This window comes from Streptomyces sp. NBC_01013 (assembly GCF_045162765.1).
GTDB lineage: Bacteria > Actinomycetota > Actinomycetes > Streptomycetales > Streptomycetaceae > Streptomyces.
Map to the genome: position 1 here is coordinate 3,730,860 of NZ_CP108687.1, position 109,953 is coordinate 3,840,812.

A 109,953-nucleotide genomic window follows, 5' to 3' on the forward strand; every position below is an offset into this window, starting at 1 on the left:
GGCCCGGACATGACACCCATGTTCCCCGCCCCACGCATGGTTCGTCACCTCCTTTTGGCGCACGCCTTCCTCCGTCTGCCCGCACCCCGTCATCAGTTCGGTAAAGAAAGTAAAGGCGGAAGGAACCTCACGGTCCCCTGCCTGCGTTATGAACTGTGACGGTAGCTTCGTGATGGCACGAAGCCCGCACATGACAGATGAAAGGGACTTCCCATGGCAGTAAGCCTGTCCAAGGGCGGCAACGTCTCCCTCACCAAGGAGGCCCCCGGCCTCACCGCCGTCACGGTCGGCCTCGGCTGGGACGTCCGTACCACCACCGGCACCGACTTCGACCTCGACGCTTCGGCGATCGCGGTCAACGCCGCGGGGAAGGTCTTCTCCGACGGGCACTTCGTCTTCTTCAACAACAAGGCGACGCCGGACCAGACCATCGTGCACACCGGTGACAACGTCACGGGTGAGGGCGAGGGCGACGACGAGCAGATCAACGTCAACCTGGCGGGCCTGCCGGCCGACATCGACAAGATCGTCTTCCCGGTGTCGATCTACGACGCCGAGACCCGCAGCCAGAACTTCGGCCAGGTGCGCAACGCCTACATCCGCATCCTGAACCAGGCCGGCGGCGCCGAGATCGCGCGCTACGACCTGAGCGAGGACGCCGCCACCGAGACCGCCATGGTCTTCGGCGAGCTGTACCGCAACGGCGCCGAGTGGAAGTTCCGCGCCGTGGGCCAGGGCTACGCCTCGGGCCTGCGCGGCATCGCGCAGGACTTCGGCGTCAACCTCTGACGCTCCGTACGTCCGCTTCACGGGAGCCCCCGGCCGAACGTCCTGCGGCCGGGGGCTCCCGCGCGTCCGCTTACCACTGAACGCGCCCAACGGGGCGCACGACACGCGATGTTGCCCCATCGATGGAAGTCCGCCGGATAGCGGACACAGACCTTTCCCAGTCGGACAAGAAACGGTCAAAGAATTGTGAGGTAATTGTTGGTACACGGTCAGAAGTGGTCATTCGGTGGCACGCTCTCCGCTCGTAACCCCCCACGGAACGAGCAACGGAGAACGCATGACCCCCCACATGAACACCCGTCGCGCCGCAGCCCTGGCCGCCGTGGCCGCGATGGTCGTCGTCGGAGTGCAGACCGGTGCGGCGAACGCCGACCCGAACACTCCCGGTGACGGTCCCTCCGCTTCTCCCCGCACCACCTCGCCCGCCTTCAGCAGCGCCTCGGCACGCACGAGCGCCATCAAGTCGGCCCAGGCCGACTCGTCTTCGACCGCCGGCTCACTGGGACTCGGTGCCCAGGAGAAGCTGATCGCCCGTGACGTGATCAAGGACGCCAAGGGCACCGTCCACACCCGCTACGAGCGCACCTACGCCGGGCTGCCCGTCCTCGGCGGCGACCTCGTCACCCACACCGCGAGCAACGGCAAGCTCAAGAGCGTCACCAAGGCGACCAACGCCCGGATAGCCGTGCCGTCCACGACGGCGAAGATCAAGACTGCGGCGAGCGCCCGCAAGGTGATCTGGGCGCGCGGCTCCAAGCCCGTCCTGGCCTTCGAGACCGTGAAGACCGGCGTGCAGAAGGACGGCACCCCCAGCCGGCTCCACATCATCACGGACGCCGTCACCGGCAAGAAGCTGCACAGCTACGAGGCGATCGAGACGGCCGGCGTCGGCAACAGCCAGTACAGCGGCAAGGTCGACCTCTCCACCACCGCCTCCGGTTCGGGATTCGAGCTGACCGACGGCGACCGCGGCGGTCACAAGACGTACGACCTCAACCAGGGCGAGAGCGGCACCGGCGACCTCGTCACCGACGACGACGACACCTGGGGCGACGGCACCGGCAACGACCGCCAGACCGCCGCGGTCGACGCCCACTACGGCGCCGCGATGACGTGGGACTTCTACAAGTCGGCCCTCGGCCGCGACGGCATCGCCGGCGACGGCAAGGCCGCCTACTCCCGAGTCCACTACGGCGACGCGTACGTCAACGCCTTCTGGGACGACAGCTGCTTCTGCATGACCTACGGCGACGGTGCCGACAACAAGAGTGCCCTCACCGGCCTCGACGTCGCCGGTCACGAGATGAGCCACGGCCTGACCGCCGCCACCGCCAACCTCGACTACGCCGGAGAGTCCGGCGGCCTCAACGAGGCGACCAGCGACATCTTCGGCACCTCCGTGGAGTTCTTCGCCGACAACGCCACCGACGTCGGGGACTACCTCATCGGCGAGAAGATCGACATCAACGGCGACGGCACCCCGCTGCGTTACATGGACAAGCCCAGCAAGGACGGCGGCTCGGCCGACTACTGGTCCAGCGGCGTCGGCGACCAGGACGTGCACTACTCCTCCGGTGTCGCCAACCACTTCTTCTACCTGCTGGCCGAGGGCAGCGGCGCGAAGACCATCAACGGTGTCGACTACGACTCCCCGACCTCCGACGGCTCCACCGTCACCGGCATCGGCCGGGACAAGGCCGTCCAGATCTGGTACAAGGCCCTCTCCGAGTACATGACCTCGACCACCGACTACGCGGCCGCCCGCGTCGCGACCGAGAAGGCGGCGACCGACCTGTACGGCGCGGACAGCGCCGAACTCAAGGCGGTCGACGCCGCCTGGACCGGCGTCAACGTGAAGTAACGCCTTCCGCGTCGTTCCCGGGAGCCGGTCAGCCGTCCGCGGCGGGCCGGCTCCTGCCGTACAGCCAGTCCTTCCACAGCTCCGTCAGATCCTGCCCGGTCGCCTTCTCCACATAGGCGGTGAAGTCCTTCGTCGAGGCGTTGCCGTGCCGATGCGCCTTCGTCCAGCCGGCCAGCAGCGCGAAGAACTCCTCGTCGTCGTCGACCACCTCGCGGATCTTGTGGATCACCATGGCCCCGCGCCCGTACACCGGCTGCTCCGAGATGTCCGCGGCGCCCGGCGGATCGGCGGGCGGGAAAGCCCAGTTGTCCTCGTCCTCGTACGCCTCGTCGAAGGACTCCTGGGCGGGGGTGTCCTCCTTCTCCTCCTCCCACAGCCACTCCGCGTACGTCGCCAGGCCCTCGTTGAGCCACATGTCGCGCCAGGTCTCGGGCGTGACCGAGTCGCCGAACCACTGGTGCGCCATCTCGTGGACGAGCAGGCCGATGCTCGGCGGGCCGGGGAAGAACGGCCGGTTCTGCGTCTCCAGCGCATAGCCCGAGTCCCCCTTGCGGTCCACGATCGCGCCCGTCGCGGAGAACGGGTACGGGCCGAAGTGCTCGGCCTCCCACGCCACCACCTCGGGGAGCCGGGCCAGCGTGCGCGCGCTCGCCTTCGCCGACTCCGGGTCCACGGCGGTGAACACCGTGATGCCGCCCGCAGTCGTCGACGTCCTGGTCGTGAACCGGCCGATGGCCAGGGTCGCGAGGTAACTCGCCATCGGTTCGGCGGTGTGCCAGCGGTAGGTGGTGCGGCCCCCGGCTGTCGTCGGCGGCCCCGCCTGCACCCCGTTGGAGACCGCCGTCAGCCCCTTCGGAACGGTGACCGCCAGATCGTACGAAGCCTTGTCGCTCGGATGGTGACTGCCCGGGAACCACGCCATCGAGCCCGTCGGCTCACCGAGGGCGACGGCGCCGTCGTCGGTCGGCAGCCAGCCCTCCTCGGAGTCGTCCGCGTCGGTGATCGTGCGCGGGGAGCCGGAGTAGTGGACGACGGTACGGAACGTCTCGCCCCGGTGGAGCCGGTCCTCGACCTTCACGTCCGTACGCAGCGTCAGCTCGTTGCCCGCCCGGTTGACGGCTGCCGGACGCCCCTCCACGGTCGCCGAGTCGACCGTCAGACCGGCCAGGTCGAGATTGAACGAGCTCAGGTCCTGGGTGGCCCGCGCGGTGATCTCGGCGGTCCCGCGCAGCGTCTGCTCGTCCGGGTCGACGTCGAGCGTGAGGTCGTAGTGCGTGACGTCGTAGCCGCCGTTGCCGAGCTTCGGGAAGTACGGGTCGCGCAGACCGGAGGCGCCGGGCCTGCCCTCCACCCCACCGGCTCCGGCGGTGCAGGCGGGGGCGAGGACGGCGAGAGCGAGCAGCAGGGAGGCGGCCCCGGCTGTCCTGCGGGCGCCGCGGGCCGGCCCGGGCCCCGTACCGCGGGCCGGACTGAACGCAGTGGCGCGCGACGGGGCGCTTACCGGGGGTCGGTGATCCACACCGGTGATCCTATGTGCGGAATGTCGGAGTCCGGCGGTACCGGCGGGGCGGGGCCGTCCGGCCGTCGGAGCACCACGATGCCCAGCGGCCGCTCACCCGCTGCCAGCCGGACCGGGGGCGTGGCCCCGGCAAGGTCCACGACCGTGATCCCGTTCCAGTAGCCGTCCCGGGTGAAGCCCCCGGTGACGTACGCCGTGCGACCGTCCTGGGACACCGTCACGTCCTCGTGCGGACCGTCCAGTTCCACCACCCGCTCGGTGCCGCCGGGCTTGCGGACGGTCAGCGACGCGTCCTCGTCGTCCGACGCGATCGGACCGGTGCCGACGACGAGCAGCGTGCCGTCGGGGGCCATCGTCGCGCCGTGCTGGTGGGTGTTCGCCGTCATCCGCTCGACCGCCACCTCGCCGGTCCGTGGGTCGAGCACCGCCAGCCGCTCACCCTCGAACGGCAGCAGCAGTTTCCCGTCCCCGGGGCGGACGACCGCGTAATGCGGCTTCAGCCAGGAGCCGAGACCGCCCGCGGTGCCGTACGGAGCGACCTCCATGCGCCGGGTGCGCAGCGTGTCCGTACGGACGGACGTCACGTCGAACGAGTCGTGACCGGTGGCGTACACCTCCGCCCCGTCGGGCGAGACATCCACGTCGAAGGGGCGGCGGCCGACCCGTGCGGCACCCGTGACCTCACGGGTCTCGGTGTCGATCACCTCCAGCACCCCCGACGCGTCCGGCACGTTGACGCCCACGTAGACGCGCCGGCCGTCGGGGGCCAGGGCGATGCCCATACCGCCGCCGCGGTACTCGCCCGTGGTGACGGGCCCGGTCTCCGTCCCGTACGGGATGCGGGCCTGCCGGGTGCGGGTCCTCGTGTCGACGACGGCGACGCCCTCGGCGGTGGCCACCCAGGCCCGGCAGTCGGCCCCGACCACCAGACCGTAGGGGGCGGTGCCGACCTCGACCCGGTCGAACGCGCCGCGCTCCGGGTCCACGAACGTCACCGTGTCCCCGCCGAAGTCGGCGACGAGGAGCGTGCCGTCAGGGGTGATCCCGCTCGTGGCGCGTACGGACGGCGTGCCCTTCGCGGCTGCGGCGCCCGGCGTGCCCGTGGGGCCCGTGGCACAGCCCGCGAGCACCACCGCGGCGGCGAGTCCCGCGAGCACCGGCGCCGCGCGGCGGACGGTCACGGGGCTTCCCGCAGCAGCGCCGCGATCTCCGCGAAGCCACGGCGTTCCGCGTGCGCGAGGGCCGTGACGCCCTCGCCGTCCGGCAGCCCGGGCGTCGCCCCTGCGGCCAGCAGCAGCTCGACGATCTCCTGGTGCGCCCGGCCGCCGTCGCCGAGGATCACCGCCTCCAGCAGGGCCGTCCAGCCCAGCCGGTTGACGTGGTCGACGTCGATGTCGGTGACCTTGAGCAACTCCCGTACATAGCCGACGTGGCCCCGCTCGCTCGCCGGGATCAGCGCGATTCCGCCGAACCGGTTGCGGAGCTTCAGGTCCGGTCCGGCCGGCAGCAGGACGTGGAGCATGGCGACGCTGCCGGTGACGCCCGTGGCCAGCCAGGGGCTCTCCTGGCGGCTGTCCTGCGCGTCGGGGTCCGCGCCCGCGTCGACGAGCAGCCGGGCAGCGTCCACATGCCCGCCGTGGACGGCCAGGAGCAGCGGGGTACGCAGCTCCTCGTCGCGGACGTCCACCCGGGCGCCGCCCTCGACCGCGGCCCGCACGGAAGCGGTGTCACCGGTGCGTGCGGCGTCGAGCAGCTGCTGATCGAGGGCGTTCATGTGCGTCTCCCGTGGTTGGTGGCGACTACTTGGCGAGGGCGGCGACGCCGGCCCGGGCGAACTTCTCGTCGAGGTCGCCGCTGGGCGCGCCGGCCACGCCGATGCCCGCCACCGGAGCGCCCTTGACCTGCACCGGGGCGCCGCCCGCGAGGAACAGGGTGCCAGGGATGTCCTTCAGGTTCGGGGCCTGGGCGAGCCGCCCGGCCAGCTCGGAGGTCGGGGCGTTCCAGGACACGGCGGTGTACGCCTTCTTCTCGGCCGACTCGTAGGCCTGCGGGCCGGATCCGTCGCCACGCAGCGTCAGGATGGTGTTGCCGTTGCGGTCGACGACGGAGACGGCGACGCGCTGGTTCTCCTTCTCGGCGGCGTCGAGCGCGGCCTGCGCGGCCTTCGTCGCGGCGTCCACGGTCAGGTGGGTGGACTGCTGCAGGTTGCGGTTCGCGGTGTCCGCCCTGACGGTGGTGGCGGGCGCTGCGGCCGGGGCGGCGGCGTTCGCCGACATGGCGCCGAAGGTGCCGGCCCCGAGGGCGGCGGCGGCGACGGCACCGGTGAGGACTCGGGCGCGCAGCGACATCTTCTTCATGGTGGGCTCCTCGATGTGAGTGTCGGTGTGGTGGGGGGCCGGGTGGTGCGGTTCCGGCGTTCTGTGTTCCATCCTTGGGCCGGATCCGGGGCCGCACGGTCGTCGTACCGGCTCGACGCCGCGCGCGGGACGGCTGACGGCCCCATCGGCCGATCGGTTGATGCGGGGGCGCCCGTTCGGGGCGACGATGAGATGTCCGTGCAGGTCAGGAGCAGGAGTACGAGGTGGATCAGGGGTACGAGCCGGTGCGGCGAAGCCCGTCGCCACGCGGCGCCGGGCAGGCCGTCGATCCCGGCACCCGCGGTCTGGCCCTGCTGATGCACGCCGCGTTCTTCCTGCTGCTGGGCGCTTCCCTGACCCGGTTCCTGCTGCGGCACCCCGGTGAGACGCGCACTCCGTGGATCATCGGCCTGTCCGTGGCCCTCGCCGTCCTCTACGTACTCGGCCCGGTCCTCGGCTCCCGTCCGACGCCACGCAGCCTGCTCTGGCTCGGGGTGCTGGTCGCGGTGTGGATGGTGCTGGTCGTCCTCGCGCCGAGCTTCGCCTGGTGTGCGGTCCCGCTCTTCTACACAGGGCTGCGCATCCTGCCGCCGCGTGCCGCGCTCGCCCTGGTCGCGCTGCTGACGCTGTTCGTCGTCGCCGCGCAGCTGCGGCTGGCAGACGGCTTCGACCCGAACCTGGTCCTCGCCCCGCCCGCCGTCGCCGCGGTCGCCTCCGCCGTGTTCGTCCATATGCAGCGCCAGGCCGTCACCCAGGGCGAGCTCATCGACGACCTGCTCCGCACCCGCCGCGAACTGGCCGCCACCGAACGGCGCGAAGGCACCCTCGCCGAACGCCAGCGGCTCTCGATGGAGATCCACGACACCCTGGCCCAGGGCCTGTCCAGCCAGCAGATGCTGCTCCAGGCCGCCGACCGCACCTGGAACGCCGACCCGGCGACGGCCCGCCGCCACGTCCGTACCGCCACCGGCATCGCGGAACGCAACCTCGCCGAGGCCCGCCGCTTCGTCCACGACCTGGCCCCCGCCGACCTCGCCGAGGGCGGCGGCCTGGATGCGGCCCTGCACGCCCTCGCCGTCCGCGAGACCGCGCAGGCGCAGGGCCGGCTCACCGTCCGCTGCCATGTCGAGGGCACACCGCACTCCGCCCTGCCCGACCGCGTGCAGTCCGCGCTGCTGCGGATCGCCCAGGGCGCCCTGGCCAACGTCACCGAGCACGCGGGCGCCACGGAGGCGGCCCTGACCCTCACCCACCTCGACGACCGGACCGTCCTGGACATCGCCGACAACGGCCGCGGCTTCACCCGCGCACCCGGCACCGGGCCGACGGGCGGGGTGCGCGGGCACGGGCTGCCTGCGATGCGGGCCCGGCTCCAGCAGCTCGGCGGCACCCTCACCATCGAGTCCACCCCCGGCGAGGGCACCGTGGTGACCGCGGCCGTCCCCCTCACCGACCCGTCCGCCGACCCCCTCACCCCCCGGGACCCCGCATGAGCGCCACAGACCCGCCCGTACGCATCCTGCTCTGCGACGACCACGCCGTCGTACGCGCCGGGCTCCTCGCCCTCCTCGGCAGCGAGCCCGACATCGAGGTCGTCGGCGAGGCCGGCAGCGGTGAGGAGGCCGTCGCCCTCGCCGCCAAGCTCAACCCCGCCGTCGTCCTGATGGACCTCCAGCTGGGCGAGGGCATCGACGGTGTCGAGGCGACCCGTCGCATCGTGGCCGACACCGACGGCTCCCATGTCCTCGTCCTGACCACGTACGACACCGACGCCGACATCACCCGCGCCATCGAGGCGGGCGCCACCGGCTATCTGCTGAAGGCCGAGCGCCCGGAGGAACTCTTCGCCGCCATCCGCTCCGCCGCCCAGGGCCGCACCACCCTGTCCCCACCCGTCGCCAGCCGCGTCATGGCCCGCATGCGGGCGCCGCTGCCCACGCTCACCGACCGCGAACGCGACATCCTGGGCCAGCTCTCCCAGGGCCTGGGCAACCGCGACATCGCCCGCGCCCTGTTCATCAGCGAGGCCACCGTCAAGACGCACCTGGGCCGCATCTACGACAAGCTCGGCGTCGACACCCGCGCCGGCGCGGTCGCCGTCGCCAAGGAACAGCGGCTGCTGCCCTGAGGAATCCCGCGTGCCCCGAGGATCCCGCGCACGCCGCCCCTCCTGCGCATACTGCCTCTCGTGCGCTGGTGCGGGACCGGCACGCCGGGCATGACACCATCGAACCGTGCTCGACATCGGCTACTCCCTCTCCCGACGCTTCCCCGATCCCCCGCAGACCGACTACCGCCGAGCGGACGTCCACGCCCTGCGCCACGATCTGTTCTCCGGGGACGTCTACCTCGCGGACACCAAGGAGGACCGCGAAGTATCCACAGCCTGGGGATGGGTGCCGGTGCTCGACTTCGCCTGGGCGCTGTGCGACATCGTCGAGCAGATCGACCAGGACCCCCGCGGCAACCGCTCGCACCGCCGCCAGTTCGCCGAGCTCGACTTCACCGAGTCCTCCGACCGCATGCTCTTCGAGCGCCGCTTCGGCTGGGTCGACGTCGAGGCCGACTGGATGCCCGCCGAAGAAGCACCGCTCACCTTCAGCCACTCCCTGCTGCGCCGCGAGGCCCGGGACTTCCTGCACGACCTGATCGCCGACCTCGCCGACATGCACGAGGGCCTCGCCGACAACCCCACCGTCTGGGACCTCCAGGCCCGCTTCCCCCGCCTCTGACGGGCCTCGTCCCCCACCTCCGGCGGCCCGGCGCGCCCCCTCACGCCTCCACCCGCACCCCGATCTGCGCCGCGAACGCCGGAGCCAGCTCCATCAGCTGCGCCGGGCTGATCACCGCACCCGCGAGCCGCTCCACGCCCCGCGCGATGTCCAGCTCCGCGACCGTCCGCAGATCCACCGACTCCATCCGCACCGCGCTGAAGTCGGCCCGCTTCAGCACACAGTCCCGGAACTCGACCCGGGTCAGCTGCGCCTCCCCGAAATCCGGCTCCGACAGCACACAGCCCTCGAACACCACGTCCTTCAGCCGGGCCTTGCGCAGATTCAGGTAGTCGATCTTCCCGCCCCTGACCAGGACCCGCTCCAGCACCGCTCCGTGCATCTGCACCCCGCCCAGACGCGCGTCCACGATCTCCACATCCCGCAGCGACACCCCCGCGAGATCGGTGCCCACCCCGCGCACCCCCGTCAGCACCGAGTCGATGAACCGGGCCCTGACCAGCTCCGTACGGTCCAGGGCGCAGCCGTCCAGCGCACAGTCCATGAAACGGGCGCCCGGACCGGACTCGTCCGCCAGATCCACGGCGTCGAACCGCACCCCGTCGTAGTCCCCGTCCGGCTCCAGTCCACCGCCCTCGTACGCCACCAGCGGCGGCAGCCGCACCTCCGGGCGCCGCGCCTCGGCGATCCCGCCCCTGGCCCCCTTGGCCCTGCCCGTACCGCCACCACTACCGCTGCTGCGCACCATGCCCCCATCGTGACGCACACCACTGACATTGATGCGCCGCCGATGTCACATCCCCGCCCCGCCGCACGTCCCGTAAGCAGACACACCTCCAGCGAAGGAGACCGGGACCATGCAGCGCATCCACGTCGTCGGCGGCGGCCTCGCCGGATTCACCGCAGCCATCACCGCAGCCGAATCCGGCGCCCCGGTCACCCTCCACGAGGCCCACCACACCCTCGGCGGCAGGGCCAGGACCGCCGAAGGCCCCTACCGCACCAACGACGGCCCCCACGCCCTCTACCGCCGCGGCCCCCACTGGACCTGGCTCCACAAGCGCAACCTCCTCGGCCCCACCGTCACCGTGCCGGTCCTCGAAACCACCCGGCTCCGTTTCCGCCACCGCGGCACCCTGCGCCGCACCCCGCCGCCGGCCGTCCTGCGCCTCAGCCGCCGCGACGCCGCCCACGCACCGGTGGACGCCGACTTCCGCACCTGGGCCACCGCACAGGTCGGCGAGGAGGGCGCCCGCGCGGCCGCGCACTACGCCGCCGTCGCGCTCTACCACCACGACCCCGGCAGCCTCTCCGCCGCCTTCGTCCAGGAAAGGCTCCGCCGCGCAGGCGCCCTGCCGCCGGAGGCCCGCTACCCCGTCGGCGGCTGGGACCGCATCGTCGACCGGATGGCGTCCCGCGCCTGGAACCTCAGCGTCCGCATCGAGACCACGTCCCGCATCGACGCAGCCGCCCTCGGCACCCTCGCCCGCACCGGCCCCGTCGTCGTCGCCACTTCCCTCGACGCCGCCCGCACCCTCCTCGGCGACCCCGCGCTCACCTGGCCCTCCGGCCGCACCGCCCTCGTCGACCTCGCCCTGCGAACCCGCCGCGGCGACGCGTTCGCCGTCTCCGACCTCGACGCCCCGGGCTGGATCGAACGCTTCACCGCCCAGGACCGCACCCTCGCCCCCGCCGGCGAACAACTCGTCCAAGGCCAGTTCCCCGTCGCCCCCGACGAGGGCCGCGCCACCGGCACCACCCGCGCCGAGGACCTCCTCGACCTGGGCTTCCCCGGCTGGCGCGAACGCACCCAATGGCGCCGCGACGCGCTCGCCTCCGGCCGCACCGGCGCCGTCGACCACCCGGGCACCACCTGGCGTGACCGCCCCGCCATCGACCGCGGCAACGGCATCTACCTCGCCGGCGACCAGGTCGCGGCCCCCGGCCTCCTCAGCGAGGTGTCCTTCACCAGCGGCATCGAGGCGGCCCTCCTCGCCCTCGGCGCCACCGGGCACACCGCCGCACCCGGCACACCGCTTGACCTCAAGCGCACATGAGGTCGGAGGGTGGGCCCACCGAGACCCACACCTCCGGGAGCCCGCCATGCACGCCGTCCGCCTCCACGCCTTCGGCCCCGCCGAGAACCTCGTCCACGAACACACCGACGACCCCGTCCCCGGCGCCGGCCAGGTCCGCATCGCCGTCCGCGCCGCCGGCGTACACCTCCTCGACACCGCCCTGCGCCAAGGCCTGACCGGGCCCTTCCCCACCCGCGCCGAACTGCCCACCGTCCCGGGCCGCGAAGTCGCCGGGACGGTCGAGTCACTCGGCGAGGGCACGGACCCGGGCTGGCTCGGCCGCCGCGTCGTCGCGCACCTCGGCGCCGCCCCGGGCGGTTACGCCGAGCTCGCCGTCACCGACGCGGACAGGCTCCACAGCATCCCCGCCGGGCTCGGCGACGCCGAAGCCGTCGCCATGATCGGCACCGGCCGCACCACGCTCGGCATCCTCGGATTCACCCCGCTCGGCCCGGACTCCGTCGCCCTCGTCACCGCGGCCGCCGGCGGCATCGGCACCCTGCTCGTGCAGTACGCCAAGAACGCCGGAGCCCACGTCGTCGGCCTCGCCGGCGGCCCCGCCAAAGTCGCCCTGGCCCACGCCAACGGAGCCGACCTCGCCGTCGACTACACCCTCCCCGACTGGCCACGCCACGTGCGCACCCACCTCGACGCCCTCGGCCGGCGCGCCACCGTCGTGTACGACTCCGTCGGCTCCACCACCGCCCGCGCCGCCGTCGGCCTCCTCGGCAGGGGCGGACAGCACGTCGTCTACGGCTGGTCCGGCAGCGGCCTCCACGACGGCCGCCCGCTCACCTTCCCCGCGGACGAACTCGCCGCACGCGGCATCACCTCCGAGACCGTCCTCGGCCCCGCCATGCTCCGGCGCGGCGGCGGCCTGCGCGCCCTCGAAACCCGCGCCCTCGCCGAAGCCGCAGCCGGCCGGCTGCGACCCGCGATCCAGCGGTACCCGCTCGCCGAAGCGGCCGCCGCCCACCGGGACCTGGAGACCCGAGGAACGACCGGCAAGGTCGTCCTCACCCCCTGAACCGGGCGGGCGTCAGCCCCCGAGCTCCGCCAACGCCCCGTCCGTCAGCCGGTACACCGTCCACTCGTCCTGCGGCCGCGCACCCAGCGACTCGTAGAAGGCGATGGACGGAGCGTTCCAGTTCAGCACCGACCACTCCAGCCGCTCGTAACCACGCTCCACACAGATCCGCGCCAACTCCGTCAGCAGCGCCTTCCCGTGCCCGCCACCGCGCCGCTCGGGGCGCACGTACAGGTCCTCCAGGTAGATGCCGTGCACGCCGCGCCAGGTCGAGAAGTTCAGGAACCACAGGGCGAAGCCCACGATTTCGCCGTCCTCGTCCGACTCGGCGATGTGCGCGTACGCGGCAGGACGCTCCCCGAACAGCGCCTCGCGCAGCTGCTCCTCCGTGGCGTTGGCCTCATGCAGCGCCTTCTCGTAATCGGCGAGTTCACGGACCATCGCGTGAATCGCGGGAACATCAGCGGCGGTAGCGGTACGAATCATGAGGGCAGCGTAGACAGCTCCCGCCCGGCCCCTACCCCCGCCCCAGCAGGCGCCGCGCAAGCTCCGCCTGCCGCGCCACCAACCGCCGCCCGCCCACCTCCGTGTCCCAGCAGGCGTTCTGCAACACCCGCCCCAGCGTCCACGCCCGCGCCCGCGCCCGGTCCAGCGACAGCACCTCCGTGAGCAGATCGAACCGCCACGCCACATCACCCGCGTCGAACCGGTCCGCCAACGCCGGAAACAGCTCGAACCCCGCGTCCCCCACCAACGGCTTCGGATCAATGGCCACCCACTGCCCACCCCGCCCGGCCAGCACATTGCCGAAGTGCAGATCCCAGTGCAGCAACCGGTCTCCCGGCTCCCCCGCGACCTCCCGCACCGCCGCCGCGCAGTCCGCCACCAGCCGCCGCTCCCCCGCATCCGCCAGGCGCCCCGCCACCCCCGGCGCCGCCTCCAGCATCCGCGCCGCCGCCCCTCCCAGCCCCCGCAGCCCGGCCCCCTCCGGAACGCGCACCGACGTCAGCCCCGCCAGCAACCCCGCCACGACCCGCACCGCCTCCCGCGCGTCCGCCACCCCCGACAGCGCGCGCTCCCCGTCCAGCCGCTCCAGCAGCATCGCGCCGGTCTGCGGGTCGTGCTCCAGCAGCTCCACCGCGCCCGCCGCCGCCCTGCCCCACAGCCGCAGCGCGACCGGCTCCCCCGCCGTCTCCTCATCCACCGGCTGCAGCTTCAACGCCGCCCGGCGCCCGTCCGCCACCCGCACCACCGGAAGGACCAGCGCGCACACCCCGTACATGGCCCCACCGTCCGGCCGCAGGCCCCACCGCTCCATGAGCTTCTCGGCCATCCCCGGCAACGCGGCGATGAACGCCCGCCCCGCCTCACCGTTGTACGTGGACTGTGTGGCGATCAGCGCATCCGGAATGTCAATCACGCCGCCGATCCTAGGAGCGTGCGTCAATCGGCTATGACCCCGAGCCACCCCGCCCCGCCCACACGGCCCCGCCCCGCGCCCGCCGCGTGGATCCGCAGCGCCGGCTCATGGATCCGCAGCGCACCCGGCACCTACGTCTGGCTGGCCGTCCTCTTCGTCACCACCGTCATCGTCCACCAGATGTCACCCGACTTCGAGGAGGACTTCCTCCGCCAGCGCTCCACCAACATCCACGAACTCTCCCAGAACCCGGTCCGCGTCCTCATCAGCAGCGCATTCTGGATCGACAGCGGCACCTGGATCCCGTACGCCATCCTCTACACCGTCTTCCACGCCCCCGCCGAACGCCGCCTCGGCACCCTGCGCTGGCTCACCGTCGCCGCCACCGCCCACGTCCTGGCCACCCTCGTCAGCGAAGGCGTCCTCGCCTGGGCCATCCAGCACGGCCACGCCCCCGAGACGGCCGTCAACACCCTGGACGTCGGCGTCAGTTACGCACTGGCCGGGGTCGTCGCCGTCCTCACCTACTACGTCGCACGCCCGTGGCGCTACGTCTACCTCTTCGCCGTCCTCGTCATCTACGCCGTCCCCCTCGTCACCGGAGCCACCTTCACCGACGTCGGCCACTTCACCGCCGCCCTCATCGGCCTCGCCTGCTACCCCCTGACCCGCACCCGCCCCGAGACGAAACCCACCCCCGCCCAGTAACGTCCCGCCCCAGAGCACACAGGCACCCGGCCACACGGACAAGCAGGGGCAACATGAGCACCGTCAACGGCGGCATATCCTTCTGGTACGCGGACCGGGGCACCCCGATCCCCCGCGAACCCCTGCCCGGCGACGGCACCGCCGACGTCTGCATCGTCGGCGGCGGGTTCACCGGACTCTGGACGGCGTACTACCTCAAGAAGGCCGTCCCCTTCCTCAACATCACCGTCCTGGAAGCCAAGTTCTGCGGATACGGCGCCTCCGGACGCAACGGCGGATGGCTCTACAACGGCATCGCCGGCCGCGACCGCTACGCGAAACTCCACGGCCACGACGCCGCCGTCCGTCTCCAACAGGCCATGAACGACACCGTCGAAGAAGTCATCCGTGTCGCCGCCGAGGAGAAGATCGACGCCGACATCCACCGGGGCGGCGTCCTCGAAGTCGCCTACACCCCGGCCCAACTCGCCCGTCTCAAGGACTTCCACAGCGTCGAGATCGCCTTCGGCGAGAGGGACCGCACCCTGCACGGCGCCCGCGAGACCGCCGAACGCATCCGCGTCAACGGCGCCGTCGGCTCCACCTGGACCCCCCACGGCGCCCGCCTCCACCCCGCCAAACTCGTCACCGGCCTCGCCGACGCCGTCGAGGCACTCGGCGTCACGATCCACGAATCGACCCCCGTCACCGAGATCAGACCCAAGCACGCGGTCACCCCCTACGGCACCGTCCGCGCCCCGTACATCCTGCGCTGCACCGAAGGCTTCACCGCCGGTCTCAAGGGTCAGAAGCGCACGTGGCTGCCGATGAACTCCTCCATGATCGTCACCGAGCCCCTGGCGGCCTCCACCTGGGACACCATCGGCTGGGACGGCCGCGAAACCCTCGGCGACATGGCCCACGCCTACATGTACGCCCAGCGCACGGCCGACGACCGCATCGCGCTGGGCGGCCGGGGCATCCCGTACCGCTACGGCTCGGCCACCGACAACGACGGGCGTACCCAGCCCGCCACCATCGAGGCCCTTCGCGAACTCCTGATCCGCCTCTTCCCCACCACCGCCGGCACCCCGATCGCCCACGCCTGGTCCGGCGTCCTCGGCGTCCCCCGCGACTGGTGCGCCACCGTCACCCTGGACCGCTCCACCGGCCTCGGCTGGGCCGGGGGCTACGTCGGCTCCGGTGTCGCCACCACCAACCTCGCCGCCCGCACCCTGCGCGACCTCATCCAGCAGGACTCCGGGCAGTCCGGCCCCACCGAACTCACCGCGCTCCCCTGGGTCAACCACCGCGTCCGCCGCTGGGAACCCGAACCGCTGCGCTGGCTCGGCGTCCACGGCATGTACGCCGCCTACCGGGCGGCCGACCGCAGGGAGCTCACCTCCCCGCGCCCCGGCACGGACCCGATCGCGAAGTTCGCGGACCGGCTGGCGGGGCGGCACTGAGCATCCGCGGACAGGGGGCGGGCGGAGGGCCCGGGCGTTGTTCACAGCGGCCCCTTCGGGTCGTTGTCGAACTGCGCCGTCACCCGGAGGCATCCGGGAGCGGTGAGCCCGAGGCACCGGGCGAGCGCCGGCCGTCCGTGGGGGCCCATCCCGCTGTCGAGAAGGAGTCCGCGACTCCGAGCGACACTCGAATTCGCAGCCGCAACAGAGACCGCCCTGCATGGCGCATAGCTTCGCACCACCTCGGGCAACAAGAAACCCCAGGTCACATGCCGTGCACCTGGGGTTTGAGCCCCCTATCGGATTCGAACCGATGACCTACGCATTACAAGTGCGTTGCTCTGGCCAACTGAGCTAAGGAGGCAGCGCACACGCTGGAAGCACGCGCGCGACCCTCACTCTACACAGCGCTCGACTCACCCATCCACGAACTTTTCGCCCTGCCGCGACCCCCCTGCGCCGACGGTCACCCGTCCCGCCCCGCCAGGAGATATTCCTCCCCGAAGAACTACTGACAGATCCTAAATCGCCAGGTAGCGTCGCTGAAGGTTCACCCAGATGGACCAGACCACTCCCTTTACAACGGATCGTCCGGCACGTTCCTGCCGGTTGAGGAGAAGATTCAGCATGGCCAGTGTCACGTTCGACAAGGCGTCCCGCGTCTACCCCGGCTCCACGAAGCCGGCCGTCGACCAGCTCGAGATCGACATCGCGGACGGCGAGTTCCTCGTCCTCGTCGGTCCCTCCGGTTGTGGCAAGTCGACCTCCCTGCGCATGCTCGCGGGTCTCGAGGACGTCAACGGCGGCGCCATCCGCATCGGTGACCGCGACGTCACGCACCTGCCGCCGAAGGACCGGGACATCGCCATGGTGTTCCAGAACTACGCGCTCTACCCGCACATGTCCGTCGCGGACAACATGGGCTTCGCACTGAAGATCGCCGGCATCAACAAGTCCGAGATCCGCGCGAAGGTCGAAGAGGCCGCCAAGATGCTGGACCTCACCGACTACCTGGACCGCAAGCCCAAGGCGCTCTCCGGTGGTCAGCGTCAGCGTGTCGCGATGGGCCGCGCCATCGTGCGTGAGCCCCAGGTCTTCCTCATGGACGAGCCGCTGTCGAACCTCGACGCCAAGCTCCGTGTCTCCACCCGTACGCAGATCGCCTCGCTCCAGCGCCGCCTGGGCATCACGACCGTGTACGTCACGCACGACCAGGTCGAGGCCCTGACCATGGGTGACCGCGTGGCGGTCCTCAAGGACGGTCTCCTCCAGCAGGTCGACTCACCGCGCAACATGTACGACCGCCCGGCGAACCTCTTCGTGGCCGGCTTCATCGGCTCCCCGGCCATGAACCTGGTCGAGGTCCCGATCACCGACGGTGGCGTGAAGTTCGGCAACAGCGTCGTCCCGGTCTCGCGTGAGGCGCTCACCGCCGCCGCGAACCGTGGTGACCGCACCGTCACGGTCGGCATCCGTCCCGAGCACTTCGACATCGTCGAGCACGGCGGCGCCGCCGCGAAGACCCTCACCAAGGACTCCGCCGACGCCCCGGCCGGCCTGGCCGTCTCGGTCAACGTCGTCGAGGAGCTCGGCGCCGACGGCTTCGTCTACGGCGCGGCCGAGGTCGGCGGCGAGCACAAGGACCTGGTCGTCCGTGTCGGCGGCCGTGCCGTCCCGGAGAAGGGCACCAAGCTCCACGTCGTGCCGCGCCCGGACGAGCTGCACGTCTTCGCGACGTCGACGGGTGAGCGTCTCACCGACTGATCCCGCACGCCTCGTACGACGGCCCCGCACGTTCTCCGTGCGGGGCCGTCGCGTTTCGTGGAGGCCGCCCGACGTTTGGACGGCCGGTGGCAAATTCCCCGGCACAACGGTCATTTCGCTCCGGGTCGTCAACACGGGATTCGAAAAGCACACTCGAACCATCCCTCGCGAGGGTGACGAAATGTCGCCAAATCATCACCGACCGCTACGCTCGCTGCGTGACCCACACCGCGCGCCGTATCGGCCGAACTCTCGCATTCGTACTGCCTGTCGTCATGGTCCTGTCCGGGACCCTCGCGGTCACCGCCGTGCCGTGGGCAGCTCACAACTCCGATTCGACGATGCTCACCGCGTCGGCCCAATCCGTCTCCAAGCGCGCCAAGGCGCGTACCCCGCAGGACATCCTGCGCGACAAGCTTCTCCTGGAGCTCCAGGAGAAGGACCCCGGTGCCGCTTTGACGGATCTGCAGCGTGCCGTGGAGGGGCGTCCGTCGCTCGCGCGCCACTGCATGTCGATCGCGAAGGCGCTGGGCAAGGCGGCCGTCGAGCAGTACGGTCCGACGCGCGCGCACCGCTTCTCGCGTCCCGTCTGTGACACGTCGTTCGCCTCGGGTGTTGCGCAGTTCAGCTGACCGTTCCCGGCCGGGCACGGCATATCGTGCCTGGCATGCATACGTTTCCGACGCAGGCCGTGATCCTGGCGGGTGGCCAGGGGTCGCGGCTGCGCCCGTATACCGATGACCGCCCCAAGCCGATGGTCGAGATCCCGGGTACCGGGACGCCGATCATCGGCCATCAGCTTGCCTGGCTGGCAGCCGAGGGCGTGACCGACGCCGTGGTGTCGTGCGGGCATCTCGCCGAGGTGCTGCAGGAATGGCTGGACGCGGCGGTGTTGCCCCTGCGGGTGACGACGGTGGTGGAGTCCGAACCGTTGGGCCGTGGTGGCGGGCTGAAGTACGCGGCGGCCCGGCTGCCCGATCCCGAGCAGCCCTGGTACGCGACCAACGGTGACATCTGGTCCCGCTTCTCGTTGCGTGAGATGGCCGCGTTCCATGCCGAGCGTGATGCCACCGCGACGCTGGCACTGGCCCGTCCGCGCATTCCGTGGGGTGCGGTGGAGACGGATGCGTTCGGGCACATCACGGACTTCATCGAGTCTCCCCCGTCGCCGTATCTGATCAACGCCGGGGTGTACGTGTTCTCTCCGGCGTTCACGGGGATGCTGCCGGACCGGGGTGATCATGAGCGGACGACCTTCCCGAGGCTCGCGCGCGAGCGAAGGCTGGCCGGGTATCCGTTGCCGCACGGGGCGTACTGGCGGGCCATCGACACGGCGAAGGACCTGACGGAGGCGGCGAAGGAGCTGGACGGGCGGTAGGTCCTCTCCACTCCCCCGTGGCGCGGAATCCTCTCCGCTCCCGTGTCACACGGAAGGGGCGGGCACCGGAATCTCTTCCGGTGCCCGCCCCTTCCGCGTGGCGTGGTGGGGTCAGCCGAGGAGGCCGCCGATGGGGTTGCGACCGCCGCCGCCACCGCTGCTCGTGGAGCCGCCCGTGGAGTCGGTGCTGGGATCCGTGCCGCCGGTGGTGGCGCCGCCGCCGGCGGGACCGGAGGAGCTGGGGCCGGAGGTGCTGGAGGGCGGCTGTTGCGGGGTGGTCTGCTGCGGAGTGCTCTGCCCGGTGCCCTGGGTCTGACTGGGCTGGCCGGCGCCTGCCGCCTGCCCGGATTCACGGACGCTGTCCGTGGCGGGGGTGGATGCCTGCGCGGACGGGGTGCGGGGTGCGGTGCTGTGGGAGGGGGTCGGGCTCTGTCCTGCGGGGGTGTGGGAGGCCTTGCCCCCGCGGGACTTGTCGGGGAGTGGGGAGCCGGGGAGTTGGTTGGTCGGAACCCCGTTCGGTCCGGGGACGGTGACGACTTCGGTGGAGCGGACGGCGCCGCCGAGCACGGAGCCGATGAGGAGGGTGAGGCCGACGACGACGGTGGCGACGGCGGCGCCGCGGCGCAGGACGCGACGGCGAAGGTCCCAGATCTCGGAGCGGGGGCCGAGCTTGCGCCAGGCTTCTCCGGCGAGGCGCCCGTCGACGGAGTAGACGGGGGCGCCCGCGATGACCAGGGGGCTCCAGGCGGCGAGGTAGATGATGTCGGGTGCGTCGTAGGCGGCGACGGTGCGCCAGCTGACGGTGACCAGGAGGGCGGCGGACAGGAGGGCGCCGATGGAGGCGGCGACACGCTGCCAGAGGCCGAGGACGGTGAGGACGCCGACCACGACCTGGAGGAAGGCGATGGTGAGCCCCGCACCGACGGGGTGGGAGAGCGCGAAGTCGCGGAGGGGTTCCGCGAGGCCCCAGGGGTGGAGCGAGGTCAGCCACTTGACCATGGAGCCGCGGTCGCCGCCGTCGAAGTAGACGGGGTCGCAGAGTTTGCCCATGCCGGCGTAGATGGAGATGAAGCCGAGGAAGACGCGCATGGGCAGCAGTACGACGCCGAGGTTCATGCGGCGGCCGGGGTAGTACGCGTGCCGGACGTTGTCGGTGCCCTGGCGGCGGTCCCTGGCGCCGGTGACGTCGGTGAAGTCGTCGTACCCGTCGCGGTCGTGCACGTCCCGGTCGTCTCCGCCCGTGCCGTACGGGCCGGACTCGACGGGATCGTAGGCGCCGACGGCCTGACGCATGGGGGGCAGCAGCGGGCCGCCGGGGCGGCGGGGCCGGAGCGGTGCGGGGATGACGGGGTTGGGCTGGGTCTCGTCGAGGTGCGGGACGAGCTGGGTGCCCGCGCCACCGTGCCCGCCGTCGAACTCGTAGGAGGCGTACGGCTCGTAGGGGTCGTAGGCGGTGTCGGGGCGGCCTGCGGTGGAGTTCCGTACGGCCTGGAGGAGTCCGCCGGCGCCTGGGTCGCCGGGTGCGGACTTGCCGCTCCACACGACGGGGGCGCGACGGCCGCGTCCGGCTCCGGTGCCGCTCATGGCGGGGATCCTGGGCGCTCCGGCGGGGGCCACGCCGCGGAGACGTGTGCGCTGACCGGGGGCGAGCTGCACCCGGAAGCTGGCGTGGTTGACGATGACCTGCGCAGGGTCGCAGTCCACCTTGGTCATGCTCAGGGCGGGTTGTTCGTCGAACCGAGGCGTTCTGGTGTCCACACTCATCTAACCGAGTGATGTGTGTTTAGGACACTGCCTTGACGGTGTCGAAGTGTCCGAGGCCCGTCAACAGGTGGTGGCGGGGTGCGCCGGGGCGTGCGCGGGACCGGATGCGCCCCGGGCGGGGCCGTCCGGGAGCGGCGGCCGACGAAGGTGTCCTCCGTCGGCCGCCGCCCGTGCGGGTGGTCCTGCGGGCCGGGGTGCGCGGTCGGCGACCCGGTGCGGATCAGGCGCGGCGGCGTGCGACCTCGTACATCACGATGCCGGCGGCGACACCGGCGTTGAGCGATTCGGCGCCGCCCGGCATGGAGATGCGGACGCGGTAGTCGCAGGTCTCGCCGACGAGCCGGCCCAGGCCCTTGCCCTCGCTGCCGATGACGATGACGACGGGGCCGCCGAGGGCTTCGAGGTCCTCGACGGTGTGCTCGCCGTCGGCGGCGAGGCCGACGATCGCGATGCCTTCCTTCTTGTACGCCTCCAGCGCGCGGGTCAGGTTGGTGACCCGGGAGACGGGCGTACGGGCGGCGGTGCCCGCGGAGGACTTCCAGGCTCCGGCGGTCATGCCGGCGGCGCGGCGTTCGGGTACGACGACGCCGTGGCCGCCGAAGGCGGAGACGGAGCGGACGATGGCGCCGAGGTTGCGGGGGTCCGTGACGCCGTCGAGGGCCACGATGAGGGGGTCCTCGCCGTTGTCGTAGGCGGCGGCGGTGAGGTCCTGCGGGTCCGCGTACTCGTAGGGCGGGACCTGGAGGACGAGGCCCTGGTGGTTGAGGCCGTTCGTCATGCGGTCGAGCTCGGGGCGCGGGGCTTCCATCAGGTTGATGTTGCCGCGTTCACCGGCGAGCTGGAGGGCCTCGCGGACGCGCTCGTCGTTGTCGATGTACTGCTGCACGTAGAGCGTGGTGGCGGGCACGCCGTCGCGCAGGGCCTCGAAGACCGGGTTGCGGCCGACGACCATCTCGGAGGTGCCCTTGACGCCGCCGCGCCGGGGGGCGGGGCGGCGGTTGGCGGCCTGCTTGGCCTTGGCGGTCGCGATGCGGTTCTTCTTGTGCTTCTTGCGCGCCTCGGCGGGCGGCGTCGGTCCCTTGCCTTCGAGAGCACGGCGTCGGTTACCGCCGCTGCCGACCTGCATGCCCTTCTTGTTGGACGTGCGGCGGTTCCTGCGCTGGCTGTTCCCGGCCATGACCTACCTGTTTCGTTGCTTCAGACGTGCGTGCGTATAAGTGAAAGTGTGCCGCCCGGCGGGCCGGGCGGCACTTGGGAGGACTACTGGCGCGGGCCGAGTGTCCACCGTGGTCCGGTGGGGCTGTCCTCGATGACGAGCCCGGACTGGTTGAGCTGGTCGCGGATGGCGTCGGCGGAGGCCCAGTCCTTGCGCTCGCGTGCGGACTGGCGCTGGTCGAGGACGAGGCGTACGAGGGTGTCGACGACACCGTGGAGGTCGTCGCCGCGGTCGCTCTCGCCGGCCCAGTGTTCGTCGAGCGGGTCGAGGCCGAGGACGCCGAGCATGGCACGGACCTCGGCGAGGCGTGCGACGGCGGCTTCCTTGTCGTCGGCGGCGAGGGCGGAGTTTCCTTGGCGGACGGTGGTGTGGACGATCGCGAGGGCTTGCGGCACGCCCAGGTCGTCGTCCATCGCCTCGGCGAAGGCGGGCGGCACCTCGGCGGCCGGCTCGACGGTCTCGCCGGCCTTCTCGGTGACCCTCTGGACGAAGCCCTCGATGCGCGCGAACGCGGATTCGGCCTCGCGCAGGGCGTCCTCGCTGTACTCGATCATGGACCGGTAGTGCGGGGTGCCGAGGTAGTAGCGCAGCACGATGGGACGCCAGGTCTTGGTCATCTCGCTGACCAGGACGGAGTTGCCGAGCGACTTCGACATCTTCTCGCCGGACATGGTGACCCAGCCGTTGTGCACCCAGTACTTCGCGAACTCGTCGCCGTAGGCCTTGGCCTGGGCGATCTCGTTCTCGTGGTGCGGGAAGATCAGGTCGATGCCGCCGCCGTGGATGTCGAAGGCTGTACCGAGGTACTTGTGCGCCATGGCGGAGCATTCGAGGTGCCAGCCGGGGCGGCCGCGTCCCCAGGGGGTCTCCCAGCTGGGCTCACCGGGCTTGGACGCCTTCCACATGGCGAAGTCGCGCTTGTCGCGCTTGCCGGTCTCGTTGTCGCCGGAGGGCTGGCGCAGGTCGTCGAGGTCCTGGTTGGAGAGTTCCAGGTAGCCGGGGAACGAGCGGACGTCGAAGTAGACGTTGCCGTCCGCCGCGTAGGCGTGCCCGCGCTCGATGAGGCCGCGCATCATCTCGATCATCTCGGGGACGTGGCCGGTGGCGCGGGGCTCGTAGGTGGGCGGCAGGCAGCCGAGCGCTGCGTAGCCGTCGTTGAACGCGCGCTCGTTCTCGTAGCCGATGGCCCACCAGGAGCGGCCCTGTTCGGCCGACTTCTTGATGATCTTGTCGTCGATGTCGGTGACGTTCCGGACGAACGTCACGTCGTAGCCGCGGTAGGCGAACCAGCGGCGCATGATGTCGAAGTTCAGCCCGGACCTGATGTGCCCGATGTGCGGGGCGGCCTGGACAGTCGCGCCACAGAGGTAGATCGAGACACAGTCCGCTGTGAGCGGGACGAAGTCACGGATCTGCCGGGCGCTGGTGTCGTACAGGCGAATAGTCACGCCTCAAGGGTAGTGGGCGCGCACCAGTGCCCCGCGACCCCTTGGGGGATTGCGTGGACAGTTGTTACGGCTCCGGCCGGGCCGGAGCCGTGAGGGGTGATCGTCCGGTGCTGCTCAGATGCGTCCGACGACCTTGCGCGGGGTGATCCGGACGACGACGCGGGCGTCGTCGTCGCCGGAGGCGGGGTTGAAGTCGGCGTACTTCTTGCCGGTGTACTTCTGGGACAGCTCGTCGATGAGTTCCTGCCCGCCCTCGGTGGTGAGGGTGGCGGTGCCGCGGATCTCCGCGTAGGTGTACGGGGCGTCGAAGGGCTGGACGACGACGGAGACCCGCGGGTCGCGGGCGAGGTTCTGTTCCTTGCGGCGGCCGGTGGTGGTGGAGATGAGGACGTCGTCGCCGTCCCGTTTCACCCAGACCGGGGACACCTGGGGGCTGCCGTCGGGCTGGATCGTGGCGACGGTGACGAAGACCGGAGTGTCGAGCAGCGCCTTGAGTTCTGCGGAGAGTGCGGCGGTCATGGCGTACGTCCTCCTGAGCGGGTCGGTGATGCTCCTACGTCTACCCCACCTCCGCCGCCTCGTCCCCCTTTCCTCACCGCGGCCTTCGGAAGGGCCAGTGCCAGGGCGGCGCAGGCCAGGGGCACGGCGGCGAATCCGGTGGCGACGGCGGCGAGTCCGGCGACGAGGGCGGTGCGCGGGGCGGGCCGGCCGGCGGACCGGCGTGTCAGGGGCAGCTGGGTGCCGGCGACGAGAGAGCTGCCGCGGGCGAGGCAGCGCAGCAGGAACGGGCGACGGGTGAGGATCTGCCGTACGGCGGCTGCGGTGCGTACGGCCGTCCGGGTGACAGGGGCGCGGGGCGGCATCAGCCGGGCGTGTCCGACGAGTACGGCCACGAAGACGAGGACGCCGTCGAGGCACGCCGCCCGGAAGCCGCCGTCCAGGAGGAGGAGCAGATGCGCAGGCCGAGGACGAGGCCGACGAGCCGGCCCGTCATGCCGAGGCCGGTGCCGAGGTGGGTGGCGAGATGGGGCAGGACGGCGTGGAAGCCGGTGTTGAAGGCGAACTGGGTGTGGTGAGGAGGCGGAGGTGGTGTCGGCTGTCGCGGCTGTCATGAGGTGCTTTTACGGGGGCGCCGGCCCCGTACCGCCGCCGTGCCGAGGGCGGTGAGGGCGCCGAGGACGGCGAGCGCGGCTGCGGGGGCGAGGACCGACCAGGGGGCGCGCTCGGCGTAGGGGAGGTTCTCGGAGAGCATGCGCCCCCATTCAGGAGAGGGGGGTGCGGTGCCGAGACCGAGGAAGCCGAGCGAGGCGAGGGCCAGGGCGACGGCGGGGATGCGCAGGGCTGCATGGCGGGCGACGGGGGGCAGGACCCCGGGCAGGACGTGGCGGCGCAGCAGGTGCAGTCGTCCGGCGCCGAGCGCGCGGGCGGCGGCGAGGTGCGGTGCGGCGCGTTCCTGGGCGTGCAGGGCGGCGGTGTGGGCGCCGAGGGGTGCCCAGGCGACGGCGGTGATGGCGGCCGCGGCGCTCCAGGGGCCGGGGCCCGCGAGGCCGGCGACGACGAGGCCGGTGAGGATCGCGGGCAGGGCGTTGGCGGTCTCGGTGAGCGCTCCGGCGCGTACGGCTCCGAGGACGAGTCCGAGAAGCAGGGTGGCGGCGGACACGGCGAGGGCGGTGAGGACGGTGCGGGCGGCTCCGTGTCCGAGGCGGGCGAGGATGTCGCGGCCGAGGGAGTCGGTGCCGAGGGGGTGCGCGGTGGAGGGCCCGGCCAGGCGGGCGGCGGCGTCGATGTGAAGCGGGTCGCGCAGGAGCCCGGCGAGGGTCATCGCGGCGAAGAGGGCGGCCAGGAGGAATGCGCCGGTGATGAGGGAGCGGTGTGCGCGGGCGGCCGGCGGGACGAGGGCGGGCAGCGCGTCGTCGTCGAGGGCGGGGCCGAGCAGGGTGCGGGCGGCGAGGCGGGCGGCGAGTCCGGCGGCGGCCCCGAGGAGCAGCAGGATCAGCACGCAGGCCTGGAGAACGGGGAGGTCCTGGGCGAGGGCTGCGGCCAGGGCGGTGCCACCGAGGCCGGGGATGGCGTAGAGGGTCTCGACGGCGACCGCTCCGCCGGTGAGCCCGACGACGATCAGGCCGAGCTGGGGCAGCAGGCCGGGCAGGGTGCGGCGCAGAGCGTGGCGGGCGGTGCGGTGTCCCGGCAGGCCGGCCGCGGTCGCGGCGCGGGCCCAGGGCTCGGCAAAGGCGGCGGGCAGGGCGTCGTCGAGGAGCCGGCCGAGGAGGGCGCCGGCGGGGATGCCCATGGCGAGGGCGGGCAGCACCGTCTGCTGGGGGGTCCCCCAGCCGAGTGCGGGGAGCCAGTCCAGCCTGACGGCGACCACCGCGGCGAGGACGGCGGCGATGAGGAACTCGGGGAGGGCGGCGAGGACGGCGGCGCCGGTGCCGGCCCCGACGGTGATGTTCCGGTGCCGCGCCCCGCGGCGCAGGGTGCGGGCGGCGAGGGCCGCGGCGACCAGAAGAGCGACGGCGAGGGAGGCGCCCATGAGGGTCAGGGACACCCCGAGGGCGGATATCGCGTCGGGGGCGACGGGCTGCCCGGAGACCCAGGAGGTGCCGAGGTCGGCGCGCAGGAGTCCGCCGAACCAGCTGCCGAGGACGTGCAGGGGCCCGCCGTCGAGACCGGGGGGGACATCGCCTGGGCGGGAGGGAAGGCCATGACGACCCGGAGGCGTGGTCCGCCGTCCGCCGTGCCCTTGGCGTCGGAGTCCCCGCCCGAGCAGGCGGTGGCGAGCGGGACGAGGAGGGCGGTCGCGGACAAGGTCAGCGGCAGCACGGAGCGACGGCGTCGGGGCGTGGGCATGGCAACGACCTTATATGAAAACGATTGTCATTTAGAAGAGGGGGTGGCGATTCCGCGCGCTGCGGACCCCGTCCCCGACAGCGGCAGTTCGAAGTGGACGACGCTCTGACCGCCGCCCGGCAGCACGCGCTCGTCGCACACCTCATGCGCCAGCGACCGCCAGAACGGTTCGGCGCCGGGCACCGCGGGATCGGTGTGCAGATAGACCGCCTCGTAGCCGCCGGCCCGCGCGACGAAGTCGCGGAGTTCGCGCACCATCCGGCGCGCGAGCCCGTGCCTGCGATGCTCCGGGGCGACGTAGATCCGGCAGAGCTGGGCGGTCGTACCCGACGGAAAGCGGTCCGCGACCCACTGCGGATTGGGTGGCGCCTGCGGCCCCCGGTCCCGCACGGCGCCCGTCGCGACGATCTCCCCGTCCCGCTCGGCCACCAGCAGCGTGCAGCGCGCGCGGCGCAGATAGGCGGCCTCGGGATCGATGATGTCGGCGTGCCAGCGCGGTACATAGCCCGAGCGCAGGTCACGGTAGACGGTGTCGAGCATGACGGCTCGCGCCCCGCCGATGTCCGCCGGCCCGGCGGTGCGCACGACGTACCCGTCGGCTTCGGCCCACACCGGAGCGATCGTCGCCGTGCCCATCCGGAGCTTCACCGTCCCTTGCCGCACCACGTCTTTGCCGGATCAGCGTACGTGCAACTGATGTGCAACAAGGTCGCGGGGCCCCGGGCCTCGGGCGGACCCATGGGGTGCCCGGGCTCCGGGCCTCGGGGACGGACCCACCGCCGCCGGGGCTCCGGGCCTCGGGACGGGACCCACGGGAGCCGGGCCCCGGACCTCAGGACGGGCCCATGGGCCCCGGACGGCTCAGCCGGTGCGGTAGACCAGAGCGGTCGCGATGCCGGCGATACCCTCGCCCCGCCCGGTGAACCCGAGGCCGTCGGAGGTGGCCGCGGAGAGCGAGACCGGTGCGCCCACGGCGGCGGAGAGGACCTTCTGCGCCTCGTCGCGCCGCTTGCCGATCTTCGGCCGTACGCCGACGACCTGGACCGCGACATTGCCGATCTCGAACCCCTCGGACCGGACGATCCTGGCCGCCTCGGTCAGCAGCGTGACGCCCGCGGCGCCGGACCACTCGGGGCGTCCGGTGCCGAAGTGCTGCCCGAGGTCGCCGAGACCCGCAGCCGAGAAGAGCGCGTTGCACGCGGCGTGCGCGACGACGTCGGCGTCGGAGTGGCCGGCGAGCCCGGGGCCCTCGCCCTCCCACAGCAGGCCCGCGCACCAGAGCTCGCGGCCCTCCTCGAAGGCGTGGATGTCGGTGCCGATCCCGACGAGCGGGATGACGGGCGCGCCGCGCCCGCCGGAAGCCGCGGAAGCCTCAGAACCCATCGTTCGCCCTCCTGCGTGCGAGAACCGCCTCGGCCAGGACCAGGTCCAGCGGCCGGGTCACCTTGAACGCCTCCTCGTGCCCGGGAACGACCACGACGGGCGCCCCGAGCCGCTCGACCATGCCCGCGTCGTCGGTCGCGCCCTCACCGCTGAGAGCGACCTCCTCATGGGCGCGCACCAGGGTGGCGCGGTCGAAGCCCTGCGGGGTCTGCACCGCGCGCAGCCGGGCCCGTACCGGAGTGGAGAGCACCGGTTCGGGCTCCCCCGGCGCGCCGGGCTCGACCTCCTTGACGGTGTCGGCGAGCGGCAGCGCGGGAACGACGGCGGGTGCCCCGTCCCGTACGGCCTCGATCACCGCGTCCACCGTGTCGACGGGTACGAGCGGGCGGGCCGCGTCATGGACGAGGACGGCGCAGACGTCGGCGGGCAGCGCGTCGAGGCCGAGCTTCACCGACTCCTGCCGGGTGTCGCCGCCCGGCACGACGAGGAACTCCGTGCGCTCGGGCAGGGCGTGCTCGTCGAGCAGGTTCCTCACTCCGGGTGCGCCGTCCGGCGGTGCGACGACCACGACGAGGGACACGTGGCGGGACGCCGCCATGGCCCGTACGGCGTGGATGAGCATGGGCGTCCCGCCCAGCGCGCGGAGCGCCTTGGGGGCCCCCGGGCCGAGCCGTACGCCGCGGCCTGCCGCGGGGATCACGGCGGCGGTGCGGTAAGGACGCGATTGATCAGACATCGGTTGCACTCCGAAGCATCGGCATGTTTGTCTCCACGGCCGACGTGGGTATGGCCACAAGCGAGCCGGGCGCTACGCCATGACTCGACCGGGACCCTTTCCGTGACCCCGGGCGAGGCGGGTAACGCCCCGGCCGCTCGGGATCGGCCTCACACGTCGACTTCACAAGATCGCGAGCAAAGTACCGGGGGATCGTCGATGAGGCCAACGCATCGACGCATCAGGGAGAACATCCGGGTTTGCCGGGCCGCGCCGTCCGCAGGCGTCCGTCCACGGGCCGGAGCCGGATCGGAACCCTTGCCAGGTATCTTCCGGTATCTCCCGCCGGGCGTCCGCGCCGTGGCTGGACATGCCGCAGCGCCCGACGACACACCGTGTATACGGCTGGTCAGCGGGCACCGCGGCACATTATTTACGACCGGTGCGATCCGGTTCAGGACGCGAGAACCTCGTCGAGAAGAGCCTCGGCCTTGTCCTCGTTCGTGTTCTCCGCGAGAGCGAGCTCACTCACCAGGATCTGGCGAGCCTTGGCGAGCATGCGCTTCTCACCTGCGGAGAGTCCACGCTCGCGCTCACGGCGCCACAGGTCACGAACTACTTCCGCGACCTTGATGACATCGCCGGATGCGAGCTTCTCGAGATTTGCCTTGTAGCGTCGGGACCAGTTCGTCGGCTCCTCGGCATACGGTGCGCGCAGCACCTCGAAGACCCGGTCCAGCCCTTCCTGCCCGACCACGTCACGCACACCTACGAACTCCGCATTGTCCGCCGGTACACGCACCGTCAAGTCGCCCTGGGCGACCTTGAGCACCAAGTAGGTCTTGTCCACGCCTTTGATCTGGCGAGTTTCGATAGCCTCGATCAGCGCGGCCCCGTGATGGGGATAGACCACGGTGTCGCCAACCTTGAACGTCATGTGACAGGTACCCCTTCCGTGGCTATCAAGAGTAACACGAGAACAGCTTCTCCTGAATGGCGTTTTCGCAGGTCAGGGCATATCTCGGGGCTTGACAACTGCAACAGGGACGTGCTGCGGAAGGCTCCTGGGGGACGGTATTCGCAGGTCGGAGCGGCTGCGCAGCCGAGGAGAAACACGGACGTCACATCGACCGGAACCCGCTTGGAAGTGACTGAACGTCCCGTTTTGCCGGGTTCTGGATGCGGAACATTCCGTACTCCGTTCGGGGATCGATCACCCGTCCGGCGGTAAGTGTCGATGCCCAATGAAATTGATCAACACCGGGCGCCGCGAGGATTATGCGCAATGAATGCGCCGCAGCCGCTTGAACAGGGTCGCGAAGCGCGGGTGAACACACGGGGCGGACCCGGGGCGGAATTGATCAAGCGCGATATGCGCACGGCGCGCGAATGATCTCGCGCACGACGGCCCCGGATCCCCGGGGCCATAAGGGGCGGGTCGGGTGCGGGCCGGGGACGGCGGCTCGGTAACCTGGCCGCCGACACACCCTTGGGGCGGCTTCACACCGCGTCGCCCGACCCCGTCCGTACGTCCGCTCGTTCAAGGAGTTGCCACCGCCGTGAGCCGCAGCCTTCGACACGGCGCCCTCGCCGCCACTGCCCTCGTGTTCTCGATCGCCGCGCTCTCCGCGTGCGGAGCCGGCAAGGACGCGCAGACGCTCGGAGTCAGGCCCGACAACGCCGCCACCTCGTCCGGCGACATCCAGATCCAGAACGCGAACGTCGTCACCCAGCCGGAGCGCGACGCCGAGGGCCCTGCCGTGGTCACCGCCACGCTGTTCAACAACGGCCCCACGGCGGAGACCCTCGACGCCATCACGCTGCAGGGCAGCAGCGGCTCCGTGAAGCTGCACGCCGCCAAGGGCTCGGGACCGGTCGTCGTACCGGCCGGCGGCCAGGTGATCCTCGGCGGCGCGGGCAATGCCGCCGCCGTGATCGACAACGGCCACGAGGCCACGCAGGTCGGCAACGTGCAGCCGCTGGTCTTCAAGCTCAGCCGGACCGGCGCCATCTCGATCGGTGCGTCCGTCGTGCCCGCCAACAGCTTCTTCAAGGGCTTCGGCCCCAGCTCGCTGCCCCAGGTCCCGAAGAAGCCCGGTCAGTCGCCCGAGGCGTCGCCGTCCGGTTCCGCTTCACGGACGCCGGGCGCTTCGTCCGGCAGCCCGTCCGCCCCGGCCCCGGAAGGCGACACCGTCACGCCGAGCGACGCGGCCTCCGACTCGCAGCAGCCGGGCTGACCGCACCCCGCACGCATGCAGGTGTGGCTGAGGCGCCTCCCGGTCCGGGAGGCGCCTCAGCCACACCTGCATGCGTATCCGGGCCGGTTTACGGCTCGAACTTGTACCCCAGGCCCCGCACCGTCACGAGGAACCGCGGAGCGCCCGGGTCCGGCTCGATCTTGGCGCGCAGACGCTTCACGTGGACGTCGAGCGTCTTGGTGTCGCCCACGTAGTCCGCGCCCCAGACCCGGTCGATGAGCTGCATCCGGGTCAGCACCCGGCCGGCGTTGCGCAGCAGCATCTCCAGCAGGTCGAACTCCTTCAGCGGCAGGTCGACCTTGCCGCCGGAGACCGTGACGACGTGACGGTCCACGTCCATCCGGACCGGGCCGGCCTCCAGGGCGGCCGGAGTGACCTCCTCCGGCTCCCCGCGGCGGCGCAGCACCGCGCGGATGCGGGCGACGAGTTCGCGCGAGGAGAAGGGCTTGGTCACATAGTCGTCGGCCCCTATTTCCAGGCCGACGACCTTGTCGATCTCGCTGTCCTTGGCGGTGACCATGATCACGGGAACGTTGGACCTGCTGCGCAGCTGCCGGCAGACCTCCGTGCCGGGCAGGCCGGGCAGCATCAGGTCGAGGAGCACGAGGTCGGCGCCGTTGCGCTCGAACTCGTCCAGGCCGTCGGGGCCGGTGGCCGCGACGGCGACCTCGAAACCTTCCTTGCGGAGCATGTAGGACAGGACGTCGCTGAAGGATTCCTCATCCTCGACGACAAGCACTCGGGTCACGGAAGAGCCTCCGGGGCAGGGAACGAATCAAAAGAGTCGGGTGCGGCGTCCGGGAAGGACGCCTCGTCGCCGTTGACGATGAGGGAGCCGCCGGATGCGCGGTCCCGGTCCCGTACGGAGCCCGCTTCGGGCAGCCGCAGGGTGAAGGTGGAGCCCTGTCCCTCCGAGCTCCAGACGGTGACCTCCCCGCCGTGCGAGGCGGCCACGTGCTTGACGATGGCGAGGCCGAGGCCGGTACCACCGGTGGCGCGCGAGCGGGCCGGGTCGACGCGGTAGAAGCGTTCGAAGACCCGCTCCCGGTCCGTCTCCGAGATGCCGATGCCCTGGTCGGTGACGGCGATCTCGATCTCGTCCCCTCCGGGCACGACCACCCGGCGGGCCGCGATGCCCACACGGGTGCGGGCGGGGCTGTAGTTGACGGCGTTCTCGACGAGGTTGCCGAGGGCGGCGGCCAGCTGACCGCGGTTGCCCCATATGCGGAGCTCGGCGGTGCCCCCCGCGGCCATGGTGATCTGCTTGGAGCCGGCCTGCTGCCGGCAGCGGTCGATGGCCTCGGCGACCAGTTCGTCGACCCGGACCGGCTCGGCGTCCTCCAGCGGGTCGTCGTTCTGTACCCGGGAGAGGTCGATGAGCTCCTGCACGAGGTTGGTGAGCCGGGTCGCCTCGATCTGCATCCGGCCGGCGAACCGCTCCACCGCCTCCGGATCGTCGGAGGCGTCCATGACGGCCTCCGAGAGCAGGGACAGCGCACCGGTCGGGGTCTTGAGCTCATGGCTGACGTTGGCGACGAAGTCGCGCCGGACCGCTTCGATGCGGCGCGCCTCGGTGAGGTCCTCGACCAGCAGCAGCACCAGCCGGGAGCCCAGCGGGGCGACCCGGGCGGAGACCGCGAGGGCCTCTCCCCGGCCCGTGCCACGCCGGGGCAGGTCCAGTTCGACCTGTCGTATCTCCCCGTCGCGGCGGGTGTCCCTGGCCATGTTCAGCATCGGCTCGACGGCGAGCCGTCCCCCCCTGACCAGTCCCAGCGCGTAAGCGGCGGAGCTGGCCTTGACGACGCTGTCGCTCTCGTCGAGCACGACCGCGGAGGAGCTGAGCACGGACAGGACCGTGTCGACCCCGGGGGGCAGAGGGGCTCCGCTGTCGGGCCGCAGGGACGTACGCGTGGGTTTCTTCTGGTCGCGCTCGCTCCAGCGGAACGCCAGCATGGCGATCACACCGGTACACACCCCGGCGATCGCTGCAGCTGCGGCGACCGCCGCGTTCACGTCCATGGCTCCAGGTTATGCGGCCCGGCGGACACTCTCCCAGCCGTCCGAGTGCCTGTCCGAACACTCGTCGCCCAGAGTTCACCGAGGAGCAAGCACCGGTTCACTTGGTCGGTCGGAACCCGACGCGTACGCCCATCACGGTGGCAATGTGGGGTTCAGAGCGGCCCCGGACTCGGTTCAGGACTGGAGAGGGACTTCCCATGCGTGACGCGTACCACGAGGAACTCGACTCGATCGGCGAGGGGCTGGTCGAGATGGCCCGGCTCGTCGGATCGGCGATCGGCCGGGCGACGACGTCCATGCTCGACGCCGATCTCAAGCTCGCGGAGTCCGTGATCGCCGCGGACCAGAAGGTCGACGACCTCCAGCACGACCTGGAGGCCAGGGCCATCGCGCTGCTGGCCCGCCAGCAGCCGGTGGCGACCGATCTGCGGATCGTGGTCACCTCGCTGCGGATGAGCGCGGACCTGGAGCGCTCGGGCGACCTCGCCCAGCACGTGGCCAAGCTGACCCGGCTGCGCTTCCCGCAGTCGGCGGTCCCGCACGACCTGCACGCCACCATCCTGGAGATGGGCCAGCTCGCGCAGCGTCTGATGGCCAAGGCCGCCGAGGTGATCATCACCAAGGACGTCGATCTGGCGCTCCAGTTGGAGCAGGACGACGACGAGATGGACCTGCTGCACCGCACGCTGTTCCAGCACCTGATGGACGACCGCTGGAAGCACGGCATCGAGACGGCCGTCGACGTGACGCTGCTCGGCCGCTACTACGAGCGGTTCGCGGACCACGCCGTCTCGGTGGCCAAGCGCGTCGTCTACCTCGTGACGGGCGAGCACGCGGACGAGCTCCAGCAGCCGACGCCGGTCGAGGGCGCGTAACGGCCCACGGATCCGCACACGCGTTCCTGCGCGTGTGCGCCGTTGATGCGCCCGCCCGGGTGGGCATGCAATGGGGTGGGGCGCCACGACTTGTCCGTACGCCCCGGCCGTGGGCCCCGTGCGGGTGTGCGGCCCGTCGTACACCTTGAGGAGGAACCATGGCCGATTCCCCCACGACCGAACCCCAGCAGGAGACACCCGCCGACGCGGCGCACCGGGGCGCCCTCGGCGCCTGCGGCTGCGGCTCGGGCTGCGGGTGCGGCTGCCAGTCCGGCGCGCCGTGCCAGTGCGGCGGCTGCTCCGGCTGACGGGGCACGCGCAGCGACGGAGGGCGCCCCGCGCGGACGGTTCCGCGCGGGGCACCCCCCGCCCCGGCCGTCGGTCAGGCCGTCCGCTCCACGGCGGGCGCGGGCCCGGCGCCCCCGTCGGCTCCGGCCGGGTGGTTCGCCGGGACCGCGGGGGTCGATGTCGCGCCGTCCTGCGGCACGCTCCGCATCAGCAGCCAGTACCCGAAGGCCGCCGCGGTGCCCAGAACCGCGCACGTCCCCCACAGCCACCCGGCCCCGAAGTGGTCGATCACCACACCGGACATCAGCGGGGCGACGAGTGCCGCCGCGGACCACGACAGGGTGTACATGCCCTGGTAGCGGCCCCGCCCGTGGGCCGGTGAGAGCTGGACGACCAGCCCGTTCTGCACGGGCGCGTTGACGATCTCGGCGACGGTCCAGACGCAGATGGTCAACGCGTAGACCGCGACCGAGCCGGCGAAGGCCGTCAGCCCGAATCCGTACCCGGCGAGCAGCGACGACACGATGAGCAGCCTGCGCGGGTCGCGGCTCTGGATGAACCGGGTGACCGGGATCTGCAGCACCACGATGAGGACGCCGTTGACGGCGACCGCCGTACCGAAGTCGGAGCTGCTGAACCCATCGGCCCCCATGGCCACCGGCAGCCCCACGTACCCCTGCTGGAAGATCAGGGCGATCACGAAGGACAGTCCGACGACGCCCATGAAGCGGCCGTCGCGCAACACCGTGCCGAGCCGTACGTCGTCGGCCGCGGCGGCATTCGGCACCGTGGACGTGGACATGGCCTTCTGCGGCCGGGACTCCGGCACCTTCATGAAGACGACGACGGCGCAGAACAGGGTCATCACCGCCTCGCCGACGAAGCCCGCGAGATAGCTGTACTCGGCGACGAACCCGGCCCCTGCGGACGAGACCGCGAACCCGAGGTTGATCGCCCAGTAGTTGAGCGAGAAGGCCCGCACCCGGTCCTTCGCCGGGACGATGTCGGCGATCATCGCCTGGACGGCGGGCCGGGAGGCGTTGCTGGCCATACCGACGACGAAGGCGACCGAGGCGATCGCCACCGGATGAACCATGAAACCGAGCACCGCCACCGAGACCGCGGTCGAGAGCTGCGCGACGAGCATCGTGGGGCGCCGGCCGAAACGGTCCGTCATCACCCCCGCCCCGAGCGAGGAGACGACCCCGCCGAGACCGTGCAGGGTCGCGACCAGACCGGCGTACGAGGCGGAGTAGCCCCGGTCCAGCGTCAGGTACAGAGCCATGAAGGTGGCGACGAACGCCCCGAGGCGGTTGACCAGGGTGCTGGTCCACAGCCACCAGAACTCCCTGGGGAGGCCGGCGACCGTTTCACGGGTGGCCCGTCTGAGACCGGCGACAGACATGCGGGTTCCCCCCGGGGCGTACGGAATCGGATGCGGCGGTAAGCGGTCCGCCACCGGTCCGAACATTACAAATCCTGGATTCGGGCTTGCCACTCAATTGACGCCACCCGTCAATCGGAGCCGCCCCGCCCCCGCCCTGTCCGCCCTGTGGCCGGGCGCGCGCGGCCCTTACGGGTTCGATTACGCTCGGACCCATGGCCGACGCACCGTACAAGCTGATCCTCCTCCGCCACGGCGAGAGCGAATGGAACGCGAAGAACCTGTTCACCGGATGGGTGGACGTCAACCTCACCGAGAAGGGCGAGAAGGAGGCGGTCCGCGGCGGTGAGCTGCTCAAGGACGCCGGCCTGCTCCCCGATGTACTGCACACCTCGCTCCAGAAGCGCGCCATCCGCACCGCCCAGCTCTCGCTGGAGGCCGCGGACCGCCACTGGATCCCCGTCCACCGCTCGTGGCGCCTGAACGAGCGCCACTACGGTGCCCTGCAGGGCAAGGACAAGGCGCAGACGCTCGCCGAGTTCGGCGAGGAGCAGTTCATGCTCTGGCGCCGCTCGTACGACACCCCGCCGCCCGCCCTCGAGGACGGCACCGAGTTCTCGCAGAGCGACGACGCGCGCTACGCGACGATCCCGCCGGAGCTGCGCCCGCGCACGGAGTGCCTGAAGGACGTCGTCGTCCGCATGCTGCCGTACTGGTACGACGGCATCGTCCCGGACCTGCTGGCCGGCCGCACGGTCCTGGTCGCCGCGCACGGCAACAGCCTCCGGGCCCTGGTCAAGCACCTCGACGGCGTCTCGGACGCCGACATCGCGGGCCTGAACATCCCGACGGGCATCCCGCTCGCGTACGAACTGGACGCCGACTTCCGGCCGTTGAAGCCGGGCGGTACCTACCTGGACCCGGATGCGGCGAAGGCCGCCATCGAGGCCGTGAAGAACCAGGGCAAGAAGAAGTAGAAGAATCGATCATGCCCCCGGTCCGCGAACACTGCGCGGGCCGGGGGCATTGTCACGTGACACGTCATTCGCTGTGACGTCGCGGCTGAACAGGCACGAGAAGGCGAAGTCGGAAGCGAGGCAACACGTGGTCACCGCGCACCGGATCGATCCGACACGTGTGGAGGAGACCGGGCCGGAGCGCGTCTGGTACACCTCCTACGGCTCGAACATGCACCTGGACCGGCTCGCCTGCTACATCCAGGGCGGTCGGCCGCCGGGGGCCGCCACGGTGCATCCGGGGTGTAGAGACCGTCGCCTGCCCAGCCGATCCGTTCCTGTGGAACTCGAGGGCGCCCTGTACTTCGCCACGGAGTCGCCGGTCTGGCGGGGCGGCCGGGCCTTCTACGATCCGCACGGTGAAGGGCGACTGTATGCGCGTGCGCACCTCGTCTCGGCATCACAGTTCGCGGACATCGCTGCCCAGGAGATGTACAGGGTCCCAGGTGCGGACCTGGATCTGAGTGAGGTCCTTGCGGAGGGTGTGGATCGCCTCGGGACCGGTCGTTACGAGACGTTGGGGCTTGCCGGGAATCAACACGTCGGTTTGATCTTGTTTTTGTCGAGGTCGAGGAATCTCGCGATGTCAGTCGGCGTGCGGAAGCGGGCGGTCGAGGCAGGGATGTGAACTCCGTGGGCTTCCAGGAGCGGGCGGACTTCTTTCGCCGCGCGGCTGATGGTCATGGCGGTGGTGTTGAAGAGCTGGCCCAGGAGGTCCATGGTCGCGAGTTTTCGCAGGTGGAGCACGGTGGCCAGGACTCGGTCGGCTGGGGTGAGCTTGGGTTTGGCTCCTGTGCCAGGGGCCACCAGGCGTTGGTGGCCTCTGCGGGTGCGGAGCACTTGCTCGCGTTGAATCTCCATCGCTGGAGTCAGCACGTCGATGAGTTCGTTGAGCTGCCGGCGGGTCATCCCGGTCAGTTCCGGGTCCTGTAGCGAACGCTGCGTGAGGCGGGCCGGTCCGTCCGCCAGGGCCTCGTCCTGTGTGCTGGTGGTGGTCGCCGTGTCCGTCGGGCGCTGGGGGTGGAGGGTGTAGTTCCAGTCGCCGTGGAAGCGGTGGCGGGTGATGGGCAGGGCGGCGATCTCGTCGTCGCTGACGCGGATGCCGGTGGGGTACTCACCGCTGTCGAGTTCGGCCTGGACGGTGAGGCCGGTGCGGCTGGTGGTCGCGGCGATGGTCTGGAGCATGACTTCGTGGCTGGTCAGGGGCCTGCCTCGCCAGTTCATGGTGATGTGGGAGAACAGCCGGTGCTCGATCTTGTTCCACTTCGAGGTGCCGGGCGGCAGGTGGCACACCGTGATCTCAAGGCCGGTCTCGGCGGCGAGATCGGCGAGCTGGGTCTTCCAGCCCCGGGTGCGGTAGCCGTTGGAGCCGCCACCGTCTGCGGTGATCAGCAGTCGGCGGGCGCCGGGGTAGTCGTGCCGGCCGACCGCCTGCCACCAGCGGCGGATCGAGGCGACGGCGAATGCCGCAGTGTCGTGATCGGTGCCGATGCTGACCCAGCCGGTGTTCGCCGTCATGTCGTAGATTCCGTATGGAATTGCCTTCTCGGCCTGGCCGGGGAAGTCGTGCGTCTTGACCCTCACGGGCTGTCCTGCGGGCTGCCATTCGTGCCCGGCGTTCTTGTAGTCGCCGATCAGCTCCTTCTTCTTGCTGTCCACGCTGATCACCGGGTCACCGGCGTCCCTGTGATCTCGTGCCTGCTCGTTGAGGTAGCGGAACTGGGCATCTCTGTCGGGGTGCTGGGCACCTTCAATGGTCTTGGCGTTGGCCTGCAGGCTGAAGCCTTCCTCCCGCAGCAGGCCGGCGACGGTGTCGGCGGAGACCCGGTGCCCCTGGCGGGTGAGCTCTGCCGCCAGTTTCCGGGTCGACTTCGTCGTCCAACGCAGCGGCGACATCGGGTCGCCCCGCTCGTCGGGCTCGACCAGCGCCAGCAGTGCCGGCCGCAGCCCAGAGTCCAGCTCGGCCGCCTTCTTCCGCCCTCCGCCGGGATGGCGCACCCGCCCCAACGGGGCCTGCCCGGAGTCCAGTTCAGCCGCCCCACGCGAGACCGTGGCCTCCCGGACCCCGGCTGCAGCGGCGACGATCCTGATGCCGCCATGCCCCAGCGACAGTGCTTCCGCCCCTATGGCCAGCCGACGCTGACGCTCGTCCAGATGCGGCAACAACACCTGGAACTTCGCCGCCAGAACGGCCTCGATCCCCTCCGGTCTCCCCATACCAGACCAACGAGCCCCACAGCTGGAAGCCACGACTTGTTTCCCGGCAAGCCCTTGGTGTGCGCGGGGCAGATGGACGGACTGCCCGTCCTCACCTTCACCGCCCCTTGGAGCGCGAGCGAAGTGGCCCCCGTCGCCCCCTCCCGGGACTATGTGCGCCTTCTCGCGACCGGGTTGCTGGAAGCAGGCGCTTGGGACGCGGGCGCCGTCGCTGCTTACGTTGCCTCGGCACGTGGAGCAGGCGACCGGTGGTCGGAGCGCGCGGTCCGCGACCTGTTGGAGAGTGGCCGAGGCGGCTTGGAGAGTCGCTGAGGCGGCTCGGCGGACTCGCGCTCCCGTCGGGGCCTTCCGGTGACCGGGCCGTCGCGCCTGCCCACATTGCTCCGGGACGAAGAAATCGGTCCCCGGCCCGGTGCGAAACCGGGCCGTCGCGCCTGCCCACATTGCTCCGGGACGAAGAAATCGGTCCCCGGCCCGGTGCGAAACCGGGCCGCCCGCCACGCACCGCACGACGGCCGCAACCGCTAACGTGACCGGAGAGCAAGGAGAGCGGGGAGAGCAACAATGAGTGAGCCCCTGAAGACCTTTGTCGGCGGCGCCGAGGTCGAGGTGCCCAACAGCATCCCGGCCATCCGCGACGCCCTGCCCGACACGAGACGCGAGGAGTTCGACCGCGCCATCAACGACGCCGGGGTGCACGAGATCCAGTCCGTGATGCGGCACTGGATGCTCGAAGCCGTACCCGATCCGGAGGCCGAACGGATCCTGGACCGGCTGGCGCGGGACGAGGCCGAGAGGCGGAGCGTCGCTTGAGCTTCCGGATCTCCTACGCGCCGCCCGCGGACGACACCCTGGCCAAGATGCGGGAAGGCGACACCTTCCGGGCCGAGATGGCGCGCTCGCTGGGGCGCGACCCGTACGGGTACGGCTCGTCCGCCGTCAAGAGTGAGCACGATCGCCGGGAGGCGACGGTCGCCGGGGCGATCGTGCTCTATTACGTCTCCGGGTCGGTCCTGACCGTCACCGTGGTGCGGCTCGTCCCGCTCCCCTGACCCGCACTCAGGCCAGCTTGGCAGCCTGGGCGTCGATGACCGAGGTCGGCAGGTCGAAGTCACCGCCCGCGCCGGACGCACCCAGGTTGAGCGAGGTCAGCGAGGCGAGCGTGGTGCCCTGGCGGATCTGAATGAGCTTCATCGCGCTCTTCTCGCCGTCCGCCTCGACCGTCACGGTCCACGCGACGGCTTCCTCGCCACCCTTGACCGGTACTTCGGCGATCTTGGCGATCTTCTGCTTCGAGCCGGCCGCGGTGAGGGAGAAGCCGGACGCACACTCGGTCGCAGCGGTCCGCAGACCGGCCAGCGTCTCCTGCGCACCCCTGCCGTCGTAGGAGGCGAGCGTGGTGAGCGTGGTCGTGATGTCGAACGCGGCCTTGAACGCCTCAGCAGGGTCGTCGCTCTCCTTGTCGCCGCCCTTCTTGGGCTCGCTGACGACCTTGCGCTGCGTGGACGCCGCGGGCTTGCCGGCCTTGGCACCCATCAGGACGTCGGCGAAGACGTCACAGGCGGCCTTGTCGGCGGTGACGTCCTCGGCCGCGATGGCGTCGGCCGGACCGGCCTTGGCTATCTTGTGACCCTTGACGTCGCCCTGGGCCAGCGAGACCTTCTCCAGCTCGGCCGCGCCGAGCGCCTTGGCGGAGGCGTCCGCCCCCTTGTCCGCCGGCTTGGCGGAAGCGGAGTCGCCCGCCTTGCCGTTGTCCTTGACCGCCGCGTCGGAACCGCAGGCCGCGGTGAGCAGGGCCAGGGACATCACGGTGGCGGCAACAGCGGTACGGCGTATGGCAATGGGTCGCATGGCCCGTCTTTCTGTCTCAAGGTGATTCGCCCGCACGAAAGCGGCCGACGCCGGGTTCGGCGCGGCTGTCAGGATTGTGGGGGTGCGTCAACTCTATGAGCTTGCTGTGGTTTGGCAATCCGTCAAAGCGGGCATCGCCCGTGATCGTGACGACGTCGTGATCACCGCGTGAAAGCCCTGAGCTGGGCATGTGCCACGGATGGCAGCATCACGTCACGGGGTGACCGCTCGAAGGGGGCTCTTTGATGCCGATCGATTCCGCCCTGTCCGCTCTGCTCGGTTCCGTGGGCGTGCCGCCGGAGCTGATCGCCTCGTGCGACCCGCTCACCGGAGGCACGTACAACGCCGTGACCCGCGTCCGCCTCACCGACGGCCGCCACTGGGTGGTGAAAACTCCTCCCCCGGGCGGGAGTTGTCTCCGCTACGAGCGCGATCTGCTGGTCAACGAGGTCACGTTCTACACCGCGGCGGCCGGACTCGCCACGCAGACCGCCGTCCCGGGCCTCGTGCACAGCGGCCTCGACCCGGCCGCCCCCGGGGGCGCGTACGTGATCATGACGGAGCGCCCCGGGCAGCCCTGGCACGAGATCGCCCACGCCCTGGCCGACGACGAGGTGCGGCGGCTGCGTGCGGAGCTCGGGCGGACAGTCGGCCGGCTGCACACCGTCACCGGGCCGGGGGGTTTCGGCTACCCGTCCGCGGCGCTCGGGCCGCCGGCGCCCACGTGGCGCGGCGCGTTCACGGCGATGACCGACGCGGTGCTGGAGGATGCGCAGACGTACGGGGCGCGGCTGCCGCGTACGGCCGGGGACATCCGTCGTCGGCTCGACGCGGCTTCGTACGTACTGGATGACGTGACACGGCCGGCTCTGGTCCACTTCGACCTCTGGCAGGGAAACATCCTGGTCGCCGGGGCTTCGGGGGCGCGGCGGATCGGCGGGGTCATCGACGGGGAGCGGATGTTCTGGGGCGACCCGGTCGCCGACTTCGTGTCGCTCGCCCTGTTCGGGGACATGGAACAGGACGTGGACTTCCTCGCCGGGTACGGAGAGTCGGCGCCGGGCGGACCGGTCGAGTTCGACGGCTCGCTGCGGTTGCGGCTCGCGCTGTACCGCGCGTATCTCTACCTGATCATGCTGGTGGAGACCGTGCCCCGTAAGGCGTCGGGGGAGCAGCTGGAGTGGACGTGGACCGAGGTGGCGCCGCGTCTCGAAGCGGCACTCGACGCCATGGAGCCGGCACTGCGGGCCCGGCGGTGACCGCAGCGCCGCCCCCTCTAGAGCCGTTCCGTCAGGGCCCGTTGGGCGTCGTGGAGGTTGCGCGGGCGGACGGACTCCGGTGATCCGTACGCCTCCAGGCGGGTGTGCAGGTCGCCGATGAAGTCGGGGACGTCGATCTGGTCGAACTCCGTCACCTCACTCACCCCCACGGTCGCGCTGTACGGGGCGAGGCCGTCGATCCGCATCAGGCCGGCCCTGCCGTTGGTGACGCGGATGTTCCAGTGCGTGAAGCGGGCACCGAACAGCGGCCCCGCGCTCGCGTCGCCGCCATGGCGCCCGTTGTTGTTCACGGTGATGTCGGTGCGGACGTTGGCGAACGGCATCCCGCGGTGCGAGTCGAACGTGCCCATCTCCATCACGCCGCGCGACCAGACGTTGTGACTGGAAAGGCCCTCGACGTTGATGCCGTGCAACTGGGTTCCGGAAGGCGCCGGCACGGTGCGCTGCTCGATGGTGAAGTCCTCGATCAGGTTGTCGTGGCTGCCCTCACGGCAGTAGTAGGGGTGGTGCGAGCCGCGCCCCGCGACCCTCGTGCGACGCAGGGTGCAGGCGGACGCGCCGACGAGGCCGAAGCCGTTGTCGACGTGGCGGACGGTGATGTCGTCGGCCCAGCAGTCGTACGCGCACTGGAACGCGACGCCGTTGTAGCCCTTGTCGAGCAGGTGCGGCGACTGCGGGGTCTCGATGGCTTCGAGGGTCAGCCCCTCGACGCCCGATCCGGTGAGCGGGGTGGCGAGGGTGGTGAGGCGCGGGTCCCACTCGGGGCGGACGTCGAGCGGGAGGGGCCGCTCCAGGGTGACCCTGCGGCCGTGCACGGCGGTGATGCGGACCGGCCACTCGTAGGGGACGTACGAGGTCAGCTTGGTCTTGTCGTCCCAGTAGTACGCCTCCGGGCCGGCGCCGCCACCCGCCATGTGCTCCAGGAGGGTGTGCGCGGAGTCGTCGGCGAGGCGGAGCAGGACGAGGGTGCCGCGCTTCAGCCTCCGGGCGTCGTCGACGGTGATCGTACGGTCACCGAGACGGGCGGGGGCGACCGTGGTCAGGGTCTGCCACTCGTCCCGCCTGTTGCCGGTCCAGCCCTCGAAGGGCCAGGCCTTCGCCTTGACGGCGTCGGTGAGTGACGCCCAACGGGCCTTGGGGCAGAGCCAGATGAGGCCGCCCGCCCAGGACCAGCTGGACTTGTCGCCGCCGTAGCGGCTGCCGTACGCGCCGATGATCTCGGTGAGGTTCTTCGTCGCGTACAGGGTGGTGCGGCCGCTGCCCGCGCCTCGCACCACGACGTTGCTGTGGCCGATGCGGATGATGTCGTCGATGCGGTACGTGCCTTCGGGGATGAGTACCGTGCCACCGCCACGCTCTCCGGCAGCGGCGATGGCACGGTTGATCGCGGGGGCGGCGTCGGCGGAGTTGTCCGGCGCGGCGCCGTAGTGCAGGACGTTGGCGGTGAAGCCGTGGCGGGGGCGGGGGAGGTCGGAGCCGCCTCGGTAGCCGGCCCGGCCGATGAACGGGATCTGCGGGTGCGCGAAGGGCTGTGCCGCGAACTCCCGCCAGAGCGGGGTGGGCTGCGGCCCGGTGCTGGACGCGGAGGCGGTCGCGGCCAGGGCCGTTCCGTCGCCGAGCGCTCCGGTGACCGCGGCTGCGGCGACGGCCACCGCGCTGCCCAGCAGTCCACGCCTGCTGACGCCCCCGTGGGCCGCCCGCATCGGCCGGGTCGGTTGCGTCACTTGCGCCGCCTGAGTCGCCTTGGTCGCCATGAGCTCGATCCGCCTTCCATGATTTTCACGGATGTGAACGATGTTCATATCTGCGTCGGCGGTGAGCATGCCACGAGCCCCGTGCCCGGCGAAAGAGCCGTGCACGGGGAAATAGCCGACAGGAACGGGCGGGGAACCCTCAGGCGGCGCCTGTCAGTTGGCGGGACGCTGGGTCAGGTGCATGAACGCTTCGAGGTTGCGCGTGGACTCACCGCGCGCCACCCGCCACGCGTACTCCTTGCGGATCGCGCTCGCGAAACCGAGTTCGAGCAGGGGATTGAAGGCGCCGTCGGCAGCCTCCAGAACCACACCGAGCAGCCGGTCCAGCTCCTCCGGCGTCACCACCGAGAGCGGCAGCCTGCCGACGAGGTAGATGTCCCCGAGCGAGTCGATGGCGTAACTCACCCCGAAGAGACGCAGGTTGTGCTCCAGCAGCCAGCGGTGCACCGCTGCGTCGTTCTCGTCGGGGTGGCGGATGACGAAGGCGTTGAGGGACAGCGAGTGCGCGCCGACGATGAGCGAGCAGGTGGTGGCGAGCTTGCGGGTCCCGGGCAGCTGGACGACGTAACTGCCCGGCGCTGGACTCTCCCAGTCGAGCCCGGCATCCTTCAGCGTCGCCTCGATGACCTGTGCGACCTGTGTGACCTGCGGCGTCGCCGCTACCTCGGGTACGTCAGCCATGCAGCGAGCGTACGCCCGTCCGGCAGCGGAGTGCGTACGGCAGCCCCACCCGCGAAGCGTGCGCAAGCTCTCACCCGCGACACGGGCCCACCCGGCGCTCCCGCCCGCGGACACATTCGGTGCTCCCACCCGCGACACCGGCACACCCGGCGCCCTCCCCCGCGGGCGCACCCGGGTGTTCTCACCCGTGGTGCGTGCGCACCCGGCGCCGGTGATCCTGCATCGCCCCGGTGTACACGTCGGCGGTCGCCGCCGCCGCGGTGTCCCAGCCGAAGCGCTGCGCGTGCGCGGCGGCCTCGCCGCCCATCCGGTCGACCAGCTCCGGCGCCCTCGCGAAGCGCTGGAGCGCGTGGGCGTACGCCTCCGGGTCGTGCCCGGGGATCAGGAAGCCGCTGACCTCGTCCCGTACCGCCACCGGCAGACCGCCCACGGCCGCCGCGACGACCGGGGTGCCTGCCGCCTGCGCCTCTATGGCGACCAGGCCGAACGACTCGCTGTACGAGGGCATGACCAGCACGGACGCGGCCCGGAACCAGTCGGCGAGCTGGTCCTGACCGACCGGAGGGTGGAAGCGCACGACGTCCGCGATGCCCAGGCGGGCCGCCAGCTTCTGCAGCCCCTCGGGCTTGGCCAGCCCGCTGCCGCTGGGTCCGCCGACGACCGGCACGACGATCCGGGACCGCAGCGAGGGGTCCCGGTCCAGCAGCACGGCGACCGCGCGCAGCAGCACGTCCGGGGCCTTCAGCGGCTGGATGCGGCCCGCGAAGAGAGGGATCAGCGCGTCCTGCGGCAGTCCGAGGCGCGCGCGGGCCGCGGCGCGGCCGTCGGCCGGGCGGAAGCGGTCCAGGTTGACGCCGGGATGGACGACCGCGACGGCGCCCGGCTCCGCCTCGTAGTAGCGGACGAGCTCGGCCGCTTCCTCGGCCGTGTTCGCGATCAGCCGGTCGGCGGCGCTGACGATCTGGGTCTCACCGATGACGCGGGCGGCGGGTTCGGGGGTGTCGCCCTCGGCGAGTGCCGCGTTCTTGACCTTGGCCATGGTGTGCATGGCATGGACGAGCGGGACGCCCCAGCGCTGAGCCGCGAGCCAGCCGACGTGGCCGGAGAGCCAGTAGTGGGAGTGGACCAGGTCGTAGTAGCCGGGTCGCTGGCCGGCCCACGCCTGCATCACGCCGTGCGTGAAGGCGCAGAGCTGGGCGGGCAGCTCCTCCTTGGCCAGGCCCTCGTACGGCCCCGCGTCGACGTGCCGGACCAGGACGCCGGGCGACAGTTCGACGGCCGGCGGCAGTGCGCCGGTGGTGGAGCGGGTGAAGATCTCGACCTCGATGTTGATCGCGGCCAGGCGCTTGGCGAGCTCCACGATGTAGACGTTCATGCCGCCCGCGTCGCCCGTTCCCGGCTGGTGCAGCGGGGAGGTGTGCACGGAGAGCATCGCGATCCGGCGCGGCCTGCGGTGGCCGCCGGGGAAGGAGCCGGTGAAGCCTGCGGGGAACCTGAGACGCGGTGCGACCCGGCTGCTGCCGAGCCGGGAGACGTACTGGCTCACGTCGTCCGGTCCTCCTCGCTCAGGGCACTGGTACCGACTTCGTTCACGGCATGGCACCGAAGGGGCGCGCGGTCCCTTCGAAGGGCTGGAACAGCGGAACTCGCCCTTTCATTTCCGTTTTGCCAAATCATTACGGGGCGGATCCTGCGCGTCGGCGAGACGGCCGCCGGGTCCGCGCCCCCGCCCAGGTCGTTACGCTCTGTGTCATGCGCCCGATCGGAACCGCGACCCGCGGGACCACCAACCCGAACCGGCTGCGCCGTATGGACCGCTGGATCGCCGCCACGCACGGCCCCGTCCTGCGCCGCGCCGACGCCCCCGTGGCGGTCGACCTCGGATACGGTGCCGCCCCCTGGACCGCCGTGGAGCTGCTGGAGCGCCTGCGCACGGTCGAACCGCGCACCTGCGTGGTCGGCGTCGAGATCTCCCCGGAGCGCGTCGAGGCGGCGCGGCCGTACGAGCGTGAGGGCCTCACCTTCCGGCACGGCGGCTTCGAGATCCCGCTGGCCGGGCGGCCCTCCCTGATCAGGGCGGCGAACGTGCTGCGCCAGTACGACGAGGGCGAGGTCACCGCCGTCTGGCAGCGGCTGTGCGACCGGCTCGCGCCGGGCGGGCTGCTGGTGGAGGGCACCTGTGACGAGATCGGGCGGCGCCACGTGTGGGTGGCGCTGGGCCCCGAGGGGCCACGCACGGTGACCTTCGCGACCCGGCTCGGTTCGCTCGGCCGGCCGTCCGACCTCGCGGAGCGGCTGCCCAAGGCGCTCATCCACCGCAACGTTCCGGGCGAGCCCGTCCACGCGTTCCTGCGCGACTTCGACCGGGCCTGGGCGGCAGCCGCGCCGTACGCCTCTCTGGGTGCCCGGCAGCGCTGGATCACGGCCGTGCGGGCGCTGTCGGGCGAGTGGCCGCTGACGGACGGCGCGCGACGGTGGCGTCAGGGCGAAGTGACGGTGAAGTGGTCGGCGCTGCGGCCCGAGCAGTAGTCCCGGACGCGGGAAACAAGGTGAACTCCACCGGCGCCGGGAACGACGGCACGGCATCGTTCGTCCCAGAACAAGGGGGCCGGAGGGGGAACACCGGTCCGGGAGGGGCGGGGGTCCCACCGCCTGCGGGGATGTGTCTGCCTCTGTTGCTTTTCGGTAGGGCATGGCACGATCTCGTCGGCACGGTAAGTTACTGACGGTAAATCAGATCCGTGGGATCCGCTCGGAGGGGGAGCTTCGTGTACCGACGCCACTGCGCCACTGCCGCGATCACTCTGGTCTGCGCGATGGCCGTACTGGCCACGCCGGTCCAGGCGTTCGCGACACCCGCACCCCCCACACCCACCCCTGCCCCGTCGGAGGGGACGGGGCAGACGGGGAAGAAGAGCCTCGAAGAGGTCCGCCAGGAGATCGAGGGTCTCTACCGGGCCGCCGGTTCGGCCACGGACGCGTACAACCTCGCCGAGGAGAAGGCCAAGAAGCAGTCGGGTGAGATCGTCAAACTGGCTCAGGCCATAGTCGAGGGCCAGGCGAAGATCGCCGAGCTGAAGGACCGGGCGGGAGCCCAGGCCCGCGACGAGTACCGCAACGCCGGACTGCCGCCGGGCGCCCGGCTCATGCTCAGCGGTGACCCGCAGCTCTTCCTGGACGGGGTCAGCCGGGCCCGCCAGGGCCAGAAGGCCGCCAAGGGGCTGCTGGGGGAGCTGAACAGGACCCAGGAGGACTTGGAGACGTACACGCAGGACGCGAGCACCAACTGGACGAAGCTCGAAGCCAATCGCGTCAAGCAGGCCAAGGCGAAGAAGAAGATCAACGCGCAGATCGCGGCGGCGAAGGAGCTGGAGTCCCAGCTGGAGGAGGAGGAGCGCGCCCGCCTCCTCCAGCTGGAGCAGGAGGCGGAGTACAAGTCGCAGACCGCCTGGCTGAGCTCCGGCGCACTGAAGGAGATCAACCGCGAGGCGAGCGCGACCGGCAAGAAGGCGGTGGCCTTCGCGACCGCCCAGATAGGGCTGCCGTACGTGTGGGGGGCCGTGGGCCCCAAGTCGTACGACTGCTCCGGGCTGACCTCCCGCGCCTGGGCCTCGGCCGGACGGCCGATCCCGCGCACCTCGCAGGAGCAGTGGAGGCAGCTGCCGCACATCGCGATCAAGGACATGCGCCCCGGCGACCTGATCATCTACCACGGCGACGCCAGCCACGTCGGGATGTACATCGGCGACGGCGCGATCGTGCACGCTCCGCGCCCCGGCCGCAACGTCACGCTCGCCGGGGCGGGATCCATGCAGATCCTCGGAGTGGTCCGCCCGGACCACTGACACCCGTGCCACATCACCGGCGTGAGCGGGGCCACTTCGCCCGGGGCGCCCGGCGTGACCTTTGTCATGCCGCCCCGGGCGCCCCGGGGCGGCCCATGGCGCCTGATCCGTGACCTGACGCGGCTTATGGCGGTGCATATGCCGGAGGCCGTGTGCGGTGCGCCATTCCGTTCCCGTATCCCGTACCGCTATCGTCCCCGTCTGGCGGGTCGTCGATCGTCGTTCCGCCGCGCCCTCGGGGGGAGGGAAGGAAACCCGAACCGATGCCCGTACCCGTACCGCAGCAGCGTGCCGTTCCCGCTGCGGAGGCCAGCAATGGCACCGACCTCACCCTCCTGGTGATCGAGGACGACCCGGCGGGCACCTTCAGCGTCCCGGAGCTCTCCGCGGCGGCCGGTGCCCGGGTCCGCGTCCGCGCCGCCCGCAACCTGACCGAGGCGGGCCGGCTCCTCACCGACGACGTGGACTGCATCCTGCTCGACCTCGCACTGCTGTCCGGCGCCGAGACGCGCGGCGGACCGGACGCGGAGGCCGACGGGCTCGCCACGCTCAAACACGTGCTGCGCATCGCGCCCCGGCACGCCGTGCTCGCGCTCACCGCGGAGGACGACGCCGAGCTGGCCGCCGAGGCCGTACGGGTGGGGGCGCAGGACTACCTCTTCCGCGGCGAGCTCGACGGCAGGCTGCTCAGCCGCGCCATTCGCTACGCCGTCGAACGCAAACGCGCCGACGTCGCCCAGCACCAGCTCACCGAATCCCGGCTGCGCGCCCAGGAGAACGCCCGCCTGGAGCGTGGCCTGCTCCCCACCCCCCTGCTCGACGGCTCCGATCTGCACTTCGCGGCCCGCTACCGCCCCGGCCGCAGCCGCGCGCTGCTCGGCGGTGACTTCTACGACACGGTCCGCACCCCGGACGGCACGGTGCACGCGATGATCGGCGACGTCTGCGGCCACGGCCCGGACGAGGCGGCGCTCGGCGTCGAACTTCGCATCGCCTGGCGGGCGTTGACACTGGCAGGGCTCTGCGGCGACGAGCTGCTCTCCACGCTCCAGCAGGTCCTGGAGCACGAACGGGAGAGCGAGGAGATCTTCGCGACGCTCTGCACCGTCGACATCGCCCCCGACGGCCGCCGCGCGGGCCTGTGCCTGGCGGGCCACCCCGCACCGCTGATCGCACGCCAGGGACGGGCCGCGCACCTGCTTCCGTACGAGGACGGCGGCCCGGCACTCGGCCTGCTGCCACGCGCCCGCTGGCCCCGCCGGCAGGTGGAACTGGGCGGCTCGTGGAGCCTGATGATGTACACGGACGGGCTCATCGAGGGACGCGTCGGCGACGGCACGCAGCGTCTCGGCCAGGACGGCATGGTTGCCATGATCAACCGTCAGCTGGCCGAAGGCCTGACCGGCGAGGACCTCCTGGAGGCGGCGGTCACGCACGTCCGCGAGCTGAACGGCGGCGAACTCACGGACGACGTCGCGGTCCTGCTGCTCGACCGCGACCAGGAAACCGCCCGCGACACCACCCGTCGCCGGGCGCGGAACGGCGACCGGGGCCGGAGCATCCCGCGCCCCCGCCCCGGACAGGTGTCACCCGCGGGTGCTCAGCGCCCGCCGTTGTAGGGCCCGTACGGCCCGTCGCTGCTGGAGCCACCACTCCGGCGACTGCCGCCTGTGACGGCCTTGAGTGCGGGCCGTACGTCCACGAAGAACACGATGGACGCGATCAGCCCGGCGAGCTGCACGAAGAGCATGGGCACCCAGAGGTTCACCACCACCGCGATGCCGAGAATGATCAGCCAGAAGGACTTCTTCTGCTTGTCCGCCGCGCGGTAGGCATCCTCGCGGGCGATCGCGGCCATGATGAAGGCCACCACGGCGAGGACGAGCATGGCCGTGAAGATCAGCCCGAGGAATGAGTTGAAGCCTTCGAGCAACATGTGGTGCACCGCCTAGTGAGTGGATGAGCGCTCGCGGCCAAGGTACCGGGACAACGACCGGGGCACCCGGAAGGTGCCCGTCCGCCGCCCCGGCACACCTGCCGGGCATGCGACGCTACTTACCGGTGGGCGGCGTGGTCTTCCTGGCGGCGGGCTTGCGCACCGGAGCCTTCTTGGCGGCCGCAGGGGACGGCTTGGTCTCCGCCTTGACGGTCTTGGGCGCGGGCGCGGGCTTGGCGGCCACCGGCTTGGCGGCGGGCTTCGGCTCGGCCTTCGCCGTCTGCGGCTTCGACTCCTTGCGCGGCTCGACGACGACCGCGATCTCGACGATCTCCTCCGCGGTCTCACCACGCCACGTCCGCACGGTCTGCTCGCCACGCTCGGCGACCTTCTCGTACGTCTCCCGGGCCCTGACCGCGTACTCCGCGGCCACGCCGACACTGCGCAGCGCCAGGTCCTGGGCGCTCTCGCCCAGCTTCTTCAGGTCGGTGTCGAACGCCCCGATCACCTCGGTGACCTTCGCCTGAAGGGTGGCCTGCGCCTCCTTGGCCTGGCCGGCCACCTTCTCCTGCACGGCCTTGGGGTCGGTGTTGCGCACCGCCTCGATGCGCTCCGGCGCCTCGGCGCGCAGCTGCTCGATCAGGGCCGGAACCTTCCGGGCCTGCTGCACGGCGAGGTCGGCCGTGCCGGCGGCGAAGTAGAGGGGGGTCGGGTCGGTGAGGGTCTTGCGCAGGTCATCGGTGATGGCCATGACTGTGGTCCTCCCGGATCATCAGACTCAGTGTGAGGGTTTTGAAGGCTTTGAACCTGTATCGGCAGCACTGCCGTCGGTACTGAAGGGCGCATCCGCACCGGATGCGCGCCCCTCCTCGGCCTCGGGGTCGACGGGCTCGTCCTCGTACCCGTTCTCCTTGCGGAAGGAGGCGTAGATCTGCAGCAGCACGCTCTTCTGCCGCTCGTTGATCGACGGATCGGCCAGAATCACCGCCCGCGTCTCCAGCTCCTCCCGCTCCCGCTCGTCCAGAATCCCGGCCCGCACGTACAGGGTCTCGGCGGAGATCCGCAGCGCCTTGGCAACCTGCTGGAGGACCTCGGCGCTCGGCTTGCGCAGCCCGCGCTCGATCTGGCTGAGATAGGGATTGGACACCCCGGCGGCATCGGCGAGCTGCCGCAGCGACAGCTGCGCGGTACGGCGCTGCTCGCGCAGGTACTCGCCGAGATTGCCGACGTTGAGTGAGGCCATACCTCGATACTGGACCCGCACTGCTAACTTTTGCAAGCAGGTGCTTGCAAAAGTGTTCCGTGCCACTCGGACGGGTCATGGTGACCGGGCACGGCAGGTGTCGTACGTGCAGGACGTCTGCCGTCTACCCAGAGGCCCTAGCAGAGACGTGTCGCGGTCCGGATGAGGTCGGCGACGGCTCTGGACCGGCTGTGCGGTGGCCAGGCGATCACGGTGGTGACGGTCGGCGCGTCCAGCACGGGCACGGCGGCGAGGTCACCGGGCAGTTGGGCTCGGCACGACTCCGGTGAGACCGCGCAGGCGCGGCCGAGAGCGACGAGCTGCAACAGCTGCGCGTGGTCGCGGACCTGCGGGCCGGGGCCGGGCGGGTAGGTTCCGTCGGGGTTGGGCCAGCGTGGCAGGGGCAGGCCCGGCAGTCCGGCGATGTCGGCCATGTGTACGTGGGCCCGGGCGGCGAGCGGATGTCCGGACGGCAGGATCACCACCTGGCCCTCCGCGCCGAGCTCTTCCGCGTCGAAGCCGGCAGTCGAGTCGAACGGCCGGTGCAGCAGCGCCACGTCGGCCCGGCCCTCGCGCAGGAATCGTTCCTGCTCCGCCGGACCGCACAGGATGACCTCGACGGGGACCGCCCCGGGTTCGGCGGCGTACGCGTCGAGCAGTTTCGCCAGCAGTTCTCTGGACGCGCTGGCCTTCGTGACCAGGACCAGGCCGGGGCGGCCGGTCGCAGAAACGGCGGCGCGGCGGGTCCGGCGCTCGGCGGCGTCGACCGCGTCGAGGGCCGCCCGTCCCTCGACCAAGAGCACCCCGCCGGCCTCGGTGAGCGTCACGGTGCGGCTGGTCCGGTCCAGCAGCGCCGCCCCGAGCCTGCGTTCGAGCTGCTGGATCGCCCGCGACAGAGGCGGCTGCGCGATCCCGAGCCGCTGCGCGGCACGCCCGAAGTGCAGTTCTTCAGCGACAGCGACGAAGTAGCGCAGTTCGCGGGTCTCCATATCGCCACGGTACCCGGACCAATACCCTGACGGTATCGTTGCCCACCCTTTCGGTCTTGGACCCCCACCGGGCGCCGAGGGCAGCATGGTCCCCATGAGCGAACGAACGATTGCGCTGGTCACCGGCGCGAACAAGGGAATCGGCTACGAGATCGCCACGGGCCTGGGCGCCCTCGGCTGGACCGTCGGCGTCGGCGCCCGCGACGATGAGCGTCGTAGGGCCGCGGTGGAGAAGCTGCGCGCGGCCGGCGTCGACGCGTTCGGCGTACCACTGGACGTGACCGACGACGCGAGCGCGACCGCCGCCGCACGGCTGATCGAGGCACAGGCAGGGCGCCTCGACGTGCTCGTCAACAACGCCGCCATCACCGGCGGCATGCCGCAGGAGCCCACCCAGGTCGATCCCGCCACCATCCGAACCGTCGTGGAGACCAACGTGATCGGCGTCATCCGGGTCACCAACGCGATGATGCCGCTGCTGCGCCGCTCCGCCTCACCACGGATCGTGAACATGTCCAGCAGTGTCGGCTCCCTCACCCGGCAGTCGGGACCCGCCGCCGAGCAGACGGCGGGTCCGGTGGCCGTGGCGTACGCGCCGTCGAAAACGTTCCTGAACGCTGTCACCCTCCAGTACGCCCGGGAGCTGACCGGTACGAACATCCTGATCAACGCCGGCTGCCCCGGCTACGTCGCGACCGACCTCAACGGCTTCCGCGGCGTACGCACCCCCGAGCAGGGCGCGGCGATCGCCATCAGACTCGCGACCCTGCCCGACGACGGCCCGACCGGCCAGTTCTTCGACGACGCCGGCGTAGTGCCCTGGTGAGGCCCACGGCTGCCCACGGCAGTCATCACCCGCCTTCCGCGGGTGAGGCGGCTTCCCGGCGCCCGGCGGGCCCGCTGCGGAAAAGCGTTGGCGGACCACGTCGAGCCGCTGTTAACCTCCGCGAGGCCGTGCGACAGAACGAGGAGGTGGTACCCGTGAACGCAGTATCGACGTGGGTGCTCCCCTCCGGGGTCACGGTCGGGCGATAGGTCGTCCGGGAGCGCCGCCTCTGTGCACTCCCGAAAGGCACGACCATGCAGTTCACTTCCGACCAGCGCCTTGACGACGGCGTCCGCGAACGCGCATTCATCCTCGGCGAGATCCCCGGCATCCTGTGGACGCCCGAATCCGCACCGGCACCGGCACCGGCACCACTGATCCTGCTGGGCCACCCGCCGCTCGGGCTGCGCAAGATGTACCCCCGGCTGGTGGGACGGGCCCGGGACGCCGCGGCGGAGGGTTTCGCCACGGCCACCATCGAACTCCCCGGAAGCGGTGACCGGCCCCGTTGGCCCGCCACCGAGCAGGCCCGCGCCGATCTGCGCCGGGTGATGGAGGCGGGCGAGCCGGTCACCGACGAGATCGTCGACGCCCTCGTCCTCCCGCTTGTCGACAAGGCCGTCCCGGAATGGCAGGCCGCCCTGGACGCCCTCCTTTCACTGCCGGAGATCGGCGGCCCGGTCGGGTACTCGGGCGGCGTGATCTCCATCGGCGTCAGGCTGGCGTCGGTCGAGCCGCGTGTCTCGGCCGCCGTCCTGTTCGCCGGGAGTCTCGTGCCTCGCGCCGTGGTCGAGGAGGCCCGTCGGCTCACGCTTCCGCTGCATGTCCTGCTGCAGTGGGACGACGAGGGGAACGACCGGCAGGCGGCCCTGGACCTGTTCGACGCCTTCGGCTCCAAGGAGAAGACCCTGCACGCCAACATGGGCGGGCACGCCGGCGTCCCGCAGTTCGCGGGGGACGCCGCGAACCAGTTCTTCGCCCGGCACCTGAAGTGAGGGCCGGCCCTCGGACCGGCCGTACGCGGTAACCGGTCGCGGCCGGCATGCCGCTCGTCCAGGACGGGCCCCGGCCTCCTCGATGAGCGGCATGCCGCCGGAGCCCGGGCCGGGCGCCGGTTCGGCCCGTACGGCCTGTCGCGGTCCCCCGAAGGGGGCGGGGCCGCCGAAGGCGCGCGCCGTTCGGCCCCGCGTGTGACGCTGGAGAGGCCGTTGCCGTGAGGCATCCGCCGCCGGGAGGGCCGGATCATGCGAAACGTCGTTCCCACCTCGGCCCTGGTCGCGGCCCTCGTCCTGGGAGGCGTCGCCTGCGGCGCAGGCGGGGAGCAGCACAAGCCGCAGCGCTCACCCAGCGCCACCTCCGCTTCGGTCCCGCCGAAGCCGGAACCGTCCGCTTCCGAGACCACGCCCTCCATCGCCGCGAAGACGCCGACCCAGGCCACGCAGACGGCCACGCAGCCGTCGACATCGGCCAGGACGGCCGCGCCGAAGCCGACCGGTGCGCCGGCTTCGGCCACCCCCCGTTGGACGCCGTCCGCCCCGCCACCGTCTCCGACGGCCCGCGAGGGAACCGGATCGTTCACGCCCGGCAGTGAACAGTCGACCCTGGACGACTGGCGGCGCGGTCAGTGCGAAGACGCGGGTTACACCGACTGCGAGTGAGCACCACGCCTGGAGATCCGTACGGAGATGACAGCTTGGGCCGTGACCGCAGCCGGGACCGGTCAGGCGGGCCGCGCGCTGCGGAAGGCGCGTCGGTAGCTGTCGGGCGGGACCCCGACGATCTTCTTGAACTGGCGCCGCAACGTCGTGGCCGTCCCCATGCCGGTGGCTACGGCGACCGCCTCGATGCTCTCGTCGGTGGCCTCCAGCAACTCCTGGGCGCGGCGGACGCGTTGGATCAGGAGCCACTGGATGGGCGTCTGCCCGATCACCGCCCGGAACTGCCGCCCCAGGTGGCGCGGGCTGGTGTTCGCCTTCCTCGCCATGTCGGTCACCGAAAGCGGCTGGTCCAGCCGCTGCTGGACCCAGGCGAGCAGCTGGGCGAGTGCGTGGTCGCCCGAAGCCTGGACCGGAGTGGATGCGAACTGCGCCTGGCCGCCCGGCCGGTGCGGCTGCATGACGAGGCGTCGGGCCACCGAGTTGGCGACGGCCGCGCCGTGGTCGAGGTGGATGAGGTGCAGGCAGAGGTCCACGGCCGCGGCCTTGCCCGCAGAGGTGAGCACGTTGCCGTTGTCCGTGTACAGGACGTCCGGGTCGACCTCGGCCAGCGGATGGCGCGTGCTCAGCTCGGCGGCATGTGCCCAGTGGGTGGTGGCGCGCCGGCCGTCCAGCAGGCCCGCGGCACCGAGCACGAACGCGCCGGTGCACAGCGAGGCGACCCGCGCACCCGCCTCGTGCGCCGCCCGCACCGCCTCGATCAGCTCTGCCGGCGGCGGTACGTCGATGTCGACGCACGCCGGCACGATCACGGTGTCGGCGGCCGCCACCCGGTCCAGCCCGTGCTCGGGCTCGACCCTGAACGGGCCGACCTGCACCGGTCCGGGGCCGCAGAGCACGACGTCGTACCAGCCGTCCGTCGCCTCGCGCGGGGGGTTGCCGAAGATCTCGTACGCCACCGCCAGTTCGAAGTGCAGCAGGTCACCGGCGGCCAGCAGCGCGACAGTTGGCATGTCCGAAAGTGTACGCATGCTGTCGGTCCGGACCATCACGGTCGGGCGCCGCCCCCGCCCAGACTGGAGCTCTCACCACATCGGGCCACCGGGTCGAGTGGCCACATCGAGAGCGGGGAACCATGAGTACAGCGGCTGCGGTAGTGGTCTACGGGGCCACCGGGCACACCGGTCGGTTCATCGTCGCCGAGCTGCGGCGGCGCGGGCTCACCCCGATCGCCTCCGGCCGGAACGCCGCCCGCCTGGAGGCGCTGGCGGCCGAGTGGGGCGGCGTGGAGGTGCGGCCGGCCGGTGCGGACGACCCGGCCGCACTGGACCGCGCCCTCGCCGGCGCCGCAGCGGTCATCAACTGCGCCGGGCCCTTCGCGGTGACCGGCGGCCCGGTCGTCGAGGCGGCCCTGCGAGCGGGGATCCCGTACGTCGACGTCGCGGCGGAGATCGAGGCGAACGTCGCGATGTTCGCCGACCACACGGAGGCGGCCCGGCGATCGGGCACCCCCGTGGTGCCGGCCATGGCGTTCTACGGCGGACTGGGCGACCTGCTCGTCACCGCGGCAATGGGCGAAGCGACGGCCGCGGACTCGGTGGATGTCGCGTACGGGCTGAGCAGCTGGCGGCCGACGGCGGGCACCCGGGAGGCGGGCCAGGTGTCCCACGACCGCCGAGGGGGCCGTCGGGTGCGGTTCGCGGACGGTGCGCTGCGGTACCACGAGGACGAGGTGGCACAGGGCGAGTGGCTGTTCCCCGGACCGCTGGGCCGGCGCGCGGTGATCACGGAGTTCACGATGGCCGATGTCGTGACCGTGCCCAGCCACGTGAAGGTACCGGCCGTCCGCACCCACATGTCCGTCGAGGCGGCGGGCGACCTGGCCGGCCCGGACACCCCGGCACCGGAGGCGGTCGACCCGCTGGGCCGCTCCGACCAGACCTTCGTCGTCGACGTCGTGGTCCGGGCGGGGGGCACCGAGCGCCGCGCCACGGCCCGCGGCCAGGACATCTACGCGGTCACCGCGCCCCTGGCGGTGGAGGCCGTCGAGCGCATCCTGAGCGGCCGCACCCGGACCACGGGCGTGGCCTCGGCCGGGGCGATGTTCGACGCGGCGGACTTCCTCCGCGCGCTGGCCCCGTACGTGACGGTCGAGCTTCCGGCCTGACCGCACCCCGCGCAGACCGGCCCGCCCGGCCGCGGTCCCGGCCATCCCTGGCGGCCCGCCTGACAGGATCACCTCCCATGACTGCGGCTTCCTGGAGCACCCACGCCCTCGACGTCGGGCCCGACACGGTGACCAAGAGGTTCCGGTCAGGCTCCCGTGAGCAGAGCGAGCGCGAGTGGCGGGCGCTCACTCTCCTCGACCTGTACGCGCCCGGGCTCGCCCCCGCGCCCCGGCACGCGGATCTCGCGCCCGACGAACCGGTCGTGGTGATGTCCCGGCTCCCGGGCGGGCCGCTCCGGGGGCAGCGCATCGGCGACCGGCAGCTCGACGCGCTGGCATCGGCGGTGAGCAAGGTGTACGAAGCGGTGCCCGCGCACGCTCTCGGCGAGGTGCCGGTGCGACCGGGGCACCGCCAGTACCTGGCCGCCCGGATCGGGGACTGGGCGCCGCGGGCCCGCCCCCGGGTGGGACCCGAGGTGGGCCGGGCCATGGACTGCGGGCTGGAATGGCTCGCGGGCGCGGGGATCGCGGATGCCGGACCGCCGGACGTCCGCCCGGTGTTCGGGCCGGGCGACGGCAACCTCGCCAACTACCTGTGGGACGGTAACCGCGTACGGATCGTCGACTTCGAGGAGTCCGGCCGCAGCGACCGGCCCCTCGAACTGGCGGAGATCACTGAGCACGTGGCGGCCTGGGTCGATGAACCCCTGGACGCGGAGGCCTTCCTGGGCCGGTTCGACCTGGACGCCTCCGAGCGGCCCCTGCTGCTGGAAACGCGGCGGCTGCTGGCGCTCGTGTGGCTGTTCCTGCTCTCCTTCGACCATCCCGACCACCCGCGCAACCCTCCGGGGACGGTGGAACGGCAGGCCGCGCGGCTGTCCCGGCTGCTGGCCTGATGTGCACCGCTCGGCCGCGAAGGTCCGGCTCCGTGCTCACCCCAGGAACGCCGACACGGCGGCCGTGAACCGATCGGCGTCGTCGGCCCACGGATAGTGCCCCGCCCCGCCCTGCACGACGAGGGTCGCGTCGGGGAACAGACCGGCGAAGGCGGCCACCGAGCGGGGCGTGCTGTTCAGGTCGAACTCCCCGGCCAGCAGCAGGACGGGTGCGCCGAGGACGGCCAGCGCCGCGCGGGTGGCCGCCGGGTCGAAGGCGCCCTCGGCCCCGAAATGGGCGACGGCGTCCGGGTTGTCCGGCCGGCTCGCCACCTGGTGGTCCCGTGCCGCCTGGTCCCACCGGCCGTGGAAGAACGGGTCCACGGCCGCCCAGTCGGTGCCCGTCCCCAGGGTGATCGCCTCCAGCGCCGCGAACGCCGCCGGGAACCACGGCTCGCCGCTCCGCAGCCGGGCGAGCTCACGGCGCTCCTCACCGGTGATGTCGATGCCGACGGCCCGGGCGCCGGGGGTGATCAGGGCGAGCCGGCCGACGCGCGACGGGTGACGGGCCGCGTACTGCACCGCGATGTTCGCGCCGGCGGAGTGGCCCAGCAGGTCCGTACGGGAGAGACCGAGGTGGCGTCGTAGCGCCTCGATGTCGTCGACCAGGCGGTCGCAACGGTAGGTGGCGGGGTCCTCGGGAACAGCCGACTCACCGGTGCCGCGGAGGTCCGGAACGACCAGGAGGCGATGGGCGGACAGGCCGCCGAGATCGCCCAGGTAGCGGGAGTCGGCGGGGCCACCGGGGATGCAGACGACCGGGTCACCCTCTCCGTACGTGCGGTAGGAGAGCCGGGTTCCGTCGGGTGCGCTGAAGGTGGGCATGCGCCGCATACTGTCAGTCATAACCAGGTTGTACAACCTGGTTATGGCGCTCTGGCGGCCCGGTATATAACTGTGGTGTGGCAGCCGGAGAGAACACCCGACAGAGCGCGACGCTGACCGAGGAGCAGGCCGAGCGGCTGCTCGCCGGGATGAACGAGGTCATCCGGGCCGGCGAGGAGATGCGCAAGCTCCGCACCGAGATGATCAAGGTGTTCGTCGGCTTCGGCTGGACCCAGGAACGCATCGCCCGGCTCACCGACATGAGCCAGCCCGCCGTGTCCAAGCAGGTCACGAAGTACCGCGACGCCGATTCCACTCCTCCGATGGACGTCTCCCTCGACCAGCACGACGCACCGTGGCTCGAAGGCCGCCTGTGGGGACTCGCCGAGGACCTCTCGGAGACGTACGCCGAGACCGCCCGCTGCACCCGGTCCGTCGGCGCGCTCGCGCGGGGGAAGAAGCGCTTCACCCCCGAGAACGTCGACGAGTTGCGCCGCCTCGTCGAGGAGGACCTGCGGCTGCACGCCGCGACACTGCCCGCCGCCCACCGGAGCGCGTACGACGAGATCAGCCGCGGTCTCGACGTGCCGTCCCGCCGGGATGCCGCGCCGACCGGGACGGCGTCCGTGCGGCGCGCCCTGGCCCACCGGATCCAGCGCGATCGCCTGCGGGCTGGGGCCGCCTGAGGCGCAGGCGCCGGATTTCGCGTCACCCCGGCCCTGCCCGCCGTACGCTCGGCCCCATGGACGAGCTGGTGCCGTTCCTGGTCTTCGCCGGCGCCCTCGCGGCGGTCATCGGCTGCTTCGGCCTGCTGGCCGCGCGGGTCCGCAAGCGCGGTCTCGCCGGTTCGGCGATGCGTGCGGCGATGGCCTCGTACGACGAGGCGTTCCGGGTGACGGCCCATGACTCGTACTACGAGATCCAGGCGCAGCTGGAGCGGCAGGCACCGATGGCGTCGCCCGACGATCCGTGGCGGCCGCTGCGCGATCGGGCGGCCGGCGGACCAGCGGCGGGGAGCGCGCGTTCGCGGACGCGTGGGGCCCGGCGCCCGCCGCCCGGTCTTCGCCGGTGGTGGGCGCGCGGGCGCTGACACGCGAGCTGCGGCGCTTCCCCGGGGTGAACGACGCGGGCGGCGAGACAAGTCCGTTGCGGACGATCCACCACAGATCGAATTGTTACGCTGGCAGACATGACGGCCATGGCACCCACGCGCACCGCACCCGACCTCTCCTACCTCCTGGACCACACCAGTCATGTCCTGCGGACCCAGATGTCGGCAGCCCTCGCCGAGATCGGGCTCACCGCACGCATGCACTGCGTCCTGGTTCACGCCCTGGAGGAGGAGCGCACCCAGATCCAGCTCGCCGAGATCGGCGACATGGACAAGACCACGATGGTGGTGACGGTGGATGCCCTGGAGAGCGCGGGTCTCGCCGAACGCCGCCCTTCGAGCCGGGACCGGCGGGCGCGGATCATCGCCGTCACCGAGCAGGGCGCGGCACTCGCCGCACAGAGCCAGGAGATCGTCGACCGGGTGCACGAGGAAGCGCTGAGCAGCCTGCCACGGACCGACCGGGAGACCCTCCTGCGCGCCCTGAACCAGCTGGTCGGCGAGCACCTGGCCACCCCGGTCGAGAATCCGCGGGCGGTCCGCCGGGCACGCCAGAGCCAGAGGTAGCCGCCGTGGATTCCGCCTGCCGGGCGCGGGTCCGCGAGTAGCCGGGCGCGGGTCCGCGAGTAGCCAGGCGCGGGTCCGCGAGCAGCCAGGCGCGGGACCCACGAGTGGCCGACCGCGGGACCCCCGAGCGCCCGGCCACGGAATCCCCGAGTGTCCGGCCGCGGGATCCACGAAAAATAGAACCGAAAGAAATAGTCCGCAACAAAACCATCTGCTACCTTCTCTCTTGTCGAACCCACCGACAGGAGAGCCCGATGTCTGCCACCGCATCCGCCGCACCCGCTCCCGCACCACCGGCCACACGCTCGCGCCACCTCGCACTCGGCGTGATCGCCACCGGTCTGCTGATGACCGTGCTCGATGGCTCGATCGTGACGGTGGCGATGCCCACCATCCAGAACGACCTCGGGTTCACACCCGCCGCCCTCAGCTGGGTCGTCAACGCCTACCTGATCGCCTTCGGCGGTCTGCTGCTGCTCTGCGGCCGGCTCGGCGATCTCCTGGGACGCCGGAGGATGTTCCTGGCCGGCACCGCGGTCTTCACAGCCGCCTCCGTACTGGCCGGGGCGGCCGGCTCCCCCGCCCTGCTCATCACCGCACGCTTCCTCCAGGGCGCCGGCAGCGCCATGGCCTCCGCGGTCGGTCTGGGCATCCTCGTCACCCTCTTCACCGAAAGCCGCGAACGGGCCCGGGCCATCGCCGTGTTCAGCTTCACCGGGGCGGCCGGGGCCTCCATCGGCCAGGTGCTCGGCGGGGTGCTCACCGACGCCCTCGGCTGGCACTGGATCTTCTTCATCAACGTGCCGATCGGTCTCGCGGTGCTCCTCGTCGCAGTGCGCGTGCTGCCCGCCGAGCGCGGGCCGGGTCTCGCAGCCGGGGCCGACACCGTCGGCGCGCTCCTCGTCACCGCAGGGGTGATGCTGGGCATCTACTCCGTCGTCGAGGTGGAGTCGTACGGATGGCTGTCGGCGCACACGATCGGCCTGGGCGCGCTCGCGCTGGTCCTCCTCGCCGCGTTCGTCATCCGGCAGGCCACGGCCGCCACCCCGCTCCTGCCCCTGCGGATCCTCCGCTCGCGCAGTGTCGCGGGAGCCAACCTGATCCAAGTCCTCATGGTGGCCGCCCTGTTCTCGTTCCAGATCCTGGTGGCGCTCTACCTGCAGCGGGTCCTCGGCTACGGGGCCACCGCCACCGGGCTCGCCATGCTGCCGGCGGCCGCGGTGATCGGCGCGGTGTCGCTCGGGGTCTCGGCCCGGCTGAGCGCACGATTCGGCGACCGCAACGTCCTGCTCGTGGGGCTGGCACTGCTGATCGGGGTAATCGGGCTCCTCACCCGGCTCCCCGTCCACGCGCACTACGCCACCGATCTGCTCCCGGTGATGTTCCTGGCCGCCGGATTCGGCCTCGCCCTCCCGACCCTGACCACGCTCGGCATGTCGGGGGCGAGCGAGAAGGACGCAGGGCTCGCCTCCGGGTTGTTCAACACCACCCAGCAGATCGGCATGGCCATGGGCGTCGCCGTCCTGTCCACGCTGGCCGCCGCCCGCACGGACACGCTGCTCGCCTCGGGCAGCAGCCGGCCCGAGGCGCTGACCGGCGGCTACCACCTGGCGTTCGCCGTCGGGACCGGACTGCTCGCCACCGCCTTCCTCGTCGCAGTCGCGGTGCTCAGGCGGCCGGCCCGGGCAACCGCCACCGACCCGGCAACCGCCTGACCACATCGCGCCCCGCCTCACCTCACCCCGCCACACCACCGAAGGACGGACCATGACCACGCACCCCTCCGCCCCCGCCGAGAACAACCCTCCGTCCGACACGGCCACCGACGCCGGCCCCGGCGCCGAGTCCGGCCCGGACACCGACTCCGGCCCCGGCGCCGGTCCCGCCCCGCGCGTGCTCACCGAAGCCGAACTGTCCCTGATCCTCGCGGAACAGCAGTTCGGAGTACTCGCGAGCGTGCGGCGCACCGGGCATCCCCACCTGACGACGGTGCTGTACTCCTGGGACGCCGAAGCACGCGTGGTACGCGTCTCCAGCACCGCCGACCGCCTCAAGCCCCGCCAGCTGCGCACCGATCCGCACGCTGCGCTGCATGTCCGCGGCCCGGACGAGTTTTCGTTCGCGGTGGCGGAGGGCGTGGCCGAGGTGTCCGCTCCGGCGGCCGCGCCGGGTGACCCGGTCAGCCGCGAACTCCTGTCCCTGACACCGGGTTTCGAGGACCCGGCCGAGGAGGCCGCCTTCCTGGCCCAACTGGTCGCGGACCGGCGCGTGGTGATCCGGATCCGGGTCTCCCGGCTGTACGGAACGGCTCTGGACATCCCCGCCGCGGACTGAGCGCAGGCGGCGGGGCCCCACCGGGGCCATGTGCGCGACAAGCGGAGGCTCTAGGATCCCGCCCATGGCTACCGACCCCGGCTACACCTGCTCCCGCTGCGGCGAACACCACACGGAACTCCCGATGGGGTACTCCACCATGGCGCCCGACGTCTGGGACGCGAGCCTGGAGAGCGACCCCGACAGCATGCTCTCGACGGACCAGTGCATCGTCAGACACGAGCACTACTTCATCAAGGGCCTGATCGAGATACCCGTGATCGGCAGCGTGGAGCCGTTCTCCTGGGGCGTCTGGGTGTCCTTGAGCCGGGAGAACTTCGGCCGCGCGCTCGATGTGTGGGAGACCCCGGGCCGGGAGTCCGAGAAGCCGTACTTCGGCTGGCTCACCACCGAGTTGGGCCTCTACTCCCCCCGGACGACCAACCTCAAGACCAATGCGCACACCCGCCCGATCGGCAGGCGCCCGCTCATCGAGCTGGAGCCCACCGATCACCCGCTGGCCGTGGAGCAGCGCACCGGCATCACGCTCGACCGGGTCCGCGAGATCGCCGAGGCGGTGCAGCACGCCGACGAGGGCCACTAGGTGTATTGATCACGTTCGTTCGGATCATGCCGGGCTCGCGGGGTCCGGCACCCTGATCCGGCCCGATCGAAAGGATGGACCCGGGACAGCCCTCAGCGGCCGGTGGTCCGGTGCGGTGCCTACCGCCCGTCCCCCAGCCCCGACCGCAGTTGCGCGAAACCCCGCTCCGCCGCCGCGACGGCGTCGCCGTACACCTGGTCCGCGCTCCGGCCTTCGCTGATCCGCTGCCAGTTCTCCAGTGACAGGATCCGCAGGACCGCGATGATCTGGCCCGCGGCCAGCCGGTCCGTCACCCCGCCGCCCAGCGCGCGGGCGAGCGCGGCCTCGGAGCGGCCCTGGTAGGCGTAGAGCCGGGCCACCAGGGACGGCGTCCCGTACAACAGCCGGTGGAACGCCAGCACCTGCGGCACGTCGCAGAGGCCCGTGACGGGGTCGCGCCGCTCCAGCCCGTCCAGGTAGTGGCGCCGCAGCGCGTCCAGCGGGGACTCGTCGTCCGCACGGCCGGCGACCACTCGCGCGGACTCGTCCACGTGATCGGCGAACCGGTGGAGAACCAGGTCCTCCTTGGCGGGGAAGTAGCGGAACAGCGTCGGCTTGGAGATGTCCGCAGCGGCCGCGATCTCCGCCACCGAGACCTTGTCGAAGCCGCGCTCAAGGAACAACGAGATCGCGGCGTCGGAGACCGCCTGATACGTCAGCTGCTTCTTCCGCTCCCGCAGACTCATCGGCGCACGGGGAGCGGCCGGTGCGGCAGCGTCCCCACCCGCCGGCCCATCCGCGTCGCCCACCGCGTCGCCTGCCGTCCGGGGGCCGGGCTTCTCTCCGCTCATGACCATGAAGCGTACGCCCCCGACCTCGCGCGAACATGGCATCCGACGCCGCACGGACCCCTACCGCAATGCCCTGCTCCGCACCCTACGCGCGGGACCGGATCAGCACGTCGACCCCGTCCAGCACCCGGTCGAGACCGAACGTGAACTCGTGGTCGGGCGCGCCCGGCGCCCACATCCCCTCGATCCCCGTCAACCGGGAGAGGGCGGGATGACGCACGGGGTCGACCAGCCGGTTCAATGTCCGCGCGTAGCCCTCCATGACCTCCTGCGCCGACACGCCGCGGGACGCGACGGCGGCATCGAGATCACCCGTCAACAGCGCCTCGTTCCGCACGAAACCGGAGACCAGAAGGATGACGGAGATCTCCTCGCCCGCGTCCAGACCCGTGCCGGCGAGAGCCTGGAGGCCCTGCTCCCACCAGGCGACCGAGTTCGGGCTCGCGGGCGGTCCCGCGAGGGGGATGCGGAGCATCCACAGATTGGCGTGGAAGACCCGGCGCTGCGCGTGGGCCCACTGCGCGAGCGCCTCCCGCCAGCCGGCCTTCCGCTCCAGGGCGGGCAGCGGGGGCGGCGGGCCCATGGCCGCCTCCTGCATGAGGACGTGGAGCTCGTCCTTGGCGGCCACGTACCGGTAGAGCGACATCGTGGAGACCCCGAGGTCCTTGGCGACCCGCCCCATGGACACCCCGGCAAGGCCGTCGGACGCCGCCACCGCCACCGCGGCATCGACGATGCGCTCCAGGGTCAGTCCGGGGCGAGGCCCCTTGACCGGCCGTGCCCGCAGTCCCCAGGCCGCCTCGATGCTGGCCGGCAGGCCCGTACCGCCCGGTGAACCGTTGCCTTGCGCCACCTGAACCCCCACCTTCCCGTGAGGGCCATCCTAGTTATGCGTACCCCTTACACAACAACGCGTACGACACACACCGAAGAGGAAGACCATCACCGTCCGCATCCTGGCCACGCTCACCACCGCCGACAGCGGCACGGCCCGCGTCGCGGGGTACGTCGTCGTCGCCGACCGGAGCCGGGTGCGCCGTGCGATCAGCCTCACCGGGCAGTACGCCGCCCCGGACGGGGCGCAGACCGGGCTCGACCCACGCAGCCGCCAGGAGTTCTGGCAGGTCGTCCGCGGCCTCGCCCCCGACGGCGCCGCTGTCCTGCTCACCACCCGCCGGGCCGAGGTGTGGATGATCGACGACGCCATCCCGGCGCCCGGCGACCCGGCATGGGGCTTCGAGGAGTGGGTTCAGCGCCGGCACACCGGCAACGACCGGTGGGACTGGACGCTCCATACCGACCGGTCGCAGGTCACATCCCGCCTGCCCCGCGACGCCTGGCACGCCCTAGAACACATCCGGGCACCAAGCCCGCCGCCCCGCCCGCAGCACCCCGTCCGCCCGGGCCGCCGCGCCCGGGGTCAGTTCCTCGATGCGGCTCAGGGCCGCCAGGCGCGACGGTGACTCGTCGCCGAGATACAGCGTCCCCAACTCCCGTACGTCCATGGCCAGATCGGCCGACCGTGTGGTCGGGGCGCAGGTGGCACCGTCCGGCGAGGCATCCAAGTGGAAGCGGCCGGCGGTGAGGCCCGTCGTGTCGTGGATGTCCAGGACCAGTGAGCCGGGGACCGCGTAGGTGCGGGCCTCCAGTGCGCGGACGATGTCCAGGACGCGCACCCACATGAAGTCCGCGTGCGTCACCACTCGGGCCGCGCGTGGGTCCGGGAGGAGGAGGGGGAGCAGGTCGTCGGGGGCGCGGTGGCCGGTACGGATCGTGGAGATCCAGTCGACCGAGCAGAGGAAGTGCCACAACGCCCGCTCCGCCGCCGGGGTCACCGCGATCATGCTGCGCACCGTCGCCCGGTTCAGCGGCTGCTTGGCGTCGCCCCAGTGGTCGTCGGCCCGGTAGACCAGCAGCCCGTCGACGCTGCCGTCCGCGCCGCGGTAGACGGCGTAGAACGGCTCGGTCCAGGAGTCGTTGGGGAAGAGCACCTCACCGGTGGTGAGGTCCCACCAGCGTTCGCCGCGGCTCACCACCCCGTGCTGGGTACGCCGGAGCCGGCCGTGCAGGGCCTGGCCCAGTTTGCGCACCTCCGCGCCGTCCACCAGGTCGATCCGGCCGCCGTCCCCGGCCGACGGGACCCTGCCGTGCGGGTCGAGGCCCGTCCGGGGGACGTCGACCTCCCACTCCGTGGTCCAGGTCGCGGGCCCGAATCCGTACCGGCCGTAGATCGGGTACTCCGCGGCGATCAGCGTGGCGGCCACATCGCCGCGTTCCTTCGCCGCCGCCAGGTCCGTGGCCATCATCCGCGAGAGCAGCCCGCGACGCCGGTGGGTGGGCGACACCGTGACGTTGGTGACCGCGTCCGTCGGCACGGTGGCGCCACCGACGACCGTCAGCTCCTGCGCGAAGGAACGGAACGTCGCCACGCACCGCCCCGCGTCGAAGACCCCCTGCGTCCGTGCCAGGTCCAGGTACGGCAACCGCCCCGCCACCTCCTCGTCCGACGGTGTCGGCGCGCGCAGAAAACCGGTGTTCAGGGCGCGCAGCCAGTCATGGAGTTCGGGTTCGGTGAGGGGGCGGGCGTCGAGAGTGGTCATTCGCCCCACGCTAGACAGAGGTGCCGGAGGTGTCTCCCCCTTTTCGGGCGTCGGCCCGGCAGGGCCTCCACCCGGCCGTCAGAACGTCGCCCGGATCTCCCCGACCTCCGCACTGCCGCCCATCAGCGGCGCCCGGCCGATCCGCGACACCACCGGTGCGTCGACGCCGAGCAGCCCCAGGCCACGGGCCAGCACCGGGCCGAGCGCCCGGGTCGAACCGTCGTCGATCTTGAAGGCCAGCGCCCGGCCGTCCGCGAGCGCCACCGCCTGGACCGCCTCCGCGCCCATCTTGGACAGCGTGCCCGGCACCTCCCGCATCAGCCAGGTGTCGGGCCGCCGGGTGCCGGCCACGTACTCGGGATGGGCGCGCATCGCGTCCGCCACCCGCCGCTCGGCCGTGCCGTGCTCCGCCGTGACGAACGTACGGAACGCGCGCGCCAGACCCACCAGGGACAGCGCCATCAGCGGTGCCCCGCAGCCGTCCGTACCGACCGCGGCGACCGGCTCGCCCGCCGCATCCTCGACGACACGGTGGACCAGCTGCTGGAGGGGGTGCGCCGGGTCGAGGTAGGTGGCCGGGTCCCAGCCGTTGTGCAGGCACACCGCGAGCATCGCCGCGTGCTTGCCCGAGCAGTTCATCGTGATCCGCTCCCGGACGTGGCCCGCCGCGAGATACGTCTCCGCCTCCACCGGGTCCAGCGGAAGATCGGGCGGCGTCTGCAGATCATCGGGCGACAACCCGTGCTCGGTGAGCATCTTGCGTACGAGATCGAGATGGAAGCCCTCGCCCGAATGGCTTGCGGCGGCAAGCGCCAGCCTCTCCCCGGACAGGTCGAGACCGGCCCGCAGCACCGCCGCGGCCTGCATGGGCTTGTTGGAGGAGCGCGGGAAGACCGGGGCCGTCGGATCCCCCAGGGACAGCTCCACGCCGCCGTCCGCGGCCAGGACGACCAGGGAGCCCCGGTGGTGCCCCTCGACGAAACCGGACCGGACGACCTCCGCCAGCACGGGAAGGCCGGGAACCGGGTCGGATATGACGGACGGTGCTGCGCTGGAGGTCATGGTGGCCTTCCGGGGACGGGCGGGGCCCGCCCCCCGAAGGATCGCTTCAGGCGAGCAGGTCGTCTACTTGTGCTTCCCCGTCACGGTACCTGCGGGCGATCTCCGCGCTGCAATCGTCCGCGGTGCGCTGGAGCCGGTAGCGACGCCGGGAGACCTGCTGTTCATAGCGGACCAGGCGTCCCATGGCGGTGTGCAGCTCTTCGTCCGTCCGGGCGTCGAGGTCGGAGAGTTCGACCTCGGCGAGCGTCTCGGCCGCCAGCTGCCGGTACTCGTCGCTGCGCGGCGTGCTCAGCGTGACGTGCCGCGCGGAGGAGCGGTGCAACGACGGGCTGTCCGCGAGGATCTCCGAGAGCCTGTCCACCACCGGGGACTCGGGGTCCCGCCGTCGCGCGAGCTCGGCCCGCAGGATGTCGATACGCCCCTGGACGAGCCGTCGCACATAGCTGAGATCGGCCTCGTCACGCTGCGAGTCGCGCCGCAGTCCGCGCAGCTCCGGCAGCCGCAGAGCACGCAGATCGGGCGGGGGCGACGCCGCGGATCCGTCCTCGGAGCCGTGTCCGGTCCGCTGCACGGGTGGGCGCACGGTGCTCGTACCCGTACTGGCCTTGTTGTTGGCGCCGGGGTGCGCGACCGGCACCGCACCCGGGGACTGCCCGGTTCCATGCATGCTCATGCTTGTGTCCATCCCCTCGACCGGTGCGTCGGCACACCGCCTCTGTGCATGGTGCCACTCCGAGGGGGCCTGTGGAGTTGCTCTGTACCCGTTCAGCCCAAGATAGGTTGGTCTGTATGCGTGCAGTGGTACAGAGGGTGGATGGTGCGAGCGTCACGGTGGCCGATGCCGGGGGCGAGGGCGGCGGTTCGGCGGTCGTCGGCGAAATCGTCGGCGAGGGCCTGTGTGTGCTGGTGGGAGTCACCCACGGCGACACCGTCGAGAAGGCGGCCCAGCTCGCCCGCAAGTTGTGGTCGGTTCGCATCCTGGAGGGCGAGAAGTCCTGCTCCGATGTGAATGCACCACTTCTGGTGATTTCACAGTTCACTCTCTACGGGGACGCCCGGAAGGGCCGCCGGCCCACATGGAACGCCGCGGCACCCGGCGAGATCGCCGAGCCGCTGGTCGACGAGGTCGTGGCGCAGCTGCGGGCCCTGGGGGCGCAGGTGGAGACGGGCCGGTTCGGGGCGGACATGCGGGTCTCGCTCACGAACCACGGCCCGTTCACCGTCATCGTCGAGGTCTGAACCGGCGGGTACGGGGAGCCCTACGGCTCGACGACCGTCTCCTGCGCAGCCGCCGTGTCCCCCGCCAGCAGCTCCGCGTCCACCGCAACGTTCCGCTTCACCAGGGCCAGGGCGATCGGCCCCAGCTCGTGGTGGCGGGCCGAACTGGTGATGAAACCGAGCTGCCGGCCCTCCGCCCCGTCCGAGGCGAGCCGCACCGGCGTACCGTGTCCGGGCAGCAGCACTTCGCTGCCGTCCAGGTGCAGGAAGACCAGCCGCCGCGGCGGCTTGCCGAGATTCTGCACCCGGGCCACGGTTTCCTGACCCCGGTAGCAGCCCTTCTGGAGGTGGACGGCGCCAGGGATCCAGCCCAGCTCGTGCGGGATGGTGCGGTGGTCGGTCTCGAACCCGAGCCGCGGCCGGTGTCCCTCGACGCGCAGGGCCTCGTAGGCCAGCACGCCGGCCGCCGGGCCGTTCGCCTCCGCGTACGCCTCCAGGCCTTCGCGCGGCAGGAAGAGGTCCCGGCCGTACGGCGTCTCCCGTACGGCGGCACCCTCCGGGACATCGGCGATGGAACCGGCCGGCAGGTACACGACCGCGTAGTCCTCGGTGCGGTCGGCGACCTCGACCCGGTAGAAGAACTTCATCGACTCCAGGTACGCGACCAACTCGCCCTGTGTGCCCGGCTCGACGTGGATCCACACCGTCTCGCCGTCGTCGACGAGATACAGGGCGTGCTCGATGTGCCCGTTCGCCGTGAGGACCAGGGCCTCGGTGGCCTGGCCCGGGGCGAGGTCGCTGACGTGCTGGGTGAGCAGGAGGTGCAGCCAGGCCAGCCGGTCGCTGCCGGTGACGGTCACCACCCCGCGGTGCGAGAGGTCGACGAGACCGGAGCCGGCGGCGAGGGCGCGCTGCTCGCGGAACAGGTCGCCGTAGTGCGCGGCGACGCCTTCGTCGCGGCCCTCGGCGGGGACGGCACCGGGCAAGGACAGCAGGGGGCTCTTCATGCGACCAGCGTACGACCCGGCCCGACGCTACGGACCGGGCGCCGGCTGCTGGGCCGGATCGGCCGACCCGGCCGCCTTCGCCGTGCAGTCGGCGCAGCGGCCGAAGATCGCGAAGTGCTTCATGTCCGTCTCGAAGCCGAAGGTGGCGCGCAGCTTCTCCGTGAAGTCGGCGACCACGTCGACATCGGCCTCGATGACGTTGGTGCAGTCCCGGCAGACCAGGTGGATGTGGTGGTGGCGGTCCGCCAGGTGGTACGTCGGGGCGCCGTGGCCCAGATGCGCATGGCTGACCAGATCCAGCTCCTCCAGGAGCTCCAGGGTCCGGTACACAGTCGAGATGTTCACGCCGGACGCCGTCCGGCGCACCTCGGACAGGATGTCGTCGGGCGTCGCGTGTTCCAGCGTGTCGACGGCTTCCAGGACAAGCTGGCGCTGCGGCGTCAGCCGGTAGCCACGCTGCCGAAGATCGGTCTTCCAGTCGGTGCTCACCACAGGCTCCAGTGTAGGTCCGGGCGAGCCCGCGGCCCCGGGTGTTCGGGGAACGGACCGCGTGGACTACTTGAAGAAGGCGATTCCGTCGTCCGGGAGGTCACCGAGGCTCTTCGCCATCGCCGCGACGTCCTCCGGGGTGACGACCTTCTTCAGGTGCGCCGACATGTACGGCCGCAGCTCGACCTCCGGCGTGGACTTCTCGCCCACCCACATGAGGTCGCTCTTCACATAGCCGTAGAGCCGCTTGCCACCGTTGTACGGGCCGGAGGCCGCGGTCCGGGCCACCGCGTCGGTGACCAGGTCGATCTGCGGCTTCTGGTGGCCCAGCTCGCCGTACCAGATCTCGATGACGCCCTGGTCGCGGACCATGACGACCTCGACCTTGCGGTCCTTGTCGATCCGCCAGTAGCCCGACTCGGACTCCAGCGGGCGGACCTTGTTCCCCTCGGCGTCGAGCACCCAGGAGTGCGAGACGTACTCCAGGAAGTCCCGGCCGTCGTGGCTGAAGGAGACCTCCTGGCCGAAGTTGCACTTCTCGGCACCGGGGAAGTCGGACACGCCCGCGCCCGCCCAGTTGCCCAGGAGGAAGGCCAGCGGGACGAGGTCCGGGTGGAGGTCGGACGGGATCTCGATCATGAGCGGCTCAGACGATCTGTGAGGCGGGAGGCGGGGACGCCAGGAACGGAAGAGGTTAGCGCTGACCCTGGTACAGCTTCTTCACGGTCACGCCGGCGAAGGCGAGAACGCCGACGCAGACCAGGACCAGCAGGGCGGAGAAGAATGCCTCAAGCACGGGAGCTCCTTGAACGAGCGGTATGGCGGCAGTACGGGGCCGGGCCCCAGCCTAATGGGTGGGGTCCCGGCCCGCCGGTTCGGGGCTTGCCGCGGAGCGGCTCAGCCCAGCAGCTGGTTCTGCAGGATCAGGGTCTGGTCGAAGGGGATGCGTGGCGTCCCGCCACCGCCCTTGCGGGACTGGACGACCAGGGCGACGGTGTCGCCCGCGACCAGATAGCCCTGCCGGGCCTGGGCTGCGCCGTACGGCTTCGGCTCGCCGAACACGTACGACGCGGTGTCCTCCACCCGCCCGCCGCCCGACCACGACTCGTCGAGCTCCATCGTGGCCGCGCCGACCAGCGGATCGCCGGCCGTCGCTCCGATGTAGCGGGCGTCGCGGTACGCGTCGGCGTAGGCCGTCGAGTTGAACTGGAGCAGATAGATCCGGGTCGACGTGCCGTCCGGCATGGTCCAGCCACGCGCCGCGATGTGGCGCAGTGCCCCGTCACGCAGTGTGCCGGTGATACCGGCGCGGGAGGCCTGCGCGTACTCGGAGACGAACTGCCGTGTGCTCACCCAGCCACCCGTCAGCTTCTTGTCCGCCGTGGCTCCCGCCGGCGCCGGAAGCAGCAGCTTGCGCAGGTCGGCGTGGTGGATCTCGGCCGTGTTCCCCTCGTTGAACGGGCGGGGCACGCCCGCCGGCAGCGCGGGCAGGCTCAGCCGGGGGTACTCCCAGCGGCCGTCGCTCTCGGTGGCCAGCCCCGGCACCTTAGTGCGCTCCATCGAAGTGATCTTGTACGCCGTACCGGCACCGACCCCGCCGAGCACCAGCACGGCGACGGTCCACCGGGCCACGGCCCGCAGCACCCGGCGCGGCGGCCGGGGTGCGGCGGGCGGCGGGGGCAGGGGCGGCAGCAGCGGCATGGGCGGGGGCGCGGCAGCCGCCGGTGCCGGCTCGGCAACCGGTACGGACCGGCCCGGCGGTGCGGGTTCGGCGGCCGGCGCGGCCGTCTGCTCGGTCATACGTACTCCCCCGGGGATGTGAGGTGGTTGAGCTGGTCCTTCACCAGTTCGACCACGGCCGACGTGTCGAGGGGCTTGGTCCCGGACGCCGCGAAGGTGAACATCGCCTCGCCCTCGTACGCCATGCAGAACATGCCGTCGATCTTCTGCTTGCTGTCCTTCGGGTCCAGGAAGCAGGTGGCGTTCTTCTTGTGGCCGCTGACCGTCGGCCCGTCCCGGAAGATGCCGACGCTGTCGAAGAGGCCCGTCCGGAACCTGTAGGAGTCCCGGACGGCCTTCTTGTCCTTCATCCGCACCAACTGGGTCTCGACGACCAGGTCGTTGTCGTTCGAGGCGTACGTCCGGATGCCGACCCCCTGCACGTGCAGCTTGTCGACGCCCTTCTCGAACTCCCGGCGCTGCTTGCCCGACAGACCGCGGCCGGAGTCCTTCATCTCGGCCGTGGCCGAGCGTCCGCTGAGCTCGGTGTCGTTGCCGTACGCCCCGGAGTCCGGGCCGAGCCGGAATCCGGCGGGAACGGGCAGCAGCAGCTTGCTCGTCCCGGTGGAGACCCGTCCCCGGCCGATGTCGCCGGCCGGGTCCTTGCCCGGACCGTGCGCGGGCTTCTGCCAGAGAGTCGTCTCGACCGTACGGTCCGCGCCGTCGACGGCCGCCTTCGTGTACGCGCCCGCCCCGGCAACGGCAGCGAGCACCAGGACGACAGGAGTCGCCACGAAGATCACCCGCCGGGCCGTCCCCCGGCGGGCCGGTACGGGCTCGGGGGCGGGGACGGGTGCGGGGACGGCCGGGTCGGCCGTCCCCGGCGCGGCCTCGGGCACGGGCGTGGTCAGGTCGTCGTTCACAGGCGCTCCAGCTGTCGCTCGGCCAGCGTCCGGATGTCCTTCTTGCTGATCGGTGAGATGTCGTAGATGTGGATGTCGACCATGACGTCACCGCGGTGGAAGATCGCCCTGGCTTGGTAGAGCGGCAGGTAGCCGGCCTTCCGATCGGCAGGAAAGACGTAGTAGCGGCCCTCGCCGCTGCCCTTGAGCGCATCGCCCTCGTTGCCCGCACCGTGGTCGGATCCGGGCATGTACGCGCGCTGGTCCTCGGCGTGATCGGCTGCCCCGGTCCGCTCGCCCGAGCGGAACTGCACGAGGCGGATGTCGGCAGTGCGCCCGCCCTTCTTCCAGTCCGCGGCCGCGACGCGGCGGATGCCGGCGTCCAGGAGACTGCCGAACATGTAGTCCTCGCTCTCGAAGTTGAGCGCGTAGTCCTCCACCCCCGTCCATCCGTCCCGGGCGAACGTCGCGTCCTTGTTCTCGCTCCAGCCGGCAGGCCTGGGGACGAGCAGCTTGCGCAGATCGCCGTCCGTGCGGACCTGGCGGTCCTGCGACACCGGCAGCGGGTCCGGCGCCTGACCGGCGGGCAGCGCCTTCGCCGGGTACGCGAGATCCGGCTGCGAAAGCGCGGTCAGCGGGGTCGGGGCGCGCCCGGCCTGTACGCCGTAGCCGACAGCGGTGCCCCCGGCGATTCCGAGCAGCGCGGCGGCGGCGATGATCAGCGTCGTACGGCCGCGCGGCCGCCGCCTCACCGGGACGGCCTGCGGACCGGGCGGCTCCTCGGCAGAGCCCTCCGGGAGCGGCGCCAAGGGTGCGGGCGCCGCCGGGAGCGGCGTCACGGCGGGCACTTCCGGGGCCAGCGCCTCCGGAACTGTCCGATCCGCCTGATCCGCCACTTCAACCTGCTCGGGCGGCTCGGCCGGCCCGTCAGGAACAGTGTCTTTCGGGTTCAAAATGGGTCCCCCCACGAGACCTGAGGCGCAGATTCCGATACCTGCACACACCACTGACCCGTCGGCCCCCAACGAGGTTGTGCGGCAGAGGATTACAGTTCGGCATATGCCGAAGAAGCTCGTGATCAAGGTGACCGCAGGTGCCGACTCCGCCGAGCGCTGTTCGCAGGCGTTCACCGTGGCGGCGGTCGCCGTCGCCAGTGGCGTGGAAGTCTCGCTCTGGCTGACCGGGGAGTCCGCGTGGTTCGCGCTGCCGGGGCGTGCCGCCGAGTTCGAACTCCCGCATGCGGCGCCGCTGCCGGATCTGATCGAGTCGATTCAGGCGGGCGGACAGATCACTCTCTGCACCCAGTGCGCGGCCCGCCGCGACATCACCGAGCAGGACGTCCTGGAGGGCGTACGGATCGCCGGCGCGCAGGTCTTCGTCAGCGAGATCATGGTGGACGGCGTCCAGGCGCTCGTCTACTGACCGGCCACGAGCAGCATCCGGTCCGGCGGCTCCGTCACTGACGGCGCTTCTTCCTGCCGTCGAGTTCGTCCCACCACGCGTCGGACTCCGGATCGCCCGTGGGGCCGGTAGGGCCGGTGGGTCCCACGGGGCCTGCGGGGCCGCCCTTGCCGGAGCGGGGCGGGGTCCGGGACCCCGGGGCCGGGTCGTCCCACCAGCGGTCCTCCGGACCTTTCCGGTTGGCGACCATCGCCGCTACGGGCGGGATCACCATCGCGACCACGCACATCGCGATGGCGGCGGGCATCGACCAGAGCCTCACGAAGGCCCAGGCGGAGACGAAGAGGACGAGGCAAGCCCCCATCATCACGAAGTAAGCGCGCCGGCGTCGGCGGTACATGCATCCAGCGTAGGCCCGATCGGCCCACCCGGCCGGTCCTGGACCGCACCGGGCTCCGCCCGGACGGCACGAAGGGCCGCACCCCGCTCAGGAAGGCGTCCAACCCCCTGGGGTACGGCCCTTCGGCCGGTCAACGGCAGAGCCGTGACATCTCTGCCAGGGCCTGTTTCGAAAGTAGCGCCGGCCGCCCGGAGGGCGGGCAGGCAGGACTTTCGAAGCACGCCCTAGACGGCGATGGCCACCTCGGAGAGGCCACCCGTCTGGGCCACGACCGTGCGGTCGGCGCTGCCGCCGGGGACGAGGGCGCGCAGCGTCCAGGTGCCCTCGGCCGCGTAGAAGCGGAACTGTCCGGTCGCCGAGGTCGGGACCTCGGCGGTGAACTCGCCGGTCGAGTCCAGCAGGCGGACGTAGCCGGTGACGGGCTCGCCGTCGCGGGTCACGCTGCCCTGGATGGTGGTCTCACCGGGCTTGATCGTCGAAGCGTCGGGGCCGCCGGCCTTTGCTCCACACATGGTGTTCTGTCCTTCTGGTCGGGGGTCGTGCCGGTCCGGGTCGTGCGGGGTTACTTGTTGGCGCCGAGCTCGATCGGCACGCCCACGAGGGAGCCGTACTCGGTCCACGAGCCGTCGTAGTTCTTGACGTTCTCCTGGCCGAGCAGCTGGTGCAGCACGAACCAGGTGAGCGCCGAGCGCTCACCGATGCGGCAGTACGCGATGGTGTCCTTCGACAGGTCGACCTGCTCGGCCTCGTAGAGGGCCTTGAGCTCGTCGTCCGACTTGAAGGTGCCGTCGTCGTTGGCGTTCTTCGACCACGGGATGTTGCGGGCGCTCGGCACGTGGCCGGGGCGCTGCGACTGCTCCTGCGGGAGGTGGGCCGGGGCGAGCAGCTTGCCGCTGAACTCGTCGGGCGACCGCACGTCGACCAGGTTCTGGTTGCCGATGGCCTTCACGACGTCGTCGCGGTAGGCGCGGATCGACTCGTCCTGCGGCTGGGCCTTGTACTGCGCGGCCGGGCGGGACGGGATCTGGTCGCCGTCGACCAGGTCGCGGGAGTCGAGCTCCCACTTCTTGCGGCCGCCGTCGAGCAGGCGGACGTCCTGGTGGCCGTAGAGCTTGAAGTACCAGAACGCGTAGGACGCGAACCAGTTGTTGTTGCCGCCGTAGAGGACGACGGTGGTGTCGTTGCCGATGCCCTTCGTCGACAGCAGCTCCTCGAAGCCGGCCTGGTCGATGAAGTCACGGCGGACCGGGTCCTGGAGGTCCTTGGTCCAGTCGATCCGGATCGCGTTCTTGATGTGGTTCTTCTCGTACGCGGAGGTGTCCTCGTCGACCTCGACGATGGCGACCTTCGGGTCGTCGATGTGGGCCTCGACCCAGTCGGCGTCTACCAGGACGTCACTGCGGCTCATTCTGTTCTCCTCCGGGGCAGTCTGCGGCGAGATGATGCGAGTGGTGCGCGATGGTGCGGGGTGATCCGGATGTGCGCGGCGCGGATTCGGCGCGTGCACGGATGCCACGCGGGATGGCCCCGACGAGCGGTCGAAGGGCCGGGAATGCGGGAAATCGACGGATCCCGCTCAGACAGTGCAACAGAGCATGGCGGCGACGCGGCACAGGTCCACTGCCCGCCGCTTCGTGAGATCCGCCTGTCCCCGCTGTCGGAGACCGCCAATAGAGCACTGCATGGGACCGATCGTAGGGACGTACGGGCGGCCATGTCACCGCCGTGTCGCATATTGAGACACGATCGTCCGGAGTGTGAGACCCAGAAAGGAATGCGGGCGCCGCGCGACCCCCGTCCGGCCCACGGGACCCGCAGGGCATCTACGGAACGGACGTCACCGTCTCAGCATGTGGCGCGATGTGACGTGCAGGGGCATGACGCCGCTCCGGGGCCCGCTCCCCGGCTGCGACGGCAGTGCGACCGGTCGGCCCTATCCGGCGAGGCGAACGTCGGTCCCCGTCACGGAGATCTCCAGCCCGGCGGCGGTCGGCTGGATCTTCTGCAGCTTCAGGCCGTTCGGCAGTGTGCCGACCTCGCGCTCGAAGTCGGTCTTCTCGCGTACGAGCTCCTCGAGGCCGGGAAGTCCCTCGCCCGGCACCTTGTCGGCGTGCACCCGCACGGTGTGGCCGTCGACCAGGGTGACGGTGGACAGGACGCTGCGCGAGATCGTCCGCCCGAGGATGTTGACCGCTCCGGTCACCTTCACCTTGCCGTGGCCGCCGTACTCGACCGCGACGCCGTCGGCGGCGGCCTCGGTCAGGTCCGCGTACGAGATGACGGCCTTCCCCGTGGCCCGGGAGGCCGTGGCGCCGGAGAAGCCGTCGGTCAGCCGCACCTGGTGCAGTTCCGCTTCCATCCTGCTGATCCGGAGCGTGCGGCCGGCGGCGGTCGCCTCGATTCCGGTGATCTTCACGTCGACCTCGTCGAGTTCCGATCCGGCGACCTGGGTCAGGAAGGGGAAGCCCTTGATGGAGACGTCCGTGGACCCGGTCCGCGCCCCGGAGACCACCACCCGGTCCGCAGCCTCCGATTCGGCGAAATACACCGCCGCCCGGTCCACGGCGATGAACACCCCCGCCAGAACCACCACGGCGATCAGCAGTATTCGCAATGCCCGCATGTCTGTCCTCCCCCGCGCCACATCCGTCCGGCCCTGGCGTCCGCGAGCCTACTGCGGCCCCACGTCACGCCCTCGGTGATCGACGAGCCGAGGCCCCCCATCGGTTCCCGGTGGGGGGCCTCGGCATGCGGGATGACGCGGTCGGTCCTACGTGAGCGCGCGCCCGATCAGATAGACGGCCGGGGCGGCAGCGGTGAGCGGCAGGGCCACTCCCGCCGTCATGTGCACGAAGCGTGACGGGTAGTCATAGCTCGCCACCCGCAGCCCGATCAGCGCACAACCACCGGCCGCGAGGCCGAGCAGCGCGCCCTTGGCCCCCAGGTCGGTGGCGGCGCCCGCCACCGCACCCGCGCCGGCGGCGACGACGAGCGCCGCCACGACCGAGGCGGCTCCGGGCAGCGGCAGCGCCCGGACGAGCACCGCGGCGGCGACGGCCACGCCGCCGACCGTCACGGCGTCCGGCACGGCCGCGAGGTGCCCGGCGGCCAGGATCGTGAGCGCGGCCGAGGCGACCGTGGCCATCAGCCCCTGCATCCGCTCGTCGGCGCCGGCCCGGCTGCGCAGCTGGAGCACGACGGTGAGCAGCACCCAGACACCGAGGGTGCCCAGGATCGCGGCCGGCCCGTTCTCCCGGCCGGCCGCGAGCAGCGCCACATCGGCGACGAGGCCGCCGGCGAAGGCGAGCGCGATGCCCTGCCGGGCCGGCCACATGCCGTTGAGCCGGAACCATCCCGCAGCGGTCACCGCCTGGAGGAGCACCAGCGGGACGACCAGGGCGTACTGGCCGACGGCAGCGCCGAGCGCCAGCAGCAGCCCCAGTCCCGCGGTGATCGCGGCCGGCTGCATACCGGGCGCGATGATCGGCGAACGGCCCTCGGCGCGGGCACGCTGGGCGTCGGTGATGCGGCTGTTGCCCAGGGTGGTCGGCGCGCTGTAGCCGTCCTCGCCCTGGGCGGCGGCCACGGGGGCGGCAGGGACGGGGCCGGGCGCGGCCTGGGCCTCGGGGGGCAGCGGGTACGAGCCGGACGCCCCCAGCGGCGGCAGATACGCGGTGTCCTCGGCGGCCTGCCCGTGGGGCGCGGGCTGGACCGGCTGCCCGGCCTGACCGTGAGGCGCCGGCTGGACCGGCTGCCCATGAGGCGCGGGCTGGATCGTCGGCTGGTACTGGGTGTCCCAGGTCTGGCCCTCCCAGGTCTGGGCGACCCCCTGGTCACCGGCCGGCCAGCCGGTCCCGGGCTGCGGCTGAGGGACCTGCGGGGCGGGCGAGCCCTGCTGGGGGTACGGGGCGGCCTGCTGGGGTGCGTGCGGGTCGTACCCGCTCCGCTGCGTCCCGTAGGGTGCCGCATCGCCCCCATGGGGTGCCTGCTGCCCGTACGCGGGGTCCGCGTATCCCTGGTCCGCGTATCCCTGGCCGGGGTACGCGGTGCCGTCGTACGACGGCTCTCCGTACGGCTGCTGCTCTCCGTACGGCTGCTGCGGCTCCTGGCCGTACGGATAGTGCGGTTGCTGCTGCGGGTACGGCTGCTGCTGATCGCTGCTGCTCATGTCTGCGGTTCACCCTCCTGCGAACGGCGGGAGCACCTCGACCGTGCCGCCCTCGGCAAGGCGTACGGTCTCATGGCTCCGGGTCCCGACGGGGTCACCGTCGATGAGGAACGAACACCTCAGCAGGACGCGGCTCAGCTCCCCGGGGTGCCGTTCACGCACCGCGTCGAGCGCCTCTTCGAGCGTCGCAGCGGTGTACGGCTCTTCCGCGGTTCCGGCCGCGGCCTTGGCGGCTGCCCAGTAGCGGATCGTTCCCGCAGGCATGGCGGCGCTCCTCTCGTCTCGCGTCAGCTGTCCATCATGGTTCACCGTGTCATCGCCCAGTCGGCGATGCGGGTGAGCAAGGTCTCGTCCGCGGCGTTCTCCGCGTGGCCCATCCCGGGCTCCAGCCACAGGTCGGCGGCCCCGCCCGCCGCGTCGGCGAGCATCCGCGGGTGGTCGAGGGGGAAGTACGGGTCCTGGTCGCCGTGCACGATCAGCAGGGGGGCCGGGGCGATCCGGCCGGCAGCCTCGACCGGGGAGAGCGGGACCGGCTCCCAGTCCTTGCGGTCGATCCGGGTCCGGAAGCCGTACCGCCCTACGAGCCGGCCGGCGGGACGGGTGACCATCCAGTGCAGGCGGCGCATCGGGGCCGTCCCCCGGTAGTACCAGCGCGCCGGGGCGCTCACGGACACCACCGCATCCGCGTGCGCCTCCCCGTGCGCTTCCGTGCGCTCCCCGGGCTCCGCCCCGGCGCCGGGTGCCGTATACAGCGCCCCGTGCCGGAGCACCACGGAACCGCCCATGGAGAACCCGGCCGTAACGATCCGCGTGTGTCCGAGCGACCGCGCCCAGGCCACCGCGGCCGCCAGGTCCAGCACCTCGCGGTCGCCCACCGTGGACCGACCGCCGGAGCGACCGTGCCCCCGGAAGGAGAACGTGACCACCGCCGCACGCTGCGAGAACACCTGCGCGGCCCGCCGCACCGCGGGGCGGTCGGCCGAACCGGTGAATCCGTGCGCCACGACGATCGCCGTACCGGCGCCGCCGCCCGCCGCGCCGGCGCCGTCACCTCCCGTACACGGGTCGTACACCGCCTCGATCAGGACCCCGTCATCGGCCCGCAATGCGGTCCGCAGCGGACCGGGCGTGATCAAGGGAACAGAGGAACTCGAAAATCGCCCCTCGGACACAGAAGTCATGTGGGCTATTCTGCTGGGAAGAGGATCCGGGCAAAGCAGCCCCCGGGTCCTTTTGTGCTTTCCGCGCGTTGTTACAACGACGTTTCGACAAGCTCAGCGGCCCTGGGCGCGGGCCGCACCGGTAAAGGCCGTATGACGGAACGTCGTACGACCCCGCACCGATCAGCGTACGAAGCAGTGCCGCATACTCCCCCGGGTCCGACCCGGGAGTGCCCCTCTCGCAGGGAACGAGGAGGACCGACGTAATGGGCGAGCCAACCGTGCACGATCATCGACCGACGACCCAGGCAGGTGGGCGGCGATGAGTTCACTGCTGCTCCTGACGAATGCCCTCCAACCGTCGACGGAGGTGCTTCCCGCTCTCGGCCTTCTGCTGCACAGCGTGCGGGTGGCCCCCGCCGAAGGCCCCGCCCTCGTCGACACCCCCGGTGCCGACGTCATCCTGATCGACGGACGGCGCGACCTTCCGCAGGTCCGCTCGCTCTGTCAGCTGCTGCGGTCCACCGGACCGGGCTGTCCGCTGATCCTCGTCGTCACCGAGGGCGGCCTCGCGGCCGTCACCGCGGACTGGGGCATCGACGACGTGCTGCTGGACACGGCGGGCCCCGCCGAGGTCGAGGCACGCCTGCGGCTGGCCACCGGCCGGCAGCAGATCACCGCCGACGACTCCCCGATGGAGATCCGCAACGGTGACCTCTCGGTGGACGAGGCGACGTACAGCGCGAAACTCAAGGGCCGGGTCCTGGACCTGACCTTCAAGGAATTCGAACTGCTCAAGTATCTGGCGCAGCACCCGGGCCGGGTCTTCACCCGCGCGCAGCTGCTCCAGGAGGTCTGGGGCTACGACTACTTCGGCGGTACGCGGACGGTCGACGTCCACGTACGGCGGCTGCGCGCCAAGCTCGGGCCCGAGCACGAGTCGCTCATCGGCACGGTCCGCAACGTGGGCTACCGCTTCGTCGCACCGGAGAAGGTGGAGCGGGCGGCCGCCGAGGAGGCCAAGGCCGCGGCCACGAGGGCGAGCACCGAAACCCTCACCCGTTCGGAGCAGTCGGAGGTAGCGGAGGTCACGGAAGAAGCCCCGGTCCGGCCTGCCGGGAAGTAGTTCCATCCGCGTAGACTGCCGCGCGTGGCCAAGGTGACGCGGGACGATGTGGCGAGACTGGCGGGGACGTCGACCGCAGTGGTCAGTTACGTCATCAACAACGGACCCCGGCCGGTCGCCCCGGCCACGCGCGAGCGAGTCCTCGCCGCGATCAAGGAGCTGGGCTACCGGCCCGACCGCGTCGCCCAGGCGATGGCCTCGCGACGGACCGATCTCATAGGGATGATCGTGCCGGACGCGCGGCAGCCGTTCTTCGCGGAGATGGCGCACGCGGTCGAACAGGCCGCGGCCGAGCGCGGAAAAATGGTGCTGGTCGGCAACTCCGACTACCGCGACGAGCGCGAGGTCCACTACCTGCGGGCCTTCCTCGGCATGCGGGTCTCCGGTCTGATCCTGGTCAGCCAGGGCCCGAGCGAGCGCGCGGCTGCGGAGATAGAGGCATGGGACGCCCGGGTGGTGCTGCTGCACGAGCGGCCCGAGGCGATCGACGACGTCGCGGTCGTCACGGACGACGTCGGCGGCGCCCAGCTCGCCACCCGCCACCTGCTGGAGCACGGCAACGCGTACGTGGCGTGTCTCGGCGGCATGGAGTCGACCCCGGCGGTGGGCGACCCGGTCGCCGACCACGTCGAGGGCTGGCGCCGGGCGATGCACGAGTCGGGCCGCTCCACGGAGGGCCGGCTCTTCCAGGCCCCGTACAACCGCTATGACGCCTATCAGGTGGCGCTGGGGCTCCTCGCGGGCCCCGACCGTCCCCCGGCGATCTTCTGCACGACGGACGACCAGGCCATCGGGGTGCTGCGGGCCGCGCGCGAGCTGCGGATCGACGTTCCCGGTGAGCTCGCGGTGGCGGGCTTCGACGACGTGAAGGAAGCCGGGCTGACGGACCCGCCGCTGACGACGGTCTTCTCCGACCGCCCGGCGATGGCGCGGGCGGCGGTCGACCTGGTGCTCGACGACTCGCTGCGGGTGTCGGGCTCGCGACGGGAACGGCTGAAGCAGTTCCCCTCGGCGCTGGTGGTCCGGCGCTCGTGCGGCTGCGGGGAACCGCCGACGGCCCAGGGGCTCGCCTGAGGGCTGTCCGGCGGTCGGGCGCGGGGCCCTTATATCGGGCATACGAGCTTCTGCCGGGCTTCTCAGGGCGTACTCAGGCTCCTCTCATGTTCGCTGGACACTCTCGTAGACATGACAGAGAGCCAGCGCCCGAGCGGCGAGTACCCGATGTACCCCTCGTACGGCAACGGCGACGCGTCCTACCCGCCGCCGCCGTCATACCAGCCCGTCCAGCCGGTGGCCATGGGCCCCGGCACCACCGTGTGGCCCGCCCCCGGCACCGCCGACGCGTACACCGGCGGTTCGGGCCACGGCGGTGACGGCCCCCACGGGCTGCCGCAGGCCGCGCCCGAGCCCGCCCCCTCCCGTCGCCGGGCACGCCGGCCGGTCGCGCTCCTCGCGGCGGTGGCCATCGCGGCCGCGATCGTCGGCGGTGGCACCGCCACCGTGATCGGACAGCTCACCGACAACGGCACCGCAGACACGGCGGGCGGCGTCATCCAGGGCACCACCGTGTCGCAGAGCAGCAAGGGCACCGTCTCCGGTGTGGCCGCGGCCCTCTCGCCGACGATCGTGGAGATCGGCGCCACCTCGAACGCGGGCCAGTCCACCGGTTCCGGCGTCGTCATCACCTCGGACGGCGAGATCGTCACCAACAACCACGTCATCGCCGACGCCACGTCCATCGAGGTCACGCTGAGCACCGGCAAGAAGTACACCGCCGAGGTCGTCGGCACCGATCCCGACAAGGACCTCGCGCTGATCAAGCTGCGGGGCGCGAGCGGCCTGAAGACGGCCACGCTCGGCGACTCCTCCAAGGTCGCCGTCGGCGACCAGGTCGTCGCGATCGGCTCGCCGGAGGGCCTCACCGGCACGGTCACCAGCGGCATCGTGTCCGCGCTCGACCGCGACGTCACGGTCGCCAAGGACGGCGACAGTGGCAGCGGACAGGGACAGAGCCAGGGCGGACAGGGCGGCGGACAGCAGTGGCCCTTCGAGTTCGGCGGACAGCAGTTCAACGGCGACACCGGCGACTCCACCACCACGTACAAGGCCATCCAGACCGACGCCTCGCTGAACCCGGGCAACTCCGGTGGCGCCCTGATCAACATGAACGGCGAGATCGTCGGCATCAACTCCGCCATGTACTCGGCGACTTCGTCCAGCGGGTCGGGCAGCTCCAGCGCGGGCAGCGTCGGTCTCGGCTTCGCCATCCCGGTGAACACCCTCAAGGCCGACCTCGACACCCTGCGGGCCGGCGACAGCTCCTGAGCCCGTGCCGCGCGGTGGTGCGCGGGCGGCGGTGTGAGGCTGAGAAGCTGGGGACCGCCCGGCCCTACGGAACGAGAAGAGGACGAAGCAGCGATGAGCCCCGCCGAAGACGATCCGCAGCGCATCCTGGTCGTCGACGACGAGCCCGCCGTGCGCGAGGCCCTGCAGCGCAGCCTCGCGTTCGAGGGGTACGGCACCGAGGTCGCCGTCGACGGTCTCGACGCCCTCACGAAGGCGGAGTCCTACGCCCCCGACCTCATCGTCCTCGACATCCAGATGCCCCGGATGGACGGGCTGACCGCCGCCCGCCGCATCCGGGCCACGGGCACCACCACCCCCATCCTGATGCTCACCGCCCGCGACACCGTCGGCGACCGCGTCACCGGGCTCGACGCGGGCGCCGACGACTACCTGGTCAAGCCCTTCGAACTGGACGAGCTCTTCGCCCGCATCCGGGCCCTGCTGCGCCGCAGCTCGTACGCGGTCGCGGCGGGCGGCCCGCTTCCCGACGACAACGTCCTGGCCTTCGCCGACCTGCGCATGGACCTGGCGACGCGCGAAGTCATGCGCGGCACCCGCCACGTGGAACTGACCCGTACGGAATTCACCCTGCTGGAGATGTTCCTGGCGCACCCGCGGCAGGTGCTGACCCGTGAACAGATCCTCAAGGCGGTCTGGGGCTTCGACTTCGAACCGAGCTCCAACTCCCTGGACGTGTACGTGATGTACCTGCGCCGCAAGACCGAGGCGGGCGGCGAACCGCGCCTGGTCCACACGGTCCGGGGTGTGGGGTACGCGCTGCGCTCGGGCGGGGGCGAGGGGTGAGGGGCCCGCTCCAGCGGATCCGCGCCCTGCCGCTGCGCTCCCGGCTGGCACTGCTGGTCGCGACCGCGGTGGCGGTGGCGGTGGCGGCGGCGGCCGCCTCGTGCTGGTTCGTGACGCGGGCGCAGCTGGAGCATCAGCTGGACACGACGCTGCGCAGCACCACGGCCGACGAGCGCTATCTGAGCTCCTTGTACGCATACTGCCTGGGAACCGGCCAGCAACTGCCCCGCACCGACTCCGGCCTCACCGTCCAGCTCATCGACGCCCAGGGCACGGTCTGCATCGACCCGGACACGCCGGCGCTCCCGGTGACCCGGTCCGATCTCGCAGTGGTGAATCGTGAGCAGCCCACCACGCTGCACACGGCGACCGATGCGGACGGGGTGAGGATGCGCGTCTTCACCAAATCGGCCGAGGTGAAACGGGGGCTCGGCCAGCCGCCCCTGGAGATCGCCTTCTCTGTCGCCCGCCCCCTGAGCGAGGTCGACAAGCCCCTCACCACCCTCGCCTGGGTCCTCCTCCTCGTCTCCGGCATCGGCGTCATCGGCGCCGGCGCCGCCGGGCTCTGGGTGGCCCGCTCCGGTCTGCGCCCCGTCGACGAGCTCACCGAGGCCGTCGAGCACGTCGCCCGTACCGAGGACCTGACGGTCCGCATCCCGGTCGAGGGCGAGGACGAGATCGCGCGCCTCTCCCGCTCCTTCAACTCGATGACCGCCTCACTGGCCACGTCCCGCGACCGCCAGGCCCAGCTCATCGCCGACGCCGGCCACGAACTGCGCACCCCCCTCACCTCGCTCCGCACCAACGTGGAACTCCTCGCCCGCAGCGACGAGACCGGCCGGGCCATCCCGCCCGACGACCGCAAGGCGCTGATGACCTCGGTGAAGGCACAGATGACGGAACTCGCCTCCCTCATCGGCGACCTCCAGGAACTCGCCCGCCCGGACGCCACGGACCCCGGACCGCTCCAGGTGGTCGCGCTCCACGACATCACCCGCACCGCTCTGGACCGCGCCCGTCTGCGCGGCCCGGAGCTGACCATCACGGCAGAACTGGCCCCCTGGTACGTGCGCGCCGAACCGGCCGCCCTGCAACGGGCGGTCGTCAACGTGCTCGACAACGCGGTGAAGTTCAGCCCGCCCGGCGGCACCGTCGAGGTGAACCTGCACCGCGGCGAGCTGACGGTCCGGGATCACGGCCCCGGCATCCCCGCCGACGAACTCCCGCACGTCTTCGAACGCTTCTGGCGCTCTCCGTCCGCCCGCCAGCTCCCCGGCTCGGGACTGGGCCTGTCGATCGTGGCGCGTACGGTCCAGCAGGCCGGTGGCGAGATCGACCTGCGCCCGGCACCCGGCGGCGGCACGGAAGCCGCGATCCGCCTCCCGGGGGCCCCCCAACCGCCGCCGGACCCGCCGCAGGGGTGAGCGGGGGCTGAGGACGGTCCCGTCACCTCTGGCGGGACGGCCCTGCGGGAGAGCCCTCAGGCCCCCTCCAGCCGCTCCGCCAGGGCCCGCAGCCCCGCCGCGATCTCACCTGCGTCCGGTGCCTGCTCCGGGTCGGTCAGCCACTGGATCATCACCCCGCTCATCAGCGCGAGCTGCACCGAACCGAGCCCCCGCACATCCCCCTCCGAGACCTCCGCCTCCGGGACCCCGGCCAGCTGGGCGGCCACCCCCCGGCGGCCCTCGCGCTGGCCGGCGGCCAGCAGGGCCAGCAGGTCCGGGGAGCTCTGGGCGTGGACGAAGGCCTCCACCGAGGCGATCCAGAGCCAGCGGTCGGTGCGGTACGAGGCGATCTCCCGACTCCACATGGCCGCGTACCGCTCCGCGGCCGGACCGCTCCCCTTCCCCACATCCGCACCGAACGCCTGGCCCCACTCGTCGATCGCCGCGAACAGCGCCTGGTTGAGCAGGGCCTCGCGGGAGCCGAAGTGGTAGCCGATCGCCGCCATCGAGACCCGGGAGGCGGTGGCGATGTCGCGCACGGTGGTACGGAGATAGCCCTTCTCCTCCAGACAGCGCCTTGCCCCGGCCAGCAGATCCTCACGGTTTCCCATGCCCGGGATCGTACGGCCCCCATCTTGGGCAAGCGATCTATACATACGTATTGTGCGGCCGATCTACACGTGCGTACAGTCACTGCCATGACTCAGCACAGTGCATCCCGACGCGAACTGACCATCGACGGCCGCCGGCTCTCCTACCTGGACCACGGCCCCTCCACCGGCCGCCCGCTCCTCGCCCTGCACGGCCATCTCTCCGAGGGCGCCTCCTTCGACGACCTGGCCGCCGAGCTCGGTCAGCAATGGCGGGTCATCGCCCCCGACCAGCGCGGTCATGGCGATTCCGACCGGGCGAACGACTACAGCCGCGAGGGCTACGTCTCCGATCTGAGCGCCCTCCTCGACCACCTGGACCCCGGGCCGGTCGTCGCTGTCGGCCACTCGCTCGGTGGCATCAACGTGCTGCACCTCGCCGCTGCCCGGCCCGCCTCGGTCGCAGCCCTCGTCACCATCGACACAGCCGTCGACCTGCCGCACCAGGACCCGGGCCCGCTGGCGTTCCTCGCGGGATTCCCGTACACCGCACCCACACGCGAGGAGCTGATCGAAGCCTGCGGGCCGCTGGGCCCGATGGTCGGGCCCGTGCTCCGGCCGCTGCCGGGGGGCGAGGGCTGGCAGCTGCCGTTCCACCCGCAGGACACACTCGACTCCGAGCGGCAGGTGCACGGTGACCACTGGGCACCGTGGCTGGCGAGCGACTGCCCCGCCCTGGTGATCAACGGCCGCGCCAGCCAGGTCCTGCCCGCGGAGCAGGCCGCCTCGATGGCGTCACTGCGCCCCCGCACCTCGCTCGTCACGCTGGAGACGGATCACTTCGTCCAGCTCCAGGACCCGAAGGGGTTCGCCCAGGCCGTCCGGGAGTTCCTCGCGACCCTGTGAACCCTGCGCCCGGGCCACCGGGTTGTGGCCCAGGCCGCCAAGTGTTGGCTCAGGCCGACGGGTTGTGCCTGATCAGTGACTCCACGAGCCCCGTCCGGGTTGCCGGGAAGTCCAGCGGGACGATGCCGAGCCCGGTCCAGCCGGCGGTCCCCGAGGAGTTGAGGAAGGAGTGGACCTGGGGGTTGAGCCGGTCCGCGTTCCAGCGGGGCGGCAGCAGGGCGGCGGTACTCACGTAGTTCATGAAGAGCTTGCCCGGCTGCTCGGCCGCCTTACGGAACTGCGCCTCGATCTTGGGGTACTTGGCGAACGGCTCCGCCATGTAGTCGTCCTGGATGTCGAAGAGTGCCGGGTCGGCGTACCGCACCCCGGGGAGACCACCGTTGTCGGCGAGCAGAACCACCTTGCCGCGTGCCCCGCCCAGCGTCGGCAGTGACGAGTCGATGTGGAACAGCGGGCGCCAGCCCTTGGCGTCGAGGTAAAGGTCGAAGATCCGGCGGAACGCCGCGTCGCTCTCCTCCGAGTACTCCTGTTTGACCCTCATCAGCACGGTCTCCGTGGGCCGCTGGGCGAGGAAGTCCGCACAGGCGCCGAGCACATCGCCGAACATCAGGTTCTGGTACGAGGCCCCGTGGTGGATGGCGAACGAGTCACCGGTGATCCGGCACCTTACGTCGAGAAAGCGCAGCCCGCTGTTCAGCTGCTCCGTGATCGTGGTGTTCTGGCACTCGGTCCAAGGGCCGCCGTAGCGGGCACCGGAGTCGTGCGAGCCCGGGACGGTGAGCCGCTGGAGCGCGGTGGAGTCCGCGATGCCGCTCATCCAGTCCTGCACGGTGAGGGCCTGCCGGGTCGCGGCCCGCGCGGGCCCCGCACCGACGAGGGCGGTGGCGGACACGGCCAGCGCTCCGGCCAGGAAGTGTCTGCGGTTCGCGGTGTACGAGCTCATACGGGGACGCCTCCGGGTGCCGTGTGGGGGTCAGCCTCCGGATTATGACCCGTACACATCACGCAGGGAATGGGGCGGTGGGAGCCGGAGTCGCCGAGGCCGAACCGCCCGCCCCTCACGGGGTGCGTGGCGATCTCCGGATGCGGCATCGCCGCCGGTCCGGGGCGCCTCCGCACGCTCAGGGCCCAAGCCCGCTTTCCTCCCCGTCACGCGCTCCGCCTTCGCTCCGCCAGGAGCAACGGCGCATCCGGTCGAGCAGGGGCACGTACGGGCGCATTGGCCATTTCACTCGTGCTCTCGCACGCCCCCGTCGCTTCCGCCGATTGCGGGAATGAGCCAGTTCGTGAACAGTCCGGCAGCACCCTGCGATGAACTGGGCACAGTTCACGCACAGTGCCCACACACCGACACGAGAACCGAGGGCCCCCGCTCATGACGACGCTTCTGTTGGTACACGCAGTGCCCCTGTGGCGGGCCTCCCTGGCCAGCCTACTCAGCGCCGACGCCGAACTGCGCGTACGCACGGCGGACAAGGGCGGCGTGCGTGCCGCCGCGGAACAGTCGCCCCCGGACATATTCATGACTGATCTCGACTGTCCGGACTCCGTCGAAGTGCTGACCGAGGTGGAGGCCGTCCGGAGGTCCGCCGACAACGGCGGGGCACTGATCGTCCTGGCCCGGGGTGACCGGCCAGGCGGGCTTCGAAGGGCGTTCAACGCGGGCGCCCGTGGATACATCGACAAGTACGGACCACCGAAGAACCTGGCGGAAGTCATGCGCAAAGTGGCCGACGGTGGGCGGCACATCGACGAGTCCCTGGCCTTCGGCCTGTTAAAGGCCGCGGAGGTGCCCTTATCGTCGCGCGAGCTGAGCGTCCTGGCGCTCGCCGCCGAGGGCGAGTCCGTGACGACGATAGCGGGCGCCCTCCACCTGACCTGCGGAACCGTACGCAATTATCTGGCCGCCGCCATCCGGAAGACGGGGGCTCGTAACCGGCAGGACGCCATACGGCTGTCGAGTCAGCTCGGCTGGCTCTAGGGCCTGTTTCGAAAGGAGCGCCGTCCGCCCGGAGGGCGGGCTCGGCGGCGTCCGGTGCGTGCGATCGCAAGGCGGAGGGTCGCCCCGGTACTGGGTGTATCGGGGCAATCCCGACAACGCGGCGAGCGTGCGTGCCGGGCGTCGCCGAGCAGGCGGGACTTTCGAAACACGCCCTGGCCGGACCGGCCCGCGGCGCGGCGCCTCATTCCGGACCGGGGGCCCATGAACCCGTCAGATCCCGGTAGAGGGCGGAACTCCTGAGTAGTTCCGCCGAGGTGCCGAGCACGGTCCGGGAACCGTCCACCACCAGAATCCGGTCCGCGCGCCGGGCCGAGGACAGGCGGTGGGCGATGACGACCAGGGTGCCGGCACGGGCGGCGAGCGCCGTCTCCGCCCGTGCCTCCGCCGCCGGATCGAGATGACTGGTGGCCTCGTCCAGGACGAGCAGCGGGGCGGTGCCCACGTGTGCCCGCCCCAGGGCGATCAGTTGGCGTTCGCCCAGCGTGAGCCGGGTGGGCTCGACCCGGGCGTCGAGCCCACCGAGCCGTTCGCAGAGGGGCTCCAGACCGAGTGCGGCCACGGCGGCGGTGAGGTCGCGCCCGGGTGCGTCGGGGCGCAGATAGCGCAGGTTGTCGCGCAGCGACGCGCTGAACACGTAGGCCTGTTGCGGAAGGAGCGTACGCACGCACCTGGGGTCCACGGCGGACGTGGGTCGGCCATGCCACCGGACCTCGCCCCGCGTGGGGGCGACGACCCCGGCGAGAACGGCCGCGAGTGTCGACTTCCCGCTGCCGCTCGGCCCCACCACCGCGAGACGGTCCCCCGCCCTGATCACGAGGTCCAGGTGGTCCAGTACGGGCTGGGCCGACGGGCCGTAGGCGAAGCTCACGCCGCGCAGTTCGACGAGGTCGGCGGCCGGAAGCGGACACGGCGGCGCGGGTGCCCCGGTCCGCGGGGCCGGGACGGCGGCCGCTGCCCCCGGCGGTGCGGTGGGTGGATCGGCGGCGGCAGCCGGTGCGGGCGGTTCGGCCCGGGCAGCCACGACGGCATGGGGCGGTGCCGGCGCTCCGGTCCTCGCAACTCCCACGCCGGGAGCGGGCGCGGGCTCGCCGGGCGGTTTCACGGGGTCGGTGAAGCGGTCGAGCACCACCACGAGCCGGCCTCCGGCCGTGCCCAGCATGCTCATGAGCGCGTGCACCGCCGGGGCCAGGGCCTGGGTCAGATACGTCAGCGCGCCCACCAGCGCTCCCCCGGTGAGGCCCCGGTGCATGAGCCAGGGTGCCGCGAGCAGCAGGAGGAGCGGAGGAACCCGGCCGCAGACGGCCAGGGCGAGGACCCGCAGGGCGGCCCAGCGCGCCAGTGACCGGGCGGCTTCCGCCTGCTGTTCGGCGAGCTTCCGGGTGTCGGCGGCGACACGCCCCGCCGCACCGGCCGCCGCGATGTCACGGAGTGCGGACGCGGTCTGTCCCGCGTGCGCGGCGAAGGCCTCGTCGGCGCCGAGGTAGGCGCGTTGAGCCGCCGCCATCGGGACGAGTGTGGCCAGGAACAGTGCCAGTCCGAGAACGAGCGGCGGGAGCACGATCAGGAGCAGCCCGGGTGCCAGTGCCGCGAGACCGGCCAGTGCTCCCGCCGCGGTGAACACGAAGGAGCGCAGGGTCAGAACCAGTCCTGCCCAGCTGTCGCGGGCGATCTCGCTCTGATGGGTGACCTGGGACACGGGCCCGGCGGTGGTGTCCGCCGGCCGCTCCACGGCGGTGGTCAGGGCGCGCGCGACCGCGCGCCGCACCAGCCCGTCGCGGAACGGCTCCACGAGGTCGGCCAGCCGGGCGAACACCCTCCGCGTCGCGGCTCCGGTCGGCAGGACGGCGAGGGCCGCCACTCCCAGCCACAGCAGCCCGGTGGACGGGTGGCCGGCCAGAAATCCCTGGTCCAGGGCGCGGGCCACCCCGTAGCCGCTCAGGAACGTCTGGGCGAACTCCAGCAACGACCAGCCCCCCAGCCGCAGGAGGACCTGGACGCGGGCGCGCAGGAACGGCCCGCCCTCGCGCACGACCCGGCCGAGAGCCGTGGCCTGCGAAGGGCGGGCCCGCGTGCCGCGCTCGGACATGGGCCGCGCGGACGTCCCTTCCGGTGGCCGGGGACGGCCGGTGCGGCGCGCAGTGGCTCGGGGCGGCTCCACCGTCATCGGCTGTCCTCCTGGGGAGACTGCTCGGGTTCACCGAGGTGTGCGGGCCCGGCCCCGTCGCCCGCGTCGGCCGGGCCGCCGCGCGGGCGCTGCTCCGGCGGCACGGCGGCGAAGACCGCACGGTAGAAGGGGTCGGCCCACAGCTCGCTGTGCGGGCCCACCGCGCGCACCGCGCCGTTCTCGATCCACACGACCTGGTCGGCGTCGACGGCCGAGGACAGCCGGTGCGCGACGATCAGCCTCGTACGGGAGCCGGCCCGGTCGGCCAGGGCCCGCTGCACCTCGCGTTCGGTCACGGTGTCGAGGCTGGAGGTCGCGTCGTCCAGCACGAGGAGGCGACCGGGGTGGGCGAACGCGCGTGCGAGGCCCAGTCGTTGGCGCTCGCCGCCGGACAACGGCGCCTCGCTCAGCGGGGTGTCGTAGCCGAGCGGCAGCAGACTGATGAAGCCGTGGGCCGACGCGGACCGTGCCGCCGAGCGGATCTGCTCCGCGGAGGGGCGGCCCGCGCCGAAGGCGATCGTGTCCCGGATCGTCGTACCCAGGAGGGCGGGCCGTGCGAAGGCGTAGGTGACGTCCCGCCGGAGCGCCGTGACTTCGACCGCCGCCAGGGACGTCCCGTCCAGGGTGACGGTTCCCGCGTCGGGGTCCGTGAGACGGCCCGCCACGGCGGCGAGCACGGATTTGCCCGACCCGGACAGGCCCACCACCGCCGTCGAGGACCCGCCCGGCAGCGTGAGACTCACCTTGCGGAGCAGGTGCTTGCCGTCGCGGGTGACCTCCACGTCACGCAGTTCCAGCGTTCCCGGCCCCCCGGGTGGCAGTCCGTCCGAACGGTGCGGCATCGCGGGGAGGGCGAGGAGCGGGTCGATCCGGCGGGCAGCGGCGTGGCTGCGCGACAGCGCGCCCAGTGCGCCGGTCAGCGATCCGACGCCGACGGCGAGCACGGTGTAACGGGACACGGCCACCAGGTCTCCGACGCTGATGGCACCGGCGGCGAGCCGCAGACCGGCCACGGCGAGCACGAGGAAGGTGAGCAGGGGAAGGAGTACGGCGCTGTGGCCGGTGGCCCGCCCGAAGACCTGCCAGGTGCGGCGGCCGTGGACGTCGAGGGCGGTGAGCGGTTCGAGGATCCTGGTGTATTCACGGGCCCCGGTGTGTGCCGCCCGGATGGTCGCGGCCCCCTCCAGTGCTTCGGTGAGCCGCGTGGCCAGGTCGGCCTGGGCGCGTTGGTAGTCGGCGGTGGTGTCGGCGGTGTGCCGGGCGAAGGTCCGCAGGAGTACGACGAGTGCGGGAACACCGACGAGGAGCGCGGCCGCGGTCCAGTGGTCGACGAGGAGGAGGCCGATGAGCCCGCCCGCGGGGAGCAGCAGGCCGGCGACCGAGCCCGCCACGGTGACCGGTGCGGTGGCGGCGTCGGCGGCGTTGGCGGTCAGCCGGGCGGTGAGGTCTCCGGGAGCGAAGGCCTGCCCGTGGCGGGGTTCGGCCCGCAGGAGACGGTCGACGGTGGCGCCGCGCAGCCACGCGGTCAGCCCGGCGGTCGTGGTCCCGCCGAGGAGGGCGACGGCCGCGTCCAGGAGGACTTCGGCGGCGGTGAGTGCGGCGGCGAGCCCGAACACCGGCCAGGGCACGGCCGCGTCGGCGGTGACGCGGTCGACTGCGCGGCCGAGCACGGCGGGCAGCGCGACGGCGGCGAGTGCCGCACCGACGGAGCACAGGAGGACCGCGGTGAGAGCGAGGGGGCGGCGCCGGGCCAGTTCGCGCGGCAGCGGGCGGGAAGCGGCCGGGCCGTCGCCCGGTGTGCCGCCCGTCGGCGACCGGTCGGCACTGCGGTTCACGCCTGGTTCCCTTCCGTGGGGCCGTACCCGCCGCGTACCCGTGACCCCGGATGCGCGTGCGGCTGGTCCCGGGCGGACACGCCGCCCGGGACCAGCCTGTGACGTACTCGCCGGACGGCCGGGTTCCTACCGACCGGACCGACTACACGTCGTTACGGGGTGCAGAGCACGACGCTCAGCGAGCTGTACTCACAGACGAGCAGGCTGACCTGGCTGCCCGTGGCCACCTCGCCGTACGCCTCCTCAGCGGGGGTGTCCATCGTCTGAAGGTCGAGAAGCGCCATGATGATGTCCTTTCGTGGGGACGGTTGGATTCACTTGCTGACGACCCCGGATGGGGCCGGTTCTGGGGCCGCGGGGTGCGGCGGAGCAGGCCGCAGCGGCGGCAGGAACGGAAGCGACGCACCGGTGTCCGCGAACGCGCTGCCGAGAGCGAGGAGGCAGCCGGCGGTGCCGGTCGCCAGGTCCATCGAGAGCCGCATCAGCTGCTCTCCGGGGAAGGCGAGTTCTCCCCCGTACGGCATCGCGTGACAGCTCAGGAGTTCGGCGTGCCGGTGGATGACGCGTCGTCGGCCGGCTTGTCCACCGGCACGGGTCCGGGCCAGGTGGAGGATGAGTCCGGCCACTCCCCGGAACAGGCCGGGCTGCACGTAGAAGGCCGAGCGGGACGCGGGCATCAGGGACGCTCTCGCCCTCTCGAACTCCTCGTCGGGCCGGAGTTCCAGGTAGTCGTCGATGACCGTCGCGAGGCCGGCACTGCCCGCTCCGAGATACGGCATCGTGCGGGCGCCCTCCACCACCAGCAGCGCCCCGTCGGCGCCTTCCCGGCAGCGGGCCAGGTCGCGGCGCAGGGCCGTGGCGGCCAGGTCGAGGAATTGGCGATCGCCGGTCGTTCCGTACCTGCGCAGGAGCAGCAGCGCCACGCCGGCCGCGCCGTGCAACAGCCCCGTGCGCGGGAAGGGGGCGCCGTCGGTGAGCGTGCGGACGGCGAGCGCGGTGCAGTGGTCGGCGGCGCGGGACAGCGCGGTGCCGTCGGCGGCGGTCGCGCTGCGGGCGAGGTCGTCGAGCGCGAGCGCGATACCCGCGTATCCGCTGTGCAGGTCGGCGGTCAGGCCCTGGAGGGGCTGCCGCACGATGAGTCGGGCGAGCTCCGCGGCCTGCTCCCGGTGGCCCAGCCGGTCCAGGGTCCAGGCGATACCGGTGAGCCCGTCGTAGAAGCCGAGGGGCGTTCCGGGAGCGGGGTCCTTGGCCCGGGCCAGCAGCCACTGCTCCGCCTGCGGGCAGGACGGGGCACCGGTTTCGTGGAGGGCGTAGAGCACCCCGGCGGCGCCGTAACCGAAGGACTGCCCGCCGGCCGGTGAGGCGAACTGGGCGATGTCCCCGGGGAAGCAGCGGTCCTCGCGCTCCGGTGTGCAGGACGCGATGATCGCCCGGGCCATCGAGTCACGGCTGTGCGGCCAGTCCCCGGCCGCCGGGAGCGAGGGCGCGTCCGGCAGCACGGCCCGTACGCCTGACACCTGCGCAGTGACCCCACGACCTGGCGCGCCGCCGTCCTCGTGCGTGACCTCGCGAAGGATCTCCTCGACGGCGGGGCGCAGTTCGGCGTCGGTCACCGGGAAGATGCGGGTGATCTCCTGGGCCAGCCCCACGGCCTTGCGCCGGTCGATGGCGAAGTGCGTGGTCAGCGGGAGGTACAGGGCGAGGCGCAGGCAGGCGAGCGCGTACCGGTCGATGTCAGCGCCGCGCCGGTCGGAGGGGGCCACGAACGCCGGGTTGGCCACGATCTGCCGGGCCTGGTCCTGCGTTCTCGACGCGGCCTCGAAGTCCAGCAGCACGACCCGGGACTCGTCCTCGGAGACCATGATGTTGCTCATGTGGAGGTCGCTGATGACGACCCCCCGTGCGTGGACGGCACGCACGGCATCCTCCACGAGGGCGTACGTCTTCCGGGCCCAGGCCGCGTGTTCGGCGATCAGTTCCGGTGCCGGCTCCGCGTGCGACAGGGGGAAGCGCCGGGCGAAGACGGAGTTGAGGGTGGCGCCGGACACGTGCTGGAGCACGAGGAAGCGGTGGTCCCCGACATCGATCACGTCCCGGACGTCCGGGACGCACTCCAGACCCGCCAGCAGGTCCAGCGCGACCCGCTCACGCTCCAGCCTCGCCACCGCGTCCGCCCCGTCCGCCGCCAGGCCGGCGTACGGACGCGCTTCCTTCAGCACGACGCGCTCACCGGTCCGGGTGTCCCGGCCCACGTAGACGCCTCCCCCGTTGGAGAAGTGCAGCGCGCCTTCGACCTGGTAGGGCACGTCGGCCAGCCCGACAGCCTTACGTGCTTCGAGGTGCGGCAGGAGGAAGGGCGGCGGCGTCACCCAGCCGGGGATGTTCAGGGCCGGACCCCGTGCGTCGGGGACGAGCCTGCCCTCAGGGTCGGCGACAGCGGGCACGAGGCGCCCGTCGGGCCCGGGGCAGAAGCGCGGCGCGAAGGCTCCGTACCGTACGTGCACCGGCCCGTCACCACAGCGCAGGTCACTGAGGATGTACGGCCCGTGCTCCCCCGCGAGGAGGTCCATCAGGCCCTGGCAGACCTCGGGGAACCGCTCCTCGGAGTGCGGATAGACCGTGATGAACTTCCCGCTGCCCGCCCGGTCCGCGTACTTCGCGTTGCGCAGACGCAGCAGGGCCGGGCCGGGTATGAACTTGAAGGGCAGCCGACGTGCCACGCAGAAGGCCACCACCCGGCCGAGCACGGACTCCGCGTTGTCGAGTGCGGCCGACACATGGATCTTCCAGCCCTGGGCCGGCACCCGTACACCGGGCGGGCTGAAGGAGAGCCAGTCCCCCCGCCGCGAACGCTCCCATCCGTCGGGGCCGGCGCCGCGCGCGGGACCGTAGAGGGCCCCCTCGGCCCCGGGCCCGGCGGCGGAGCGGTGGGGCGCGTCGTAGAAGACACGGTCCGCTTCGCAATACGCGGCGTACTCCGGATTCACGCACAACTCCCTGTCCAGGCGACGTTGTCGGCACCACCGACGGTGTCACGACGCTCCGGAGCACGACAGTCACAGCTGTCATGACTCGTTCGTGCGGATCGGCCGTGCACATCGCATCTGCACTTCGCACAACCCCAGGTGCGAGCGGGGAACCAGGCGCCCAGGTGCGGCTTGCCGGCGGACGCCACGGGCGCACGGAAATGGGGCGGTGGCCTTTCGGCCCACCGCCCCATCCAGCCCGCGTACGGGAGTTACCGCTGAGTTACTTCACGACCGTGATCCGGTCCGCCACCGGCGGGGCCAGCGGTGCCGAGGCCGTGGAGTGCGCCGCCAGGTAGGCGTTGAACAGGTCCAGGTCGGAAGGACCGACGAGCTTGTCGGTGCCCGCGCCGAGGGCCGCGAAGCCGTCACCGCCGCCCGCCAGGAACTCGTTCATCGCGACCCGGTAGGACTTGGCCGGATCGATCGCCTCGCCGTTCAGGCGGATCGTGTCGGTGACCACGCGGGCCGCACCGGTCTTCGTCATGTCCAGCGTGTAGGTGAGGCCCTTGGAAACCTGGAGGATCTTCGGGCTGGCCTCGTTCGAACCGCTGACCTGCTGCTGGAGCGCGGACACCAGCTGCGCACCGGTCAGGTCGACGACGTTCATCATGTTGGTGAACGGCTGCACGGTGAAGGACTCCCCGTACGTCACGACGCCGTCGCCCTCACTGCCCGTCGCCTTGTAGACCAGGTCGGCACGGATGCCGCCCGGGTTCATGAACGCGACGACCGCCCCGCCCTTGTCCGCCGGGGCCAGGCCCTCCAGCTGCGCGTCGGCGATCAGGTCGCCGAGCGGCTTCTCGGGGGCCGTCGAGCCGCGGCCGTTGATGTCGGCGGAGATGAAGCCCTGCGGCCGGTTGGCGATCGGCGCCGCGAGGGTGTTCCAGCGGGCGATCAGGTCCGTCATGTCGGTGGCCTTGGCCTGGTCCCGGGTGACGATGTGGTTCGCCGAGACCGGGTTCGCGGGCGCGGGGTGCTTCGAGGACTCCTTCGCCGAGCCCTTCACCGCGGTGCGCACGATGTCCTGGGTGCGACGGTCGTACGTGAGCGTCGTGTCCGTGTACAGCTTGCCGAACGACGAGGCCGACGTGACCAGGCGCGGGTTGCCCGCCGGGTCCGGGATCGTGCAGACGTACGCCTGGTGGGTGTGACCCGTGACCAGCGCGTCGACCTTCGGCGAGATGCCCTTGGCGATGTCGGTGATCGGACCGGAGATGCCGTCACCGGCAGCCGGGCTGTCGCAGTCGTAGTTGTACGAGGACGAGGCCGGTGCGCCGCCCTCGTGGATCAGCGCGACGATGGACTTCACGCCCTGCCGGTCCAGCTCCTTGGCGTACTTGTTGACCGTCTCGATCTCGTCGTGGAACTTCAGGCCCTTGACGCCGTTGGCCGTCACGATGTTCGGCGTGCCCTCCAGGGTCACCCCGATGAAGCCGATCTTGACGCCGTTCTTCTTCCACACCGTGTACGGCTTGAGGATCGGCTTGCCGGTCTTCTCGTCCGTCACATTGGCGGCGAGGTAGGGGAAGTCGGCGCCCTCGAACTTCTTGCCCTGCTCGTAACACCCCTCGACCGGGTGGCAGCCGCCGTTCTGGAGGCGGGCCAGCTCGGTGGCGCCCTCGTCGAACTCGTGGTTGCCGACGGTCGTCACATCGAGGTCGATCTTGTTGAGCGCCTCGATGGTCGGCTCGTCGTGGAAGAGCCCCGACAGCAGCGGGCTCGCCCCGACCATGTCGCCGCCCGCGGCGGTGATCGAGTACGGGTGGCCCTTGCGCGCGGCACGCAGCGAGGAGGCGAGGTACTCCACGCCACCGGCCGGAACGGCCTTCGTCGTGCCGTCGGCCTGCGTCTCGGTGACCGAGCCGGCCGAGCCGGCCGGCGGCTCAAGGTTGCCGTGCAGGTCGTTGAAGGACAGCAGTTGCACGTCGACGGTCCGGGCCGGCGTGTGGTGGCCGTGCCCGTGCGCGCCGGCCGGCATGGCGGCGACCAGCGCACCGACGGTGGCCAGACCGGCTGCGGCGGCGAGCACCCGCCGGGACGCGCGGTTCTTCTGAGGTGTCGCTGACATCGGACCCCTTGTGAGTTCAGCGGGTGGTGTGAGGGTGGTGACAAGTCTGGAGACTGCTGCCGCAGCCTAGAGTCAACGCGCGTAGCGCGACAGATGTTTGGGGTTACGAATAGGTTGCCGCCCGAGCGGAACGGGGCCATTCACCCATATCGGGGCGGGGTGCGCCGCTGTCCGGGCGCGGGGGTCCGTCCTCAATCGCCGGACGGGCTTGAGTGCGGGTTCCCTGCGGGGTGCGCCGGGGTCCGGGGTCCGGGGTCCGGGTGCCCTGCGGGGTGCGCCCCGTCCGGGGCCCGGGGTTCCGTCCTCAATCGCCGGACGGGCTTGAGTGGTGCGGGTTGCTCCGCGGGGTGCGCCACGTCGGGTGGGTGGGGGTGGTGCCCCTCCGGGCAGACTCCTCAAAAATGGCGTGTGCACCCGGTCACGCGGGGGACCCGGGTCGTACGCCATTTTCTGCGGGGACTGCCCTGCACGGCCCCACCCTGCATCACTCGCGTGTGCACACCGGCCGTACGACTGTCGCAGACGCAGGGCGGCCGGTCCGGGGCCGTGCAGGGGAGTCCCCGCAGGACGACGAACATCGACCCGGGTCCGCTGCGTACCCGCGGAACGTTCGTCGTCTGAGGAGACGCCCCGGAGGGGCCACGGACCCCCACCACCGGGCCAAAGCGCCCCTACGGGGCACCCGCACCCCACCAAGCCCGTCCGGCGATTGAGGACGGAACCCCCCACCCCGGACCGGGGCGCAGCCAAACTCCGGCGCAACGCCCCGCAGACGCACCGGCCCGTCCGGCGATTGAGGACACAACCCCGGCCAACAGACCCCCGCGCGCCGACAGAGGCAAGGCACAGAACACCCGCCCCCGCCGTACGCTCGTACACATGACGACTGACGTACCCCTCCCCGCCCCCGGACGCGAGATCCAGACGCTGGACACCCTCTTCCCCGAGCAGGCCGAAGCCGTCGCGGAGCTCCTCGCCGAGGCCGCGCGGTCCGACGGCCGGCAAGCCGTGTCCGAGCAGGGGCGGCTGCAGTTGCGGGGCGGGCACCGGGAGGGCGTGCGGCATTTCCTGCTGACGGCGGGCGGCACGCTGGTCGGGTATGCGCAGCTGGAGGACACCGACCCCGTCGAGGCACCGGCCGCCGAGCTGGTCGTGCACCCCTCGCACCGAGGGCACGGGCACGGGCGGGCCCTCGGGGCGGCGCTGCTCGCCGCGACCGGCAAGCGGCTGCGGGTCTGGGCCCACGGCGGGAAGTCCGCGGCGCGGCATCTCGCGCAGGTGCTCGGCCTCTCACTCTTCCGCGAACTGCGCCAGCTGCGGCGCCCGTTGAGCCCGCTGAACATCGCGGAGCCGGTACTGCCGCCCGGCGTCACCGTCCGCACCTTCGTGCCGGGCGAGGACGACGCGGCATGGCTGGCCGTGAACAGCGCCGCGTTCGCCCACCACCCCGAGCAGGGTTCCCTCGCGCAGCGCGACCTCGACGACCGCAAGGCCGAGCCCTGGTTCGACCCGAAGGGGTTCTTCCTCGCCGAGCGCGAGACCGAGGGCGGGGGCACCGAGCTGATCGGCTTCCACTGGACGAAGGTGCACGCCGAGGAGCAGCTCGGCGAGGTGTACGTGGTCGGCATCCGGCCCGACGCCCAGGGCGGCGGACTCGGCAAGGCGCTCACCGCGATCGGGCTGCGCCACCTCGCGGGCGAGGGGCTGCCGACCGCGATGCTCTACGTCGACGCGGACAACACCGCTGCCGTCTCCGTGTACGAGCGAATGGGCTTCACCACCCATGAGGTCGATCTGATGTACCGCACGGAGTCCTGAGCCTCCCTCAACACCCCCCGGGGCGGCGTCGTTTGACGCCGCCCCTGTTTTTTGCCACCCTTTCACTACTCAATTAGTGAAAGGGGGAAGCATGGCACAGTCCGCAGCGGTCGAGTTCCGCATCGACCGACGCAGCGGCGTCGCCACGTACCTCCAGATCGTCCAGCAGACCAAACAGGCGATGCGGCTGGGACTGCTGGAGCCGGGCGACCGGCTTCCCACGGCCCGCGAGGTCGTGGAGGCAACCGCCATCAACCCGAACACCGTCCTGAAGGCCTACCGCGAGCTGGAGCGCGAGGGCCTCGTCGAGGCCCGGCGCGGCCTCGGCACCTTCGTCACCCGGACGCTCGGCGGCGGGGCCGCCGCCGACGACGGCCCGCTGCGCGCCGAGCTGGCCGACTGGGCGATCCGGGCCCGCGCGGCGGGGCTCGAAAGGGACGACGTGAGCGCCCTCTTCACCGCCGCACTCGACCGCGCATTCCCAGGGGAGAAGAACTGATGACAGGTGCAGTGATCGAGGCGGTCGGCCTCGGTATGCGATACCGGCGAAGAGATATCGGGTGGGCGCTGCGCGACTGCTCGTTCCGGCTGCCCGCCGGACGTGTCTGCGCCCTGGTGGGCTCCAACGGCGCCGGGAAGTCCACCCTGCTCGCCATCGCGGCCGGCTTCCTGCGTCCCACGCAGGGCACGCTCACCGTCCTCGGAGCGGCCCCGGGCACGGCCCGCTCCCGGATGGCCTTCGTGGCCCAGGACAAGCCGCTGTATCTGCAGCTGACGGTCGCCGAGACGCTCTGGGCGGGTGCCCAGCTGAACCCCACCACCTGGGACCAGGACACCGCCGAACGCATCACCGAGACGCTCCCCCAGGGCGCGAAGGTCCGCGCCCTGTCCGGTGGACAGCGCACTCGGCTCGCCCTGGCCCTCGGCCTCGGCAAACGGCCGGAACTGCTGCTGCTGGACGAGCCGATGGCCGACCTCGATCCGCTGGCCCGTCATCAGCTGATGGGCGCCCTGATGGCCGAGGCCGCCGAACACGGGACCACCATCCTGATGTCCTCCCACGTCCTCACCGAGTTGGAGGGCGCCTGCGACTACCTCCTGCTCCTCGACGGCGGCCGCATCCGTCTCGGCGGCGAGACCGACGACCTGCTCGCCGCACACACCCTGCTCACCGGTCCCGTACGCGACCTCGCTCCGCACACCGTGGTCGAGTCCCGCACCACGGGACGGCAGCTGACCGCGCTCGTCCGGGACGAGGGCCCGGCGACCGCCGACGGCTGGGAGACGACGGAGCCCTCACTGGAGGAGCTGCTGCTGGCGCATCTGCGCTCGCCCGGGGCCCCCGACCTGCTGACACCGAGTGCCGAGGCCGGCAGCAAGGCGGTGGCCTGATGAGCACCACCGGTCTGCGCGCCCGTGCCCGTACCGCACCAGCCGAACTGCGGGGCCCCGTAAGGGTTCTGCTCCACCAGCACCGCCGTTCCCTGTGGGCGGCCTGCGCACTCCTGGGCCTCGGCATCGCCATCGTGGTGGGGCTCCGGATATGGGTGGCGTCCTCGCCCGAACGCTGTGCCGACGGCGACACCACCCGCTGCGGCGACAGCACCTACCTGCCCACCTACGCCCGCACCGCCGCCGAGACCTATCTTGCGGACGGCGGCACCGCCGTCCTGCTGCTCGCCGTACTCGCCGGCGTCTTCGTCGCGGGTCCGCTGATCGCCCGCGAGCTGGAGAACGGCACGTACCGGTTCGTCTGGGCCCAGTCGGTGTCGCCCGCCCGGTGGCTGGCGGCCCGGCTCGCACTGCCCGCGGTCCTGGTGACCGCCGGCGTGACCGTTCTGGTCCCGGTCTACCGGTGGGGCTGGTCGGGGCTGCGGGACAATCCGTACGCCAGCGGACTCGGCTGGTACGAGAGCGGGATCAACCCCGCCCTCGGCACGAGCGCCGTCGCCTACCCCCTGCTGGCCATCGCCGTCGGCGCCCTGTTCGCCGTCCTCGTACGCCGCACCCTCCTGGCGATGAGCCTCACGGCCCTCTTCCTGGGCTCGGTCATGCTGGCGTTCGGCAAACGCCGCTACGAGCTCTGGCCGACCGCCCGTTTCCTCGGCAGGGACACCCCGCCCCAGGACGCCTGGCACATCGAGTCGGGCATGCTCACCCCGTCCGGGAAGGAGCTCTACTGGAAGGACTGCTGGGACGCGGTCCCCACCCATCCCGAGGACCCCGCGAGCTGCCTGCGCGACCGGGGCGGAGTCACCGACTTCGCCGACTACCACCCCGCCTCGCACTTCTGGCCGCTCCAGCTGGTCGAGACCGGCATCCTGCTCGTCCTCACCGCCGCCGCGGTCGCCCTCGCCTTCCGCGTCCTGCGGCGCCGCCACGCCTGACCGGAGGACCGCACAGGGCCGTGCCCGGGGCCCGCCACCCCCGGGCACGGCCACACCGCTTCCTGCATGTCATGTCGCCGTTACCGGCCATTCAGACGGTCTTGCGACCCTCACACAATGCAGCCAGCTGTGCCGACCCCCCGCAACGGGAGAATTCCCGGCGGAGAGCGCGCCGACCACGCGATCTCCGCGATCTCATCCCCCTCCGACGCGCCCCCGGAGCACTCCGCGCGGAAGAATGGGCCCATGAGCCAGCAGCCCAGCTCCGAGGTCCCGGTCCAGCCCGCCGCCCAGCCGTCCGTCGGCTCCCTCGCCGCGCACCGGCCGCACGCCGTCGCCACCCCGTCGTCCTCGTCCGCCGCCCTGTCCACCGCGGCCGACCTGGATCCCGAGATCGACGCCGACGCCGACGCGTACGAGCCCGACGTCGACGGGGACGAGCTGCCGCAGGGCCGGTTCCTCGACCGGGAACGCAGTTGGCTCGCGTTCAACGAACGTGTTCTGGAACTGGCCGAGGACCCGGCGACGCCCCTCCTCGAACGGGCTAATTTCCTCGCCATCTTCGCCTCGAACCTGGACGAGTTCTTCATGGTCCGGGTGGCCGGTCTCAAGCGCCGCATCGCGACCGGTGTCGCCACCCGGTCCGCCTCCGGCCTCCAGCCCCGCGAGGTCCTCGACCTGATCTGGACCCGCTCGCGCGAGCTCATGGCCCGGCACGCGGCCTGCTACCAGCAGGACGTCGCCCCCGCCCTGTCCGACGAGGGCATCCAGCTGATCCGCTGGCCGGAGCTGACCGAGAAGGAACAGGCGCGCCTGTTCACCTTCTTCCGCCAGCGCGTCTTCCCCGTGCTGACCCCCCTCGCCGTCGACCCGGCGCACCCCTTCCCGTACATCTCCGGCCTCTCGCTCAACCTCGCCGTCGTCGTACGCAACCCCGTCAGCGGCCACCGCCACTTCGCCCGGGTCAAGGTGCCGCCGCTGCTGACCCGCTTCCTGGAGGCCTCGCCGCAGCGCTACGTCCCCATCGAGGACGTCATCGCCGCCCACCTCGAAGAGCTCTTCCCCGGCATGGAGGTCCTCGCGCACCACATGTTCCGGGTCACCAGGAACGAGGACCTGGAGGTCGAGGAGGACGACGCGGAGAACCTCCTCCAGGCCTTGGAGAAGGAGCTCATGCGGCGCCGTTTCGGCCCGCCGGTCCGCCTGGAGGTCGAGGAGTCCATCGACCCGTACGTGCTGGACCTGCTGGTCCGCGAGCTGAAGGTGTCCGACGCCGAGGTCTACCCGCTGCCCGGGCCGCTCGACCTCACCGGACTGTTCGGCATAGCGTCGCTGGACCGGCCCGAGCTGAAGTTCCCCACGTTCATCGCCGGCACGCACCGCGACCTCGCCGAGGTGGAATCCGCCTCCGCGCCCGACATCTTCGCCGCCCTGCGCGAACGCGACGTGCTGCTGCACCACCCGTACGACTCCTTCTCCACCTCCGTCCAGGCTTTCCTGGAACAGGCGGCCGGCGACCCCGACGTCCTCGCGATCAAGCAGACGCTCTACCGGACCTCGGGCGACTCCCCGATAGTGGACGCCCTGATCGACGCCGCCGAGTCCGGCAAGCAGGTCCTCGTACTCGTGGAGATCAAGGCCCGTTTCGACGAGCAGGCCAACATCAAGTGGGCGCGCAAGCTGGAGGAGGCGGGCTGCCACGTCGTCTACGGGCTGGTCGGCCTGAAGACGCACTGCAAGCTCTCGCTCGTCGTCCGCCAGGAGGGCGACACGCTGCGCCGCTACTCGCACGTCGGCACGGGCAACTACCACCCCAAGACGGCCCGGCTGTACGAGGACCTCGGCCTGCTCACCGCCGATCCGCAGGTCGGCGCGGACCTCTCCGACCTCTTCAACCGGCTCTCCGGCTACTCGCGCCGCGAGACCTACCGCCGCCTCCTCGTCGCCCCGAAGTCGCTGCGCGACGGGCTGATCGTCCGGATCAACAAGGAGATCGCGCACCAGCGGGCCGGCCGGCCCGCCTACGTACGCATCAAGGTCAACTCGATGGTCGACGAAGCGATCATCGACGCGTGTTACCGGGCCGCTCAGGCGGGCGTTCCCGTCGACATCTGGGTCCGCGGCATCTGCGCGATCCGCCCCGGCGTCACCGGACTCTCCGAGAACGTCCGGGTCCGTTCGATCCTGGGCCGCTTCCTCGAACACTCGCGGGTCTTCTCGTTCGGCAACGGCGGCGAGCCCGAAGTCTGGTTCGGCAGCGCCGACATGATGCACCGCAACCTCGACCGCCGTATCGAGGCCCTGGTCCGGGTCACCGACCCCGCGCACCGGGCCGCGCTCAGCCGGCTCCTGGAGACCGGCATGGCCGACACCACCTCCTCCTGGCACCTGGGCCCCGACGGGAACTGGACCCGGCACGCCACGGACACGGAGGGCCGGCCGCTGCGGCACGTACAGGAAATGCTCATCGATGCCCGGAGGCGCCGGCGTGCGACGCCCTGACCACCAGACACAGGCAGACGTGACCGCGGGGGCGGTGCTCGCACCGTATCTGCGGGCACAGGCCGCGGACTTCCTGCGCAGCCTGCGTCTGCACCGCGAGAACAGTGCCCCCAGCGACGCCGGGCCCCAGGCAGCCGAACAGGCCACCGGGGCACTGCGCCGCTCGTCCCGCCGCATCAGCGGCACCCTGCACACCTTCCGGGCGGCGCTCGACCCGCTCTGGGCCGAGCAGCTGCGCACCGAACTGGCCTGGCTCTCCGGCACCCTCGCCCGCGAACACGCTTACGCGGACCGGCTGTCCCGGCTCCTCGAAGCGCTGCACGGACTGTCGGGGGCGGCGCTGCCGACGGCCCGGGCCGAGTCCGGCGGCACCGCGACCGCCACCGCCGTCGACAAGGAGCGCGCCGTCCTCGGTGTCGGCACGGCGCGCGCCGGCGCACTGCTGGAACGGCAGCTGACCCTCGCCCGGACCCGCGCCCACTCCGCGGCGCTCCAGGCACTCGGCTCCTCACGCTTCCACGCGGTGGCCGACGCGGTCGCGCTGCTCGCCTCCGAGGTCCCGCTGTCCGCCGCGGCCGCCGAACCCGCGGGTGAGCTGTTGCGCGAGCCGGCCGACCGGGCGGAGCAACGGCTGCTCGGCGCCGTCGCGGCGCTCCCCTCGGACGAGGCGGCCGAGCCGTACAACGAGGCGCACGACGCGCCCTGGCACCAGACCCGGCTGCTGCTGCGCCTGCACCGGTACGCCCACGAGGTGGTCCGGGGCGCCCCCGATCCGGTCCTGGCCGGCCCAAGGCACGCGCTCGATCTGCACCGGGACGCGGCGGAGGCAGCGGCGGCGGCCTCCGCGGCCGCCCGTACCCCGCGCATCGCGCCGACGACCGCGTACGCGCTGGGGGTGCTCCACGCCGACCAGCGCCATGAGGTGGAGGCGGCCCGGTCGGTCTTCCGGGAGTGCTGGCCGTACGCGACGACGGCGGCGATCCGGTCATGACCCGGGCGGTGGGCGGCACGGTGCGGGCGGCGGGCTGCGTGCTGTGGCGCCGCCCGCCCGCCCCGGCCGGCGGGGGCGTGGAGCTCTGTCTCGTGCACAGGCCTCGTTATGACGACTGGTCGTTCCCGAAAGGGAAGCTGAAGCGCGGCGAGTCCCCGCGGGACGCGGCGCTGCGCGAGGTCCTGGAGGAGACGGGGCACCACTGCGTGCCGGGTGCCGTGCTGCCCATGGTCCGGTACGTCGCGAACGGCCGGCCGAAAGAGGTCACGTACTGGTCCGCCGAGGCCACGGCGGGCGCCTTCGTTCCGAACAGCGAGGTGGACGGCGTGCTGTGGCTCCGCCCGGCGGCCGCCCGTGCCCGCCTGACCCAGCCCCGCGACCGCGAGCTGCTGGACGCGGCCCTGCGGACCCTGCCGCACGCGTAAGGGCCGTCCCGTGATCCCTGGTGCCCGCCGGGGATCACGGGAGGGCCTGCCCGTAGCCGGGAAACCTTCTCCCCTCCCGCCCTCTCCCCCTCCGGCGTTCCGGGGACGGGCATCCGAACCTCCGCCCGGGGCCGCGCCGCCTTCACCGGTGCCCGCGCCGCCTGCCCGCGCACCCGCCGCCCCCCTTCCCGCAGGTGCCCGCGCCGCCTTCCCTCGTGCCCCCGCCTTTCCTCGTGCCCGCGCCGCCACACGCCCCTCCGGACCGGAACCAGGCCGCCCGACACGGTTCACCTCCCGTTCACTCACCCCCGCAGACCGCTTCACCTGTTCTGCCTAATTTCGGCAGTGCACGGTGCGAGGCACTCACCGCACCGGACAGAACTTCCGCTCCACCCATCACCTCGCACGCCGTCGTAGACCGAAACCCACCACGGCGGCTCCTGGAAGGAACACCCGAAAGTGAAGCTTCAGCGCAAGAACCGGCTTCGTGCCACCGCGCTCGGTGCCCTCGCCGTCTCCGGCGCCCTGGTCCTCACGGCGTGCGGTTCGGACAACAACAGCGGCAGCGACACCGGCGGGAACGGCGCTGCGACGAAGGCCGCGTCGAACGTCAAGTGCGACGGCGCCAAGGGCCAGCTGCGCGCCTCCGGGTCCAGCGCTCAGAAGAACGCCATGGACCTCTGGGTCAAGGAGTACATGGCCGCCTGCTCCGGCGTGGAGATCAACTACAACTCCTCCTCGTCCGGCGAGGGCATCGTCGCCTTCAACCAGGGCACCGTCGGCTTCGCCGGCTCCGACTCGGCGCTGAAGCCCGAAGAGGTCGCCGACTCGAAGAAGACCTGCAAGACCGGCCAGGGCATCAACCTGCCGATGGTCGGCGGCCCGATCGCGGTCGGCTTCCACCTCGAGGGTGTCGACAGCCTCACCCTGGACGCCCCCACCCTCGCCAAGATCTTCGACACGAAGATCAAGAAGTGGAACGACCCGGCGATCGCCAAGCTCAACCCGGGCGCCAAGCTCCCGGACAAGGCGATCCAGCCCTTCCACCGCTCCGAGGACTCCGGCACCACGCAGAACCTCGGCAAGTACCTCGGCGCCGCGGCCCCGAACGACTGGAAGTACGAGGCCGAGAAGAAGTGGCCGGCCCCCGGTGGCCAGGGCGCGACCAACTCTTCCGGTGTCGCCACCCAGGTGAAGCAGGTCGACGGCTCGATCGGTTACTTCGAGCTCTCCTACGCCGCCTCGCAGCAGATCACCACGGTCGACATCAACACCGGTGGCGCCGCCCCGGTGAAGGCCTCCTCGGAGAACGCCTCCAAGGCCATCGCCGCCGCCAAGGTCAAGGGCACCGGCAAGGACCTGGCGCTCGACCTCGACTACACCACCAAGGCCGAGGGCGCGTACCCGCTGGTCCTGGTGACGTACGAGGTCGTCTGCGACACCGGCAACAAGGCCGACACCCTCGGCACGGTCAAGTCCTTCCTGACCTACACCGCCTCCGCCGACGGCCAGAAGCTGCTCACCGAGGCCGGCTACGCCCCGATCCCCGAGGCGATCAACGCCAAGGTCCGCGAGACGGTCGCCGGCCTCTCGTAACCCGCACACCCCGCACGACGCAACAGGCGGCCCGGTCCGGCGCACCCCTCCGGACCGGCCGCCGCCCCGGAGGCGTCGGGCGGCCTGCGATCGCAGACCGCCCGGCCACCTCTCATCCCCATCCGGTGCACCGCCGCCAGGGGAGCCCCGGCTCCCCCACACAGACCGGAAAGACCATGGCTTCCACCACACAGACAGAAGTTCCACCGGCCCCGCCGGGCAGGCGCACCCGCGCCAGGTCCACCGGCCGCGTCGGTGACAAGATCTTCCTGGGCCTCTCCCGCGGCTCGGGCATCCTGCTGCTCGCGCTCATGGCGTCGATAGCCGCCTTCCTCACGTACCGCGCGGCAATCGCCATCTCCGGTGACGAGGGCAACTTCCTCACCACCTTCGACTGGAACCCGGCCGGCGACCCGCCCGTCTTCGGCATCGCCGTCCTGCTCTTCGGGACCGTCGTCAGCTCGATCATCGCGATGGTCATCGCGGTTCCGATCGCTGTCGGCATCGCCCTGTTCATCTCGCACTACGCCCCGCGCAAGCTCGCCGGCGTGATCGCGTACGTCATCGACCTGCTCGCCGCGGTGCCCAGCATCGTCTACGGCATCTGGGGCGCTCTCGTCCTGGTGCCGTACCTCGAAGGCCTGAACCTCTGGCTCGACCAGTTCTTCGGCTGGACGTACATCTTCGAGAAGACCGAGATCGGCGTCGCCCGCTCGCTCTTCACCGTCGGCATCCTGCTCGCGATCATGATCCTGCCGATCGTGACCAGCGTCAGCCGCGAGGTCTTCCTCCAGGTCCCGAGGATGAACGAGGAGGCCGCGCTCGCGCTCGGCGCCACCCGCTGGGAGGTCATCCGCCTCTCGGTGCTGCCGTTCGGCCGCTCCGGCGTGATCTCCGCCTCGATGCTGGGCCTGGGCCGCGCACTCGGCGAGACGATGGCCGTCGCCACGGTCCTGTCGCCGAGCTTCCTCATCTCGCTGCACGTGCTCAACCCGGGCGGCGGGACGTTCGCCCAGAACATCGCCGCGAAGTTCGGCGAGGCCGACGCGTTCGGGCGCGACGCCCTGATCGCCTCCGGCCTGGTCCTCTTCGTCCTCACCCTGCTGGTCAACGGCGCCGCGCGGCTCATCATCGCCCGCCGCAAGGAGTACTCGGGGGCCAACGCATGAGCCACGCATCCACGAGCGTCCAGGAACGCCCGACGCCCACCCCGCCCCCGCCGGCCGGCAGCCTCAGCAGCCGGACCCTGCCCCGCCTGGCCCCGCTCGGCTTCGCCGTCGTGGCGATCGCCCTCGGCGTCGGCATCGGCGCGGCGGCCGGCTGGCACAGCCGCGTCCAGTGGGGCCTGCTCTCCGCGCTGCTCTTCCTGGCGATCTCGTACGTCGCCACCAGCGTCGTGGAGAACAAGCGCCAGGCGAAGGACCGCCTGGCCACCAGCCTCGTCTGGGTCTGCTTCCTGATCGCCGTCGTCCCGCTGGCCTCCCTGCTCTGGACGACCGTCAGCCGCGGCTCCGAACGCCTGGACGGCTACTTCCTGACGCACTCGATGGCCGGCGTCCTCGGACCCGAGGCGAGCGGCGGCGTCTACCACGCGCTGATCGGCACGCTGGAGCAGGTCGGCATCGCCACCCTCATCTCCGCCCCGCTCGGCCTGCTCACCGCCGTCTACCTGGTGGAGTACGGCAAGGGCGCACTGGCCAAGGCCGTCACCTTCTTCGTCGACGTGATGACCGGCATCCCGTCCATCGTCGCCGGTCTCTTCATCCTCTCGATCATGTTGATCGCGGGCCTGGAGCCCTCCGGCCTGATGGGTGCCCTCGCCCTGACGATCCTGATGATCCCGGTCGTGGTCCGTTCCACCGAGGAGATGCTG

109 protein-coding genes, 1 tRNA gene and 4 pseudogenes (2 of these 114 running past the window's edge) are annotated in these 109,953 nt (G+C 71.7%); 54 read left to right on the forward strand and 60 right to left on the reverse strand.

The genetic code is table 11. From position 1 onward, the window contains the following. A protein-coding gene (gene arfB / locus OG538_RS16000; protein WP_326737765.1) for an alternative ribosome rescue aminoacyl-tRNA hydrolase ArfB crosses the window boundary here: on the reverse strand, nt 1-11 show its 5' portion. 415 nt of this gene lie to the left of the window's left edge; the window shows 11 of its 426 coding nt (coding positions 1-11); the start codon lies at nt 9-11; its stop codon lies beyond the left edge, outside the window. 202 nt (nt 12-213) lie between these two features. Here arfB and OG538_RS16005 point away from each other — a divergent pair, with 202 nt between their 5' ends. Beyond that, on the forward strand, nt 214-789 hold the full coding sequence (locus OG538_RS16005; protein WP_328895462.1) for a TerD family protein: 576 nt from the start codon (nt 214-216) through the stop codon (nt 787-789). A gap of 277 nt (nt 790-1,066) precedes the next feature. After that, nucleotides 1,067-2,650, forward strand: coding sequence for a M4 family metallopeptidase (locus tag OG538_RS16010; RefSeq protein WP_406094174.1), 1,584 nt, complete (start codon nt 1,067-1,069; stop codon nt 2,648-2,650). A 28-nt stretch (nt 2,651-2,678) separates the two neighbouring features. Here the strand turns inward: OG538_RS16010 and OG538_RS16015 are convergent, their stop codons facing one another. From OG538_RS16015 to OG538_RS16030, 4 genes are all read right to left on the reverse strand, one after another. Continuing rightward, nucleotides 2,679-4,052, reverse strand: a complete 1,374-nt coding sequence (locus OG538_RS16015; protein ID WP_406100170.1) for a M1 family metallopeptidase — start codon at nt 4,050-4,052, stop codon at nt 2,679-2,681. A 95-nt stretch (nt 4,053-4,147) separates the two neighbouring features. Beyond that, nucleotides 4,148-5,350 (reverse strand): YncE family protein, encoded by a 1,203-nt coding sequence (locus OG538_RS16020; RefSeq protein ID WP_406094176.1) that lies wholly within the window; start codon nt 5,348-5,350, stop codon nt 4,148-4,150. Continuing rightward, nucleotides 5,347-5,943 (reverse strand): ankyrin repeat domain-containing protein, encoded by a 597-nt coding sequence (locus tag OG538_RS16025; protein ID WP_406094178.1) that lies wholly within the window; start codon nt 5,941-5,943, stop codon nt 5,347-5,349. Before OG538_RS16025 ends, OG538_RS16020 begins: the two co-directional genes overlap by 4 nt. 25 nt (nt 5,944-5,968) lie before the next feature. Beyond that, nucleotides 5,969-6,526: a heme-binding protein gene (locus OG538_RS16030; RefSeq protein ID WP_406094180.1), complete on the reverse strand. Its 558-nt coding sequence runs from the start codon at nt 6,524-6,526 to the stop codon at nt 5,969-5,971. A gap of 245 nt (nt 6,527-6,771) precedes the next feature. On the opposite strand from OG538_RS16030, the gene OG538_RS16035 reads away from it, so the two are divergent. The 3 genes from OG538_RS16035 to OG538_RS16045 all read left to right on the forward strand — a co-directional run bounded on the left by OG538_RS16035 (nt 6,772) and on the right by OG538_RS16045 (nt 9,258). Continuing rightward, nucleotides 6,772-8,019, forward strand: a complete 1,248-nt coding sequence (locus OG538_RS16035; protein WP_406100171.1) for a sensor histidine kinase — start codon at nt 6,772-6,774, stop codon at nt 8,017-8,019. Next, entirely contained in the window at nt 8,016-8,654 is a 639-nt protein-coding gene (locus OG538_RS16040) for a response regulator (protein ID WP_406094182.1), read from the forward strand. The genes OG538_RS16035 and OG538_RS16040 overlap by 4 nt, the downstream gene beginning before the upstream one ends. Before the next feature lie 106 nt (nt 8,655-8,760). Further along, nucleotides 8,761-9,258, forward strand: a complete 498-nt coding sequence (locus tag OG538_RS16045; protein ID WP_219571830.1) for a hypothetical protein — start codon at nt 8,761-8,763, stop codon at nt 9,256-9,258. Nucleotides 9,259-9,298: 40 nt separating this feature from the next. Here the strand turns inward: OG538_RS16045 and OG538_RS16050 are convergent, their stop codons facing one another. Further along, nucleotides 9,299-10,006, reverse strand: coding sequence for a pentapeptide repeat-containing protein (locus OG538_RS16050; protein ID WP_406094184.1), 708 nt, complete (start codon nt 10,004-10,006; stop codon nt 9,299-9,301). A 109-nt stretch (nt 10,007-10,115) separates the two neighbouring features. Here OG538_RS16050 and OG538_RS16055 point away from each other — a divergent pair, with 109 nt between their 5' ends. Next, complete coding sequence (locus OG538_RS16055; RefSeq protein WP_406094186.1) at nt 10,116-11,315, forward strand: NAD(P)-binding protein; 1,200 nt, start codon at nt 10,116-10,118, stop codon at nt 11,313-11,315. Nucleotides 11,316-11,361: 46 nt separating this feature from the next. Then, on the forward strand, nt 11,362-12,363 hold the full coding sequence (locus OG538_RS16060; protein ID WP_406094188.1) for a zinc-binding dehydrogenase: 1,002 nt from the start codon (nt 11,362-11,364) through the stop codon (nt 12,361-12,363). Nucleotides 12,364-12,375: 12 nt separating this feature from the next. Here the strand turns inward: OG538_RS16060 and OG538_RS16065 are convergent, their stop codons facing one another. Both OG538_RS16065 and OG538_RS16070 read right to left on the reverse strand, forming a co-directional pair. Next, nucleotides 12,376-12,849 carry a GNAT family N-acetyltransferase gene (locus tag OG538_RS16065; RefSeq protein WP_406094190.1) on the reverse strand — a complete coding sequence of 158 codons (474 nt, stop codon included), beginning with the start codon at nt 12,847-12,849 and terminating at the stop codon, nt 12,376-12,378. Between the two features lie 31 nt (nt 12,850-12,880). Further along, nucleotides 12,881-13,783, reverse strand: a complete 903-nt coding sequence (locus tag OG538_RS16070; protein WP_406094192.1) for an aminoglycoside phosphotransferase family protein — start codon at nt 13,781-13,783, stop codon at nt 12,881-12,883. 33 nt (nt 13,784-13,816) lie between these two features. On the opposite strand from OG538_RS16070, the gene OG538_RS16075 reads away from it, so the two are divergent. Continuing rightward, nucleotides 13,817-14,491 carry a rhomboid-like protein gene (locus OG538_RS16075; protein WP_406100172.1) on the forward strand — a complete coding sequence of 225 codons (675 nt, stop codon included), beginning with the start codon at nt 13,817-13,819 and terminating at the stop codon, nt 14,489-14,491. A 53-nt stretch (nt 14,492-14,544) separates the two neighbouring features. Beyond that, complete coding sequence (locus tag OG538_RS16080; protein ID WP_406094194.1) at nt 14,545-15,936, forward strand: NAD(P)/FAD-dependent oxidoreductase; 1,392 nt, start codon at nt 14,545-14,547, stop codon at nt 15,934-15,936. A gap of 290 nt (nt 15,937-16,226) precedes the next feature. Here the strand turns inward: OG538_RS16080 and OG538_RS16085 are convergent. After that, a tRNA-Thr gene (locus OG538_RS16085) sits at nt 16,227-16,300 on the reverse strand. 263 nt (nt 16,301-16,563) lie between these two features. On the opposite strand from OG538_RS16085, the gene OG538_RS16090 reads away from it, so the two are divergent. The 3 genes from OG538_RS16090 to OG538_RS16100 all read left to right on the forward strand — a co-directional run bounded on the left by OG538_RS16090 (nt 16,564) and on the right by OG538_RS16100 (nt 19,078). Next, nucleotides 16,564-17,700, forward strand: coding sequence for an ABC transporter ATP-binding protein (locus OG538_RS16090; RefSeq protein ID WP_406094196.1), 1,137 nt, complete (start codon nt 16,564-16,566; stop codon nt 17,698-17,700). Nucleotides 17,701-17,918: 218 nt separating this feature from the next. After that, nucleotides 17,919-18,332, forward strand: coding sequence for a hypothetical protein (locus tag OG538_RS16095; RefSeq protein ID WP_406094198.1), 414 nt, complete (start codon nt 17,919-17,921; stop codon nt 18,330-18,332). A 35-nt stretch (nt 18,333-18,367) separates the two neighbouring features. After that, nucleotides 18,368-19,078: an NDP-sugar synthase gene (locus OG538_RS16100; protein ID WP_406094200.1), complete on the forward strand. Its 711-nt coding sequence runs from the start codon at nt 18,368-18,370 to the stop codon at nt 19,076-19,078. A 111-nt stretch (nt 19,079-19,189) separates the two neighbouring features. Here the strand turns inward: OG538_RS16100 and OG538_RS16105 are convergent, their stop codons facing one another. The 11 genes and pseudogenes from OG538_RS16105 to OG538_RS16155 all read right to left on the reverse strand — a co-directional run bounded on the left by OG538_RS16105 (nt 19,190) and on the right by OG538_RS16155 (nt 29,388). Further along, nucleotides 19,190-20,842 carry a DoxX family membrane protein gene (locus OG538_RS16105; RefSeq protein WP_406094202.1) on the reverse strand — a complete coding sequence of 551 codons (1,653 nt, stop codon included), beginning with the start codon at nt 20,840-20,842 and terminating at the stop codon, nt 19,190-19,192. A 220-nt stretch (nt 20,843-21,062) separates the two neighbouring features. Then, nucleotides 21,063-22,019: a 23S rRNA (guanosine(2251)-2'-O)-methyltransferase RlmB gene (rlmB, locus tag OG538_RS16110; RefSeq protein ID WP_385283587.1), complete on the reverse strand. Its 957-nt coding sequence runs from the start codon at nt 22,017-22,019 to the stop codon at nt 21,063-21,065. A gap of 83 nt (nt 22,020-22,102) precedes the next feature. Continuing rightward, nucleotides 22,103-23,506, reverse strand: a complete 1,404-nt coding sequence (gene cysS / locus OG538_RS16115) for a cysteine--tRNA ligase (RefSeq protein WP_406094204.1) — start codon at nt 23,504-23,506, stop codon at nt 22,103-22,105. Nucleotides 23,507-23,620: 114 nt separating this feature from the next. Beyond that, nucleotides 23,621-24,025: a PPOX class F420-dependent oxidoreductase gene (locus OG538_RS16120; RefSeq protein ID WP_406094206.1), complete on the reverse strand. Its 405-nt coding sequence runs from the start codon at nt 24,023-24,025 to the stop codon at nt 23,621-23,623. After that, nucleotides 24,022-24,399 carry a hypothetical protein gene (locus OG538_RS16125; protein ID WP_406094208.1) on the reverse strand — a complete coding sequence of 126 codons (378 nt, stop codon included), beginning with the start codon at nt 24,397-24,399 and terminating at the stop codon, nt 24,022-24,024. The genes OG538_RS16120 and OG538_RS16125 overlap by 4 nt, the downstream gene beginning before the upstream one ends. 215 nt (nt 24,400-24,614) lie before the next feature. Further along, nucleotides 24,615-26,225: pseudogene (locus tag OG538_RS16130) on the reverse strand (ABC transporter permease subunit); the annotation flags it as partial. Further along, nucleotides 26,177-26,353: pseudogene (locus tag OG538_RS16135) on the reverse strand (ABC transporter substrate-binding protein); the annotation flags it as partial. The pseudogenes OG538_RS16135 and OG538_RS16130, both read right to left, overlap by 49 nt. Before the next feature lie 27 nt (nt 26,354-26,380). Then, on the reverse strand, nt 26,381-26,989 hold the full coding sequence (locus OG538_RS16140; protein ID WP_406094210.1) for a GNAT family N-acetyltransferase: 609 nt from the start codon (nt 26,987-26,989) through the stop codon (nt 26,381-26,383). A gap of 225 nt (nt 26,990-27,214) precedes the next feature. After that, on the reverse strand, nt 27,215-27,736 hold the full coding sequence (gene ispF, locus OG538_RS16145) for a 2-C-methyl-D-erythritol 2,4-cyclodiphosphate synthase (protein WP_406094212.1): 522 nt from the start codon (nt 27,734-27,736) through the stop codon (nt 27,215-27,217). Further along, nucleotides 27,726-28,472 carry a 2-C-methyl-D-erythritol 4-phosphate cytidylyltransferase gene (gene ispD / locus OG538_RS16150; protein WP_406094214.1) on the reverse strand — a complete coding sequence of 249 codons (747 nt, stop codon included), beginning with the start codon at nt 28,470-28,472 and terminating at the stop codon, nt 27,726-27,728. The genes ispF and ispD overlap by 11 nt, the downstream gene beginning before the upstream one ends. Before the next feature lie 433 nt (nt 28,473-28,905). Further along, complete coding sequence (locus tag OG538_RS16155; RefSeq protein ID WP_006380568.1) at nt 28,906-29,388, reverse strand: CarD family transcriptional regulator; 483 nt, start codon at nt 29,386-29,388, stop codon at nt 28,906-28,908. Nucleotides 29,389-30,010: 622 nt separating this feature from the next. Here OG538_RS16155 and OG538_RS16160 point away from each other — a divergent pair. Next, entirely contained in the window at nt 30,011-30,688 is a 678-nt protein-coding gene (locus OG538_RS16160; RefSeq protein WP_406094216.1) for a DUF461 domain-containing protein, read from the forward strand. An 88-nt stretch (nt 30,689-30,776) separates the two neighbouring features. Here OG538_RS16160 and OG538_RS16165 read toward each other — a convergent pair whose 3' ends face one another. Together OG538_RS16165 and OG538_RS16170 are read right to left on the reverse strand one after the other, a co-directional pair. Beyond that, on the reverse strand, nt 30,777-31,457 hold the full coding sequence (locus tag OG538_RS16165) for a response regulator (RefSeq protein WP_406094218.1): 681 nt from the start codon (nt 31,455-31,457) through the stop codon (nt 30,777-30,779). Continuing rightward, complete coding sequence (locus OG538_RS16170; RefSeq protein WP_406094220.1) at nt 31,454-32,728, reverse strand: sensor histidine kinase; 1,275 nt, start codon at nt 32,726-32,728, stop codon at nt 31,454-31,456. The genes OG538_RS16165 and OG538_RS16170 overlap by 4 nt, the downstream gene beginning before the upstream one ends. Nucleotides 32,729-32,925: 197 nt before the next feature. Between OG538_RS16170 and phoU the strand changes: the two genes are divergently transcribed. Both phoU and OG538_RS16180 read left to right on the forward strand, forming a co-directional pair. Further along, complete coding sequence (gene phoU, locus OG538_RS16175; protein ID WP_406094222.1) at nt 32,926-33,603, forward strand: phosphate signaling complex protein PhoU; 678 nt, start codon at nt 32,926-32,928, stop codon at nt 33,601-33,603. Between the two features lie 158 nt (nt 33,604-33,761). Then, on the forward strand, nt 33,762-33,911 hold the full coding sequence (locus OG538_RS16180; protein WP_406094224.1) for a hypothetical protein: 150 nt from the start codon (nt 33,762-33,764) through the stop codon (nt 33,909-33,911). Nucleotides 33,912-33,985: 74 nt separating this feature from the next. On the opposite strand, the gene OG538_RS16185 is transcribed toward OG538_RS16180, so the two are convergent. Continuing rightward, on the reverse strand, nt 33,986-35,296 hold the full coding sequence (locus tag OG538_RS16185; RefSeq protein ID WP_406094226.1) for an MDR family MFS transporter: 1,311 nt from the start codon (nt 35,294-35,296) through the stop codon (nt 33,986-33,988). A 194-nt stretch (nt 35,297-35,490) separates the two neighbouring features. On the opposite strand from OG538_RS16185, the gene OG538_RS16190 reads away from it, so the two are divergent. Beyond that, a complete protein-coding gene (locus tag OG538_RS16190) occupies nt 35,491-36,252 on the forward strand; it encodes a phosphoglyceromutase (protein ID WP_406094228.1) in 762 nt (253 codons plus the stop codon). Nucleotides 36,253-36,379: 127 nt separating this feature from the next. Next, nucleotides 36,380-36,823 (forward strand): annotated as a pseudogene (locus tag OG538_RS16195) (histone deacetylase); the annotation flags it as partial. Between the two features lie 2 nt (nt 36,824-36,825). Here OG538_RS16195 and OG538_RS16200 read toward each other — a convergent pair. Next, nucleotides 36,826-38,508 carry an ISAzo13 family transposase gene (locus tag OG538_RS16200; RefSeq protein WP_406091731.1) on the reverse strand — a complete coding sequence of 561 codons (1,683 nt, stop codon included), beginning with the start codon at nt 38,506-38,508 and terminating at the stop codon, nt 36,826-36,828. Between the two features lie 564 nt (nt 38,509-39,072). Here OG538_RS16200 and OG538_RS16205 point away from each other — a divergent pair. Both OG538_RS16205 and OG538_RS16210 read left to right on the forward strand, forming a co-directional pair. Continuing rightward, nucleotides 39,073-39,321 (forward strand): hypothetical protein, encoded by a 249-nt coding sequence (locus OG538_RS16205; protein WP_406094230.1) that lies wholly within the window; start codon nt 39,073-39,075, stop codon nt 39,319-39,321. Next, nucleotides 39,318-39,560, forward strand: coding sequence for a hypothetical protein (locus tag OG538_RS16210; protein WP_406094232.1), 243 nt, complete (start codon nt 39,318-39,320; stop codon nt 39,558-39,560). The genes OG538_RS16205 and OG538_RS16210 overlap by 4 nt, the downstream gene beginning before the upstream one ends. 7 nt (nt 39,561-39,567) lie before the next feature. Here OG538_RS16210 and OG538_RS16215 read toward each other — a convergent pair whose 3' ends face one another. Next, complete coding sequence (locus OG538_RS16215) at nt 39,568-40,359, reverse strand: hypothetical protein (RefSeq protein ID WP_406094234.1); 792 nt, start codon at nt 40,357-40,359, stop codon at nt 39,568-39,570. Between the two features lie 245 nt (nt 40,360-40,604). On the opposite strand from OG538_RS16215, the gene OG538_RS16220 reads away from it, so the two are divergent. Further along, nucleotides 40,605-41,618 carry a phosphotransferase family protein gene (locus OG538_RS16220; RefSeq protein ID WP_406094236.1) on the forward strand — a complete coding sequence of 338 codons (1,014 nt, stop codon included), beginning with the start codon at nt 40,605-40,607 and terminating at the stop codon, nt 41,616-41,618. 17 nt (nt 41,619-41,635) lie between these two features. On the opposite strand, the gene OG538_RS16225 is transcribed toward OG538_RS16220, so the two are convergent. The 3 genes from OG538_RS16225 to mshA all read right to left on the reverse strand — a co-directional run bounded on the left by OG538_RS16225 (nt 41,636) and on the right by mshA (nt 45,620). Further along, on the reverse strand, nt 41,636-43,342 hold the full coding sequence (locus tag OG538_RS16225; RefSeq protein ID WP_406100173.1) for a glycosyl hydrolase family 28-related protein: 1,707 nt from the start codon (nt 43,340-43,342) through the stop codon (nt 41,636-41,638). A gap of 204 nt (nt 43,343-43,546) precedes the next feature. Then, nucleotides 43,547-44,074 (reverse strand): YbjN domain-containing protein, encoded by a 528-nt coding sequence (locus OG538_RS16230; protein ID WP_406094238.1) that lies wholly within the window; start codon nt 44,072-44,074, stop codon nt 43,547-43,549. Between the two features lie 181 nt (nt 44,075-44,255). Beyond that, nucleotides 44,256-45,620, reverse strand: coding sequence for a D-inositol-3-phosphate glycosyltransferase (gene mshA, locus OG538_RS16235; protein ID WP_406094240.1), 1,365 nt, complete (start codon nt 45,618-45,620; stop codon nt 44,256-44,258). 206 nt (nt 45,621-45,826) lie between these two features. Between mshA and OG538_RS16240 the strand changes: the two genes are divergently transcribed. From OG538_RS16240 to OG538_RS16250, 3 genes are all read left to right on the forward strand, one after another. Continuing rightward, nucleotides 45,827-46,603 (forward strand): class I SAM-dependent methyltransferase, encoded by a 777-nt coding sequence (locus tag OG538_RS16240; RefSeq protein WP_406094242.1) that lies wholly within the window; start codon nt 45,827-45,829, stop codon nt 46,601-46,603. A gap of 239 nt (nt 46,604-46,842) precedes the next feature. After that, the gene (locus tag OG538_RS16245; RefSeq protein ID WP_406094244.1) at nt 46,843-47,919 is read left to right on the forward strand and encodes a C40 family peptidase; all 1,077 of its coding nucleotides are present in this window, start codon (nt 46,843-46,845) and stop codon (nt 47,917-47,919) included. Between the two features lie 263 nt (nt 47,920-48,182). Continuing rightward, nucleotides 48,183-49,538 carry a PP2C family protein-serine/threonine phosphatase gene (locus OG538_RS16250; protein ID WP_406094246.1) on the forward strand — a complete coding sequence of 452 codons (1,356 nt, stop codon included), beginning with the start codon at nt 48,183-48,185 and terminating at the stop codon, nt 49,536-49,538. Here the strand turns inward: OG538_RS16250 and OG538_RS16255 are convergent. The 4 genes from OG538_RS16255 to OG538_RS16270 form a co-directional block, all read right to left on the reverse strand. After that, nucleotides 49,520-49,855, reverse strand: a complete 336-nt coding sequence (locus OG538_RS16255) for a DUF2516 family protein (RefSeq protein WP_406094248.1) — start codon at nt 49,853-49,855, stop codon at nt 49,520-49,522. The two genes, OG538_RS16250 and OG538_RS16255, sit on opposite strands and share 19 nt — an antisense overlap. A 115-nt stretch (nt 49,856-49,970) precedes the next feature. Further along, a complete protein-coding gene (locus OG538_RS16260; protein ID WP_406094250.1) occupies nt 49,971-50,606 on the reverse strand; it encodes a hypothetical protein in 636 nt (211 codons plus the stop codon). 27 nt (nt 50,607-50,633) lie between these two features. After that, nucleotides 50,634-51,098, reverse strand: a complete 465-nt coding sequence (locus OG538_RS16265; RefSeq protein ID WP_406094252.1) for a helix-turn-helix domain-containing protein — start codon at nt 51,096-51,098, stop codon at nt 50,634-50,636. A 137-nt stretch (nt 51,099-51,235) separates the two neighbouring features. Further along, nucleotides 51,236-52,087 carry a LysR family transcriptional regulator gene (locus tag OG538_RS16270; RefSeq protein ID WP_406094254.1) on the reverse strand — a complete coding sequence of 284 codons (852 nt, stop codon included), beginning with the start codon at nt 52,085-52,087 and terminating at the stop codon, nt 51,236-51,238. Between the two features lie 94 nt (nt 52,088-52,181). Here OG538_RS16270 and OG538_RS16275 point away from each other — a divergent pair, with 94 nt between their 5' ends. The 3 genes from OG538_RS16275 to OG538_RS16285 all read left to right on the forward strand — a co-directional run bounded on the left by OG538_RS16275 (nt 52,182) and on the right by OG538_RS16285 (nt 54,571). After that, nucleotides 52,182-52,913, forward strand: a complete 732-nt coding sequence (locus OG538_RS16275; protein WP_406094256.1) for an SDR family oxidoreductase — start codon at nt 52,182-52,184, stop codon at nt 52,911-52,913. A 254-nt stretch (nt 52,914-53,167) separates the two neighbouring features. After that, nucleotides 53,168-53,908: an alpha/beta hydrolase gene (locus OG538_RS16280; protein ID WP_406094258.1), complete on the forward strand. Its 741-nt coding sequence runs from the start codon at nt 53,168-53,170 to the stop codon at nt 53,906-53,908. 249 nt (nt 53,909-54,157) lie between these two features. Next, nucleotides 54,158-54,571 carry a hypothetical protein gene (locus OG538_RS16285; RefSeq protein WP_406094260.1) on the forward strand — a complete coding sequence of 138 codons (414 nt, stop codon included), beginning with the start codon at nt 54,158-54,160 and terminating at the stop codon, nt 54,569-54,571. A 62-nt stretch (nt 54,572-54,633) separates the two neighbouring features. Here the strand turns inward: OG538_RS16285 and OG538_RS16290 are convergent, their stop codons facing one another. Next, on the reverse strand, nt 54,634-55,581 hold the full coding sequence (locus tag OG538_RS16290; protein ID WP_406094262.1) for a GlxA family transcriptional regulator: 948 nt from the start codon (nt 55,579-55,581) through the stop codon (nt 54,634-54,636). Between the two features lie 122 nt (nt 55,582-55,703). Here OG538_RS16290 and OG538_RS16295 point away from each other — a divergent pair, with 122 nt between their 5' ends. Together OG538_RS16295 and OG538_RS16300 are read left to right on the forward strand one after the other, a co-directional pair. After that, on the forward strand, nt 55,704-56,735 hold the full coding sequence (locus OG538_RS16295; protein WP_406094264.1) for a saccharopine dehydrogenase family protein: 1,032 nt from the start codon (nt 55,704-55,706) through the stop codon (nt 56,733-56,735). Between the two features lie 77 nt (nt 56,736-56,812). Further along, nucleotides 56,813-57,631: a phosphotransferase family protein gene (locus OG538_RS16300; RefSeq protein WP_406094266.1), complete on the forward strand. Its 819-nt coding sequence runs from the start codon at nt 56,813-56,815 to the stop codon at nt 57,629-57,631. A 36-nt stretch (nt 57,632-57,667) separates the two neighbouring features. Here OG538_RS16300 and OG538_RS16305 read toward each other — a convergent pair whose 3' ends face one another. Further along, on the reverse strand, nt 57,668-58,495 hold the full coding sequence (locus OG538_RS16305) for an alpha/beta fold hydrolase (RefSeq protein ID WP_406094268.1): 828 nt from the start codon (nt 58,493-58,495) through the stop codon (nt 57,668-57,670). Nucleotides 58,496-58,572: 77 nt separating this feature from the next. On the opposite strand from OG538_RS16305, the gene OG538_RS16310 reads away from it, so the two are divergent. The 6 genes from OG538_RS16310 (at nt 58,573) to OG538_RS16335 (ending at nt 63,090) form a co-directional block, all read left to right on the forward strand. Beyond that, a complete protein-coding gene (locus OG538_RS16310) occupies nt 58,573-59,181 on the forward strand; it encodes a sigma-70 family RNA polymerase sigma factor (protein ID WP_406094270.1) in 609 nt (202 codons plus the stop codon). Between the two features lie 56 nt (nt 59,182-59,237). Continuing rightward, nucleotides 59,238-59,585 carry a hypothetical protein gene (locus OG538_RS16315; protein ID WP_406094272.1) on the forward strand — a complete coding sequence of 116 codons (348 nt, stop codon included), beginning with the start codon at nt 59,238-59,240 and terminating at the stop codon, nt 59,583-59,585. 99 nt (nt 59,586-59,684) lie between these two features. After that, nucleotides 59,685-60,173, forward strand: a complete 489-nt coding sequence (locus tag OG538_RS16320) for a MarR family winged helix-turn-helix transcriptional regulator (RefSeq protein ID WP_406094274.1) — start codon at nt 59,685-59,687, stop codon at nt 60,171-60,173. Nucleotides 60,174-60,427: 254 nt separating this feature from the next. Then, nucleotides 60,428-61,888 carry a DHA2 family efflux MFS transporter permease subunit gene (locus OG538_RS16325; protein WP_406094276.1) on the forward strand — a complete coding sequence of 487 codons (1,461 nt, stop codon included), beginning with the start codon at nt 60,428-60,430 and terminating at the stop codon, nt 61,886-61,888. A 52-nt stretch (nt 61,889-61,940) separates the two neighbouring features. Beyond that, complete coding sequence (locus OG538_RS16330; protein ID WP_406094278.1) at nt 61,941-62,507, forward strand: TIGR03618 family F420-dependent PPOX class oxidoreductase; 567 nt, start codon at nt 61,941-61,943, stop codon at nt 62,505-62,507. A 124-nt stretch (nt 62,508-62,631) separates the two neighbouring features. Continuing rightward, complete coding sequence (locus tag OG538_RS16335) at nt 62,632-63,090, forward strand: DUF2199 domain-containing protein (protein WP_406100175.1); 459 nt, start codon at nt 62,632-62,634, stop codon at nt 63,088-63,090. A 119-nt stretch (nt 63,091-63,209) separates the two neighbouring features. On the opposite strand, the gene OG538_RS16340 is transcribed toward OG538_RS16335, so the two are convergent. Then, complete coding sequence (locus tag OG538_RS16340) at nt 63,210-63,815, reverse strand: TetR family transcriptional regulator (RefSeq protein ID WP_406100176.1); 606 nt, start codon at nt 63,813-63,815, stop codon at nt 63,210-63,212. A gap of 190 nt (nt 63,816-64,005) precedes the next feature. Beyond that, the gene (locus tag OG538_RS16345; RefSeq protein WP_406094280.1) at nt 64,006-64,773 is read right to left on the reverse strand and encodes a TetR/AcrR family transcriptional regulator; all 768 of its coding nucleotides are present in this window, start codon (nt 64,771-64,773) and stop codon (nt 64,006-64,008) included. Between the two features lie 82 nt (nt 64,774-64,855). On the opposite strand from OG538_RS16345, the pseudogene OG538_RS16350 reads away from it, so the two are divergent. Beyond that, nucleotides 64,856-65,104, forward strand: a pseudogene (locus OG538_RS16350) (hypothetical protein); the annotation flags it as partial. A gap of 162 nt (nt 65,105-65,266) precedes the next feature. Here the strand turns inward: OG538_RS16350 and OG538_RS16355 are convergent. The 3 genes from OG538_RS16355 to OG538_RS16365 form a co-directional block, all read right to left on the reverse strand. Beyond that, entirely contained in the window at nt 65,267-66,520 is a 1,254-nt protein-coding gene (locus tag OG538_RS16355; protein WP_406094282.1) for a GNAT family N-acetyltransferase, read from the reverse strand. A gap of 78 nt (nt 66,521-66,598) precedes the next feature. After that, on the reverse strand, nt 66,599-67,582 hold the full coding sequence (locus tag OG538_RS16360; protein ID WP_406094284.1) for an asparaginase: 984 nt from the start codon (nt 67,580-67,582) through the stop codon (nt 66,599-66,601). A gap of 46 nt (nt 67,583-67,628) precedes the next feature. Continuing rightward, complete coding sequence (locus OG538_RS16365; RefSeq protein ID WP_406094286.1) at nt 67,629-68,255, reverse strand: ABC transporter substrate-binding protein; 627 nt, start codon at nt 68,253-68,255, stop codon at nt 67,629-67,631. Between the two features lie 116 nt (nt 68,256-68,371). On the opposite strand from OG538_RS16365, the gene dtd reads away from it, so the two are divergent. Continuing rightward, nucleotides 68,372-68,821 (forward strand): D-aminoacyl-tRNA deacylase, encoded by a 450-nt coding sequence (gene dtd / locus OG538_RS16370; protein ID WP_406094287.1) that lies wholly within the window; start codon nt 68,372-68,374, stop codon nt 68,819-68,821. A gap of 20 nt (nt 68,822-68,841) precedes the next feature. On the opposite strand, the gene OG538_RS16375 is transcribed toward dtd, so the two are convergent. From OG538_RS16375 to OG538_RS16400, 6 genes are all read right to left on the reverse strand, one after another. Beyond that, a complete protein-coding gene (locus OG538_RS16375) occupies nt 68,842-69,807 on the reverse strand; it encodes a YgfZ/GcvT domain-containing protein (RefSeq protein WP_406094288.1) in 966 nt (321 codons plus the stop codon). A gap of 27 nt (nt 69,808-69,834) precedes the next feature. Further along, on the reverse strand, nt 69,835-70,299 hold the full coding sequence (locus tag OG538_RS16380) for a Fur family transcriptional regulator (RefSeq protein ID WP_406094290.1): 465 nt from the start codon (nt 70,297-70,299) through the stop codon (nt 69,835-69,837). Nucleotides 70,300-70,362: 63 nt separating this feature from the next. Continuing rightward, nucleotides 70,363-70,935 (reverse strand): FABP family protein, encoded by a 573-nt coding sequence (locus OG538_RS16385; protein ID WP_406094292.1) that lies wholly within the window; start codon nt 70,933-70,935, stop codon nt 70,363-70,365. A gap of 258 nt (nt 70,936-71,193) precedes the next feature. Further along, the gene (locus OG538_RS16390; protein WP_406094294.1) at nt 71,194-72,096 is read right to left on the reverse strand and encodes a hypothetical protein; all 903 of its coding nucleotides are present in this window, start codon (nt 72,094-72,096) and stop codon (nt 71,194-71,196) included. Further along, entirely contained in the window at nt 72,093-72,938 is an 846-nt protein-coding gene (locus tag OG538_RS16395) for a hypothetical protein (protein ID WP_406094296.1), read from the reverse strand. Before OG538_RS16395 ends, OG538_RS16390 begins: the two co-directional genes overlap by 4 nt. Next, entirely contained in the window at nt 72,935-73,870 is a 936-nt protein-coding gene (locus OG538_RS16400; RefSeq protein ID WP_406094298.1) for a hypothetical protein, read from the reverse strand. Before OG538_RS16400 ends, OG538_RS16395 begins: the two co-directional genes overlap by 4 nt. 106 nt (nt 73,871-73,976) lie before the next feature. Here OG538_RS16400 and OG538_RS16405 point away from each other — a divergent pair, with 106 nt between their 5' ends. After that, nucleotides 73,977-74,339 carry a DsrE family protein gene (locus OG538_RS16405; RefSeq protein ID WP_359085480.1) on the forward strand — a complete coding sequence of 121 codons (363 nt, stop codon included), beginning with the start codon at nt 73,977-73,979 and terminating at the stop codon, nt 74,337-74,339. Nucleotides 74,340-74,373: 34 nt separating this feature from the next. Here OG538_RS16405 and OG538_RS16410 read toward each other — a convergent pair whose 3' ends face one another. The 8 genes from OG538_RS16410 to OG538_RS16445 all read right to left on the reverse strand — a co-directional run bounded on the left by OG538_RS16410 (nt 74,374) and on the right by OG538_RS16445 (nt 80,067). Next, nucleotides 74,374-74,718: a DUF3099 domain-containing protein gene (locus OG538_RS16410; RefSeq protein WP_406094300.1), complete on the reverse strand. Its 345-nt coding sequence runs from the start codon at nt 74,716-74,718 to the stop codon at nt 74,374-74,376. Nucleotides 74,719-74,942: 224 nt separating this feature from the next. Next, a complete protein-coding gene (locus OG538_RS16415) occupies nt 74,943-75,230 on the reverse strand; it encodes a DUF1416 domain-containing protein (protein WP_018490348.1) in 288 nt (95 codons plus the stop codon). 50 nt (nt 75,231-75,280) lie between these two features. Next, a complete protein-coding gene (locus OG538_RS16420; protein WP_406094302.1) occupies nt 75,281-76,126 on the reverse strand; it encodes a sulfurtransferase in 846 nt (281 codons plus the stop codon). Nucleotides 76,127-76,294: 168 nt separating this feature from the next. After that, a complete protein-coding gene (locus OG538_RS16425; protein WP_406094304.1) occupies nt 76,295-76,402 on the reverse strand; it encodes a putative leader peptide in 108 nt (35 codons plus the stop codon). A gap of 249 nt (nt 76,403-76,651) precedes the next feature. Further along, a complete protein-coding gene (locus OG538_RS16430; protein ID WP_406094306.1) occupies nt 76,652-77,341 on the reverse strand; it encodes a DUF2993 domain-containing protein in 690 nt (229 codons plus the stop codon). Between the two features lie 147 nt (nt 77,342-77,488). After that, the gene (locus OG538_RS16435) at nt 77,489-78,886 is read right to left on the reverse strand and encodes a hypothetical protein (RefSeq protein WP_406094308.1); all 1,398 of its coding nucleotides are present in this window, start codon (nt 78,884-78,886) and stop codon (nt 77,489-77,491) included. 9 nt (nt 78,887-78,895) lie between these two features. Continuing rightward, nucleotides 78,896-79,150, reverse strand: coding sequence for a MoaD/ThiS family protein (locus OG538_RS16440; RefSeq protein ID WP_406094310.1), 255 nt, complete (start codon nt 79,148-79,150; stop codon nt 78,896-78,898). A 41-nt stretch (nt 79,151-79,191) separates the two neighbouring features. Continuing rightward, on the reverse strand, nt 79,192-80,067 hold the full coding sequence (locus OG538_RS16445; RefSeq protein WP_406094312.1) for an alpha/beta hydrolase: 876 nt from the start codon (nt 80,065-80,067) through the stop codon (nt 79,192-79,194). 301 nt (nt 80,068-80,368) lie between these two features. Here OG538_RS16445 and OG538_RS16450 point away from each other — a divergent pair, with 301 nt between their 5' ends. The 5 genes from OG538_RS16450 to OG538_RS16470 all read left to right on the forward strand — a co-directional run bounded on the left by OG538_RS16450 (nt 80,369) and on the right by OG538_RS16470 (nt 85,746). Next, on the forward strand, nt 80,369-81,172 hold the full coding sequence (locus OG538_RS16450; protein ID WP_406094314.1) for a response regulator transcription factor: 804 nt from the start codon (nt 80,369-80,371) through the stop codon (nt 81,170-81,172). A gap of 24 nt (nt 81,173-81,196) precedes the next feature. Further along, a complete protein-coding gene (locus tag OG538_RS16455) occupies nt 81,197-82,246 on the forward strand; it encodes a LacI family DNA-binding transcriptional regulator (RefSeq protein ID WP_406094316.1) in 1,050 nt (349 codons plus the stop codon). A gap of 111 nt (nt 82,247-82,357) precedes the next feature. Beyond that, nucleotides 82,358-83,497, forward strand: coding sequence for a S1C family serine protease (locus OG538_RS16460; protein WP_406094318.1), 1,140 nt, complete (start codon nt 82,358-82,360; stop codon nt 83,495-83,497). Between the two features lie 93 nt (nt 83,498-83,590). After that, complete coding sequence (locus OG538_RS16465; protein WP_406094320.1) at nt 83,591-84,322, forward strand: response regulator transcription factor; 732 nt, start codon at nt 83,591-83,593, stop codon at nt 84,320-84,322. Continuing rightward, nucleotides 84,319-85,746, forward strand: coding sequence for a sensor histidine kinase (locus OG538_RS16470; protein ID WP_406094322.1), 1,428 nt, complete (start codon nt 84,319-84,321; stop codon nt 85,744-85,746). Before OG538_RS16465 ends, OG538_RS16470 begins: the two co-directional genes overlap by 4 nt. A 56-nt stretch (nt 85,747-85,802) precedes the next feature. On the opposite strand, the gene OG538_RS16475 is transcribed toward OG538_RS16470, so the two are convergent. Continuing rightward, nucleotides 85,803-86,378 carry a TetR/AcrR family transcriptional regulator gene (locus tag OG538_RS16475; protein WP_406094324.1) on the reverse strand — a complete coding sequence of 192 codons (576 nt, stop codon included), beginning with the start codon at nt 86,376-86,378 and terminating at the stop codon, nt 85,803-85,805. An 87-nt stretch (nt 86,379-86,465) separates the two neighbouring features. Here OG538_RS16475 and OG538_RS16480 point away from each other — a divergent pair, with 87 nt between their 5' ends. Continuing rightward, complete coding sequence (locus OG538_RS16480) at nt 86,466-87,263, forward strand: alpha/beta fold hydrolase (protein ID WP_406094326.1); 798 nt, start codon at nt 86,466-86,468, stop codon at nt 87,261-87,263. A gap of 49 nt (nt 87,264-87,312) precedes the next feature. Here the strand turns inward: OG538_RS16480 and OG538_RS16485 are convergent, their stop codons facing one another. Next, entirely contained in the window at nt 87,313-88,206 is an 894-nt protein-coding gene (locus OG538_RS16485; RefSeq protein WP_406094328.1) for a phosphatidylinositol-specific phospholipase C, read from the reverse strand. Between the two features lie 432 nt (nt 88,207-88,638). Here OG538_RS16485 and OG538_RS16490 point away from each other — a divergent pair, with 432 nt between their 5' ends. Continuing rightward, the gene (locus OG538_RS16490) at nt 88,639-89,244 is read left to right on the forward strand and encodes a LuxR C-terminal-related transcriptional regulator (protein ID WP_406094329.1); all 606 of its coding nucleotides are present in this window, start codon (nt 88,639-88,641) and stop codon (nt 89,242-89,244) included. A 202-nt stretch (nt 89,245-89,446) separates the two neighbouring features. On the opposite strand, the gene OG538_RS16495 is transcribed toward OG538_RS16490, so the two are convergent. The 5 genes from OG538_RS16495 to OG538_RS16515 all read right to left on the reverse strand — a co-directional run bounded on the left by OG538_RS16495 (nt 89,447) and on the right by OG538_RS16515 (nt 98,361). Continuing rightward, on the reverse strand, nt 89,447-91,351 hold the full coding sequence (locus OG538_RS16495) for an ATP-binding cassette domain-containing protein (protein WP_406094331.1): 1,905 nt from the start codon (nt 91,349-91,351) through the stop codon (nt 89,447-89,449). Nucleotides 91,352-91,425: 74 nt separating this feature from the next. After that, complete coding sequence (locus tag OG538_RS16500) at nt 91,426-93,264, reverse strand: ABC transporter ATP-binding protein (protein WP_406094333.1); 1,839 nt, start codon at nt 93,262-93,264, stop codon at nt 91,426-91,428. 152 nt (nt 93,265-93,416) lie between these two features. Next, complete coding sequence (locus OG538_RS16505) at nt 93,417-93,548, reverse strand: SapB/AmfS family lanthipeptide (protein ID WP_406094335.1); 132 nt, start codon at nt 93,546-93,548, stop codon at nt 93,417-93,419. A gap of 30 nt (nt 93,549-93,578) precedes the next feature. Next, nucleotides 93,579-96,251, reverse strand: a complete 2,673-nt coding sequence (gene lanKC, locus OG538_RS16510; protein ID WP_406094337.1) for a class III lanthionine synthetase LanKC — start codon at nt 96,249-96,251, stop codon at nt 93,579-93,581. Between the two features lie 262 nt (nt 96,252-96,513). Beyond that, a complete protein-coding gene (locus OG538_RS16515) occupies nt 96,514-98,361 on the reverse strand; it encodes a bifunctional metallophosphatase/5'-nucleotidase (RefSeq protein ID WP_406094339.1) in 1,848 nt (615 codons plus the stop codon). 879 nt (nt 98,362-99,240) lie between these two features. On the opposite strand from OG538_RS16515, the gene mshD reads away from it, so the two are divergent. The 10 genes from mshD to pstA all read left to right on the forward strand — a co-directional run. Continuing rightward, a complete protein-coding gene (mshD, locus tag OG538_RS16520) occupies nt 99,241-100,179 on the forward strand; it encodes a mycothiol synthase (protein ID WP_406094341.1) in 939 nt (312 codons plus the stop codon). A gap of 91 nt (nt 100,180-100,270) precedes the next feature. Next, nucleotides 100,271-100,678, forward strand: coding sequence for a GntR family transcriptional regulator (locus tag OG538_RS16525; protein ID WP_406094343.1), 408 nt, complete (start codon nt 100,271-100,273; stop codon nt 100,676-100,678). Continuing rightward, nucleotides 100,678-101,571: an ABC transporter ATP-binding protein gene (locus tag OG538_RS16530; protein ID WP_406094345.1), complete on the forward strand. Its 894-nt coding sequence runs from the start codon at nt 100,678-100,680 to the stop codon at nt 101,569-101,571. Before OG538_RS16525 ends, OG538_RS16530 begins: the two co-directional genes overlap by 1 nt. Then, complete coding sequence (locus OG538_RS16535; protein ID WP_406094347.1) at nt 101,571-102,566, forward strand: ABC transporter permease; 996 nt, start codon at nt 101,571-101,573, stop codon at nt 102,564-102,566. The genes OG538_RS16530 and OG538_RS16535 overlap by 1 nt, the downstream gene beginning before the upstream one ends. A 246-nt stretch (nt 102,567-102,812) precedes the next feature. After that, a complete protein-coding gene (locus OG538_RS16540) occupies nt 102,813-105,068 on the forward strand; it encodes an RNA degradosome polyphosphate kinase (RefSeq protein WP_406094349.1) in 2,256 nt (751 codons plus the stop codon). Further along, complete coding sequence (locus tag OG538_RS16545) at nt 105,037-106,059, forward strand: CHAD domain-containing protein (protein ID WP_406094351.1); 1,023 nt, start codon at nt 105,037-105,039, stop codon at nt 106,057-106,059. Before OG538_RS16540 ends, OG538_RS16545 begins: the two co-directional genes overlap by 32 nt. Then, nucleotides 106,056-106,484, forward strand: a complete 429-nt coding sequence (locus OG538_RS16550) for an NUDIX hydrolase (RefSeq protein ID WP_406094353.1) — start codon at nt 106,056-106,058, stop codon at nt 106,482-106,484. The genes OG538_RS16545 and OG538_RS16550 overlap by 4 nt, the downstream gene beginning before the upstream one ends. Before the next feature lie 459 nt (nt 106,485-106,943). Further along, a complete protein-coding gene (pstS, locus tag OG538_RS16555; protein WP_406094355.1) occupies nt 106,944-108,080 on the forward strand; it encodes a phosphate ABC transporter substrate-binding protein PstS in 1,137 nt (378 codons plus the stop codon). Nucleotides 108,081-108,256: 176 nt separating this feature from the next. After that, nucleotides 108,257-109,249: a phosphate ABC transporter permease subunit PstC gene (gene pstC / locus OG538_RS16560; RefSeq protein WP_406094357.1), complete on the forward strand. Its 993-nt coding sequence runs from the start codon at nt 108,257-108,259 to the stop codon at nt 109,247-109,249. Then, a protein-coding gene (gene pstA, locus OG538_RS16565) for a phosphate ABC transporter permease PstA (protein ID WP_406094358.1) crosses the window boundary here: on the forward strand, nt 109,246-109,953 show its 5' portion. Its footprint extends 375 nt past the window's final position; only the first 708 of its 1,083 coding nucleotides appear in the window; the start codon lies at nt 109,246-109,248; its stop codon lies beyond the right edge, outside the window. Before pstC ends, pstA begins: the two co-directional genes overlap by 4 nt.

What these genes read in the sequence shown, in the direction of transcription:
- pstC (WP_406094357.1), top strand. Translation starts at nt 108,257, where the DNA reads ATGGCTTCCACCACACAGACAGAAGTTCCACCGGCCCCGCCGGGCAGG.
- OG538_RS16425 (WP_406094304.1), bottom strand. Translation starts at nt 76,402, where the DNA reads ATGCAGTGCTCTATTGGCGGTCTCCGACAGCGGGGACAGGCGGATCTC.
- OG538_RS16490 (WP_406094329.1), top strand. Translation starts at nt 88,639, where the DNA reads ATGACGACGCTTCTGTTGGTACACGCAGTGCCCCTGTGGCGGGCCTCC.
- OG538_RS16065 (WP_406094190.1), bottom strand. Translation starts at nt 12,849, where the DNA reads ATGATTCGTACCGCTACCGCCGCTGATGTTCCCGCGATTCACGCGATG.
- OG538_RS16330 (WP_406094278.1), top strand. Translation starts at nt 61,941, where the DNA reads ATGACCACGCACCCCTCCGCCCCCGCCGAGAACAACCCTCCGTCCGAC.
- dtd (WP_406094287.1), top strand. Translation starts at nt 68,372, where the DNA reads ATGCGTGCAGTGGTACAGAGGGTGGATGGTGCGAGCGTCACGGTGGCC.
- OG538_RS16430 (WP_406094306.1), bottom strand. Translation starts at nt 77,341, where the DNA reads ATGCGGGCATTGCGAATACTGCTGATCGCCGTGGTGGTTCTGGCGGGG.
- OG538_RS16385 (WP_406094292.1), bottom strand. Translation starts at nt 70,935, where the DNA reads ATGATCGAGATCCCGTCCGACCTCCACCCGGACCTCGTCCCGCTGGCC.
- OG538_RS16465 (WP_406094320.1), top strand. Translation starts at nt 83,591, where the DNA reads ATGAGCCCCGCCGAAGACGATCCGCAGCGCATCCTGGTCGTCGACGAC.
- OG538_RS16420 (WP_406094302.1), bottom strand. Translation starts at nt 76,126, where the DNA reads ATGAGCCGCAGTGACGTCCTGGTAGACGCCGACTGGGTCGAGGCCCAC.
- OG538_RS16335 (WP_406100175.1), top strand. Translation starts at nt 62,632, where the DNA reads ATGGGGTACTCCACCATGGCGCCCGACGTCTGGGACGCGAGCCTGGAG.
- OG538_RS16255 (WP_406094248.1), bottom strand. Translation starts at nt 49,855, where the DNA reads ATGTTGCTCGAAGGCTTCAACTCATTCCTCGGGCTGATCTTCACGGCC.
- OG538_RS16525 (WP_406094343.1), top strand. Translation starts at nt 100,271, where the DNA reads ATGGCACAGTCCGCAGCGGTCGAGTTCCGCATCGACCGACGCAGCGGC.
- OG538_RS16220 (WP_406094236.1), top strand. Translation starts at nt 40,605, where the DNA reads ATGCCGATCGATTCCGCCCTGTCCGCTCTGCTCGGTTCCGTGGGCGTG.
- OG538_RS16515 (WP_406094339.1), bottom strand. Translation starts at nt 98,361, where the DNA reads ATGTCAGCGACACCTCAGAAGAACCGCGCGTCCCGGCGGGTGCTCGCC.
- OG538_RS16155 (WP_006380568.1), bottom strand. Translation starts at nt 29,388, where the DNA reads ATGACGTTCAAGGTTGGCGACACCGTGGTCTATCCCCATCACGGGGCC.
- OG538_RS16090 (WP_406094196.1), top strand. Translation starts at nt 16,564, where the DNA reads ATGGCCAGTGTCACGTTCGACAAGGCGTCCCGCGTCTACCCCGGCTCC.
- OG538_RS16230 (WP_406094238.1), bottom strand. Translation starts at nt 44,074, where the DNA reads ATGGCTGACGTACCCGAGGTAGCGGCGACGCCGCAGGTCACACAGGTC.
- OG538_RS16505 (WP_406094335.1), bottom strand. Translation starts at nt 93,548, where the DNA reads ATGGCGCTTCTCGACCTTCAGACGATGGACACCCCCGCTGAGGAGGCG.
- OG538_RS16450 (WP_406094314.1), top strand. Translation starts at nt 80,369, where the DNA reads ATGAGTTCACTGCTGCTCCTGACGAATGCCCTCCAACCGTCGACGGAG.
- OG538_RS16320 (WP_406094274.1), top strand. Translation starts at nt 59,685, where the DNA reads ATGACGGCCATGGCACCCACGCGCACCGCACCCGACCTCTCCTACCTC.
- OG538_RS16225 (WP_406100173.1), bottom strand. Translation starts at nt 43,342, where the DNA reads ATGCGGGCGGCCCACGGGGGCGTCAGCAGGCGTGGACTGCTGGGCAGC.
- OG538_RS16185 (WP_406094226.1), bottom strand. Translation starts at nt 35,296, where the DNA reads ATGTCTGTCGCCGGTCTCAGACGGGCCACCCGTGAAACGGTCGCCGGC.
- OG538_RS16295 (WP_406094264.1), top strand. Translation starts at nt 55,704, where the DNA reads ATGAGTACAGCGGCTGCGGTAGTGGTCTACGGGGCCACCGGGCACACC.
- rlmB (WP_385283587.1), bottom strand. Translation starts at nt 22,019, where the DNA reads ATGGCCGGGAACAGCCAGCGCAGGAACCGCCGCACGTCCAACAAGAAG.
- OG538_RS16120 (WP_406094206.1), bottom strand. Translation starts at nt 24,025, where the DNA reads ATGACCGCCGCACTCTCCGCAGAACTCAAGGCGCTGCTCGACACTCCG.
- OG538_RS16280 (WP_406094258.1), top strand. Translation starts at nt 53,168, where the DNA reads ATGCAGTTCACTTCCGACCAGCGCCTTGACGACGGCGTCCGCGAACGC.
- OG538_RS16495 (WP_406094331.1), bottom strand. Translation starts at nt 91,351, where the DNA reads ATGTCCGAGCGCGGCACGCGGGCCCGCCCTTCGCAGGCCACGGCTCTC.
- OG538_RS16355 (WP_406094282.1), bottom strand. Translation starts at nt 66,520, where the DNA reads ATGACCACTCTCGACGCCCGCCCCCTCACCGAACCCGAACTCCATGAC.
- mshD (WP_406094341.1), top strand. Translation starts at nt 99,241, where the DNA reads ATGACGACTGACGTACCCCTCCCCGCCCCCGGACGCGAGATCCAGACG.
- OG538_RS16475 (WP_406094324.1), bottom strand. Translation starts at nt 86,378, where the DNA reads ATGGGAAACCGTGAGGATCTGCTGGCCGGGGCAAGGCGCTGTCTGGAG.
- OG538_RS16550 (WP_406094353.1), top strand. Translation starts at nt 106,056, where the DNA reads ATGACCCGGGCGGTGGGCGGCACGGTGCGGGCGGCGGGCTGCGTGCTG.
- OG538_RS16205 (WP_406094230.1), top strand. Translation starts at nt 39,073, where the DNA reads ATGAGTGAGCCCCTGAAGACCTTTGTCGGCGGCGCCGAGGTCGAGGTG.
- OG538_RS16030 (WP_406094180.1), bottom strand. Translation starts at nt 6,526, where the DNA reads ATGAAGAAGATGTCGCTGCGCGCCCGAGTCCTCACCGGTGCCGTCGCC.
- OG538_RS16485 (WP_406094328.1), bottom strand. Translation starts at nt 88,206, where the DNA reads ATGAGCTCGTACACCGCGAACCGCAGACACTTCCTGGCCGGAGCGCTG.
- OG538_RS16365 (WP_406094286.1), bottom strand. Translation starts at nt 68,255, where the DNA reads ATGAGCATGCATGGAACCGGGCAGTCCCCGGGTGCGGTGCCGGTCGCG.
- OG538_RS16445 (WP_406094312.1), bottom strand. Translation starts at nt 80,067, where the DNA reads ATGACTTCTGTGTCCGAGGGGCGATTTTCGAGTTCCTCTGTTCCCTTG.
- OG538_RS16530 (WP_406094345.1), top strand. Translation starts at nt 100,678, where the DNA reads ATGACAGGTGCAGTGATCGAGGCGGTCGGCCTCGGTATGCGATACCGG.
- OG538_RS16275 (WP_406094256.1), top strand. Translation starts at nt 52,182, where the DNA reads ATGAGCGAACGAACGATTGCGCTGGTCACCGGCGCGAACAAGGGAATC.
- OG538_RS16075 (WP_406100172.1), top strand. Translation starts at nt 13,817, where the DNA reads ATGACCCCGAGCCACCCCGCCCCGCCCACACGGCCCCGCCCCGCGCCC.
- OG538_RS16410 (WP_406094300.1), bottom strand. Translation starts at nt 74,718, where the DNA reads ATGTACCGCCGACGCCGGCGCGCTTACTTCGTGATGATGGGGGCTTGC.
- OG538_RS16170 (WP_406094220.1), bottom strand. Translation starts at nt 32,728, where the DNA reads ATGGACGTGAACGCGGCGGTCGCCGCAGCTGCAGCGATCGCCGGGGTG.
- OG538_RS16375 (WP_406094288.1), bottom strand. Translation starts at nt 69,807, where the DNA reads ATGAAGAGCCCCCTGCTGTCCTTGCCCGGTGCCGTCCCCGCCGAGGGC.
- OG538_RS16480 (WP_406094326.1), top strand. Translation starts at nt 86,466, where the DNA reads ATGACTCAGCACAGTGCATCCCGACGCGAACTGACCATCGACGGCCGC.
- ispF (WP_406094212.1), bottom strand. Translation starts at nt 27,736, where the DNA reads ATGGGTTCTGAGGCTTCCGCGGCTTCCGGCGGGCGCGGCGCGCCCGTC.
- OG538_RS16290 (WP_406094262.1), bottom strand. Translation starts at nt 55,581, where the DNA reads ATGCCAACTGTCGCGCTGCTGGCCGCCGGTGACCTGCTGCACTTCGAA.
- OG538_RS16240 (WP_406094242.1), top strand. Translation starts at nt 45,827, where the DNA reads ATGCGCCCGATCGGAACCGCGACCCGCGGGACCACCAACCCGAACCGG.
- OG538_RS16180 (WP_406094224.1), top strand. Translation starts at nt 33,762, where the DNA reads ATGGCCGATTCCCCCACGACCGAACCCCAGCAGGAGACACCCGCCGAC.
- OG538_RS16415 (WP_018490348.1), bottom strand. Translation starts at nt 75,230, where the DNA reads ATGTGTGGAGCAAAGGCCGGCGGCCCCGACGCTTCGACGATCAAGCCC.
- OG538_RS16305 (WP_406094268.1), bottom strand. Translation starts at nt 58,495, where the DNA reads ATGCCCACCTTCAGCGCACCCGACGGAACCCGGCTCTCCTACCGCACG.
- OG538_RS16100 (WP_406094200.1), top strand. Translation starts at nt 18,368, where the DNA reads ATGCATACGTTTCCGACGCAGGCCGTGATCCTGGCGGGTGGCCAGGGG.
- OG538_RS16260 (WP_406094250.1), bottom strand. Translation starts at nt 50,606, where the DNA reads ATGGCCATCACCGATGACCTGCGCAAGACCCTCACCGACCCGACCCCC.
- OG538_RS16200 (WP_406091731.1), bottom strand. Translation starts at nt 38,508, where the DNA reads ATGGGGAGACCGGAGGGGATCGAGGCCGTTCTGGCGGCGAAGTTCCAG.
- OG538_RS16535 (WP_406094347.1), top strand. Translation starts at nt 101,571, where the DNA reads ATGAGCACCACCGGTCTGCGCGCCCGTGCCCGTACCGCACCAGCCGAA.
- OG538_RS16265 (WP_406094252.1), bottom strand. Translation starts at nt 51,098, where the DNA reads ATGGCCTCACTCAACGTCGGCAATCTCGGCGAGTACCTGCGCGAGCAG.
- OG538_RS16060 (WP_406094188.1), top strand. Translation starts at nt 11,362, where the DNA reads ATGCACGCCGTCCGCCTCCACGCCTTCGGCCCCGCCGAGAACCTCGTC.
- OG538_RS16390 (WP_406094294.1), bottom strand. Translation starts at nt 72,096, where the DNA reads ATGACCGAGCAGACGGCCGCGCCGGCCGCCGAACCCGCACCGCCGGGC.
- phoU (WP_406094222.1), top strand. Translation starts at nt 32,926, where the DNA reads ATGCGTGACGCGTACCACGAGGAACTCGACTCGATCGGCGAGGGGCTG.
- OG538_RS16080 (WP_406094194.1), top strand. Translation starts at nt 14,545, where the DNA reads ATGAGCACCGTCAACGGCGGCATATCCTTCTGGTACGCGGACCGGGGC.
- OG538_RS16140 (WP_406094210.1), bottom strand. Translation starts at nt 26,989, where the DNA reads ATGGGCACGGCGACGATCGCTCCGGTGTGGGCCGAAGCCGACGGGTAC.
- OG538_RS16435 (WP_406094308.1), bottom strand. Translation starts at nt 78,886, where the DNA reads ATGAGCAGCAGCGATCAGCAGCAGCCGTACCCGCAGCAGCAACCGCAC.
- OG538_RS16460 (WP_406094318.1), top strand. Translation starts at nt 82,358, where the DNA reads ATGACAGAGAGCCAGCGCCCGAGCGGCGAGTACCCGATGTACCCCTCG.
- OG538_RS16340 (WP_406100176.1), bottom strand. Translation starts at nt 63,815, where the DNA reads ATGAGTCTGCGGGAGCGGAAGAAGCAGCTGACGTATCAGGCGGTCTCC.
- OG538_RS16005 (WP_328895462.1), top strand. Translation starts at nt 214, where the DNA reads ATGGCAGTAAGCCTGTCCAAGGGCGGCAACGTCTCCCTCACCAAGGAG.
- OG538_RS16010 (WP_406094174.1), top strand. Translation starts at nt 1,067, where the DNA reads ATGACCCCCCACATGAACACCCGTCGCGCCGCAGCCCTGGCCGCCGTG.
- OG538_RS16360 (WP_406094284.1), bottom strand. Translation starts at nt 67,582, where the DNA reads ATGACCTCCAGCGCAGCACCGTCCGTCATATCCGACCCGGTTCCCGGC.
- OG538_RS16440 (WP_406094310.1), bottom strand. Translation starts at nt 79,150, where the DNA reads ATGCCTGCGGGAACGATCCGCTACTGGGCAGCCGCCAAGGCCGCGGCC.
- OG538_RS16250 (WP_406094246.1), top strand. Translation starts at nt 48,183, where the DNA reads ATGCCCGTACCCGTACCGCAGCAGCGTGCCGTTCCCGCTGCGGAGGCC.
- OG538_RS16040 (WP_406094182.1), top strand. Translation starts at nt 8,016, where the DNA reads ATGAGCGCCACAGACCCGCCCGTACGCATCCTGCTCTGCGACGACCAC.
- OG538_RS16190 (WP_406094228.1), top strand. Translation starts at nt 35,491, where the DNA reads ATGGCCGACGCACCGTACAAGCTGATCCTCCTCCGCCACGGCGAGAGC.
- OG538_RS16025 (WP_406094178.1), bottom strand. Translation starts at nt 5,943, where the DNA reads ATGAACGCCCTCGATCAGCAGCTGCTCGACGCCGCACGCACCGGTGAC.
- OG538_RS16105 (WP_406094202.1), bottom strand. Translation starts at nt 20,842, where the DNA reads ATGAGTGTGGACACCAGAACGCCTCGGTTCGACGAACAACCCGCCCTG.
- OG538_RS16315 (WP_406094272.1), top strand. Translation starts at nt 59,238, where the DNA reads ATGGACGAGCTGGTGCCGTTCCTGGTCTTCGCCGGCGCCCTCGCGGCG.
- OG538_RS16215 (WP_406094234.1), bottom strand. Translation starts at nt 40,359, where the DNA reads ATGCGACCCATTGCCATACGCCGTACCGCTGTTGCCGCCACCGTGATG.
- OG538_RS16300 (WP_406094266.1), top strand. Translation starts at nt 56,813, where the DNA reads ATGACTGCGGCTTCCTGGAGCACCCACGCCCTCGACGTCGGGCCCGAC.
- OG538_RS16055 (WP_406094186.1), top strand. Translation starts at nt 10,116, where the DNA reads ATGCAGCGCATCCACGTCGTCGGCGGCGGCCTCGCCGGATTCACCGCA.
- OG538_RS16545 (WP_406094351.1), top strand. Translation starts at nt 105,037, where the DNA reads ATGCCCGGAGGCGCCGGCGTGCGACGCCCTGACCACCAGACACAGGCA.
- OG538_RS16540 (WP_406094349.1), top strand. Translation starts at nt 102,813, where the DNA reads ATGAGCCAGCAGCCCAGCTCCGAGGTCCCGGTCCAGCCCGCCGCCCAG.
- OG538_RS16285 (WP_406094260.1), top strand. Translation starts at nt 54,158, where the DNA reads ATGCGAAACGTCGTTCCCACCTCGGCCCTGGTCGCGGCCCTCGTCCTG.
- OG538_RS16405 (WP_359085480.1), top strand. Translation starts at nt 73,977, where the DNA reads ATGCCGAAGAAGCTCGTGATCAAGGTGACCGCAGGTGCCGACTCCGCC.
- OG538_RS16050 (WP_406094184.1), bottom strand. Translation starts at nt 10,006, where the DNA reads ATGGTGCGCAGCAGCGGTAGTGGTGGCGGTACGGGCAGGGCCAAGGGG.
- OG538_RS16270 (WP_406094254.1), bottom strand. Translation starts at nt 52,087, where the DNA reads ATGGAGACCCGCGAACTGCGCTACTTCGTCGCTGTCGCTGAAGAACTG.
- OG538_RS16325 (WP_406094276.1), top strand. Translation starts at nt 60,428, where the DNA reads ATGTCTGCCACCGCATCCGCCGCACCCGCTCCCGCACCACCGGCCACA.
- ispD (WP_406094214.1), bottom strand. Translation starts at nt 28,472, where the DNA reads ATGTCTGATCAATCGCGTCCTTACCGCACCGCCGCCGTGATCCCCGCG.